The sequence below is a fragment of the Nonomuraea typhae genome (assembly GCF_009760925.1).
GTDB classification, from domain to species: domain Bacteria; phylum Actinomycetota; class Actinomycetes; order Streptosporangiales; family Streptosporangiaceae; genus Nonomuraea; species Nonomuraea typhae.
Map to the genome: position 1 here is coordinate 1 of NZ_VRLV01000019.1, position 113,141 is coordinate 113,141.

Annotated in this window: 103 protein-coding genes, 1 tRNA gene, 1 other RNA gene and 2 pseudogenes (1 of these 107 running past the window's edge); 49 read left to right on the forward strand and 58 right to left on the reverse strand. The window is 70.6% G+C overall.

The features are described 5' to 3' along the window. Positions 1-732: 732 nt before the first annotated feature. From FVE25_RS45865 to topA, 8 genes are all read right to left on the reverse strand, one after another. The gene (locus FVE25_RS45865; RefSeq protein WP_425489530.1) at positions 733-1,566 is read right to left on the reverse strand and encodes a PSP1 domain-containing protein; all 834 of its coding nucleotides are present in this window, start codon (positions 1,564-1,566) and stop codon (positions 733-735) included. 640 nt (positions 1,567-2,206) lie between these two features. After that, positions 2,207-3,232: a permease-like cell division protein FtsX gene (locus FVE25_RS45870; RefSeq protein WP_157253833.1), complete on the reverse strand. Its 1,026-nt coding sequence runs from the start codon at positions 3,230-3,232 to the stop codon at positions 2,207-2,209. After that, positions 3,229-3,756: a SigE family RNA polymerase sigma factor gene (locus FVE25_RS45875; RefSeq protein WP_246268509.1), complete on the reverse strand. Its 528-nt coding sequence runs from the start codon at positions 3,754-3,756 to the stop codon at positions 3,229-3,231. The genes FVE25_RS45870 and FVE25_RS45875 overlap by 4 nt, the downstream gene beginning before the upstream one ends. A gap of 427 nt (positions 3,757-4,183) precedes the next feature. Then, positions 4,184-5,356, reverse strand: coding sequence for a DNA polymerase III subunit delta' (locus FVE25_RS45880; RefSeq protein WP_157253834.1), 1,173 nt, complete (start codon positions 5,354-5,356; stop codon positions 4,184-4,186). A gap of 10 nt (positions 5,357-5,366) precedes the next feature. After that, positions 5,367-7,403 carry a dTMP kinase gene (tmk, locus tag FVE25_RS45885; RefSeq protein WP_157253835.1) on the reverse strand — a complete coding sequence of 679 codons (2,037 nt, stop codon included), beginning with the start codon at positions 7,401-7,403 and terminating at the stop codon, positions 5,367-5,369. Positions 7,404-7,538: 135 nt separating this feature from the next. Then, entirely contained in the window at positions 7,539-8,048 is a 510-nt protein-coding gene (locus FVE25_RS45890; protein WP_157253836.1) for a helix-turn-helix transcriptional regulator, read from the reverse strand. 70 nt (positions 8,049-8,118) lie between these two features. Continuing rightward, positions 8,119-9,336, reverse strand: a complete 1,218-nt coding sequence (locus FVE25_RS45895; protein WP_246268511.1) for a metallophosphoesterase — start codon at positions 9,334-9,336, stop codon at positions 8,119-8,121. A 56-nt stretch (positions 9,337-9,392) separates the two neighbouring features. Next, positions 9,393-12,086, reverse strand: coding sequence for a type I DNA topoisomerase (gene topA / locus FVE25_RS45900; protein WP_157253837.1), 2,694 nt, complete (start codon positions 12,084-12,086; stop codon positions 9,393-9,395). Between the two features lie 191 nt (positions 12,087-12,277). Here topA and FVE25_RS45905 point away from each other — a divergent pair, with 191 nt between their 5' ends. Next, positions 12,278-12,463: a DUF5703 family protein gene (locus FVE25_RS45905; RefSeq protein WP_157253838.1), complete on the forward strand. Its 186-nt coding sequence runs from the start codon at positions 12,278-12,280 to the stop codon at positions 12,461-12,463. 121 nt (positions 12,464-12,584) lie between these two features. Here FVE25_RS45905 and FVE25_RS45910 read toward each other — a convergent pair whose 3' ends face one another. Beyond that, complete coding sequence (locus FVE25_RS45910) at positions 12,585-14,534, reverse strand: chaplin family protein (RefSeq protein ID WP_181019928.1); 1,950 nt, start codon at positions 14,532-14,534, stop codon at positions 12,585-12,587. Positions 14,535-14,797: 263 nt separating this feature from the next. Next, positions 14,798-15,328: a hypothetical protein gene (locus FVE25_RS45915; protein ID WP_246268513.1), complete on the reverse strand. Its 531-nt coding sequence runs from the start codon at positions 15,326-15,328 to the stop codon at positions 14,798-14,800. A gap of 343 nt (positions 15,329-15,671) precedes the next feature. Between FVE25_RS45915 and FVE25_RS45920 the strand changes: the two genes are divergently transcribed. Further along, a tRNA-Leu gene (locus FVE25_RS45920) sits at positions 15,672-15,757 on the forward strand. Here FVE25_RS45920 and FVE25_RS45925 read toward each other — a convergent pair. Both FVE25_RS45925 and FVE25_RS45930 read right to left on the reverse strand, forming a co-directional pair. Then, positions 15,739-16,377, reverse strand: a complete 639-nt coding sequence (locus FVE25_RS45925) for a hypothetical protein (protein WP_157253841.1) — start codon at positions 16,375-16,377, stop codon at positions 15,739-15,741. The two genes, FVE25_RS45920 and FVE25_RS45925, sit on opposite strands and share 19 nt — an antisense overlap. A 74-nt stretch (positions 16,378-16,451) precedes the next feature. After that, complete coding sequence (locus FVE25_RS45930; RefSeq protein ID WP_157253842.1) at positions 16,452-16,898, reverse strand: MarR family winged helix-turn-helix transcriptional regulator; 447 nt, start codon at positions 16,896-16,898, stop codon at positions 16,452-16,454. A 145-nt stretch (positions 16,899-17,043) separates the two neighbouring features. On the opposite strand from FVE25_RS45930, the gene FVE25_RS45935 reads away from it, so the two are divergent. The 5 genes from FVE25_RS45935 to FVE25_RS45955 all read left to right on the forward strand — a co-directional run bounded on the left by FVE25_RS45935 (position 17,044) and on the right by FVE25_RS45955 (position 25,406). After that, positions 17,044-20,718, forward strand: a complete 3,675-nt coding sequence (locus FVE25_RS45935; protein ID WP_157253843.1) for a nitrate reductase subunit alpha — start codon at positions 17,044-17,046, stop codon at positions 20,716-20,718. A 19-nt stretch (positions 20,719-20,737) separates the two neighbouring features. After that, positions 20,738-22,282 carry a nitrate reductase subunit beta gene (gene narH / locus FVE25_RS45940; protein WP_181019937.1) on the forward strand — a complete coding sequence of 515 codons (1,545 nt, stop codon included), beginning with the start codon at positions 20,738-20,740 and terminating at the stop codon, positions 22,280-22,282. Then, positions 22,279-22,857 carry a nitrate reductase molybdenum cofactor assembly chaperone gene (narJ, locus tag FVE25_RS45945; protein ID WP_157253844.1) on the forward strand — a complete coding sequence of 193 codons (579 nt, stop codon included), beginning with the start codon at positions 22,279-22,281 and terminating at the stop codon, positions 22,855-22,857. The genes narH and narJ overlap by 4 nt, the downstream gene beginning before the upstream one ends. Then, a complete protein-coding gene (gene narI / locus FVE25_RS45950; RefSeq protein ID WP_157253845.1) occupies positions 22,854-23,558 on the forward strand; it encodes a respiratory nitrate reductase subunit gamma in 705 nt (234 codons plus the stop codon). Before narJ ends, narI begins: the two co-directional genes overlap by 4 nt. A gap of 426 nt (positions 23,559-23,984) precedes the next feature. Beyond that, positions 23,985-25,406: an MDR family MFS transporter gene (locus FVE25_RS45955; protein WP_157253846.1), complete on the forward strand. Its 1,422-nt coding sequence runs from the start codon at positions 23,985-23,987 to the stop codon at positions 25,404-25,406. A 32-nt stretch (positions 25,407-25,438) separates the two neighbouring features. Here FVE25_RS45955 and FVE25_RS45960 read toward each other — a convergent pair whose 3' ends face one another. Next, positions 25,439-26,596, reverse strand: a complete 1,158-nt coding sequence (locus FVE25_RS45960; protein WP_157253847.1) for a cysteine--tRNA ligase — start codon at positions 26,594-26,596, stop codon at positions 25,439-25,441. A gap of 105 nt (positions 26,597-26,701) precedes the next feature. Between FVE25_RS45960 and FVE25_RS45965 the strand changes: the two genes are divergently transcribed. Next, entirely contained in the window at positions 26,702-27,208 is a 507-nt protein-coding gene (locus tag FVE25_RS45965) for an NUDIX hydrolase (RefSeq protein ID WP_157253848.1), read from the forward strand. Here the strand turns inward: FVE25_RS45965 and FVE25_RS45970 are convergent. The 3 genes from FVE25_RS45970 to FVE25_RS45980 form a co-directional block, all read right to left on the reverse strand. Further along, entirely contained in the window at positions 27,174-29,681 is a 2,508-nt protein-coding gene (locus FVE25_RS45970) for an FtsX-like permease family protein (RefSeq protein ID WP_157253849.1), read from the reverse strand. The genes FVE25_RS45965 and FVE25_RS45970 overlap by 35 nt on opposite strands. After that, positions 29,678-30,415, reverse strand: coding sequence for an ABC transporter ATP-binding protein (locus FVE25_RS45975; protein WP_157253850.1), 738 nt, complete (start codon positions 30,413-30,415; stop codon positions 29,678-29,680). Before FVE25_RS45975 ends, FVE25_RS45970 begins: the two co-directional genes overlap by 4 nt. A 168-nt stretch (positions 30,416-30,583) precedes the next feature. Next, positions 30,584-31,165: a fascin domain-containing protein gene (locus tag FVE25_RS45980; RefSeq protein WP_157253851.1), complete on the reverse strand. Its 582-nt coding sequence runs from the start codon at positions 31,163-31,165 to the stop codon at positions 30,584-30,586. Positions 31,166-31,293: 128 nt separating this feature from the next. Here FVE25_RS45980 and FVE25_RS45985 point away from each other — a divergent pair, with 128 nt between their 5' ends. After that, positions 31,294-33,378: an AfsR/SARP family transcriptional regulator gene (locus FVE25_RS45985; RefSeq protein WP_157253852.1), complete on the forward strand. Its 2,085-nt coding sequence runs from the start codon at positions 31,294-31,296 to the stop codon at positions 33,376-33,378. 20 nt (positions 33,379-33,398) lie between these two features. Further along, on the forward strand, positions 33,399-34,040 hold the full coding sequence (locus tag FVE25_RS45990; protein ID WP_157253853.1) for an HNH endonuclease family protein: 642 nt from the start codon (positions 33,399-33,401) through the stop codon (positions 34,038-34,040). Here FVE25_RS45990 and FVE25_RS55820 read toward each other — a convergent pair whose 3' ends face one another. After that, positions 34,041-34,505 (reverse strand): hypothetical protein, encoded by a 465-nt coding sequence (locus tag FVE25_RS55820; protein ID WP_246268515.1) that lies wholly within the window; start codon positions 34,503-34,505, stop codon positions 34,041-34,043. Positions 34,506-34,545: 40 nt separating this feature from the next. Further along, positions 34,546-35,343, reverse strand: a complete 798-nt coding sequence (locus tag FVE25_RS46000) for a DUF4097 family beta strand repeat-containing protein (protein WP_157253854.1) — start codon at positions 35,341-35,343, stop codon at positions 34,546-34,548. An 80-nt stretch (positions 35,344-35,423) separates the two neighbouring features. Here FVE25_RS46000 and FVE25_RS46005 point away from each other — a divergent pair, with 80 nt between their 5' ends. After that, positions 35,424-36,122, forward strand: a complete 699-nt coding sequence (locus tag FVE25_RS46005) for a TetR/AcrR family transcriptional regulator (protein ID WP_157253855.1) — start codon at positions 35,424-35,426, stop codon at positions 36,120-36,122. A 43-nt stretch (positions 36,123-36,165) separates the two neighbouring features. Here the strand turns inward: FVE25_RS46005 and FVE25_RS46010 are convergent, their stop codons facing one another. The 5 genes and pseudogenes from FVE25_RS46010 to FVE25_RS46025 all read right to left on the reverse strand — a co-directional run bounded on the left by FVE25_RS46010 (position 36,166) and on the right by FVE25_RS46025 (position 39,517). Further along, a complete protein-coding gene (locus FVE25_RS46010) occupies positions 36,166-36,426 on the reverse strand; it encodes a hypothetical protein (RefSeq protein ID WP_157253856.1) in 261 nt (86 codons plus the stop codon). 9 nt (positions 36,427-36,435) lie between these two features. Further along, entirely contained in the window at positions 36,436-36,816 is a 381-nt protein-coding gene (locus FVE25_RS46015) for a PRC-barrel domain containing protein (RefSeq protein WP_246268517.1), read from the reverse strand. Between the two features lie 45 nt (positions 36,817-36,861). Next, on the reverse strand, positions 36,862-37,617 hold the full coding sequence (locus tag FVE25_RS55825; protein WP_246268518.1) for a polysaccharide lyase family 8 super-sandwich domain-containing protein: 756 nt from the start codon (positions 37,615-37,617) through the stop codon (positions 36,862-36,864). Positions 37,618-37,753: 136 nt separating this feature from the next. Then, positions 37,754-38,470 (reverse strand): annotated as a pseudogene (locus FVE25_RS55830) (hypothetical protein); the annotation flags it as partial. Between the two features lie 3 nt (positions 38,471-38,473). Next, positions 38,474-39,517: a sensor histidine kinase gene (locus tag FVE25_RS46025; protein ID WP_157253857.1), complete on the reverse strand. Its 1,044-nt coding sequence runs from the start codon at positions 39,515-39,517 to the stop codon at positions 38,474-38,476. Between FVE25_RS46025 and FVE25_RS46030 the strand changes: the two genes are divergently transcribed. Beyond that, the gene (locus FVE25_RS46030) at positions 39,501-40,106 is read left to right on the forward strand and encodes a response regulator (protein WP_157253858.1); all 606 of its coding nucleotides are present in this window, start codon (positions 39,501-39,503) and stop codon (positions 40,104-40,106) included. The genes FVE25_RS46025 and FVE25_RS46030 overlap by 17 nt on opposite strands. Positions 40,107-40,154: 48 nt before the next feature. Continuing rightward, on the forward strand, positions 40,155-41,102 hold the full coding sequence (locus tag FVE25_RS46035) for a glycerophosphodiester phosphodiesterase family protein (protein WP_219825958.1): 948 nt from the start codon (positions 40,155-40,157) through the stop codon (positions 41,100-41,102). On the opposite strand, the gene FVE25_RS46040 is transcribed toward FVE25_RS46035, so the two are convergent. The 3 genes from FVE25_RS46040 to FVE25_RS56630 all read right to left on the reverse strand — a co-directional run bounded on the left by FVE25_RS46040 (position 41,099) and on the right by FVE25_RS56630 (position 46,228). Next, positions 41,099-42,610: an NAD(P)-binding domain-containing protein gene (locus tag FVE25_RS46040; protein WP_157253860.1), complete on the reverse strand. Its 1,512-nt coding sequence runs from the start codon at positions 42,608-42,610 to the stop codon at positions 41,099-41,101. The genes FVE25_RS46035 and FVE25_RS46040 overlap by 4 nt on opposite strands. Before the next feature lie 57 nt (positions 42,611-42,667). Continuing rightward, positions 42,668-43,573 (reverse strand): DUF1702 family protein, encoded by a 906-nt coding sequence (locus FVE25_RS46045; protein WP_157253861.1) that lies wholly within the window; start codon positions 43,571-43,573, stop codon positions 42,668-42,670. Between the two features lie 96 nt (positions 43,574-43,669). Further along, positions 43,670-46,228: an AAA family ATPase gene (locus FVE25_RS56630; RefSeq protein ID WP_181019929.1), complete on the reverse strand. Its 2,559-nt coding sequence runs from the start codon at positions 46,226-46,228 to the stop codon at positions 43,670-43,672. 77 nt (positions 46,229-46,305) lie between these two features. Here FVE25_RS56630 and FVE25_RS46055 point away from each other — a divergent pair, with 77 nt between their 5' ends. Beyond that, positions 46,306-47,226, forward strand: a complete 921-nt coding sequence (locus tag FVE25_RS46055; protein WP_157253862.1) for an NADP-dependent oxidoreductase — start codon at positions 46,306-46,308, stop codon at positions 47,224-47,226. A gap of 170 nt (positions 47,227-47,396) precedes the next feature. Here FVE25_RS46055 and FVE25_RS46060 read toward each other — a convergent pair whose 3' ends face one another. Further along, positions 47,397-47,564, reverse strand: coding sequence for a DUF3073 domain-containing protein (locus FVE25_RS46060; RefSeq protein WP_157253863.1), 168 nt, complete (start codon positions 47,562-47,564; stop codon positions 47,397-47,399). Positions 47,565-47,651: 87 nt separating this feature from the next. On the opposite strand from FVE25_RS46060, the gene FVE25_RS46065 reads away from it, so the two are divergent. After that, positions 47,652-47,987 (forward strand): ArsR/SmtB family transcription factor, encoded by a 336-nt coding sequence (locus FVE25_RS46065; protein ID WP_157253864.1) that lies wholly within the window; start codon positions 47,652-47,654, stop codon positions 47,985-47,987. On the opposite strand, the gene FVE25_RS46070 is transcribed toward FVE25_RS46065, so the two are convergent. Further along, positions 47,978-48,538, reverse strand: coding sequence for a hypothetical protein (locus tag FVE25_RS46070; protein ID WP_157253865.1), 561 nt, complete (start codon positions 48,536-48,538; stop codon positions 47,978-47,980). The two genes, FVE25_RS46065 and FVE25_RS46070, sit on opposite strands and share 10 nt — an antisense overlap. Positions 48,539-48,613: 75 nt before the next feature. On the opposite strand from FVE25_RS46070, the gene FVE25_RS46075 reads away from it, so the two are divergent. The 3 genes from FVE25_RS46075 to FVE25_RS46085 are packed head-to-tail and all read left to right on the forward strand — an operon-like array spanning position 48,614 to position 50,946. Beyond that, positions 48,614-49,126, forward strand: coding sequence for a PadR family transcriptional regulator (locus tag FVE25_RS46075; RefSeq protein ID WP_157253866.1), 513 nt, complete (start codon positions 48,614-48,616; stop codon positions 49,124-49,126). A 10-nt stretch (positions 49,127-49,136) separates the two neighbouring features. Beyond that, the gene (locus tag FVE25_RS46080; RefSeq protein ID WP_157253867.1) at positions 49,137-50,015 is read left to right on the forward strand and encodes a 1,4-dihydroxy-2-naphthoyl-CoA synthase; all 879 of its coding nucleotides are present in this window, start codon (positions 49,137-49,139) and stop codon (positions 50,013-50,015) included. Positions 50,016-50,022: 7 nt separating this feature from the next. Beyond that, positions 50,023-50,946: an aminoglycoside phosphotransferase family protein gene (locus FVE25_RS46085; RefSeq protein WP_157253868.1), complete on the forward strand. Its 924-nt coding sequence runs from the start codon at positions 50,023-50,025 to the stop codon at positions 50,944-50,946. 2 nt (positions 50,947-50,948) lie between these two features. Here FVE25_RS46085 and FVE25_RS46090 read toward each other — a convergent pair whose 3' ends face one another. Further along, positions 50,949-51,452: an HPP family protein gene (locus FVE25_RS46090; protein ID WP_157253869.1), complete on the reverse strand. Its 504-nt coding sequence runs from the start codon at positions 51,450-51,452 to the stop codon at positions 50,949-50,951. Positions 51,453-51,457: 5 nt separating this feature from the next. After that, complete coding sequence (locus FVE25_RS46095) at positions 51,458-52,312, reverse strand: alpha/beta fold hydrolase (protein ID WP_157253870.1); 855 nt, start codon at positions 52,310-52,312, stop codon at positions 51,458-51,460. Between the two features lie 88 nt (positions 52,313-52,400). Between FVE25_RS46095 and FVE25_RS46100 the strand changes: the two genes are divergently transcribed. Next, a complete protein-coding gene (locus FVE25_RS46100; RefSeq protein ID WP_157253871.1) occupies positions 52,401-52,910 on the forward strand; it encodes a CGNR zinc finger domain-containing protein in 510 nt (169 codons plus the stop codon). Positions 52,911-52,953: 43 nt separating this feature from the next. Here FVE25_RS46100 and FVE25_RS46105 read toward each other — a convergent pair whose 3' ends face one another. Continuing rightward, positions 52,954-53,877 (reverse strand): NADP-dependent oxidoreductase, encoded by a 924-nt coding sequence (locus FVE25_RS46105; protein WP_246268521.1) that lies wholly within the window; start codon positions 53,875-53,877, stop codon positions 52,954-52,956. A 100-nt stretch (positions 53,878-53,977) separates the two neighbouring features. Between FVE25_RS46105 and FVE25_RS46110 the strand changes: the two genes are divergently transcribed. From FVE25_RS46110 to FVE25_RS46130, 5 genes are all read left to right on the forward strand, one after another. Further along, complete coding sequence (locus tag FVE25_RS46110) at positions 53,978-54,163, forward strand: hypothetical protein (RefSeq protein ID WP_157253872.1); 186 nt, start codon at positions 53,978-53,980, stop codon at positions 54,161-54,163. A 47-nt stretch (positions 54,164-54,210) separates the two neighbouring features. Beyond that, positions 54,211-54,705, forward strand: a complete 495-nt coding sequence (locus tag FVE25_RS46115) for a DUF1269 domain-containing protein (RefSeq protein ID WP_157253873.1) — start codon at positions 54,211-54,213, stop codon at positions 54,703-54,705. A 169-nt stretch (positions 54,706-54,874) separates the two neighbouring features. Further along, the gene (locus FVE25_RS46120) at positions 54,875-55,435 is read left to right on the forward strand and encodes an OB-fold-containig protein (RefSeq protein ID WP_246268522.1); all 561 of its coding nucleotides are present in this window, start codon (positions 54,875-54,877) and stop codon (positions 55,433-55,435) included. Next, positions 55,435-57,519 carry an SPFH domain-containing protein gene (locus tag FVE25_RS46125; RefSeq protein ID WP_157253874.1) on the forward strand — a complete coding sequence of 695 codons (2,085 nt, stop codon included), beginning with the start codon at positions 55,435-55,437 and terminating at the stop codon, positions 57,517-57,519. The genes FVE25_RS46120 and FVE25_RS46125 overlap by 1 nt, the downstream gene beginning before the upstream one ends. 4 nt (positions 57,520-57,523) lie before the next feature. Next, complete coding sequence (locus FVE25_RS46130) at positions 57,524-62,305, forward strand: DNA repair ATPase (protein ID WP_157253875.1); 4,782 nt, start codon at positions 57,524-57,526, stop codon at positions 62,303-62,305. A gap of 516 nt (positions 62,306-62,821) precedes the next feature. On the opposite strand, the gene FVE25_RS46135 is transcribed toward FVE25_RS46130, so the two are convergent. Further along, entirely contained in the window at positions 62,822-64,450 is a 1,629-nt protein-coding gene (locus tag FVE25_RS46135; RefSeq protein WP_157253876.1) for a TlrC/CarA/OleB/SrmB family ABC-F type ribosomal protection protein, read from the reverse strand. Positions 64,451-64,608: 158 nt separating this feature from the next. Continuing rightward, a complete protein-coding gene (locus tag FVE25_RS46140; protein ID WP_246268523.1) occupies positions 64,609-65,091 on the reverse strand; it encodes a MarR family winged helix-turn-helix transcriptional regulator in 483 nt (160 codons plus the stop codon). A 50-nt stretch (positions 65,092-65,141) separates the two neighbouring features. Here FVE25_RS46140 and FVE25_RS46145 point away from each other — a divergent pair, with 50 nt between their 5' ends. Then, complete coding sequence (locus FVE25_RS46145; protein ID WP_157253877.1) at positions 65,142-66,287, forward strand: FAD-dependent monooxygenase; 1,146 nt, start codon at positions 65,142-65,144, stop codon at positions 66,285-66,287. On the opposite strand, the gene dapA is transcribed toward FVE25_RS46145, so the two are convergent. Continuing rightward, positions 66,277-67,146, reverse strand: coding sequence for a 4-hydroxy-tetrahydrodipicolinate synthase (gene dapA / locus FVE25_RS46150; RefSeq protein ID WP_157253878.1), 870 nt, complete (start codon positions 67,144-67,146; stop codon positions 66,277-66,279). The genes FVE25_RS46145 and dapA overlap by 11 nt on opposite strands. 71 nt (positions 67,147-67,217) lie before the next feature. Here dapA and FVE25_RS46155 point away from each other — a divergent pair, with 71 nt between their 5' ends. Next, on the forward strand, positions 67,218-68,081 hold the full coding sequence (locus tag FVE25_RS46155; RefSeq protein WP_157253879.1) for a LysR family transcriptional regulator: 864 nt from the start codon (positions 67,218-67,220) through the stop codon (positions 68,079-68,081). On the opposite strand, the gene FVE25_RS46160 is transcribed toward FVE25_RS46155, so the two are convergent. The 3 genes from FVE25_RS46160 to FVE25_RS46170 are packed head-to-tail and all read right to left on the reverse strand — an operon-like array spanning position 68,068 to position 69,936. Further along, positions 68,068-68,997, reverse strand: a complete 930-nt coding sequence (locus FVE25_RS46160; RefSeq protein ID WP_157253880.1) for a serine hydrolase domain-containing protein — start codon at positions 68,995-68,997, stop codon at positions 68,068-68,070. The two genes, FVE25_RS46155 and FVE25_RS46160, sit on opposite strands and share 14 nt — an antisense overlap. A gap of 19 nt (positions 68,998-69,016) precedes the next feature. Continuing rightward, positions 69,017-69,415 carry a VOC family protein gene (locus FVE25_RS46165; protein WP_157253881.1) on the reverse strand — a complete coding sequence of 133 codons (399 nt, stop codon included), beginning with the start codon at positions 69,413-69,415 and terminating at the stop codon, positions 69,017-69,019. A 14-nt stretch (positions 69,416-69,429) separates the two neighbouring features. Continuing rightward, positions 69,430-69,936, reverse strand: coding sequence for a PadR family transcriptional regulator (locus FVE25_RS46170; protein WP_157253882.1), 507 nt, complete (start codon positions 69,934-69,936; stop codon positions 69,430-69,432). 56 nt (positions 69,937-69,992) lie between these two features. Here FVE25_RS46170 and FVE25_RS46175 point away from each other — a divergent pair, with 56 nt between their 5' ends. The 4 genes from FVE25_RS46175 to FVE25_RS46190 all read left to right on the forward strand — a co-directional run bounded on the left by FVE25_RS46175 (position 69,993) and on the right by FVE25_RS46190 (position 73,829). Beyond that, a complete protein-coding gene (locus FVE25_RS46175; protein WP_246268531.1) occupies positions 69,993-71,420 on the forward strand; it encodes an MDR family MFS transporter in 1,428 nt (475 codons plus the stop codon). Between the two features lie 56 nt (positions 71,421-71,476). Further along, a complete protein-coding gene (locus FVE25_RS46180) occupies positions 71,477-72,460 on the forward strand; it encodes a polyprenyl synthetase family protein (protein ID WP_157253883.1) in 984 nt (327 codons plus the stop codon). A gap of 88 nt (positions 72,461-72,548) precedes the next feature. Beyond that, positions 72,549-73,211, forward strand: coding sequence for a hypothetical protein (locus FVE25_RS46185; protein ID WP_157253884.1), 663 nt, complete (start codon positions 72,549-72,551; stop codon positions 73,209-73,211). Then, a complete protein-coding gene (locus FVE25_RS46190; protein ID WP_157253885.1) occupies positions 73,212-73,829 on the forward strand; it encodes a thymidylate synthase family protein in 618 nt (205 codons plus the stop codon). Here the strand turns inward: FVE25_RS46190 and FVE25_RS46195 are convergent. Further along, on the reverse strand, positions 73,821-74,546 hold the full coding sequence (locus FVE25_RS46195; protein ID WP_246268533.1) for a class I SAM-dependent methyltransferase: 726 nt from the start codon (positions 74,544-74,546) through the stop codon (positions 73,821-73,823). The two genes, FVE25_RS46190 and FVE25_RS46195, sit on opposite strands and share 9 nt — an antisense overlap. Positions 74,547-74,671: 125 nt before the next feature. On the opposite strand from FVE25_RS46195, the gene FVE25_RS46200 reads away from it, so the two are divergent. The 6 genes from FVE25_RS46200 to FVE25_RS46225 all read left to right on the forward strand — a co-directional run bounded on the left by FVE25_RS46200 (position 74,672) and on the right by FVE25_RS46225 (position 80,292). Beyond that, a complete protein-coding gene (locus FVE25_RS46200; RefSeq protein WP_181019930.1) occupies positions 74,672-76,042 on the forward strand; it encodes an LCP family protein in 1,371 nt (456 codons plus the stop codon). 96 nt (positions 76,043-76,138) lie between these two features. Continuing rightward, the gene (locus tag FVE25_RS46205) at positions 76,139-77,185 is read left to right on the forward strand and encodes an ABC transporter substrate-binding protein (protein ID WP_157253887.1); all 1,047 of its coding nucleotides are present in this window, start codon (positions 76,139-76,141) and stop codon (positions 77,183-77,185) included. After that, positions 77,182-77,943, forward strand: a complete 762-nt coding sequence (locus tag FVE25_RS46210) for an ABC transporter ATP-binding protein (protein WP_157253888.1) — start codon at positions 77,182-77,184, stop codon at positions 77,941-77,943. Before FVE25_RS46205 ends, FVE25_RS46210 begins: the two co-directional genes overlap by 4 nt. Further along, a complete protein-coding gene (locus FVE25_RS46215; RefSeq protein ID WP_157253889.1) occupies positions 77,933-78,787 on the forward strand; it encodes an ABC transporter permease in 855 nt (284 codons plus the stop codon). Before FVE25_RS46210 ends, FVE25_RS46215 begins: the two co-directional genes overlap by 11 nt. Positions 78,788-78,889: 102 nt before the next feature. Next, on the forward strand, positions 78,890-79,816 hold the full coding sequence (locus FVE25_RS46220) for an ATP-binding protein (protein ID WP_157253890.1): 927 nt from the start codon (positions 78,890-78,892) through the stop codon (positions 79,814-79,816). 89 nt (positions 79,817-79,905) lie between these two features. Beyond that, the gene (locus tag FVE25_RS46225) at positions 79,906-80,292 is read left to right on the forward strand and encodes an SCO5389 family protein (protein WP_157253891.1); all 387 of its coding nucleotides are present in this window, start codon (positions 79,906-79,908) and stop codon (positions 80,290-80,292) included. Here FVE25_RS46225 and FVE25_RS46230 read toward each other — a convergent pair. Beyond that, positions 80,261-81,310 carry an LLM class flavin-dependent oxidoreductase gene (locus tag FVE25_RS46230; RefSeq protein ID WP_157253892.1) on the reverse strand — a complete coding sequence of 350 codons (1,050 nt, stop codon included), beginning with the start codon at positions 81,308-81,310 and terminating at the stop codon, positions 80,261-80,263. The genes FVE25_RS46225 and FVE25_RS46230 overlap by 32 nt on opposite strands. 56 nt (positions 81,311-81,366) lie before the next feature. On the opposite strand from FVE25_RS46230, the gene FVE25_RS46235 reads away from it, so the two are divergent. From FVE25_RS46235 to FVE25_RS46245, 3 genes are all read left to right on the forward strand, one after another. Continuing rightward, complete coding sequence (locus FVE25_RS46235) at positions 81,367-81,852, forward strand: RrF2 family transcriptional regulator (protein ID WP_157253893.1); 486 nt, start codon at positions 81,367-81,369, stop codon at positions 81,850-81,852. A gap of 73 nt (positions 81,853-81,925) precedes the next feature. Further along, positions 81,926-82,369: a carboxymuconolactone decarboxylase family protein gene (locus FVE25_RS46240; protein WP_157253894.1), complete on the forward strand. Its 444-nt coding sequence runs from the start codon at positions 81,926-81,928 to the stop codon at positions 82,367-82,369. A gap of 6 nt (positions 82,370-82,375) precedes the next feature. After that, the gene (locus FVE25_RS46245; RefSeq protein ID WP_157253895.1) at positions 82,376-83,638 is read left to right on the forward strand and encodes an FAD-binding oxidoreductase; all 1,263 of its coding nucleotides are present in this window, start codon (positions 82,376-82,378) and stop codon (positions 83,636-83,638) included. On the opposite strand, the gene FVE25_RS46250 is transcribed toward FVE25_RS46245, so the two are convergent. Continuing rightward, positions 83,635-84,306 carry a ribonuclease HII gene (locus FVE25_RS46250; RefSeq protein ID WP_157253896.1) on the reverse strand — a complete coding sequence of 224 codons (672 nt, stop codon included), beginning with the start codon at positions 84,304-84,306 and terminating at the stop codon, positions 83,635-83,637. The two genes, FVE25_RS46245 and FVE25_RS46250, sit on opposite strands and share 4 nt — an antisense overlap. Positions 84,307-84,315: 9 nt before the next feature. Continuing rightward, positions 84,316-85,251 carry a LysR family transcriptional regulator gene (locus FVE25_RS46255; RefSeq protein WP_157253897.1) on the reverse strand — a complete coding sequence of 312 codons (936 nt, stop codon included), beginning with the start codon at positions 85,249-85,251 and terminating at the stop codon, positions 84,316-84,318. 43 nt (positions 85,252-85,294) lie between these two features. On the opposite strand from FVE25_RS46255, the gene FVE25_RS46260 reads away from it, so the two are divergent. The 3 genes from FVE25_RS46260 (at position 85,295) to FVE25_RS46270 (ending at position 90,598) form a co-directional block, all read left to right on the forward strand. Then, positions 85,295-86,614, forward strand: a complete 1,320-nt coding sequence (locus FVE25_RS46260; RefSeq protein WP_157253898.1) for a pyridoxal phosphate-dependent aminotransferase — start codon at positions 85,295-85,297, stop codon at positions 86,612-86,614. A gap of 103 nt (positions 86,615-86,717) precedes the next feature. Next, on the forward strand, positions 86,718-87,365 hold the full coding sequence (locus FVE25_RS46265; RefSeq protein ID WP_157253899.1) for a GNAT family N-acetyltransferase: 648 nt from the start codon (positions 86,718-86,720) through the stop codon (positions 87,363-87,365). 245 nt (positions 87,366-87,610) lie between these two features. Continuing rightward, positions 87,611-90,598, forward strand: a complete 2,988-nt coding sequence (locus FVE25_RS46270) for an AfsR/SARP family transcriptional regulator (RefSeq protein WP_157253900.1) — start codon at positions 87,611-87,613, stop codon at positions 90,596-90,598. A 267-nt stretch (positions 90,599-90,865) separates the two neighbouring features. Here FVE25_RS46270 and FVE25_RS46275 read toward each other — a convergent pair whose 3' ends face one another. Beyond that, entirely contained in the window at positions 90,866-92,299 is a 1,434-nt protein-coding gene (locus tag FVE25_RS46275; RefSeq protein WP_157254048.1) for a DUF7059 domain-containing protein, read from the reverse strand. A gap of 88 nt (positions 92,300-92,387) precedes the next feature. On the opposite strand from FVE25_RS46275, the gene FVE25_RS46280 reads away from it, so the two are divergent. Then, positions 92,388-92,690 (forward strand): hypothetical protein, encoded by a 303-nt coding sequence (locus FVE25_RS46280; protein ID WP_157253901.1) that lies wholly within the window; start codon positions 92,388-92,390, stop codon positions 92,688-92,690. Here the strand turns inward: FVE25_RS46280 and FVE25_RS46285 are convergent. The 3 genes from FVE25_RS46285 to FVE25_RS46295 all read right to left on the reverse strand — a co-directional run bounded on the left by FVE25_RS46285 (position 92,665) and on the right by FVE25_RS46295 (position 94,778). Further along, entirely contained in the window at positions 92,665-93,639 is a 975-nt protein-coding gene (locus FVE25_RS46285) for an NAD(P)-dependent oxidoreductase (protein WP_157253902.1), read from the reverse strand. The two genes, FVE25_RS46280 and FVE25_RS46285, sit on opposite strands and share 26 nt — an antisense overlap. A gap of 69 nt (positions 93,640-93,708) precedes the next feature. Next, positions 93,709-94,308, reverse strand: coding sequence for a TetR/AcrR family transcriptional regulator (locus FVE25_RS46290; RefSeq protein ID WP_157253903.1), 600 nt, complete (start codon positions 94,306-94,308; stop codon positions 93,709-93,711). Next, positions 94,305-94,778, reverse strand: a complete 474-nt coding sequence (locus FVE25_RS46295) for a GNAT family N-acetyltransferase (protein WP_246268535.1) — start codon at positions 94,776-94,778, stop codon at positions 94,305-94,307. The genes FVE25_RS46290 and FVE25_RS46295 overlap by 4 nt, the downstream gene beginning before the upstream one ends. Positions 94,779-94,880: 102 nt before the next feature. Here FVE25_RS46295 and FVE25_RS46300 point away from each other — a divergent pair, with 102 nt between their 5' ends. Further along, the gene (locus tag FVE25_RS46300) at positions 94,881-95,348 is read left to right on the forward strand and encodes a winged helix-turn-helix transcriptional regulator (RefSeq protein ID WP_181019931.1); all 468 of its coding nucleotides are present in this window, start codon (positions 94,881-94,883) and stop codon (positions 95,346-95,348) included. Here the strand turns inward: FVE25_RS46300 and FVE25_RS46305 are convergent. Continuing rightward, on the reverse strand, positions 95,322-95,969 hold the full coding sequence (locus tag FVE25_RS46305) for a VC0807 family protein (RefSeq protein ID WP_157253905.1): 648 nt from the start codon (positions 95,967-95,969) through the stop codon (positions 95,322-95,324). The two genes, FVE25_RS46300 and FVE25_RS46305, sit on opposite strands and share 27 nt — an antisense overlap. A 127-nt stretch (positions 95,970-96,096) precedes the next feature. Between FVE25_RS46305 and FVE25_RS46310 the strand changes: the two genes are divergently transcribed. The 3 genes from FVE25_RS46310 (at position 96,097) to FVE25_RS46320 (ending at position 99,047) form a co-directional block, all read left to right on the forward strand. After that, a complete protein-coding gene (locus FVE25_RS46310) occupies positions 96,097-96,876 on the forward strand; it encodes an SURF1 family cytochrome oxidase biogenesis protein (protein ID WP_157253906.1) in 780 nt (259 codons plus the stop codon). A gap of 16 nt (positions 96,877-96,892) precedes the next feature. After that, entirely contained in the window at positions 96,893-97,636 is a 744-nt protein-coding gene (locus FVE25_RS46315) for a tyrosine-protein phosphatase (RefSeq protein WP_157253907.1), read from the forward strand. Positions 97,637-97,850: 214 nt separating this feature from the next. Then, positions 97,851-99,047 carry an amidohydrolase family protein gene (locus tag FVE25_RS46320; RefSeq protein WP_157253908.1) on the forward strand — a complete coding sequence of 399 codons (1,197 nt, stop codon included), beginning with the start codon at positions 97,851-97,853 and terminating at the stop codon, positions 99,045-99,047. Here the strand turns inward: FVE25_RS46320 and FVE25_RS46325 are convergent. The 5 genes from FVE25_RS46325 to FVE25_RS46345 all read right to left on the reverse strand — a co-directional run bounded on the left by FVE25_RS46325 (position 99,028) and on the right by FVE25_RS46345 (position 103,030). Then, positions 99,028-99,300, reverse strand: a complete 273-nt coding sequence (locus tag FVE25_RS46325) for a YkvA family protein (protein WP_246268537.1) — start codon at positions 99,298-99,300, stop codon at positions 99,028-99,030. The genes FVE25_RS46320 and FVE25_RS46325 overlap by 20 nt on opposite strands. Positions 99,301-99,432: 132 nt before the next feature. After that, positions 99,433-100,851: an amidase gene (locus FVE25_RS46330; protein WP_219825960.1), complete on the reverse strand. Its 1,419-nt coding sequence runs from the start codon at positions 100,849-100,851 to the stop codon at positions 99,433-99,435. 9 nt (positions 100,852-100,860) lie between these two features. Beyond that, positions 100,861-101,817: an LLM class F420-dependent oxidoreductase gene (locus FVE25_RS46335; RefSeq protein ID WP_157253910.1), complete on the reverse strand. Its 957-nt coding sequence runs from the start codon at positions 101,815-101,817 to the stop codon at positions 100,861-100,863. A 253-nt stretch (positions 101,818-102,070) separates the two neighbouring features. Continuing rightward, positions 102,071-102,739 carry a TetR/AcrR family transcriptional regulator gene (locus tag FVE25_RS46340; RefSeq protein ID WP_181019932.1) on the reverse strand — a complete coding sequence of 223 codons (669 nt, stop codon included), beginning with the start codon at positions 102,737-102,739 and terminating at the stop codon, positions 102,071-102,073. Positions 102,740-102,889: 150 nt separating this feature from the next. After that, the gene (locus tag FVE25_RS46345) at positions 102,890-103,030 is read right to left on the reverse strand and encodes a hypothetical protein (RefSeq protein WP_157253911.1); all 141 of its coding nucleotides are present in this window, start codon (positions 103,028-103,030) and stop codon (positions 102,890-102,892) included. Positions 103,031-103,094: 64 nt separating this feature from the next. Here FVE25_RS46345 and FVE25_RS46350 point away from each other — a divergent pair, with 64 nt between their 5' ends. Next, entirely contained in the window at positions 103,095-103,523 is a 429-nt protein-coding gene (locus FVE25_RS46350) for a hypothetical protein (RefSeq protein WP_157253912.1), read from the forward strand. A gap of 708 nt (positions 103,524-104,231) precedes the next feature. Here FVE25_RS46350 and FVE25_RS46355 read toward each other — a convergent pair. From FVE25_RS46355 to FVE25_RS46375, 5 genes are all read right to left on the reverse strand, one after another. Then, positions 104,232-105,290, reverse strand: a complete 1,059-nt coding sequence (locus tag FVE25_RS46355; RefSeq protein WP_157253913.1) for an aspartate-semialdehyde dehydrogenase — start codon at positions 105,288-105,290, stop codon at positions 104,232-104,234. Next, positions 105,287-106,561 carry an aspartate kinase gene (locus FVE25_RS46360; protein WP_157253914.1) on the reverse strand — a complete coding sequence of 425 codons (1,275 nt, stop codon included), beginning with the start codon at positions 106,559-106,561 and terminating at the stop codon, positions 105,287-105,289. Before FVE25_RS46360 ends, FVE25_RS46355 begins: the two co-directional genes overlap by 4 nt. Before the next feature lie 72 nt (positions 106,562-106,633). Then, positions 106,634-107,164, reverse strand: coding sequence for a DUF5063 domain-containing protein (locus FVE25_RS46365; protein ID WP_157253915.1), 531 nt, complete (start codon positions 107,162-107,164; stop codon positions 106,634-106,636). Continuing rightward, positions 107,157-107,756: a recombination mediator RecR gene (gene recR / locus FVE25_RS46370; RefSeq protein WP_157253916.1), complete on the reverse strand. Its 600-nt coding sequence runs from the start codon at positions 107,754-107,756 to the stop codon at positions 107,157-107,159. The genes FVE25_RS46365 and recR overlap by 8 nt, the downstream gene beginning before the upstream one ends. Positions 107,757-107,759: 3 nt before the next feature. Next, a complete protein-coding gene (locus FVE25_RS46375; protein ID WP_157253917.1) occupies positions 107,760-108,110 on the reverse strand; it encodes a YbaB/EbfC family nucleoid-associated protein in 351 nt (116 codons plus the stop codon). 315 nt (positions 108,111-108,425) lie between these two features. On the opposite strand from FVE25_RS46375, the gene FVE25_RS46380 reads away from it, so the two are divergent. Beyond that, entirely contained in the window at positions 108,426-109,853 is a 1,428-nt protein-coding gene (locus FVE25_RS46380; protein WP_181019933.1) for a helix-turn-helix domain-containing protein, read from the forward strand. A gap of 1,000 nt (positions 109,854-110,853) precedes the next feature. Here the strand turns inward: FVE25_RS46380 and FVE25_RS46390 are convergent. Together FVE25_RS46390 and ffs are read right to left on the reverse strand one after the other, a co-directional pair. Continuing rightward, positions 110,854-113,034 (reverse strand): annotated as a pseudogene (locus FVE25_RS46390) (DNA polymerase III subunit gamma and tau); the annotation flags it as partial. A gap of 31 nt (positions 113,035-113,065) precedes the next feature. Further along, an RNA gene (gene ffs / locus FVE25_RS46395) (signal recognition particle sRNA small type) lies at positions 113,066-113,141 on the reverse strand (it continues 20 nt past the right edge of the window).

The following is a 113,141-nucleotide window of genomic DNA, read 5'->3' on the forward strand; positions in this document are numbered from 1 at the left end:
CGCCGACTGCACTCCGCATTGGGCTACCGGCCGCCCCAGGAAGTCCTCAACGAACACGATTCATCCCAGATGGCCGCGTAGGCTACGCCCGCAAGCTGGCTGTCCGGAAAACGCTAGGCCCCTCAGTAATGCGCATCTGTACTGGCATGTTGCGGCCCTGCCACCTGGTGTCCCTTATGAGCAGCAGCAGTATCACGCGCTGATGGCGGAGAACGGGGTCGTCGAGCACACTCCAGAGGAGGCCGCTGCTTTGGGCGCGGACATCAGGAAAGCACTCAGCGCGGAAACCTAAGGAACGCCCAGTCCTCGCCGGACGCCCAGTCCCCTTCGGACGCCCAGTCCTCTCCGCATTCCTATCTGCTGCCGCATGCCTATTCCCTACCGGACGCCCGGCACCCGCCAAGACACCTAGTCCCTGCTGAACGCCCAGTGCCCGCCAGACACCTAGTCTCCGCCGGTCGCCGAACGCCCTAACGCCCTAACGCCCAGCGTGCGCTAAACACGCGGATGGGCTCCGCACCCAGCCTGACGCCCTACCGAGCCCAGCCGCCGTGCGCTCGATGCACTCGATGCGCTCGTACGGCGAGCCGCTACCGCGCTACCGATGCCGCGGCCCACAAGCCCGACCCACAAGCTTGGCCCACGAGCTTGGCCCACGAGCTTGGCCCACGAGCTTGGCCCACGAGCTTGGCCCATGAGCTTGGCCCATGAGCTTGGCCACCCAGGTATCGCTCAGCCCTCAGGATTCCCGCCCTCCGGCCCGTACATCTTCTCGTGCTGCTGACGAGGTGAGCACACGGACGCCGACGGGCACGCACATCGCCGGCCGCCGTCATCCAACCGAACCATGACTGTGTCGGACGGCACGTTGTGCCCCACCACCGTGCCGTCACCCTGCGGGGTGCTCACCCGGCTGCCGGCCCTGGGCATGCGGTATCGGGTCTCCACGTACAGGGGGTGCTCGTACTTCAGGCAGCACATCAACCGCCCGCACGCCCCGGCGATGCGCAGCGGGTTGACCGGCAGGTCCTGGTCCTTGGCCATGCGGACGGAGACGGGTTCGAAGTCCTTCAGGAACGTGGCGCAGCACAGGTCGCGGCCGCACGGGCCGATGCCGCCCTGGAGGCGGGCTTCGTCTCGCGGGCCGATCTGCCGGAGTTCCACGCGAGCACGCAAGTTGCGGGCCAGGTCGCGAACCAGAGCCCGGAAGTCCACCCGGTGCGGAGCGGAGAAGTAGACGGTGTAGACGTTGTCCTTGTCCAGATAGTCGACGCCGACGACCTTCATGGGCAGGGTGTGGCGTTTGATCAGGCGCTTGGAAACACTGCGAGCCTCGGCACGGCGGCGTTTGTTACTTTCGTCGCGAGCCAGGTGGTCGTCACCGGCGATACCCCCGCATACCGGCAGGCCACCGATGTCCTCGCTGGAGTATTGGGGCGCCCAGACGCATTCCGCCACCTCGGGCCCGGCATCGGTCGGGACGAGCACCTTGTCGCCCACCTTGGGGCTGTGCCCGCCCGGGTCGAGATAGTAGAGCCTCCCGTAGCGGGTGAAGCTCACGGCCATGATCATTCCCATGGGCTAGAGCTCGCCTCCTGACAGCTTGGGGGTGCCTGTCGTTGCCACACTACGTGCGGATGCGGCCGGAACGTGAGAGGGACTAGCACTAGTTTCCCGCTCCTCACCCCAGGACTCCGCTCCCCGCTTGAGGACTGCGCTCCTCACCCCAGGACTGCGCTCCCCGCTTGAGGACTGCGCTCCTCACCCCAGGACTCCGCTCCCCGCTCGAGGACTGCGCTCCTCACCCCAGGACTCCGCTCCCCGCTCGAGGACTGCGCTTCTCACCTGAGGGAGCGCTCCTTACCCTGAGGGACCGCTCCTAACCTGAGGACTGCACTTCTCACCCGAGAGGACCAACCCCACCCGAGGGGACCCCACTGACTGTTTGCCACGGCCAGTGCTGCCAGATGAACTTGTGGGCGTGTGCCGACAACGGCGACCGCTGGGGCGGAGGCGGCTGAGCGGCGGTAGCAGGGCGTTGTCAGTGAGGATCTCGGCGTAGGCCATGCAGGAGCGCCTCCGTAGGGCAGGGCCCCAGAACTGACAATGCATGCCCGACGCTCCGAACCAACCCCAACCCCATGCCTTTGCCCTAGAAGCCCCAGGACCAGAGGCCATGACGCCACCCCTGGCCAGGAAGCCGATCTCAACAGCTCTTGGCCACCAGCGGGCAGTGGTCGACCACCGACTCAACCCCCGGCAACGATCCAAGCCGCTGGACAACCGACCGCGTGCCCACATCAGGACTCACGAGAACCCGAAATGACTCGTTGATCTCATCCAGACCCAGCCCCTCGGCCATCCCGGCATCCTCACGTGCCCGCAGAGCAGCTGCCGCATTCTCGAAAATGACGGACTCCACCCCAGGCAGCGACTTAAGGATCTTCCCGACCTTCGTATACACCTCCAGCCCCGGCCGTTTGCCAGGTTTGGCGGCTTTGTCCCCCTGAGCTGGTACCGCTCCACACACCGGCTCGGTCGAACCGTTGCGGCACATGAAGACCGAGATCACCCGTTCCTGCGGCCACTCCGCCGGAACCCCCACGCTCACCCTCCGGAAGTGGAGGCCGGTATCCATCACCTCTGAGACCCCGGGCATGGCCTTGATCTCGGTCACCAAACCCTCGTACGAGGTGCCGGTCACGAATGTCACCCGGAACGACTCAGGCATATCCGATTCCCGAACGGCCTTCTTGATGCTGTCCGAGAAGTTGGCGGCCATGAAGTTCTTGTAGGCGGCCCGCTGGTCTTCGAACACGACCGATTTCACGCCGGGGGCCTCGTCGAGGGCCTGACGAATCCGATCTCGCTGATCGGCGGTGATGACCTTGCCCTTGCAGGAGGCCATCGGCGAAGACTCGCCGCAGAGAAAGACGGACAGGTCCGCCCATCCCTCGCGGGCGGACCGCTGGGCTGCGGCGGCGACGATGTCGCTGTCGCCACCCGGCCCAGTGAGCAGCACCGCCGTACCCCCACCGGCCACCGCCAGCACGGCCGCCACACTCGCCACCCAGCGCAACCTGAGCCATGGCACCCGCCACCGCACGTCGGCCGGCCTCGCCCCCGAGGCCGAAGTAGAGGCCGAACGCAACGGGCGGAGCGTCTCCGGTTCGATGACAGCCCCCGCCTCGGTCAGGGCTTCACGCAGACGTTCTTCTATCGGGCTGTTCATGACCCCTCTCCCAGCTCCTTGGCGAGGGCGGCAAGCCCCCGGGTGATCGTGGATCGAACGGTGCCACCGCTGACCCCCATGGTCTCGGCGATCTCCCGGTCGGAGAGCTCGAAGTAGTAGCGCAGCGTCAACGCCTCCCGCTGCCGCCGCGGCAGACGGCGCAGCGCGACCAGCACCTCACGACGCTCCTCGCCCACCAACGCCGCGTTCTCCGCCGACCAAACCGGCGGATCATAGGGCACCGGCTTCCGGAACACGGTCGCCCGCCTGCGCAGCACCGACCGGCACCCGTTGAGTACCGCCGAGCGCACATAGGCCAGCGCCTTGTCCGGATCTCGCAGCTTGCCCCGGCTGGCATGGGTACGCGTGAACGCCTCCTGCACCACGTCCTCCGCGCTGGCCTGATCGCCGACCATGAGCAGCGCCAGGCGGACCAGGTCCAGGTGATGCTCGGCGAAGATGGCCGCGACATCGACCTGCCCGCGGGTCAGGGGTTCTCCCTGGGAGAGCAGTTCAACTTCCACATCACAGAGACGCCTGTGAGGCCCATCTGCTGCTTCCACCGAGCCATCTTCTCGCCGCCTCAGATGCCCCGCTCAGCGATCCACCCAAGATCTTGTACGGCCGGCCAACGCAACCCCACGCATCGCACTCCGGCTGAGGACACCTCCGGGGAAAGGTCACCGGGCGCGCTCCACCCCACCAAACGTGCGCCCCACTAGCCGACAAAGCCCACCCAACCGACAAAGCTCACCCAACCGGCTAAGTACTCCCCAGCCGATCAAGTACCACCCAGCCGGCTAGGTGCCGCCCCAACCGGCGCACGAAAGGCCGTGACGGCGGGCACCACGTCCGACGTGAGAAGCGACCCCCACGACCTACGCCCGCGCACGTCGGCGGGTGGGGTGGGCGCGGCTGCGCCGTAACAAGGCATTAGACCACCCCAGAAACTCATCCCCGGAGGGAGAGCATCATTGCCTCCACCGCGATCTGCGGATTGACGTTGGCCTCCAGCCGCTCCCGGCACAACATGATCGCGTCGATCCGCCGCAACGTCTCCTCCGGCGTGCCCCCCCGAGCCTGCTGATCCAGATCGAACCGCAGATCGTCGTTGGCCAGCTCCACCCCGGCCCCGAACTGCATGGCCAGCACGTCCCGGTAATACGACACAAGCTCCAGCAATGCCGCATCCAGCGAGTCCCGCTTGATACGCGTGGCCCGGGACTTCTGCCGGTCCTCCAGCTCCTTCAGCGCCCCCGCGCCCCCACGCACGAGTCCCCGGTTGAGCCCCTTACCCGTGGACCCCTCGCCGTAGATCTTGCGCAGCTCGGCCGTCTCGCTCTCGTTGAGCGTCGCGGTCGCCGCGGCCGCCTCCTCCTCGGCCGTCTTGACCAGCCGCTCTGCCGCGGTGATGCACTCCCCCACCCCGGTCAGCGCCTTGGGGATGGACAGCACGGCCTCACGCCGGGACCGCGCCCCTTCGTCCAGCGCCAGCGACCGTGCCCGGCTGATGTGCCCCTGCGCGGCCCGTGCCGCGAACTGTGCCATCGGTTCCGGCACGCTGTCGCGCGTGGCCAGCACGTGCGCGACGGCCTGGGTCCGCGGCGTCGTCAAGGTGATCACCCGGCACCGCGACCGGATGGTGATCATCATGTCGTCCGGCGCCGGCGCGCACAGCAGCCAGACGGTACGCGGCGGCGGCTCCTCGATCGCCTTCAGCACCGCGTTCTGTGCCGATTCGGTGGCCCGGTCGGCGTCCTCGAAAAGGATCACCCGCCACCGGCCCTGAGTCGGCGCCCCCGCCGCGCGCAGGATGAGCTCGCGGGTCTGCTTCACGCCGTAGGAGAGCCCTTGCGGGCGGACCGATTCGAGGTCGGGATGTGAGCCGATCATCACCTGGTGACACTGGTCGCAGTGACCGCATCCGCCGTCGGGGCACAGCAGCGCGGCCGCGAAGGCCCGGGCGGCGTCCTCACGCCCGGTGCCCGGCGGGCCGGTGAACAGCCACGCGTGCGTCATGCCCGCGCCCCGCCCGCCCTCGACGACCTCGCGCGCGGCCGCGGCGGCACGCGAGAGTACGGCTACCGCCTGGTCCTGGCCGACAAGGTCATCGAAGACGCCCACGAGTGCAAGGTTAGTCGCGGATGGCGGGCATCGTGCCCGTGATGTCTTCGGACTCCTGCGGCACCGGGTCGGGCAGGATTTCGCGGGTCCGGTCCTGGATCTCCCTGGTGATCTCCTCGGGCGCCAGCGTGCCGTCGACGACCAGGTAGCGCTCGGGTGCGGCGGCGGCCAGCTTGCGGAACTCCTTGCGCACCCGCTCGTGGAACTCCAGTGGCTCCGACTCGATCCGGTCGGCCGCCCCGCCCAGCCGGGTCAGCCCGACCTCCGGCGGCGTGTCGATGAGCACGGTCAGATGGGGCACCAGCCCACCGGTCGCCCAGGCGTTGACCTTGGAGACGTCGGCCGGTTCGAGTGCCCGCCCAGCGCCCTGGTAGGCCAGCGAGGAGTCGACGTAGCGGTCGGTCACCACCACGGCCCCCCGCTGCAGCGCCGGCCGGATCACCTTTTCCACGTGCTCGGCCCGGTCGGCGGCGTACAGCAGCGCCTCGGCCCGTGCCGACAGCCCGCGTTCGGCCGCGTCCAGCAGGATCGCGCGCAGCCGCATGCCGACCTTGGTGGAGCCGGGCTCGCGGGTCTGCACCACGTCGTACCCCTGATCGCGCAGCCAGATCGCGATGAGCCGGGACTGCGTGGTCTTGCCGGAGCCCTCCCCGCCCTCGAAGGCGATGAACAGGCCGGGCAGATCCTCCTCCTCACCCGGCGCGTAACGGTCGCCGCGCAGCGCCGCGACCACGTCCTCGGTGAGCGAGACGCCCTTCCTGTCGTCCATGTGGCGCAGGGCCAGGATGCCGACGACCATCGCGAGCCCGCCGCCGATCAGCAGCACCAGGTTGGAGCCGGTGAAGGTGTAGTCGAACCCGGCGAAGGCGATCGGATGCACCCCGAACAGCGCCGCCAGCGGGTTGGCCACGGCGACCACCAGCAGCAGCGTCACGCGCGCGGCCGACTGCAGGAAGGAGAAGGTACGGCCGCGCAGCGCGTCTTCGACCTCGAGCCCGATCAGCGTGTAGCCGATGATCCACGCGATGCCCGCGCAGGCGCCGAGCAGCACGGTCAGCATGACCACGAGCACCAGGTTGTGGATGAGCGCGATGGCCCCGAGCACCACGCCGGCGACCACGATCGACAACCCGAACAGGCGCCGTCGCGACAGTCCGGCCAGCAGCCTCGGCCCGAAGAACATGCCCAGCGCCATGCCGACGAAGACCGCGCCGAACACCACGCCGTAGGCGGCGTCGCCGCCCTTGAGGTCGCTGACGTACACCTTGGCCACGCCGACCACCGCGCCGCCGCCGGCGAAGGCGCCGAGCATGCCGATGACCAGGCCGCGCACCAGCCGGTTGCCGCCGATGAAACGCCAGCCCTCGACGATCTGCTTGAGCACCGACGGCGTGGAGATCGCCCCGTTGCGCCGGGGGATGTCGCGCAGCGTGAAGATCAGCCCCGCGGACACCAGGTAGGCCGCGGAGTTGATGACCAGCGCCAACCCCGTCGGCTGCATGGCGAACGGCAGCAGGTTGCGCAGCAGGTCTCCGATGACCGACAGGACCGCGAACAACAGGGCCGCGACCGGCGCGGTGCCGTAGGTGACCAGCAGGTTGAGCTGGTTGGCCGACTCCAGCTGCTCCTTGGGCACCAGGTTGGGCACCGTCGCGTCCTTGGCCGGCACCCAGAACAGGTTGATGCACTCCACGAGGATCGTGGCGATGATGACCCACTGGTAGCTGCCGACGAACACGATCGACAGCACCACCGCGAACCTGGCGAGGTCGGCGAAGACCATGGTCAGCCGCCGGTCGAACCGGTCGGCGAAGGCGCCCGCCAGCGGCCCGAGCAGGATCGCCGGCAACATCTTGGCGACGAAGACGCCGCCGATGGCCAGCGACTGGATGCGCGGGTCGCCCTTGGTGAGGTTTCCCGCGACCGCGGTCAGGGCCAGGATGTTCAGCCAGTCACCGAGGCTGCACACCGACATGGCCGTCCACAGCTTGCGGAAAGGGGCGTTAGCCAGCACATGTGCTGGTCTGCGTCGGCCAGGGGCGGTCATAGTGTCAGCGTATCCAGGTGCTCGCCGGGCGTAGGAAGTCACGAGACGAGCCGGATATACCCGGCTGCTCGCGCCTGAGGGTATTACGTCCTGGGGTCCCCGCGCAGGCCACACAGCCGTAATGGGCCCCCATCGCTATGCCCTTAATGAGGCGTGCACCAGTGGCGCCCAGGCCCGCCGTACGGTTTCGGACAGCTCCAGCTCGCTCCAGAGGTCGATCAGCAGCACTCCGTCGACATAGCGCAGCACGTCCTCGGCGCTGCCGCCGGTCAGCACGGCCATGTAGACCTCGCGCCGGTCGTCGCGGTCGGCCAGGTCGCGCAGATTGCCCGCCGGATAGTCCACCCGGGCCAGAGCCTGGGCCGTCGGCAGCCGCGGCAGCCGGTCGGGCACATGAAAGGGCCCCTCGTGCTCGGTGAACCCGATCTTCGGCTCCAGCGCCAGATGGAAACCGGCGGCATCGAGAATTCGCCCAGCGGTCTCCAGCGTCGGTGACTTTCTGCCATGCTCGTATGCGGACAGTGTTGTGCGCGACGTGCCGCTCAGATCGGCCAGCGCGGTCTGGTTCAGACTCGCGGCCTGCCTGGCCCGTTTGATCAACAGCCCGCCGCGTTCCGCCCAGAACCTGACATCAGGCGTTTCCACAGCTCACCTCCTCGGTATCTGATGAGATACTAAGGTGAGAACGGTGCGTGTGTCAGCCGAACACGGAAAGTCAGCGCAGCTCCAGCAAAGTGATCTCCGGCGGCGCCCCCACCCGCACCGGCGGCCCCCAGAATCCGGCGCCACGCGTCACGTACACCTGCACGCCGCCCACCGTCGCCAGCCCCGACACCACCGGCTGCTGCAGCGGCACCACGAGGTTGAACGGCACGATCTGCCCGCCGTGCGTGTGCCCGGACAACTGCAGGTCCACGCCGTAATCCTTGGCTCGCTCCACCTGCACCGGCTGGTGGGCCAGCAACACCGTGGACCGCGAGGCGTCACGCCCGCCGAGCGCCTTGTCGAAATCGGGGCCGTCGTTCACGTTCGCCCCATAGATGTCGTTGACCCCGGCCAGATCGAGCACCGCGCCCTGATGCCGGATCTCCACCCGCTCATTGCGCAACGACCGCACCCCGAGCTGGTCGAGCTCCTTGACCCACTCCTCGGGCCCGTTGGCCGTGTAGTACTCGTGATTCCCCGTCACGAAATAAGCCCCATACCGGGACTCCAGGCTCCGGAACGGCTTGGCCAGCGTCCCCAGCTCGGCCACCGGCCCGTCCACCAGATCGCCCACGATCGCCACCACGTCAGCCTCGAGCTCGTTGATCATCCGCACGATCCGCTCGGTATGCCCGATCCCGGTCAAAGGCCCCAGGTGAATGTCGCTGACCACCGCGAACCGCAGCCCGCTCAGCCGGGGATCCAGCTTCGGCAGGGTGACGTTGACCGGTTCGATCACCGGCGGCCCCAGTGCCGTCCGCATGCCGTACCCCACCGTGCCGAGCGCCGCGACGCCCGCGACCAGCGCGGTGCCGCGCCCGATGAACAACCGTCTGCTCACGTCGGCGGCGGCCGCCTCGGCGCTCCCGGCGGGCTCGGCCGCGGGCGGCGCCCCGCTCGCGACCAGCACGGGCTCCTTCACAGCGGGTACGGCCGGCCGCCGCCACAACCGGGTCACCAGAGCGCGCGGGATCTCCAGCACCGCCAGGAAGACCACCAGGTAGAACATCAGCGCGAACCAGACATACCCCGGCCAGGCCAGCCACCACAGCCCGGTGGTCAGCCGCGTGCCCAGGAACGTCACCACCACGAGCACCAGCAGCGCGACAAGAGCCCAGGTCAGCGCCCGGCGCCCCCGGCCAGGCGAGGTGGTCGAGCGCACCAGCCTGCGCCACAGGTAGTAGTGCACGACCAGCGTGGCCACGATCGTCATGACGGCGAATCCCACGCGGACATGCTATGAGGCGGCGCCGACAACCTGCACGGCGCCGCCTGAGAGCGTTCTCAGGACTTGGCGGCCGGCTTCTTCGCCGGCGCCTTCTTGGCCGGAGCCTTCCTGGTCGTGGTGGTCTTCTTCTTCGGCGCGGGCGCCCGCTCACGGCGCTCGGCCAGCAGCTCGGCCGCGCGTTCCGTGGTGATCTCCTCAACGGTGTCGCCCTTGCGGAGAGATGCGTTGGTCTCCCCGTCCGTGACGTACGGGCCGAACCTGCCCTCCTTGACCACGATGGGCTTCTTGGAGTGCGGGTCCTCGCCCAGCTCACGCAACGGCGCCGCCGCCGCGGCCCGGCCCCTGCCACGCTGCTTGGGCTGCGCGAACAGCTCCTTGGCCTGCTCGATCGTGACCGTGAGCAAGTCCTCCTCGGAGGTCAGCGAGCGCGAGTCGGTCCCCTTCTTCAGGTAGGGGCCGAACTTGCCGTTGTGCGCGACGACCTGCTCGCCCTCCAGCTCACCCACGACCCGCGGGATCTCCAGGAGCTTCAGCGCGTCCTCGAACGTGATCGTGTCCAGCGCCATCGTCTTGAACAGCGAACTCGTGCGAGGCTTCGCGGCATCGGCCTTCTTCGTCCGCCGCTTCGGCGCCTCGTCCTCGGGCGGCGCGGGCAGTACCTCCGTGACATACGGGCCGAACCGCCCGTCCTTGGCCACGATCATGTTGCCCGTCGCCGGGTCCCGCCCCAGCTCGCGGTCGCCGGTCGGCCGCGAGAACAGCTCCTCGGCCTTGTCCGCGGTCAGCTCGTCCGGCGTCATGTCCTCGGGCACGTTGACCCGGGCGCCGTCCCTGTCCAGGTACGGGCCGTAACGCCCGACCCGCAGGACGATGTCGCTGTCCCGGATCGCGAACGAGCTGATCTCCTTGGCGTCGATCTCGCCGAGGTCGGTGACCATCTCCTTGAGGCCCTCGTCGCCCTCGGCGCCGTAGTAGAAGCGCTGCAACTCCGGCACCCGCTCGGCCCGGTCGTTGGCGATGTCGTCGAGGACCTTCTCCATCTCGGCCGTGAAGTCGTAGTCGACCAGGTTGCCGAAATGCTGCTCCAGCAGGTTGACCACGGCGAACGCCAGGAACGACGGCACCAGCGCCGTCCCCTTCTTGAACACGTAACCCCGGTCGAGGATCGTGCCGATGATCGAGGAGTACGTCGAAGGACGCCCGATCTCCCGATCCTCCAGCTCCTTGATCAGCGTCGCCTCGGTGTAGCGGGCCGGCGGCTTGGTCGCGTGCGCGGCCACGTCCAGCCTGCTCAGGTCCAGCGTGTCGCCCTCCGCCAGGTTGGGCAGGCGCTTCTCGGAGTCGTCGCGGTCGGTCGCCGGGTCGTCGGCCCCCTCCACGTACGCCTTGAGGAAGCCGTGGAACGTGATCGTCCGGCCGGAGGCGCTGAACTCGACCTCCTCACCCGCCGACGACGTGCCCGCCACCCTGACGCTGACCGACTCGCCGACCGCGTCCTTCATCTGCGAGGAGATGGTCCGCTGCCAGATCAGCTCGTACAGCCGGAACTTGTCCCCGGTCAGCCCGGTCTCGCCGGGAGTGCGGAACTCCTCCCCGGAAGGCCGGATCGCCTCGTGCGCCTCCTGGGCGTTCTTCACCTTGCTGGCGTAAACGCGTGGCTTGTCGGGCACGTAGGCGGCGCCGTACAGCTTGATGGCCTGAGAACGCGCGGCGGCGATGGCGGTCTCCGACAGCGTGATGCTGTCGGTACGCATATAGGTGATGTAGCCCTCTTCGTACAGGCGCTGCGCGACCTGCATCGTGTGCTTCGAGGAGAACCCCAGCTTGCGGCTGGCCTCCTGCTGCAACGTGGTCGTCCGGAAGGGTGCGTACGGCTTGCGCGTATACGGCTTGCGCTCGACCGACTTGACCCGGAACGACGACGCCCGCAGCCGCCCGGCGAGTTCCCCGGCGGCGGCCTCGGACAGGTGCAGCACGTCGGCCGTCTTCAGCTGACCGTTGGAGTTGAAGTCACGGCCCTGCGCGACCCGCCTGCCGTCGACCGTGTTCAGCGTCGCGGTGAAGTCACGCGGGCGCTCCTCGGTCTTGCCGGTGTCGAACAGCGCCGACAGGTCCCAGTAGTTGGCGACCGTGAACGCCATGCGGTCGCGCTCGCGCTCGACCACCAGCCGCGTCGCCACCGACTGCACCCGGCCCGCCGACAGCCTCGGCTTGACCTTCTTCCACAGGACCGGGCTGACCTCGTAGCCGTACAGCCGGTCGAGGATGCGGCGCGTCTCCTGGGCGTCGACCAGGCGCAGGTTGAGGCTGCGCGGGTTGGCCACCGCCTCCTGGATCGCCTGCTTGGTGATCTCGTGGAAAACCATGCGGTGCACCGGCACCTTGGGCTTCAGCACTTCCTGCAGGTGCCACGCGATGGCCTCGCCCTCGCGGTCCTCGTCAGTGGCGAGGTACAGCTCGTCGGCGTCCTTCAGGAGCTGCCGGAGCTTGGAGACCTGAGCCCTCTTGTCGGCGTTGACGACGTACAGCGGCTCGAAGTCATGCTCCACGTTCACGCCGAGCCGCGCCCACGCCTCCCCCTTGAACTTCTCGGGGATGTCGTCGGCCCGCTCCGGCAGATCCCGGATATGACCGATGCTGGACTCGACGACGTACCCACGCCCCAGGTACTTCTCAATCGTCTTCGCCTTGGCGGGCGACTCGACGATCACCAGGCGTGTTCCGCCGGCGCTGCCGTTGTTGGCTGGCACGCTGCTTCCTACCTCGCTGTTCGTTCGCGCTTCCCCCTGCCGGAGTCCGGCACAGATCTGCAAGGTAACCCGAATCGCGGGTTTTTTCCTTCCCCCGGGTTACCCACTACCTTTCGGGTCCACCCACAAGGACGCAGAATAAGCCCCATCGAGCGGCCTCGCGCCCTGACTCACCCTGGAGACTAATCGTTGTGCCCGACTACTCCTACATGGAAATCTTCATTCCACGCGACACCACCCGCGAAGCAGCACGTCAACTGCTGACCGAGCACGCTGAGTACGGCCAGTGGGAGCTGTCCCTCGTGCGCTTGTACCCCGATGGAAGCCGTCGGGTACGGCTGCGCCGCAAGATCATACGAGTTCGCAGCACGCTTTGATTTGGCACAACTATGACCGGTTCCGGACATGGCTTTGCCCGTCCCGGGGCCGCGCCCCCCAGAACGGGCAAAGCGTCTGACGCTACCTACTCACTGGCTGTGAGCGAGAGCCGTACCTGGACTACTTCCTGCCGAGCCGGAGCCGGCGGGTGGTCGCGAACAGCGTCGTCGACGCGGCGAACATCGCACCGATCACCAGCGCGAACAGCGAGGTGGAGTTCATCCCGGTGACGCCTGCCGGCTGAGCGGCGCTCATCAGGCCCAGGTCGCCGACGGGCGTGGAACCGACGGCACCGCCCACGGGAGTGGAGGCGGCCAGGCCGGTCACCGGGTCGAGGGCCGACAGGGGGCCGCCGGCGGAGGTGTGCTTCTTGACCTGGCCGGCCGCGGCCGGCTGAGCGGGCTGAGTGGGTACGGCGGGCAGGCCGGGCAGGCCCGGCATCTCGGGCAGGCCCAGCAACTGGGTGAGGTCGCCCACGACGGGCACCGGAGCCTGCGCAGGCCCGCGCATCTGCTTGGTCAGGTTGCCCGCGTCCTTCAGGCTGGACAGCGCCGGTAGCGGCAGGGCGGGCAGCAGCCCGCTGGCCTTGTACGCACCGCCGTGGCGGGGCCGCGCGAAGTGGTCGTACCCGTCGCCGCCCTCCTCGACCGGCTTGCCGACACGCGCGCCACCGAGGCACCCGGCGGCGGCGTCACCCAGGACGGCCACCGCGTTGCCGCAGACGTTGACCGGAGCGGTGATCGGCGCGATCACCTGGTTGCCGGCGAGCACGCCCGACTGGCCGGAGGTCGTGTTGCCCCCGCCGCCGATGCCGTGGTGCGGGCTGACGCTGGCGCCGCCCTTGCAGTGGGCCTCGGCCAGGCCCAGCGCCGCCACCGCGTTGCCGCAGGCGTTGATCGGTGCGGTGATCGGGGCCACGACCTGGTTGCCCGAGCCGACGCCGGACCTGCCGGAGGTGGTGTTGCCGCCGGCGCCCTTGCCGCCGTTCTTCACCGAGACGCCGCCCTTGCAGCCCGCGAACGCCTGGCCGAACACCGCCGCCGCGTTGCCGCAGACGTTGATGGGAGCCGTGATCGGAGCCACGACCTGGTTGCCGGAGAGCACGCCGGAGCGCCCGGAGGTGGTGTTGCCGCCCGCGCCGGAACCGGCCGCGGTGTTCTCGACGGTGCTGCCGCCCTTGCATCCGGCCGGAGCGTTGCCCACCGCGTTGCCGCACGCCGTGATGGGCAGGCTGACCGGTGCCACGACCTGGTTGCCGCTGCCGGCGCCGAACCGGCCGTCGGTGTCGTTACCGCTGGAACCCGGGCCGTGCCCGGCGTGGTACTTGTGGCCGGGCTTGCCGCCGCCGTTGGTGACCGACGCGCCGCCCTTGCAGCCCGCGAACGCCTGCCCGAAGACCGCGACCGCGTTGCCGCAGATGTTGACCGGGCCGCTGATCGGCGCGATCACCTGGTTCCCGCCGAGGACGGAGTTCCTGCCGGACGTCGTGTTGCCGCCTGCGCCCACGCCGGTGTTCTTGACCGACGAGCCGCCCTTGCAGCCCGCGGTCGCGTCACCGAAGATCGCCAGCGCGTTGCCGCAGGCGTTGACCGGCGCGCTGATCGGCGCCGTGACCTGGTTGCCGCCCAGGACGCTGCTGTCGCCGGAGGTCTTGTTGCCTCCCGCGCCGCCCTTGCCCGACGTCTTGACGCTCGCGCCGCCCTTGCAGCCGGCGTCGGAGCTGCCGAACAGCGATACGGCGTTGCCACACGCGTTGATCGGCGCGCTGATCGGGGCATCGACCTGGTTGCCGCCCAGGACGCTGCTGTTGCCCGAAGTCTTGCCGGGGATGCCACCCTTGGAGGTGTTCTCCACCGTGGCGCCGCCCTGCGAGGCCGCCTTGGACTCGCCGGCCGCGCCGACCGCGTTGCCGCTGATGTCGATGGGCAGGGAAACGGGCAGGGAGACCTGGTTCCCGCCGCCCACAGAAGAGTTACCGGAAGTGTCGGCGACAGCGGTGCCGCTGCCGAAAGACATGACCGCTGCGGCGAGCAGAGCCGCCGGGGCCGATGCCTTCGCCCACGTACGCATGATGAATGCTCCTACTGGTTCTTGGGGGGAATACCTGACAGTTCGCGGGCAGCCCGGGACCATGCGCGCCCGCTGGATGGGGCGCCGCTCGGCGAAGATCACGGGGTGCGCGAACCAACGACTGACTCGCACGCGGAGGGGCCTTCTGGATGTCGCCCATGCTCCGCCGCCAGGCCCGAGGAAGGGGCCGGCCGATGACGCGTTAGATCAGTCGGGTGAGATCAGTCGACTGAGACCAGCCGGGTGAGACCAGTCGAGTGAGATCAGTCGGGTGAGAAGGAAGGGTCGTCCGCCGCCGTGCGGACGACGGGGGGCAGCAAGCACGCCAGCGGGGCGCGCTGAGCCACGAGCCGCGGGTCGAAGACAGACCTCGCGACGACATCCCCCACGCTGGGCCCGAATGGGCCGTTTCCACCGCCGTTGGGCGCCAGCCCATTGGCGCCCATGTTCTTCGACATGGTGGACGGATCCGGCATGCCCGGCGTCGATTGGCTGGTCAGCCCATCGACCCTGAGCCCTGCCATGGCCTCGGCGTTGTCCATCACCGAGGCGGCGTCGCCAGCCGTGGGGAAATCGCCCATGACGGACCCGGCCGCGACAGAGGTGTGAGTAGCGCTGGCCGCCGCAGGATCGGCGGAGAACATCCCGAAGACCATCGCAAGCAGCCAACCGGCGGCCAACAGGACGCCTACCGCAGCCGCTCGCGCGACAACCTGACCGGCACCGGCCGCGAACCGCGCCATCCGGTCACGCCGATCAGCGATCGCGCCGTCTCCGGGAACGGCCACGGGCACGCGCCGGACAGCAGGGGCCATCGCCCTCTGCCGCCTCACCGGCCTGCGTGCCACGTGACCTCCCAAGCTCCAGAACCGACCCCAACCCAGTGAGGCCGGTTCATGGACTCACCCCTCAACGGTCCGTAACCGTAGCACCACCCAACGTCGTCGCAAGCACTTTTCAGGAGAGACCCAGGAAGTGGTCAAGGACAGGCGCCTTTCCCCTCGGGTTGGCCTGCTTCACCGGCCAACCGGTACCGGCTCCGGGTGGCACGCGCGAAACCAGGTATGACGCACCCCTGAGAGTTTGCTAACCTTTCTCTCGCCGACGCGGGATGACGGTCCCGCGTGCAGGCACCAAGTCCGGGTGGCGGAATAGGCAGACGCGCTAGCTTGAGGTGCTAGTGCCCAGTGATGGGCATGGGGGTTCAAGTCCCCCCTCGGACACTCGCTCGTACCCAATGAGAGTCCTGGTCGCTCGTAGCAGCGACCAGGACTTCATGCTTTCCGGGGTCGAAGGTGAGGACCAGGCCCAGTTCGGCGTAGACCTTGGTCTTGCGCGCAGGGTCGGCCTTGGTCAGGACTGCGACCATGTCGCCCATCTGGCGCAGAGTCGCTGCCATGGCTTCCCGGTCGAATCTGCGAGGGCGCCCGACGGGGAGATGGTTGAGGCGACGTTCCAGCGTAGCTTTCCTGGCTTGCTCGTCCTTCATCCATTCCGCCACGGTCACGGGGGCGGCGCCGGCGTCCAGGGCCGCACGGTAGCCCTTGAGCTTCCGGTCGCAGTCAGCAATCTCCCGCTTCAGTGACTCCGCCTCCAGGAGAGCTGGTGCCGGTACCTCGTCCGCGTGGCCAAGGATGTGCAGCGTCCAGTTGATGCTCCACGGGGTGAGCAGGCGGCCGAGATACTCGTCGAGCTTCGGGGCGAGGTCGATCTCCTGCAGCAGGACGTTGCTCTGTTGCGCCGCCTCATAGTCCTCGCGGCTGATGATGGGCGGGTGCGCGGGCTGGTTGGCCCAGATCCACTCTTCCTCGGGATTCCACCGCTGCTTGGTCGTATGCGCCATCAGGTAGGCGGCCGTACTCCGGAAGGGTGTGGAGCCGCGGATGGCGTAAGGGCGTGTATACGAGACGGCTGTCCTCACTCGCAGGGCGGCTCGGCGGCGGCCGTGAGCTGTTGTAGGAGGCGGGTGAGGGTGTGGCGGTCGGCTGCCGGGAGCTTGTTCAGGGCTTCGCCGATGCGCTGGCGGCGGACCGAGCGCAGTTGTTCCAGGATCTCGTGCCCGCGGCAGGTCACCTCGATGCGGACCTCGCGTCTGCTGTGCGTGGCGGGTGATCGTTTCAGGAGGTCAAGGGTGACCAGGCGGTCCACCATGCGGCCGGTGGCGGACGCGGACAGGCCGAGTTGGCAGGCCAGTGCGCTGAGCTTCAGGGGGCCGTGGCGGTCGGCCGCGAGCAGGTGACGCAGGGCGGTCAGAGAGAGGTCGTCCATCTCGGCGACGGCGTCGAGGGTGACCTCCGTCCAGAGGAGGGATGCCTCCTCGATCAGCCAGGCCGATTCCTTCACATCCGCCGGTAGATCGAACATTGCATTTATCTTCCCCGGAAACCGCGGGGCCATATCACCGAATATAGCTAGCTGAGCTAATATATTACATGTGACAACTTTTGTGTGATAGAAATAGTTGAACGACGCGCACTGTCAGAAACATGTCAACCGAAGGGTTGCCCGCATGTTCGGACGGGGAAGCAGGAGCACACTTGCGCAACGCGCGGCGGATGCCGCCGCGCAACGGCTGCTCGAAGCGGGGAAGTTACTGCACCGCAGCGACACGACCCCGGACCTGCGTGTCGTGTACCAGGCCCGCGACTCCGTCAACGACAGTCCCTACCGCGAACGCTGGGCCCACGACAAGGTCGTGCGCTCGACCCATGGGGTCAACTGCACCGGCTCGTGCTCGTGGAAGGTGTACGTCAAGGACGGCCTGATCACCTGGGAAACCCAGCAGACCGACTACCCGAGCGTCGGCCCGGACCGGCCGGAGTACGAACCCCGCGGCTGCCCGCGCGGCGCCGCCTTCTCCTGGTACACCTACTCCCCCACCCGCGTGCGCTACCCGCATGCCCGTGGCGTCCTGCTGGAGTTGTACCGGGAGGCGAGGGCCAGACTCGGCGATCCGGTCCAAGCATGGGCGGAGATCACGACAAATCCGGAAAAGCGGGAGAAGTACCAAAACGCCCGTGGCAAAGGCGGCCTCGTCCGGACGACCTGGGACGAAGCACTGGAGATCGCCGCGGCTGCGCATGTCCACACGATCAAGACGTACGGGCCCGACCGGGTGGCCGGTTTCTCGCCCATCCCCGCGATGTCGATGGCCTCACACGCGGTGGGCGCCAGGTTCATGTCCCTCATCGGGGCGCCCATGTTGTCCTTCTACGACTGGTACGCCGACCTGCCGATCGCCTCGCCCCAGGTGTTCGGCGACCAGACCGACGTACCGGAGTCGGCCGACTGGTGGGACGCCGCCTACCTGATCCTGTGGGGCTCCAACGTCCCGGTCACCCGCACCCCCGACGCCCATTGGATGACCGAGGCCCGCTACCGGGGCCAGAAGGTGGTCGTGGTCGCACCCGACTACTCCGACGCCAGCAAGTTCGCCGACGAATGGCTGCACCCGCATCCCGGCACCGACGGCGCCCTGGCGATGGCGATGGGGCACGTGGTCCTGAAGGAATACTTCATCGACCGCCAAATTCCCTATTTTTCAGATTATGTCCGCAAATTCACGGACCTGCCCTTCCTCATAACCCTGAACGAACACGAACGCGACCACGGCCTCGTCCCCGGCAAGTTCGTCACCGCCGCCGACCTGGGCGAGGACACGACCGACGAGGCGGCCTGGCGGCCCGTGCTGATGAACGCCCTCGACGACCGGCCCGCCGTACCCAACGGCACGCTCGGCGACCGCTGGAGCCCGGAGAAGGGCCGCTGGAACCTCTCGCTCGACGGCCTGGACCCGCTGCTCACCCTGTACCGGGAGGGCGGCGACAGCGCCGAGGTGCTGATGCCGCGCTTCGACGGCGGCGACGTGGTACGGCGGGGCGTCCCGGTGCGCCGGATCGGCGGCCAACTGGTGACCACGGTGTTCGACCTGCTGCTCGCCCAGTACGGCGTCGCCCGCCCCGGCCTGCCCGGCACGTGGCCCACCGGCTACGACGACCCCGCATCGCCCTGCACTCCGGCCTGGCAGGAGGAGATCACCTCCGTGCCCGCCGCCACGGTGATCCGCATCGCCCGCCAGTTCGCCACCACGGCGGAGAAGACCGGCGGCCGGGCCATGATCGTCATGGGCGCCGGCACCAACCACTGGTTCCATTCCGACACGATCTACCGCTCCTTCATCGCCCTGCTGCTGCTGACCGGCTGCCAGGGCGTGAACGGCGGCGGCTGGGCGCACTACGTGGGCCAGGAGAAGGTACGCCCGCTGGCCGGGTGGCAGCAGATCTCGATGGCGGCCGACTGGGTACGCCCGTCCCGGCAGATGGCGGGCACGCCGTACTGGTACCAGCACACCGACCAGTGGCGGTATGAGTCGTTCGCCGCCGGGGCGCTGTCCAGCGCGACCGGGCGCGGGTTGTTCGCCGGGAGGCACACGGCCGACCTGGTCGCCCAGTCGGCGCGGCTCGGCTGGATGCCCTCCTACCCGACGTTCTCCGCGAACCCGCTCGACCTCGGCCGCCGGGTGCGCGACAGCGGGCGGGACGCGTCCGCGTGGGTCGCCGAACAGGTCACCGAGGGAGGGCTCCGGTTCGCCTGCGAGGATCCGGACGCGCCGGAGAACTGGCCGCGGGTGCTGACGGTGTGGCGGGCCAACCTGATCGGGTCCTCGGCCAAGGGCAACGAGTACTTCCTGCGTCACCTGCTCGGCGCGCAGGACAACGCCACCGCCGAGGAGGCGCCGCCCGAGGCCAGGCCGCGCGAGGTGACCTGGCGGGAGGAGGCGCCGCGGGGCAAGCTCGACCTGCTCCTGGCGCTCGACTTCCGGATGACCTCGACCACCTTGTTCGCCGATCTCGTGCTGCCGGCCGCCACCTGGTATGAGAAGCACGACCTGTCGAGCACCGACATGCACCCCTACATTCACGCCTTCTCCCCCGCCATCAGCCCGCCCTGGCAGGCCAGGACCGACTTCGCCATCTTCCACGGGCTGGCCACGCGGTTCGGCGAGCTGGCCGCGGGCCACCTGGACACGGCGTGGGACCTCGTCGCCACCGGGCTCCAGCACGACACGCCTGCCGAGATCGCGCAGCCGGGCGGCGCCGTACCCGATTGGCGGGACGGGCACCCCGCGCGGGCCGGGCGGAATCTGCCGGCCGTACGGCTGATCGAGCGCGACTACACCGCGGTCGCCGCCAAGCTGGCCGAGCTCGGCCCGCTGACGGGTGAGGAGGGGATGACGGTCAAGGGCGTCACCGTCCACGCCGGGCCGGAGGTGGAGTGGCTGGCGGAGCGGTGCGGGCGAGCCGAGGACGGGCGGCCGCTGCTGGACTCCGACGTCAAGCTCTGCGAGGCCATCCTGGCGCTGTCGGGCACCACCAACGGGCGCCTGGCCGCGGCCGGGTTCGCGGCCCTGGGCGAGCGGTGCGGGCCGGCGTCGGAGCTGGACAAGCTGGGCGCGTCGGTCGGCGAGCGCCGGGTGGTGTTCTCCGACACGCAGGAGCGGCCGGTGCAGGTGGCCACCAGCTTCGAGTGGTCGGGCAAGGAGTCGCCCGAGCGGCGCTACGCGCCGTTCACCGTCAACACCGAGCACGCCAAACCGTGGCACACGCTGACCGGGCGCCAGCACTTCTATCTCGACCACGACTGGATGGCCGAGTACGGCGAGCAGCTCCCGATCTACCGGCCGCCGCTCGACCTGGCCGCACTCGGGGAGAGCGGAGGAGGAGGCGGCGGGGTGACGGTGCGCTACGTCACCCCGCACTCCAAGTGGTCCATCCACTCGGAGTACCAGGAGAACCTGCTCATGCAGACCCTGGCCAGAGGCGGCCCGGTCATCTGGATCAGCGTCGAGGACGCGCGGGCCGCCGGCGTGGCCGACAACGACTGGATCGAGGCGATCAACGCCAACGGCGTGGTGGTGGCCAGGGCCGTCGTCTCCCATCGCATGCCGCCGGGGACCGTGTACATGTACCACGTGCAGGAACGCCTGGTGAACGTGCCCCTGTCCCAGGCCACCGGCCGCCGCGGCGGGGTGCACAACGCCCTGACGAAGCTGCTGATCAAGCCGACCCACCTGATCGGCGGGTACGGCCAGCTGTCGTTCGCCCCCAACTACTACGGGCCGACCGGCAACCAGCGGGACGCGGTGACCGTGATCCGGCGCCGCTCCCAGGAGGTGACCTACTGATGGTGAGCGACCAATGAGCATGCGGGTGATGGCGCAGATCGCGATGGTCATGAACCTCGACAAGTGCATCGGCTGCCACACCTGCTCGGTGACCTGCAAGCAGACCTGGACCAACCGGGCCGGAACCGAATACGTGTGGTTCAACAACGTCGAGACGCGGCCCGGCCAGGGCTATCCGCGCGGTTACGAGGATCAGGACCGGTGGAAGGGCGGCTGGCGGCTGCGCAACGGGCGGCTCGTGCCGCGTGCGGGCGGCCGGGCGCGGCGCCTGGCCCGGCTGTTCGCCAACCCGGACCTGCCGCTGCTGGACGACTACTACCAGCCGTGGACCTACGACTACGCCAATCTCACCTCGGCGCCGCTCGGCGACGACGTCCCCACGGCGCCGCCGCGTTCGCTGATCGACGGCCGGCCCACGACGATCACGTGGGGGCCGAACTGGGACGACGACCTCGGCGGGCACGAGCACCTCGCCAACGACCCCGTGCTGCGAAAGCTCCAGGACGACGTCCGGCTCTCGTACGAGCAGGCGTACATGTTCTACCTTCCCCGCATCTGCGAGCACTGCCTGAACCCGTCGTGCGTGGCCGCCTGCCCGTCCGGCGCCATGTACAAGCGGATCGAGGACGGAATCGTCCTGGTGGACCAGGATCGGTGCCGGGGCTGGCGGATGTGCGTGACCGGCTGCCCGTACAAGAAGGTGTACTTCAACCACCAGACCGGCAAGGCCGAGAAGTGCACGATGTGCTACCCGCGGATCGAGGCGGGCGAGCCGACCGTCTGCTCCGAGACGTGCGTGGGCCGGTTGCGCTATCTCGGCGTGATCCTCTACGACGCAGACCGGGTCGGGCAGGCGGCCGCGGTGCCGGATGAGCACGACCTGTACCCGGCCCAGCTCGGCTGCTTCCTCGACCCCGGCGACCCGGAGGTGGCCGCCGCGGCGGAGGCGGCCGGCATCCCGCACGCATGGGTGCAGGCGGCCCGCCTTTCCCCGGTTTACGCGCTCATCACGCGCTATCGCGTGGCACTCCCCCTGCATCCGGAATACCGGACGTTGCCGATGGTCTGGTACGTGCCCCCGCTGTCACCGGTCGTGGACGCGCTGGCCGGCACCGGGCACGACGGCGAGGACGCGGGCAACCTGTTCGCCGCGATCGACGCGCTGCGCATCCCGGTCACCTACCTGGCAGAGCTGTTCACCGCCGGCGACACCGTGCCCGTCCAGGCGTCGTTGTCGCGGCTGGCCGCCATGCGCGCGCACATGCGGGCGATCAACCTCGGCGAGGAGCCCGATCCCGGCATCGGCGAAGCCGTCGGCATGACACCGGTCCAGATCGAGGAGATGTACCGCCTGCTGGCGCTGGCCAAGTACGACGAGCGGTACGTCATCCCCACGGCCTACGACGGCCGGGAGAGCGCGGAGCTCGCCGGGTGCAGCCTGGATGCGCCGGGCGGCCCCGGCATGGTGGAGGAGGAGCTCCACGGCCGGGTCAACCTGCTGAACTGGGACGGCAAGGGCCGGCCCGCCGGCCTCTTCCCGCGGCGGCGCGAGGCGAACCCATGATCGTGCACCAGGCCGCCTCCCTGCTGCTGTGCTACCCGGGCGACGACTGGCCCGGCAGGAGAGCGCTCGTCGAGGACGCCCTGCGCGAGGTGCGGGGCGAGGCCGCCGCGCTGCTGCGCGCGTTCTGCGCCACGGCGATCGCGCCGCTGGACCTGGCCAGGACCTACGTCGCCACCTTCGACCGCAGCAACCGCCGGACCCTGCACATGACGTACTACACCGACGGCGACACCCGGCGCCGCGGCATGTCGCTGGCCCGGCTCAAGGCGCTCTACCGCGCGCACGGCTGGCTGCCCGACACCGCCGAGTTGCCGGACTTCCTGCCGCTCATGCTGGAGTTCGCCGCCCGCTGCCCCGGACCCGGCACGGACCTGCTGCACGCGCACCGGCCCGGGATCGACGTCCTGAGCGCCAACCTGTCCGGGTACGGCGGGCCGTACGCCGGAGTCCTGCAAGCCGTGGCGGCGAGTCTCGGCGACCCGACCCCGGCCCAGCGCCGCCTCGCCCGCGCCATCACGACCGGCGGGCCGCCCGCGGAGACCGTCGGGATCGAAGCCCTGGGAGCCTACCGATGAGACATCTCGAGATCGCCGTGTGGGGTGTGCTGCCGTATGTCGTGTTCGTGGTGTTCGTAGCGGGATCCGCGTGGCGTTACCACTACGACCGCTTCGGGCTGACCACCCGCTCGAGCCAGCTGCACGAGAGCCGTCTGCTGTCGGTGGGCGGCCCGCTCTTCCACTACGGCCTGCTCTTCGTCGTCGCCGGCCACGTCGTCGGGCTGCTGGTGCCCGAATCGGTGACCGAGAGCCTGCGCATCAGCGAGTCCTTCTACCGGGCCAACGCCCTCGTCGTGGGAGGGCTTGCCGGGCTGGCCTGCGTGGCGGGGCTCGGGATCCTGCTGTGGCGGCGGCTGAAGGTCGGCGCGGTACGGCTGGCCACCAGCCGGACCGATCGGATTCTCTACCCGGTGCTGGCGATCGTGCTGCTGGCCGGTCTGTGGGCGACGCTGACCGGGGCGGGCAGCACCTACGACTACCGCCAAGGCGTATCGGTCTGGTTCCGTAGTCTGCTGGTGCTCCAGCCCGACGTGGCCGCCGCCGCTCACGCGCCGCTGATGTTCCAGGTCCACATCCTGTTCGGCATGGCGTTGTTCGCGCTGTGGCCGTTCAGCCGCCTCGTCCACGCCTTCGCCGCGCCCGTGGGATACCTGCTGCGGCCGTACGTCGTCTACCGGCACCGGGCTGCGGCCCGCAGGGGCTCGGCCACCGTGCGCTGACCCGGCTGGAATGCCGCGTTGACACAGGGTTTCGGCCGTGCAAATACCTCACTAAAGGTCCACGAAATGCATCGGTCCCGAGTGAGGGCAATGTAGCCCGCCACATCCGCAAATGATCTGTCCATCAGCTGTGTGACGGACATCACTCGTCCATAGCCACACGGCGGAAATGGGCGGCGGGATCGGCATTCCTTCGCTGATCCCGGCGCTGATCAAGCGCCTGCTCGGGGTGAAAATCAGGTGACATTTCCGGCCAGTTGCCGGAATGTTGGGTGCGGGCGATGAGTTTTGTCGGTGGTGCAGGTCAATCTAGGCATGACCGCTACGACCGGTGCGGCCCACCGCTGGGACGCCAGCCAAGACCGAGTTCCGTCCGACAACCCTGATCGAGGTAACGTGCCCAGCCCTAAGCTTGATTCCCCCGCCATGCCCGCGTCCGCGGTCAAGGGGCGCACCCCAGCCGTGATCCGGCTGCTGGTGCTCGCCACATTCGTGGTCATTCTCAATGAGACGATCATGATCAATGCGATCCCTCGCCTCATGACGGCTCTGAGCATCACGGAGCAGACCGCGCAGTGGCTTTCGACCGCCTTCATGTTGACCATGGCAGCCGTCATTCCGATCACGGGATGGTTCCTGCAGCGGGTCTCCACCCGCACCGCCTATAAAGTCGCGATGGGATTGTTCCTGATCGGCACGGCATTGGCCATGATCGCGCCGACGTTCACCGTGTTGCTGGGGGCGCGCATCATCCAGGCGTCCGGCACGGCCGTGATGATGCCCCTGCTGATGACCACGCTGATGCAGGTGGTGCCCGAGTCCGACCGGGGCCGGGTCATGGGCAACGTCACGCTGGCCATCTCGGTGGCGCCCGCGATGGGCCCGGCCGTCTCCGGTGTGATTCTGCAGTTCGGGTCCTGGCGGCTGCTGTTCGCCGTCGTGCTCCCGATCGCGGCGCTGATCACCTGGACCGGCCTGAAGCAGCTCAAGAACGTCGGCGAGCCCAAGATCAGCCACATCGACTGGTTCAGCGTGGTGACCGCGGCCGCCGGTTTCGGCGGACTGGTCTACGGCCTCAGCCGCTTCGAGGGCGGCGACATCCGCCTGGCCGGCGCGATCGTCGGGATCGGCGTGATCCTCATCGCGATCTTCGTGTTCCGTCAGCTGAAGCTGCAGAAGCGCGGCGTGCCCCTGCTCGACCTGCGCACCCTGCGCCACCGCACCTACACGATCGCGCTGATCATGATGTCGGTGGCCTTCATGGCGATGCTCGGCTCGATGATCCTGCTGCCGCTCTACCTGCAGAACGTGCGCGGGCTCGACCCCCTGCAGACCGGCCTGCTCGTGATGCCGGGCGGCCTCGCGATGGGTCTGCTCGGCCCGACGGTCGGGCGGATGTTCGACCGGTTCGGCGGGCGCGTGCTGGTCATTCCGGGTGCGATCGGCATCACGCTGTCGCTCGCCGGCTTCACCCAGGTCACGATGACCATGCCGTTCTGGCAGCTTCTCGGGCTGCACGCGCTGCTGATGGTCGGCCTGGCGGCGACCTTCACCCCCGTCTTCACCCTGGGGCTGGGCGCGGTTCCGCCGTCGCTCTACTCCCACGGCAGCTCGATCCTGAGCACGCTGCAGCAGGTCGCCGCGGCCATCGGCACCGCGCTCGTGGTGACCGTGATGAGCGCGCGCGCCGAGAGCCTGCGCGCCGACGGCGTCACCGAAGTGCTCGCCCAGCTCGAGGGCATGCGGCTCGCCTTCATCATCGGCGCGGTGCTGTCCATCGCGGTGGTGATCACCGCGCTGCTCCTGCCCGCCCGCGCCGACACCTCCGTCGAACACGCGGGGCACTAGAAGCCAGCAGCACATCCGACGCTGGAGCCCGCTCAGCCGAGCAGGCTCCAGCGTGGGCCGTCGGCGGTGTCCTCGACGAGGACGCCGCCTTCGCCCAGGGCCTCCCGGACCGCGTCCGCCAGGCCGAAGGCACGCTCCTGCCGCAGCCTCTCGCGCAGCGCCAGGAGCGGCGGCACGATCTGCGCGGCCATGCTGCGGCCGGCGTCGGCGCCCAGCGTGGCGATCATGCGGCGCAGGGCGTCACGCGCTTCCTCCGAGCCGCCCGCGTCCTCTTCCATGTCCGCCGCCCAGCGGGCGATCTCACCCTCCAGATCCAGAATGATCTTGGTGGCGACCGACGGGCCGTCAGCGGTGGCGAAGGACTCCTCACACGCCCGTACGGTCTCCTCCAGCGTCAGCTCCCTGACCGCGGCCGCCACCGGTTTCACCTCGGGCGCCGTGGCCTCGCCGCGCAGCAGGCCGCGCAGTTCCCCGATGCTCGCCGTGGTGCCCGCGGGCAGCACGGCCCGCGTGCCCCCGGCGCGGACGGTGAGAACGCCCCGGCCGACGACCCGCGCCCGCTCGGCGACCAGGTCGATGACCACCGCGGTGTGCTCGTCCACGCCGAGGATGCCCGTCCCGGCCGGCAGCTCGCGTTCCATCCGCGACAGGCGCCGCTCACCCAGGTAACAGAAGCGGGTGTCGTGCGTGCCGCCCTCGGCGTTGTCGTAGTGCGGGATCACCACCGCCTCCAGCCCCAGCGGGCGCAGCAGATCGAGCCCTTCCCGCCAGTACGGCTCGGCCCCCACCTTGTAAATCTCGTACACCGGCACCGTCGCCGCCCCCGCGGTGCACGCGGCTGCGGAGGCCAGCACGGTCACCCCTTGCCGGGCGCGCACCCGGGCCCGCAGGTCACCGGCGTCCGAGCCGCCGAGCCAGCGATCGAGCGCGTACGTCGGGCTGCCCGGCCCCGAGAACACCCAGTCGGCCGTGGCGATGACGCCGCCGACCTCCACCTCCAGCCCCACGCTCCGGGCGAAGTACTGCTGAGCCCGGGCCGAGATGTCCCGGGCGTTCTCCTGAAACGCATACGGCGTGTCCAGCAGGATCGCCCTGGGCTGCGGCCCCAGCGCGCCGATCACGCCGCGATGCACCTCGACCATGGTCGGGCTGGTCTCCCCCGACCCCATCAGAACCAGCGTCCCGGTCATGCCATACAGGGACGCACGAGGAACGCGCTGCAGCAACCGCACACTTGCGTAGCCGGCGTTCTTGCATACTGGTCGCAGCAATCGGAGACGACGAGGACGCCAACTGTGCATGAACTCTCGGTGGAGGTCCTGATGCTGCACGCCGACCATACGGGCACGTGGTCGTACCGGCACCTCACCGTTCCTCCCGGCCCGGGCGAGAGCCCGGACGAGGCCGCGCGCCGGGCCTGCGAGCTCGCGCCCGGCGCGCCGGACAGCGTCGTGCACTCCACGAGCTGGCGATACGACCGCGAGCGCGCACGGGTCGTCCTCACGTACGCCGTGTGCCCGGACCCGGTGCCCGGCGCGCCCCGGGCGGTTCTCGGCGACCTCCCGATCGCCCGGGGACCCGCCCCGGCCTCACCCAGCCCGGAGCGGATCGAGATGGCGAACGTGGCGGCGCACGCCATCCAGCACCTCGCCTTCCTGATGGCCACCGACCCGGTGGTCGGCGAGACGCTGGCCCGTCGGCCCGCGATCGCGGCGGCCCTGCGGAGCTGCTCTCCGGTGCCGGCCGGTGAGCTCGGCACAACCCAGATCACGTTCGGCCGCGCAGCAGCCGCCGGCCGGTGAGCTCGAACGCGGCCCAGACCACCAGGCACACGGCGGCCATCGCGGCCGGCGCCGGCCAGAGCGGCCCCGCGGGCCAGGGCCGGCCGAGGAAGCCGATGCTGAGCAGGAGCAGCGGCATGACGCTCATGGCCAGCCCCGCCGCGCAGGCGGTGAGCGCGATGAGGAGCGCCTCCCAGCGGATCATGGACAGAAGCTGGCCGCGGGTCGCGCCGAGACGTTGGACGGCGGTCAGCTCGGCGCCGCGGGCCGCGGTGGTGGCGACCAGGCGGTTGGCGACGGAGACCAGCACGTAGCCGAGGAGCACGGCCAGCACCGCCAGGTTGATCCACAACTGGGCGTTGGTCTGCCCTGCCTGCGGCGAGGTGGCGTCCGCGGCGATCTCGACACCGGGCCAGCTCTCCTTCACAGCCTCGAGCGCGCCGGGGTCGGCCACGCGGACCAGGACGCTGGAGGCCAGGCCCGTGGTGGTGTGCCCGGCGACGAGGTCGCGGGACAGGACGACCGGGCCCAGCCCGAGCGTGCGGGTGTAGGTGGCGGCCACGCGCGCCTTCACCCTGAAGCCGTCGCCCAGGATCAGGTCACGTTGCTCACCCACCTTCCCGGCACGTTCGTCCAGCGCGATCGTGGCGCCCTTGAGGTTCGCCAGGCTGCCCTGCGTGATCCCCAGGTCCACGATCCCGGCCGCTTCCGGGCCGAGCACCATGGCGGCGCGGTCCTTGAGGCCCTCGCCGGGGTCGCCGAGGGCCAGCGAGCGGCCGACGACGATGGTCGTCGAGGTGGCGATGGCGGCCTTCACGCCCGGGGTGGCGCGCACCGACTCCAGCAGCCCGTCCGGGATGCCGCCGTAGGCGGGAGCGGTGACGACGGCGTCGGCCTTCAGGATCTCGGCGGTCTGCGCGGTCGTGGCGCTCAGGACGGTGGTGTGGGTGAGCGTCATGCTCGTGGTGAGCGTCACCACCATGCCGAGCGCGGCCACCGCGCCCGCGGTGCGCAGCGCGTAGCCGTGGGTGTTGGTCACGGCGAGCCAGGCAGGGGCGGAGACGCGGGCGGGCACGAGCCGCACGAGCAGGCCACTGCCCAGCTGGACCAGCCTGGGCCCGGCCAGCGCGAGGCCGACAACCGACAGAAGCGCGGCCATGCCGGGCCCCACGGCGGCGACCTCGCCGCGGAGGAACAACGGCATCGTCGACAGGACCAGCGCGGCGCCGATGAGGGCGAGCCCGCCGACGAACCGCGGCCGCGACGGCGTGCGCGGCTCGCTCTGGGAGTCCCGGACGGCGGCCGTGGCCGGCATCTTCGAGGCCGGCAGCGAGGTGGCCCAGGCCGAGAACCGCACGACACCCAGCAGCAGTACGGCGGCGCCGGCCGCGGGCAAGGGGCTGTAGGTCAGCGGAAGCTGCGCGGGCAGCATGCCGAGGGAGACCAGCAGGTCGCCGAAGTGGGCGGCCAGGAGGTAACCGGCGGCGGCGCCGGGCAGCAGGGCGGCCACGGCGGCGGTCATGCCCTGGGCGGCGACGAGCTTGCGGACCTGGCGCGGGGTGGCGCCGGCGGCCCTGAGCAGCGCGAGGTCGCGGCGCTGCCGGGTGATGGACAGGGAGATGCCGCCGCCGACGACGAAGCCGACGATGAGCAGGCTGATGCCGCCGATCGAGCTCGGCAGCATGATCAGCATGGTGCGGGCGGCGGCCGTCTCCGGGGATTCCGCGTCGCCCTTGGCCTGGCCGGTGCTGACGACGTAGCGCTCGCCGAGCTTCTGCCGGACGGCTGTGGCCAGGGTCTCCGCGGTGGCGCCCGGGGCGGCGCGCAGGGCGATGAGGTCGGCCTTGCCGGGCCTGCCGTACAGGGTGACGGCGGTCTGGTCGGGGAAGTAGAGGCCGGGGCGGTCCACGACGCCGGTCACCCGGTAGGTGGCGCGCCTGCCCGCCGCGACGACCTCGACCTCGGCGCCCTGCCGTACGGCATGCGCGGTGGAGACGGCGAGCTCGCCCGGAGCAGTGGGCGCGCGGCCGCTGACGAGCTTGGCGCCGGCCGGCGCGGCCGAGGACCAGCCGTGACCGGTCCCGCCGGACGCCTTCACGGTCTCGCCGGGTGTCTTCGCGGGTGTGCCGGGTGTCTTCGCGGGTGTGCCGGGTGTCTTCGCGGGTGTGCCGGGCGTCTTCACGAGGGCGGCCGGGAAGGTGAGGTCGGCGGAGGCGGCGGCGACGCCGGGGAGGCGGGACAGCTCGGCGGCCAGCGAGGCGGGCACGGGCGCGCGTTCCGGCAGCGCGACCGGGAGGTCTTCCTTCTGCGCGACGGTCTGCGGGGCGGAGACGAGGACGTCGGCATGGGTCAGGCGCTGCTGGGAGATGCCCGAGCGCAGGCCGGACTCGATGACGACGCCGGTGCCGGTGACCAGCGCCATGCCGCCGAACACGGCGAAGAAGGCCACGACGAGGCCGCCCAGCCCCGACATGGCGAGGGCTGTCCTGATCATCGTGCACCACTTCCGGCGGGGATCTGGGCGAGCTGGGTGAGGCGGGTGGCCAGGTCCTGCGCGGTGGGCGTGGCCAGGACGTCGACCACCTGGCCGTCGGCCATGACCAGGGCGTCGTGGGCGCGGGCCGCGGCGGCGGGGTCGTGGGTGACCATGACGACGGTCTGGCCGAGGTCGTCGACGAGGGAGCGCAGCAGGTCCAGGACCTGCCCCGCGGCGCGCAGGTCGAGCGCCCCCGTGGGCTCGTCGGCGAAGACCACGTCGGGCCGGCCGGCCAGCGCGCGGACGATGGCGGCCCGCTGCTGCTGGCCGCCGGAGAGTTCGGCGGGCCGGTGGCGCAGGCGATCCTGCAGGCCGACGCGTTCGACGAGTTCGGCGATCCAGGCGCGGTCGGGGCGCCGGCCGGCCAGGCGGAGCGAGAGGGTGAGGTTCTCCTCGACGGTGATGGCCGGGAGCAGGTTGTAGGACTGGAAGACGAAGCCGACGCGCTCGCGGCGCAGGATCGTGCGTTTGGTCTCGTTGAGGCGGCCGATGTCCACGCCGCCGATCTCGACGCCGCCGGACGTGGGCCGGTCGAGGGCGGCGGCGCACTGGATCAGCGTGCTCTTGCCGGAGCCGGAAGGGCCCATGACGGCGACGAAGCGGCCCTGCGGGAAGCCCAGGGTGACGTCGTTGAGCGCGACGAGGTCGCCGTATTTCTTGGTGACGCCGGTGAGCGTGACGACGTGGTGCATGGTGCCCAACCCTAGGAATCGGGCCCATGCCGCGGACATCCCGCGCGCTGCCCGACCGGCGGTAGTGCAGGCACTACCGTGCTTTTCCGAAAAGCACGATGACTCCTTATTAAGGAAATCACCGGAAAGAAAACGCCGGCCCGCGTGAACGGGCCGGCGTCGTGATTTCTAGGCGAACCGCTCCCACGGTCCCAGCGCGCCGGCGCGGGCGCGCAGCATCGCGTAATCGCCGCCGCCATAACCGAGCTCGGCCGAGACCAGAAGGCCGTTGGCGAGCGAGGTGATGGTCACGCAGCCGCTGCCGCAGGAGGCGATCCAGAACTGCTCCCACGGCCCGATCGCCGAGGCGCGGGCGCGCAGCATCGCGTAGTCGCCGCCGCCGTAGCCGAGCTCGGCGGCGACCAGGAGGCCGTTGGCCTGCGAGGTGATGGTGTCGTAGGTGGACCCGAAGCAGACGGTGTACAGCTCCCAGGGCCCGACGGCCGAGGCGCGGGCCCGGAGCATGGCGTAGTCGCCGCCGCTGTACCCGAGTTCGGCCGACACCAGCAGGTTGTTGGCCAGTGAGGTGATGATGACGTTGGAGTGGCACTGCTGGGTCGCCGCCCTGCCGGGAACCCGCTCGGCGGTGACGAGGTCGGACAGGGTCCGGCGTTCTGCCGTCTGGGCCGCGGCAGGCTGGAATGACCCGAGAGTGAGCGCGAGCAGTACGGCCATGCAGACGGCGATTAATCGATTCAATGTTTTACGCATTGAACCAACCTCCCTTTCTGAAGCCCGTCAGAAATGTGCTTGCCGGAGGATCATCAATCGGCCCGTCGCGCGTGTCAACCCGCTTTTATCATTAAAAAGTAGTCCGGATCTTGGCATATCATCCACAGATGCGTTTTGAGCTGCTTGGACCGGTACGCGGCCTGCGCGGGGACGAAGAGCTCGACCTGGGCTCCCCTCAGCAGCGCCTGACCCTCGCCGCCCTGCTCCTGGCCGAGGGTCGCGTGGTCGGCCAGGACCAGCTGATCGACATCCTGTGGGCCGACACGCCGCCCAAGACCGCGGCGAACGTCGTGCGGCAGTACCTGTCCCGGCTGCGCGCCGTGCTGGGCGCCGAGGTGATCCAGTCGGTGGCCGGCGGCTACCGCTGCGCCGCGGAGACCGACGTGGCGGACTTCCACCGGCTGCTCGCCGCGGCCGCGCAGGCGCCCGTGGCCGAGGCGCACGCGCTGCTGCGCCAGGCGCTGGATCACTGGCGGGGCGAGCCGCTGGCCGGGCTGCCCGGCCTCTGGGCGCAGGCGCAGCGCACCCGGCTGACCGAGGCGCGGCTGGTCGCGCTGGAGTCCAGGTTCGACACCGACCTGGCGACGGGCCGGCACGCCGAGGTGATCGGCGAGCTGACCGCGCTGCACGCCGCGCACCCGACCCGTGAGCGGCTGTCCGGCCAGCTCATGCTGGCGCTCAAGCGAGCCGGCCGGCAGGCCGAGGCCATCGGCGTCTACGCCGAGACCCGCCTGCTGCTCGCCGAGGAGTTCGGCGTGGACCCGTCGGCCGAGCTGGCCGCCGCCTACCAGCAGGTCATCGCCGCCGAGAAGCCCGCGTCCGCGTCCGCGCCGACGCCGCGCCAGCTGCCCGCGGTCACCACCGACTTCACCGGCCGCGCCCCCGCGCTGACCACCCTGGCAGCCGCCCTCCGCGGCAGCGGCGCCCTCCCGATCGCCGCCGTCTCCGGCCAGGGCGGCGTCGGCAAGACCACCCTGGCCCTGCGCGCCGCCCACACCGCCGCGGAACACTTCCCCGACGGCCAGCTCTTCGCCGACCTCGGCGGCGCCAGCGCCGAGCCGATCACCCCCGAGGCCGCGCTGGCCTCCTTCCTCCACGCCCTGGGCCACGCCGAGCCGCCGGACGGCCTCGAGGAACGCGCCGCGCTCTTCCGCTCCACGCTGGCCGACCGGCGCGTGCTCGTCGTCCTCGACAACGCCGCCGACCTGCGCCAGGTCCTGCCGCTCCTGCCGGGCTCGCCGGCCTGCGCGGTGCTGATCACCAGCCGGGTACGGCTGGCGGGCCTGGCCGGCGCCACCCACGTCGATCTGGACGTCCTCAACCTGGACGAGGCCCGCGCCCTGCTGGCCGCCGTGGCCGGGCAGGCCCGCGTGACCGCCGAGCCGCAGGCCGCCCTGGACCTCATCGGCGCCTGCGCCTTCCTGCCCCTGGCCATCCGGATCGCCGCCGCCCGGCTGGCCGCCCGCCCCGCGTGGACCCTCGGGCAGCTTGCCGCCCGCCTGGCCGACGAGCGCCGCCGGCTGGCCGAGCTGCGCGCGGGCGACCTGGCCGTCGAGGCGTGCTTCGCGCTGGGGTACGACCAGTTGCGGCCCGACCTGGCCCGGGCCTTCCGGCTGCTGGCCGTGCCGAACGCGGCCGCGCTCACGCTGCCCATGGTCGAGCAGTTGCTCGACACGCCGGACGCGGAGGACCTCTGCGAGCGGCTCGTCGACCTGAACCTGCTGCAGTCGCCCTGGCCCGGCCACTACCGGCTGCACGACCTGCTGCGCGTCTACGCCCGCAGCCGGCCCGACGACGAGATGGTCCAGCAGATGGCGCTGCTGCGGCTGTGCACGTGGCTGAAGGGCAGCGTGGTGTCGGCCATCCGGCTGGCGGCGCCTGGACACCCGGTGGTCGAGGGACTCGACCAGGGGGTGGGCCGGCGCTTCGCCGGCCTGGACGAGGTGACGGCGTGGCTGGACACCTCGATGGAGGCGGTGCTGAGCTGCCTGGACCAGGCGATCCGGCTGGGCAAGGGCGACCTGTCCAGGATGGGGGCGCTGCTGGAGATGCTGGCCGTGCTGCGCGAGAGCAGCACCGACTACCGGCCGCACGTGGAGCTGCTGCTGACCGAGGCCGAGCGCAGAGGTGACGAGGCGGCGCAGGCTTATGCGCGATCCTTGCTGCTGATTGGGGTGCGAGCGGACGGCTGAACGCCTACGGTGTCGTGGGTATGGGGGAAAACAAGATCTTAAATCGGGTCCTCGGCGTCGCCGTCCTCACCGCTCTCGCGGTGCCGGTCACGGCGGCAGCCGTACCGGAGAAGGCGGAGGCGTCGGCGGCGAGCGCGCGCCGGCAGCTCGCCCAGCTCAAGGTGGCGAAGGCGTTGTCCAGCAGGGGCTACGACCGGCGCCGGTTCGCCCCGCGGTGGGCGCATCACCGCGGCTCCTGCAACGCCCGTGAGGTGGTGCTGGCCCGCGACGGCAGGGGCGTGCGCCGCGACAGGGACTGCCATCCCGTCAGGGGCACCTGGTACAGCCCGTACGACGGCAAGGTGCTGCGCAGCGAGCGGCAGGTCGACGTCGATCACGTGGTGCCGCTGTCGTACGCGTGGCGCTCGGGCGCCAAGCGGTGGAGCCAGGCCAAGCGGCGGGCCTTCGCCAACGACCTCACGCGGCCGGAGCTGAGAACCGTCAGCCACGCGGCCAACATCGCCAAGGGCGGCAAGGGCCCGCAGAGCTGGCGGCCGCCGCGGCGCGGCTACTGGTGCGCGTACGCGACCTCGTGGATCACGGTGAAGCACCACTACCGCCTCTTCGTCACCAAGAAGGAGAAGAAGGCGCTGCTCAACATGCTCCGCACCTGCGGGAAGTGATCAGGCGTCCCTGAAGCGCTCGTGGGCCGCCTGCTTGCTGATGCCCATGGCCTCGCCCACCTCGGCCCAGGAGGCTCCGGCCGCCCTGGCCGAGGTGACGGCCTGGTCGAGCAGGGTCCGCTGCCAGCTCTCCACCTGCGACAGCAGCGTGAGGGCGGCCAGCGGGCGCTCGCCGGCGAGGTTGACGATCTGCTCGCACAGCAGGTTCGACTTGACCACGAGCCAGTTCGGCGGGGCGGCGAGCAGGAGCGGCTTGGCGTGCTCGTACCAGCGGCCCTCCGCGTCCTTGGCGCCCTCGGGCGTCGGCGGGAAGCGGCGGCGGTCGGACCAGCCACAGGAGCAGGCGCCCTGGTAGCCGGTGAAGGCCCGGGTGAAGGCGCCGCTCGAGCGGGCGAGCGTGCCGTCGGGCAGCACCGGTGCCGCGAAGCCTTCGTGGCCGGGGATATCAGACAGTTTCAGCGTCACACCGTCAAGATACCCTGACGACAGCTCTCCCCGGAAGGCGTCAGGGTATCTTGACGCTGCGCCGTACCACCACGTTGCCGTGCGTGGTGCTGGCCCGGATGTCCACGCTGACCTCCGCCGGCTCCGGTGGCGGGCCGGCCTCCAGCAGGTTGCGCACGCTGCCATAGGTCGAACCGAGGCCCAGCTTGGCGACGCTGCCCCGCTTGACGCCCACGTCGATCTGCCCGGAGGCGGAGACGAGGTCGACCACCCCGTCGGCCACCTCGCCGACGCGGATGCCGCCGTGCGCGGTCCTGGCCTCGACGCTCGCGTGGGCCCGGTCCACGACGATCTCCCCGTGGGCGGTGCCGACCACGAGGTTCCCGGTGATCTCGCCGAGATGGACGTCGCCGCTGGGGGTCTTGACCTGGGCGTCGCCGTCCACGAAGCCGACGACGATCTCGCCGGAGCCGGTCTCCAGCCGTGCCCGGCCGGTCCGGCCGAGCTGGATCTCGCCGTGGGAGGTCTGGACACGGGTCTCGCCGAGGCGGCCCTGGGCGTGCACCCCGCCTGCGGCCAGCTCCGCCCGCAGGCCGGACCCCTCGGGCAGTTCGATCTCCACCTCGATGGACCCCACGCGGCGCGCCCAGGCGTATCGCCGGTCGGTCTTGATCCTGAGGTGGCCGTCGAAGAAGTGCACCTCGGTGAGGCCGGCGGCGGTCACGTCGTCCTCGCTGGTCAGATCGCTCGGGTTCACCCGGACCCGGGTGTCGCCACGGAGCTCGGCCACGATCCGCACCTCACCGGCGGCGATCTCGAGCACGGCCTCGATGGGTTCCGGAGTCTCAAATTCATACACGTTGTACACAATATGCGAACGATGTGCGCGACTGCAATCGGCATTCCCGCTAGACTGTCGGCGGAACAGGGAGGGGAAACATGCAGGCTTCGGTATGGACCCGGCCGCAGAAGAAGGCCCTCAGCCGCGAGCAGATCGTCACCGCCGCCATGCGCATCCTCGACACCGAGGGCCTGGACGCCCTGAGCATGCGCCGCCTGGGCACCGAGCTCGGCGCCGCCGCCACCTCCTTCTACCGGCACGTGGCCAGCAAGGACGAGCTCGTGGAGCTGGTCGTGGACGAGATCTACGGCGAGATAGAGATCCCGCACCCCGCCGACCCCGTCGACTGGCGCAGCGCCGCCGAGGGATGCGCCCACAGCCTGCGCGCGGCCATCCTGCGCCACCCCTGGTTCGTGCTGGTGTTCGGCGCCTCCGGCATGTCCTACCTGGGCCCCAACACCATGGGCAAGACCGACGAGATGATCGGCATCCTGGAAACCGCCGGCTTCACCCTCGAGACGGCCGACAAGGCGATGAGCACGGTCGTCGCCTACGTCATCGGCGTCACCACCAGCGAGGCCGCCACTCTGTCGCTGCTGGCCCGCACCGGCCTGAGCGAGCAGGAGTGGCTGGAGCACGTGTGGCCGGCCGCCGAGGAGGCGGCCCAGCCGTACCCCCGGTTGCGCAGGCTCTACGCGGCCCAGCGTGACGCCAGCGCGAAGGACGACCGGGAAGACCAGTTCTCCTTCGGCCTGCGCCACATCCTGGCCAGCCTGGAGGCGACCAGAACCGCGTGAACCCCCGCCCGCGGTGAGCGGGCGAGGTGGGCCACGGCCGGGTTCAGCCTGCTTCCCCCGACCCTCGTTCGCGCTGGCCGCGCACGGCCAGCACCATGTCCACGACGGTCACCACGATCACCACGCCGGCCGCGATCGTGAGCACCGGAGCACCCACGAACAGGCCGATCACGCCGATCACGACCGCGAAGATCAGGACGAACGAACCCACCCTGACGTGCACCACGTCGCGCGGGGTCGCTTCGGCCTCGGGCTTGCCCTCGGGCGTCCGGCCGGGCGGGCGATAGTCTTCGTCACGTGCCATGGCGGAACCTCACATCGGGCCGGGGCCGTCGGGCGGGAGCTTGCCGTAGTACGAACTGAGCTGGTCCCGGTAGACGCTCTCCTTGTAGGAGGACCCGTCGAACTCGGGAGCATCCTTGATCTCCCGCTTCGTGCGGGAGACGTGGACCCTGCGCTCCTGCGGATCGATCCGGGTGACGACGCCGGCCGGAAGCATGACCTTCTTGCCGAAGATCCACGGCCCGGTGTCGACGACGAGGTAACTCTCACCGACCTCGTAGGTGGCCTCGTCGATCGAGCCGATCTTGCCGTCGGTGGCCTCCACGGCGTATCCGACCAGATCCATGAGGTCGCCGCCGGTGCCGTACACGTCATTACGGAATGCCCAGATGCCTGGGTCGGGTTGCATCATGACCGCTCCTTTCCTGAACCGGTGCGGCTACCCGCGGTCGGGGCGTTAAACGGCGATCGTCGCCGTCCAGGAGGCGCCGTCACGCTCCGGAAGGTCGAAGACGAGCACGTGGTGATTCCAGGTGACGGTGACCCGGGCCAGGTCCATGCGGGGGTCGGCGACGGTGACCGTGGCGGTGCCGTCGCCCCTATCGCGGACGAGCACGGCGCAGGGGTCCGAGGCCGTCAGAGGGCCTGCCGTACCCGGTTGCCAGAAGGCGGCGGCGGTCAGCCCCAGGGACGGCACATGCACGGCCTGCTGCCGGGAGGTGTTGGCCAGCACGCTCAGCCGCCGGGGGCCTCGCGACCCGGGGATCAGCGCGTAGGCATAGGAGGCGTCCACCGGATCGACGCCGTGGTCCAGCCAGAGCATGACGTGCCCGTTGTCCCTGCCCAGCCGGAGGGAGCCGTCCAGGATCTGGTAGCCGGCGTGGCCCTCCAGGTGGTACCAGCCCGCCCGCCGGTCCACGGTCAGTACGGCGTCGCCGCGCCGGTTGTCCACGATCGTCTCGACCGGGACGCCGTCGGAGCAGGTGATCCCGGCACCCAGGCAGAGCACGGCGTCATCCAGGAAGAACCACGACTTGAACGCCTCCAGCGTGCTCTCCAGGCCGGACAGGTGCTGCCCGGCGACCGCGTAGACGCCGTCGGTGGCGCCGCCCACCCAGCGCCACGGGGTGGTCGTCTCGCCCCACGCGGCCCCCGCGCCGTCGGGCAGGCGGCGGGTGGAGACGGTCGTGCCGGGCAGGCGGTAGGGGTCCACGCTCTGCCAGAAGCCACCGGAGTAGTGCCCGGCCTGACCGGGCGGTCACCGTGTCGTCGTCCAGCAGGCCCCAGCCCTTGACCAGGCCGCGCCAGCGGGCCCGCTCGGCCGGGGTGGCGGTCTCGCCCATCAGGAGCACGGCCGCGGCGATCTCGCGGGCCCGTCGCCGGTCGCCGGACGGGCTCCTGGCGATGCCCCTGCCGCGGACGAGGTCCATGCAGCGGCCCTGGTGGATGAAGGGGGCGAAGGACCTTTCGACGCTGTCGTGGACGATCTGCCGGTCGCGCACCTGCCACGGGGTGCCGTGCAGCACCGAGAAGAGCCTGGCCAGGCCGGTCAGCAGCACCGCGCCGTAGCCGCCCTGGTAGGGGATCCAGGTGTGCTGGATGAACGAGCCGTCGCGGTGGAAGCCGTCGCCCTCGGTGACGTAGCGCAGGACCGGCGCCAGCCCGGCCACCGCCCGTGCCGCCCTGCCGTGGTCGCCGGCCAGGACGGCGCGCAGCAGGAGCACCGTGCACAGGTCCACCCGGTTGGCCCCGGTCGAGGTGCCGGAGTAGTCGTCCAGCACCGATTCGGGCACGAAGTGGTCGATCGCCTCCAGGAGCAGGGTGCCCCGGTAGCCGGTGCGGACGGCCGAGTCCAGGAGCTTTTTGGGCAGGCCGATCCGCCAGCGCCACCAGTTGCCCTCCGCGGGGGCTCCGGGAGCGTAGTGCCGCCGGATAAATCCGTCGATATCCCTGATAACCGGTCCCGATGGCAGCTCCTGCCACCGCCGCCGGATCACCGAGAACCAGTCCTCCCCCGGTAACCACGCGGCCGCCGCCAGCCCGAGGAACGTACGTCTGGAGGGCACCGGCTACTCCGGGAAGGTCGCGGTCACGACCCAGCGCTCGCCGTCACGCCCGTAGGCCAGGGCGCCGCCGTACGCCTCCAGGTCGGCGGCCAGGCTCCGCAGGCCGTACCCACCGCTGGGGGAAGACGGGCCGGTGGGACCGCTGGCGATCGTCAGCACCCGCCCCGCGACCGCGAACTCCACCCACGCCCCGCCGTGCCGCAGCGCGTTGGTGGCCGCCTCCCCGACCAGCCGGTGGAAGAACTCCTCCAGCGGCGGCGGCAGGTCCAGATCCGGTACGGCGGGCACGGCGAGACCGGCGGCGCGCAGCCGGTCGAGGTGCGCGGCGAGTTCCTGCCCGGCGTGGGCGGCGGCCCTGCCGTCCAGGTCGGCGATGGCCTCGCGGACCTCGGCCAGCGCCACCCGGCCCGCGCTCAGCACGCGGTCCACCCGCTCCCGCTCGGGCGGCGCGAAGGTCGCGGTGTGCCGCAGCGCCTCGGTCTGCACGAGCATGACGGTGACCGTGGCGGCCAGGTTGTCGTGCAGTCTGCGGGCCAGCCGTTCGCGCTCGGCCGACTCCGCGCGCAGCCGGGCGTTCTGGGCGGCGGCGGAGGCGAGCGCGGCCCGTTCGCGGGCGTGCTGGCCGCGTTCGACGCCCATCACCCACACCACGCCGAACGACACGAGGCTGACCAGCCCGCCTTCGACCGGGCCGCGCAGGGTGGCGTCCGAGACCGACAACGCCAGCCCGGCGGCGGCGCACAGCCCCAGCCGCACGCCACGGCCGCCGCTCGCGGCCGCGGCGTGCAGCGCCAGCATGGCGGGCAGGTAGCCGACCACCCGCCACATCCCGAGCCGCAGGTGCACCAGCGTCGCCAGCGCGACCACGACGAGCACGAGGGCGGGATGCCCGCGCCGCCAGAGCAGCGGCAGGATCTGCGCCACGCCGAGCGGAACGGTGACGACCGTGCCGCTGATCGCGAAGAGCCCGGTCAGGAGGGCGGCGAGCGAGAGTTCCAGCCACAACCGGGCATCTCGTACCATCGGCCGCGTGATCAGGCTCGTCATCGTGGATGACCAGGCGCTCGTCCGAGAGGGCATGTCCCTCATTCTCGGGGCACAACCGGACATCGAGGTGGTCGCCGCGGTGGCCGACGGCCCCGGACTGCTCGCCGTGCTCCCCGAGGCGCGCGCGGACGTCATCCTCCTCGACCTGTACCTGCCGGGCGCGGACGGCATCGCGCTGCTGCGCGAGCACCTGCCGCGCCCGCGCCCGCGGGTGCTCATGCTGACCACGGTCGGCCGCACGTCGGAGATCCAGCGCGCCCTGGCCGCCGGGGCGGACGGCTTCGTCCTGAAGGACGCCACCGGCGAGGAGCTGGCCGCGGCGGTCCGGGGGGTGCACGGCGGCGTCACCACGCTCAGCACCTCGGCCTCCCGGCTGCTGGCCAGGGTCCGCCCGCCGGGCCTGGACGCGCTGACGCCGCGTGAGCGCGAGGTGCTGGAGCTGATCGCCCGGGGCCTGTCCAACCAGGAGATCGCCGCCGCGCTCGGCGGGCTGGCGGAGCGCACCGTGAAGGCGCACGTCAGCAACGTGCTGGCCAAGCTCGGCGTGCGCAGCAGGGCCCAGGCGGCGCTGCTCGTCCCAAGGGACTAGTCCCTTCGCCGGTTGTCGCGGGCCCGGCGGGCGGCGATCCTCGTGCGGGTGTCCAGACGCCGCGTGTTCCTTCTCGCCCTCCTGCTGTTCGCCGTGCTCGTCTTCGCCGGCAACCGATCGTGGAGCACCCCGGACGGGCCGCCGTTGCTGCTGGCCCACCGCGGCATGGCGCAGACGTTCGGCTTCGCGGGCATCACCGGCGACACCTGTACGGCACAGCGCATCCACCCGCCCGCGCACGGGTACCTGGAGAACACGATCCCGTCGATGCGCGCCGCCTTCGCGGCCGGGGCGGACGTGGTGGAGTTCGACGTCCAGGTGACCAAGGACGACGAGATCGCCGTCTTCCACGACCACCTGCTGGAATGCCGCACGAACGGCACCGGGAAGGTGCGCGACCACACCCTGGCCGAGCTGCGCCGCCTGGACGTCGGCTTCGGCTACACCGCCGACGGCGGCGCGAGCTTTCCCTTCCGCGGCAAGGGCGTGGGCCTGATGCCGACGCTGGAGGAGGTCCTGGCCGCCTTCCCCGGCCGGGAGCTGCTGCTGCACATCAAGAGCGACGACCCGGCCGACGGCGGGAAGATCGCCGCCCGGCTCACGCCCGCGCAGCGCGCGAAGGTCACCGTCTACGGCGGGGACGCCTCGGTGGCCGCCTACGCCGCCGAGGCGCCGGGCGCCCGGGTCGCCTCGGCGGCGATCATGAGGGGCTGCGGGATGCGGTACCTGGCGGTCGGCTGGACCGGCGCGGTCCCGGGCGCCTGCGCCAACATCCAGCTCCACGTGCCGGAGAGCTATGCGCCCTTCCTGTGGGGCTGGCCGCACAAGTTCGTCGAGCGCATGCGCGCGCACGGCACCCGGGTCATCCTGGTCGCGGGCGACGGCGGCTGGTCGGAGGGCTTCGACTCCGCTGCCGACGTGAAGCGCCTGCCCGGCGGCTTCACCGGTGGCGTCTGGACGAACCGCATCGAGGTCGTGGAACCCCTGCTGCGCTAGCCGTACTCGGCCAGGAACTCCGTCAGGGGGCGCACGTGCCGGTCCGGGTCGCGCCAGCGCGCCTGCAGGTCCTCCAGCAGGTGCCGCTCGGCCACGAGCGCGCCGTCGCGCCACAGGCGGACCACCGGGTGCAGGAAGGCGCTCTCGGCGGCCCGCTCCGGCTCCGGGTGACGCCGGATGGCGAACACGTCCGGCTGGTCGCGCGGCCCCCAGCGCAGCGTGAGCGTGTACAGGTGGCCGAAGCGCTCGGTGGCGTAGTCCTCGGGCAGGTCCTCGTAGTGCTCGATCCGGCCGTCCTCGATCACGTAGGCGTCACACAGGTACTCGAACTGCGTCCACAGCGCTGAGCTCCAGTTGACCCGATCCAGCATGTCGGCGCACAGCTCGTCCGGCTTGACCGGCGCCGGCCGGCCGGCCAGCGGGATCCCGTCGAAGCGCTCGGCCAGCAGCCGGTCGAGCGTGCGCAGGTTGTAGCGGAACCCGTCGATGAACGCCGACGAGGCGTGCTTGACGTCCCGCCCCTGCATCAGCGTCCCGGCGAAGTAGAGCCCGTCGAGGTTGACCGATCGGAAGTCGGGCCGGATGGCCGGGATCCTGCCGTTCTCGTGCAGGTACGGCCGGCAGCCCGCGCCGAAGACGCCGGTGTCCATGGTGAACCCGGTGCACCGCAGGACCACGTCGTAGTCCAGCAGCGCCTTCTCCCCTTCGGCCAGTGTGTAGGAGATGGCCACCTTGAAGCCGTCGCCTTCGGGCCAGATCCGGTCGATCTCGCACTCCAGGACCCCGTGCAGCGTCTTGAACCAGTAGCTGTCGAGGAAGGCCCCGTACTGTCCGCGCACGTCTCCGGGATGTTTGCTCTTCCAGGCCAGCCGTAAGGGGTGCGGGCTGGCCAGGTGGACGATGTCGGCGTGGCCGAGCAGCGCCTGGGCCGTCTCGAAGGCCGAGTTGCCCTTGCCGATGACCAGCACCCGCTGCCCGGCGTAGGCGGCGCCGTCGGTGACCATGTCCTCATAGCCCACCGCATGCTCAATACCCGAAATTTCCGGAATGTACGGCCCGCCCCACCCGGTCGCCATGACCAGGCACTCCGCCCGATACACCTCGTCACCGGCACGCACCACGAAGCCGCGCCCGTCCCGCTCCACCGAGGAGACCGGCGCCGAGTACCGCACGTTGAGCTCGTGCCCGGCGGCGAAGTCGGCGAGGTAGCGGACCATGTCGCCGGCCGACGGATAGTACTCGCCCGTGTAGCGCGGGAACTGCAGCTCCGGCGCGTCGTTGAGCAGCGAGTTCCAGTCCCAGCGCAGCCGGATCTCCGGATCGTCGTCCCCGACGTGCACCTTGTTCAGCGAGATCAGCTTGCGGTGCCGCGGGTAGTGACGGAAGAAGGCGCCCGGGGCGGCGTCCCGCTCCAGCGTCAGATAGTCCGCCCCGCGGCGGTGAAGGAAGTAGCTGAGCTGGAGGCCGCCGGGCCCGGCGCCGACGACGAGGTAACGGTGGCTCTGCACACCCGCAGGTTCGGTGAGCCTGCCCGCAAGGTCAACCCCCGGCGATCTCCGCCCAGCTCACAGCCACTCGATCCGCGCGTTCCGCCGCGAGCCCCACAACCGGCGCACCTCCGCCTGCCACCGCATGTACTCCTCCGGGCCGCCGCCCCGGCCGCGCCGCGCCTCCTCGGTCCAGGCCGCCGCCCGCTCGCAGGCCGTCCCGGCCAGGATCTCGGCCGCCTGCTCCGTGTGGCCGGGGACGAAACCCGCGCGCACCCTGGCCGCCGCCGCGAACACCGCGCCCTGGGCCAGATCCGCCCGGTTCTCGCCGGCGTGGCGGGCCAGCCGTACCAGGTCGTCGGAGGTGGCGCCGCCCACGTAGGCGGCGGCCAGGCCCGCGCCCGCCCACAGGTCGGCGTGCCGGTCGAGCGGGAAGGCGGCGATCGTGGTGGCGACCGCCTCCACGTCCGCGCACTCCCGGAACCAGACCGCCCGGCCGTAGCCCTGGTCGCGGATGGCCCGCCGGACGCCGTTCGACGTCAGGCCCACCGGCTGGCGGAAGAACGCCTGGTGGAAGCCGTAGCCGTCCCACGTCAGCCAGCGCAGCAGCGGATCCAGCGCCCCCGGCAGGCGCAGCGGCCGCAGCCGCAACCGGGCGAACGCCCAGCCGGCGCCCATGTGGACGAGGTAGGGATGGTCGCGGCCCGGGCCGGCCAGCAGCGCCGCCAGCCGCCTGCCCCGCGACAACGTCAGCACGTCGTGCACGACACACGCCACCGCCGCGCCCTCGCAGGCGTATCCCCACATCTCCGGCGCGATGCCGGAGAGGAGGTCCAGCCCGTCGAGGCCCGCCTCGTTCACCACGTTGAACCCGGCCAGCAAGGTCAGCCCGGCGGCCTCCAGCCGGCCACGCGCGGGCCCGAGCCGGAAGCCGCGGCGGACGAAGTCGATCTGCCCGACATCTTGGTACAGGAGCTTTCTCATGCGTCCCTCCGGCGACGAAGCTAGGGACGTCACAGAGCATGAACAAGCATGCGCGGAGCGGGCACACGATCGCATGAGGCGTTTATCGCCACAGCATTAACTCGGGCCGAGCAACCTGGCCAGCTCCGTCCTCGTCGATACGCCCAGCTTCGGGAAGGCCCGGTACAGGTGATGGCCCACGGTCTTCGGGCTCAGGAAGAGCTGGGCGCCGATCTCCTTGTTCGTGGCGCCCGTCGCGGCCAGCCGTACGACCTGGAGTTCCTGCGGGGTGAGGGCGGCCAGCGCGTCCGGCGCCGCCTGCGCGCCGCTCTCGCCCGCCGCGCGCAGCTCGTTGCGGGCGTGCTCGGCCCACGGGCGCGCGCCCGCGCTCTCGAACGTCTCCAGCGCGGCCCGCAACTGAGTGCGCGCCTCGGCCTTGCGCCGCTCGCGGCGCAGCCACTCGCCGAACAGCAGCCGGCTGCGCGCCTGCTCGAACGGCCGCTCGTCCTCGCGTACGGCCAGCGCGAAGTACGGCTCCGGCTCCTCGGCCAGCAGCGCGTGACAGCGGGCCAGCGCCGCCTCGGCCCACGGCCGTCCGGCGGCCCGCGCCCAGCGCTCGAACCGGTCCAGCGGCGCCGCCGCCCGGTCCGGGCTGCCCATGCGCACCGCCGCCTCGACCTGGTCGGGGACGAAGTAGAGCGCGTGGTTGTCCCCGGCGAGCTGCTCCATGCGCTCCAGGGCGGGCCCGAAGTGACCGCGGGCGAGCTCCAGCAGCGCGCCGGCCCGATCGGCCCACTCGCCCTCGCCGCCGGCCTCCTCCCCGCGCACCGCCGCCAGCAGCGCGAGCAGCCCGCGGGCGTGGACCTCGCGCTGACGCTGGCCGGTGTCCCTCGCGATGCGGACGGTCTCGTCCACCGTGGCCGCCGCCTCGTGGAAGCGGCCCAGGAAGAACTCCGCCTCGGCCAGCGGTCCCAGCACCCCGGCCAGCCAGCCGATCATGCCGCGCCGCCGGAACTCGGCGGCCAGCACCCGCATCGTCTCGTGCGATCGGGCGAAGTCGCCGCCGAAGAAGTCCACCATGACCGTCGCCAGCCGCTCGCCGACCATGCCCGCGCGCCGCTGGGGCATCGCGGCGACGTTCGCGCGCAGGATCCGCAGCCCCTCGCCCGGGTCGCCGGACATCAGCTCGGCCGCCCCGCCGATGGCCGCCGCCAGCGCCTCCTGCCCGGGCATGGCGCCCAGCAGCTCGTGCACGCGCCGCATGCCGTCCGGGTCGGCCAGCGTCCAGGCCGCCCGCGCCGCGTCGGCGAGCAGCCGGGTGCGCTCCTCTCCCCCCGCGCGGACGGCCGCCTCGATCAGGATCGTGTACGCCGCCTGCGCGTCGCCGTCCTCGAAGGCGACCTTGGCCCGCAGTGTCGCCAGCGCGTCCGGGTCGGCGGTCAGCAGCAGCGCCTCCCCGACCAGCGCGCCGGCCCGCCCGTTCTGGCCCGCGTCCGCCGCGACCTGCGCCGCCTCGGTCAGCCGCCGCAGCCTCCGCTCCGGATCCGGTGTCAGATGCGCCGCGCGTTCCAGCGCGGCCGCCGCCGAGGCGTACCCGGTCCGCTCCCGCGCCCGCCCGGCCGCCGCCTCCAGCCCCGCCGCCGCCTCCTCGTCCGGCCCGGTGGCCGCCGCGGCCAGCTGCCACGCCCGCCGGTCCGGGTCCGTCGCGGTGCGCGCGAGCGCCTTGTGTACGGCCAGCCGCTCGATGAACCCGGCGCCCTGGTAGGCGGCGGCCCTGGTCAGCGAATGCCGGAACGTCACGGTCGCCCCCCTGACCGTGACCAGCCCTTCGGCCTGGGCCAGGGCGTCGTCGGGCAGCCCCAGCTCCCGCGTCGCCGCCAGGATCGTGCCCAGCTCGCCGGAGTCCGCGGCGGCCGCCACCACGAGCGCGCTGCGCGCCTGCGGGGGCAGCCCGGCGATCCGTTTCTCGAACGCCTCCTGCAGGCGGCGCGGCAGCGGCAGCGGGCCCGGCTCTCCGGCCGCCGCCGCGGGCAGTTCGAGCAGGGCCAGCGGGTTCCCGCCCGACTCCTCGACCACGCGGTCCCTGACATGCGGCGGCAGGCCGGGCACGCTTCCGTCCAGCAGTTCCAGGGCGGCCGTCCGGTCCAGCCCCTCGACCCTGAGCTCCGGCAGGCCCGCCAGCGCCGCGTCGTCCCGGGCGGAGGCCAGCACGACCACGCCCTCGGCGTGCAGGCGGCGGGCGGTGAACAGCAGGGCCTCGGCCGAGGCCCGGTCCAGCCACTGCGCGTCGTCGACCAGGCAGAGCAGCGGGGCGTTGTCGGCCAGCAGCGTCAGCGTGGCCAGCCCGATCATGAACCGGTCGGCCACCCCGCCGGTCGCCAGCCCGAAGGCCGTCCGCATCGCCGCGGCCTGCGGCTCGGGCAGGTCGTCGAGGCGGTCGAGCAGGGGGCGCAGGATCTGGTGCAGGGCGGCGAAGGGCAGCTCCGACTCGGTCGCGACCCCGGCTCCGCGCAGGACCAGGAACCCCTGGGCGGCCTCCTGCCGCGCCTGGTCGAGCAGGGCGGTCTTGCCGACGCCCGGCTCGCCGCGGACCACCAGGACGCCGCTGCCGCCGTCGCGGGCCACCGCGAACAGCCGCTCGATCTCCGCCATCTCCGTCACACGCCCGTAAAGCACGACGGAGAGGGTAACCGGTCCCGCCGGGTGTCCTCTCCTCAGATTGGCAAACCGGTCACAAGGGCATAAATCTGGACATGCGTGCCATCGCCATCTCCGGCTTCGGCCAAGAGCCCGAGCTGATGACCCTGCCCATCCCGGCCCCGAGACCCGACGACGTCCTCGTCCGGCTCCACGCCGCGGGTCTCAATCCCATCGACTGGAAGATCGCCGACGGCTCCTTCCGCACGTCCGCACAGGACTTCCCGCTCGTGCTCGGCATCGACGGCGCCGGCGTCGTGGACAAGGTCGGCCCGGCGGTGACCACGTTCCGCCCCGGCGACGAGGTCTACGGCCAGTTCCGCGGCAGCTACGCCGACTACGCCCTGGCCACCCCGGTCCTCGCCCCGATGCCCAAAGGCATGATCTTCTCGCAGGCGGCGGCGGTGCCGATCGCCACCACGACCGCCTACAACCTGGTCGAAACGGCCAAGGTGATCCCCGGCCAGATCGTCCTGGTCTCCGGGGCCACGGGCGGCGTCGGCCAGCAGGCGGTGCAGTTCGCGGTCGGCGCGGGCGCGACGGTGATCGCCACGGCCACCGCCGACATGGCCGAGCACATGCGCAGGCTCGGCGCGGCGGAACTGGTCGACCACACCCTGCGCCCGGTGGCCGAGCAGGTGCTCGCGCTCCACCCGGGCGGCATCGACGCGGTGCTCGACGTGGTCAGCGCCGACCCGGTCGCGCTGACCGAGCTCGCCCAGACGGTACGGCCCGGCGGCACGGTGGCCACCACGCTCTTCTCCGCCGACCCGGAGGCGCTGGCGGCCAGGGAGATCGTCGGCGTCAACCTCAACAACAAGGCCGGCGCCGAACTCCTGACGCTCGTCGCCGACCTGATCGACGCGGGCAAGCTCCTGGTCCGGATCGACAACCTGGTGTCCCTGCGGGACGCCCCGGCGGCCCTGGACCGGAACAAGGCGGGGCTGTCCCGCGGCAAGACGGTGATCGAGATCTAGCTCCGTGGTCCGGAGACGCGAGAAGCCGCGCATCGCCGCCCGGACCCTTCCCAGGCGGCTCACGCACGGCACTTTCCCGCCCGCCGTATCACGACGGGTCTCTTGTCACGCCCGTGCCCGGCGGGGCACTTTCACGCCCGTTCCAACCCCGTGCCGACGTCCAGGCGCGCTCAACGCGCGTGCTCGGACTCCTGGTCGTGCGGCGTGGCGGGGTTGTCGTCACCCGACGCGTCGGAGGACAACTCCCTGCGCAGCGCGTCGATGTCGATGTGCTGACTGGTGTACTTCAACTCGCGAGCGACCTTGGTCTGCTTCGCCTTCTGTCTTCCTCGGCCCATGGCAACTCCCTATTCCCCGGGTGTCATCCTAACCAACGACATTGCGACTTGAACAATTATGCAACTGCGCTGGACTAGCCTGGAAGCATGCCCGTCCCGCTCTACCAGGCAAAGGCCGACTTCTTCAGGACGCTCGGCCACCCCGCTCGCATAAGGGTGCTGGAACTTCTCCAGGAGGGGCCACTTCCGGTCCGGGACCTCCTGGCCCAGATCGACATCGAGGCCTCGAGCCTGTCACAGCAACTGGCGGTCCTGCGCAGGGCCGGGGTCGTGAGCGCGGCCAGGGAGGGGAGTACCGTCGTGTACTCCCTGGCCACACCGGAGCTGGCCGATCTGCTCGACGCGGTGCGCCGCATTCTCACCGAGATGCTGGTGGACCAGGGCGAGCTGCTGGCCGAGCTGAGGGCGGAATCTCACGGCTGAGCCGCGAACCTCGCCTGCACGCGCTTGGGGTACCAGGCCGTGAACACCGCAGGGGCCGCGAACGTGACCGCCTTGATGGTGATGACCAGGGCGGTCGCGTGCGGCGCCACGCTCATGACCCAGGTCAGCGCGGCCGCGGCGATCGTGAACGCGCCGGCCCAGACCGCGGTGATGACGGCGTTGACCTTGTAGAAGGCCGGCAGGGCGTGGATCTCCGGCGGCGCCATGGTCTTGGCGATGCCCATGGTGAACGGCTTGCGGATGGCCAGCGAGCCCCATGCGGTCCCGGCCAGCCAGAGGTTCACCAGGGCCGGGCCGTACAGCATGAGCGGGGAGTGCGGGGCGGCCAGCGAGATCACCGTGATGATGGCGAAGAAGACGGCGGCGCTGGCCTCGATGACCATCTCGTCCCAGGCCCTGCCCTTGATCTTGTCCTTGGCGACCAGCAGCAGCGCCGTGGCGAGGCCGACGATCGCGCCCCATCGCCATTCGTCACTGGTCGCGATGATGGCGTACACGATCCAGGGTGCGAATCCCAGCAGGCCGGGCATCTGTGACTCCTTCGACATTCCACATTAGACCTGTCGAAAGTAGAACCTTCTCTCGAGATATGTCAACATAGGAATATGAGTCTTCGCCATGCAGTCCTGGGCCTGCTCACCGAGGGGCCCGCGAGCGGATACGACCTGCTCAAGCTCTTCGACGCCTCGCTGAGCAACGTCTGGCCGGCCACGCAGAGCCAGCTCTACGGCGAGCTGAGCAAGCTCGCCGACGCCGGGCTCATCAGCGTCTCCGCCGAGGGGCCGCGCGGCCGCAAGGAGTATGCCCTCAACGACGAAGGGCTCGCCGAGCTGCGGCGATGGATGCTCGAGGTGGAGCCCACCAGACCCCTGCGGAACGACATGCTGCTGCGGGTCTTCTTCCTGGCCCAGGTCGACCCCGAGCAGGCGCGCTCCTACATCCGCGACCAGGCCGCGATCGGGCGCAAGTACCAGGAGCACCTGGAGGGCATCCGCGAGCGCATCGGGAGCGGCACGGACAACCTCTCCACGTACGGCCGGCTCGCCCTGGAGTGGGGCCTGCGCTTCTCCAGGACCCAGCAGGAGTGGGCCGAATGGGCCGAAGAACAGATCCGTTAGGCTCGGCGGCATGGTCTCCGAGCTGTTCGATCCCAAGGCGTGGAAGGAAGTCGACGGCTTCGACTTCACCGACATCACCTACCATCGCGCCGTCGACCAGGGCACGGTCCGGATCGCGTTCAACCGCCCCGAAGTGCGCAACGCCTTCCGCCCCCAGACCGTCGACGAGCTCTACACGGCCTTCGACCACGCCAGGCAGAGCACCGACGTCGGCTGCGTGCTGCTGACCGGCAACGGCCCCTCACCCAAGGACGGCGGCTGGGCGTTCTGCTCCGGCGGCGACCAGCGCATCCGCGGCAAGGACGGCTACCAGTACGCCGACGGCACCCCCGCCACCGGCCGCCTGCACATCCTCGAGGTCCAGCGGCTCATCCGCTTCATGCCGAAGGTGGTCATCTGCGTGGTGCCCGGCTGGGCGGCGGGCGGCGGCCACAGCCTGCACGTGGTGGCCGATCTCACCCTGGCCTCGCGCGAGCACGCCCGCTTCAAGCAGACCGACGCCGACGTGGCCAGCTTCGACGGCGGGTTCGGCTCGGCCTACCTGGCCCGCCAGGTCGGGCAGAAGTTCGCCCGGGAGATCTTCTTCCTCGGCGACGCCTACACCGCCGAGGACGCCCACCGGATGGGCATGGTCAACGCCGTCGTGCCGCACGCCGAGCTGGAGAGCACGGCTCTGGAGTGGGCCGGGAAAATCAATGGCAAGTCGCCCACCGCCCAGCGCATGCTGAAGTACGCCTTCAACCTCATCGACGACGGCCTGGTCGGACAGCAGGTCTTCGCGGGTGAGGCGACCCGGCTGGCGTACATGACCGACGAGGCGGCGGAGGGTCGCGACTCCTTCCTGGAGAAGCGCGAGCCCGACTGGTCGCCTTTCCCCTGGCACTTCTAGGACGTTCGTGACGAAGATCGAAGTACCCAGCAAGCTCATCGCCAACCACGACGAGATCGGCGAAGGCGAGGAGGGCGGCCCCACCTGGATCGCCGGCCTGCCTGCGCTGGCCGCACGCTATCTGGACGCGTGGGATCTGAGACCCGACGGGTCTTCGATGCACGGCTACGTCTCCCTGGTGCTGCCCGTGGTGCGCGCCGACGGCACGCCGGCGGCGCTCAAGCTGCAGCCGGTCAACGACGAGAACGCCACCGAGGCGATGGGCCTGAAGACCTGGGACGGCGACGGCATCGTCCGGCTGCTCCGGGAGGACCCGTCCACCGGCACCCTGCTGCTCGAACGGCTGGACGGCGGGCGCTCGCTGGCCGACGTCCCCGACGACACCAAGGCGCTGACCATCCTCACCGAGTTGCTGGCCCGCCTGGTGGAGCACCAGGCGCCGCCCGGCATGCGGCGCCTGGCCGACATCGCCGGGGACATGCTCGCCGAGATTCCGGCGGCCGTGGCGAAGCTGGAGAAGGACGGCGACCGGACCTGGCTCACCACCATGGGCGCGGTGGTCGCCGAGCTGGCCGACGAGCCCGGCGACCGGCTGCTCCACTGGGACCTGCACTTCGAGAACGTCCTGGCCGCCGGGCGCGAGCCGTGGCTGGCCATCGACCCCAAGCCGCTGGCCGGCGACCCGGGCTTCGACCTGTGGCCCGCCCTGGACAACCGCTGGGACGACCTGGTCGCCACCGGTGACGTGCACCGGGCCGTGCGCAAGAGGTTCGACCTGATGGTCGACCGGCTCGCGCTCGACCCGCGCCGCGCGGCCGGCTGGACGTACGGCCGGCTGCTGCAGAACGCGCTGTGGGACATCCAGGACGGCGAGACCGAACTGGACGAGGACCAGCTCGCGATCGGCGAGGCGCTGCGCCCGCGCCTCTGAGGTCACCTCCAGGTGCTCGGGTAGGCGTGCCCCGGCAACACCTTCCCGAGCACCACCCCGCCGGCGATCACGACGACGCTGGCCAGGAGCACCGGGTTCAGCAGGTAGAGCGGCTCCGGCGCGGTGAGCCCGACCAGCGCCGCCGTGGCGGCCGCGGGCGGGTGCGGGGCCCTGAGCAGCATCATCGGCGCCGTGGACAGGGCGGCGGCCACGGCCGCCGCCCACACCGACGGCCCGGCCACCGCGACGATGACGAGGGCCAGCGCCGTGGCGGTGAGGTGCCCGAGCACGATGCTGCGCGGTTGCGCGAACGGCACCCCCGGTGCCAGCGCCACGATGCCCGCCGAGGCCGCGAACGGCAGGGCGAACAACGCCAGCCCGGTGGCGGTGGTGATCCCGGCCAGCAGCAGGAGCCCGGCGAGGGCCGCCGTGGTCGCGGTCACCACGTTCTTGAGCGGTGGCACCGGCGCCTTGGGTTGCGGCGCCGGCGTCTTGAGCGGTGTCATCGGCGTCAGTCCGACAGCGAGCGCAGGAAGTCGCGGATCAGGGCCGCGCTCTGCCGCAGCCGGGTGGTGAACGGGAAGTGCCCGGCGTCGAGCAGATGGATGCGGGCGTCCTTCACGTCCCGGGCGTAGGCGCGGGCGCCGTCCGGCCCGAAGATCTGGTCGTTGCGGCCCCAGATCGCCAGAACCGGCGGCTGATGGGTGCGCAGGTACTCCTGCCAGGCCGGGTAGTGGCCGGGGTTGGTGCCGTAGTCCAGGAAGAGCGCGAGCTGGATCTCCTGGTTGCCCGGCCGGTCGAGCAGCGCCTGGTCGAACGCCTCCTTGTCGGGATTGACCAGGGAGGCGTCGGGGACGCCGTGGGTGTACTGCCAGTGGGTGGCGTCCCTGGTCAGCATGGAGCGCAGGGCGTCGCCGTTCTCCTTGGACGGCTCGGCCCAGTAGGCCCGGATCGGCTCCCAGAACGGGGTCAGGCCCTCGTCGTAGGCGTTGCCGTTCTGGCTGACGATGCCGGTGACACGCTCGGGGTGGCGCAGGGCGAGGCGGAAGCCCACGGGTGCGCCGTAGTCGTGCACGTGGAGCGCGTAGCGGTCGACGCCGAGGGATTCGAGAAGCCCGTCCACGATGTCGGCCAGGTGGTCGAAGGTGTACTCCCACTGGTCGGCGGCCGGGGCGTCGCTGTGGCCGTAGCCCGGGTAGTCGGGGGCGATCAGGTGGAACTCGTCGGCCAGTTCGGTGATCAGCTCCTGATAGGCGATCGACGAGGTCGGGAAGCCGTGCAGCAGGACCAGCGTGGGGGCTGACGGGTCGCCGGCCTCCCGGTAGAAGACGTTCAGCCCCTCGACGACCGCGGTGCGGTAACGCATGCCTACTCCTTAACCGGTAAAAATCTCTTTGCCGGTTAAGTGATAGCATGGTCAGGGTTAACCAGTCAAATCGGTTTGAGGGGTTAGGATGAAGATCCGGCCGCTACGCGGGGAACCCGTGGGGTTGGACCTGGTGGACACCACCTGGGTGCAGCATGGGGAGGTGCTCGACCAGTTCGACTCGCCGGAGGGGGTCGAGGCGTGGCTCGCCGACCACGGGCTGCCCGGCGGGGCGGCGGCGCGTGAGCATCTGGCCGAGGCGCGGGCGGCCATGCGCGACGCGCTCGAAGGCCGGGGTCACGAAAGGCTCAACGCGGTGCTGGCCCACGGCAGCGTGCGGCCCCAGGTCGGGGCGGCCGGGCCGTACCAGGTGGTGGTGGTGGAGGAGCGCGCCCGGCAGGCGGCCTGGGTGGCCGCGGCCGACCTCGTGCGTGTGATGGGCGAGCGGCCCGACCGGGTCAAGCACTGCGCCAACCCGCGCTGCATCCTGTGGTTCCTCGACGTGAGCAAGAACGGCAGCAGGCGCTGGTGCTCGATGGAGTCGTGCGGGAACCGCGCCAAGGTCGGGCGTTTCAACGAGCGGCACCGGGGCGCATGACGAAGGGCCCGCGCGGACGGCGGGCCCTTCGTCGCGGAGGGGGTCAGGGAACGACGATGGCGATCTTGCCGCGGCCGTGGCCGGTCTCCATCTCGCGGTGCGCGTCGGCGGCCTCGGACAGCAGGTAGGTGCGGCGGATGTGGAAGCGGAAGGTGCCGTCGGCGACCTCCTGGGCGTAGCGGCCCAGGCGCTCGGCCAGCCGCTCGCCCACCGTGGTCCGGATGCCGAGCTTGGGGGCCTTCTCGTGCTCGTACAACGTGAGGATGCGGTCGCGGTCGGCCACCAGCTCGAGGGAGACGTCCAGGGCCTCGCGACCGGCGCCGTCCAGGACCGCGGTGACGCCCTCCGGGGCCAGTTCCCGCACCCGGTCGGCCAGGCCGGGGCCGTACTCCACCGGAACGGCGCCGAGCTCGCGCAGGTAGGCGTGGTTGACCGCGCGGGCGGTGCCGATGACCTTCGCGCCGCGCTTTCTGGCGATCTGTACGGCGGCGCCGCCCACCGAGCCCGCGGCCCCGTGGATCAAGAGGGTGTCTCCGGGCCGGATGGCCAGGTTGTCGATCGCGATCTCGGCGGTCTGCACGCCGGCGGTCAGCGCCCCGGCCACCTCCCAGGCCAGCCCGGCGGGCTTGGGCGCCACCGAGGTGTAGGGCACCACGGTGTACTCGGCGTAGGCGTTCAGCATGGTGAACCCCAGCACCTCATCGCCGATCGCCACCCCGGTCACGCCCTCGCCCACCTGGTCGACCACCCCGGCGAACTCGTTGCCGGGGATGCGCGGCAGCGGCGTCTCCGCGCCCTGGGGCGTCCAGCCCGCGCGCACCGCCGTGTCGTACGGCTGCACCCCGGCGGCCTTCACCCGGACCCTGACCTCGCCGGGGCCCGCCTGCGGCGCGGGCAGTTCCATGACCTTCAACACGTCGGGGCCGCCGAACTCGGCGAAGGCGGCCGCCTTCATCACATCGCTCATGGCACAGAAGCATGCAACCTCAATCATGATTGAGGTCAATCCGTGCAGATAAATCCGGACAAATCGCTTAAACTTCCCGCCAAAGGAAGGGCAAGCGACCATGCAGAAGATCGTCCACGTCAGGCCCCTCGACGATGCCATCGGCCACGAGGAATCCCACGAGTGCCCCTGCGGACCCACAGGTCAGGGCGTGCACAACCCCGCCACGCGCAAGATGGTCGGCCTGATCTTCCACCACCACGGCCTGCAGCCCTGCCACGAGTGGGAGGCATCCGACCTGGCGTGAGGGCCTGTGTACTATCGGTGAGGGCTCATAACGAATCGGGGGAAAGTATGAGCAACCTCATCGTCGTCAGCTACCCGGACGTCACCACGGCCGAGACCGTCCGCGACCGCCTGTTCGAGCTGCAGAAGCAGAACCTCATCACGCTCGAGGACGCCGCCATCGTCGAGCGCAAGGACGACGGCAAGATCAAGCTGCACCAGGTCACCAGCACCACGGGCATCGGCGCGGCAGGCGGCGCGCTCTGGGGCGGGCTGATCGGCCTGCTGTTCTTCATGCCCCTGCTGGGCATGGCGCTGGGCGCGGCGGCGGGCGCCGCCGGGGGCGCGCTCACCGACGTCGGCGTCAACGACGACTTCATGAAGGAACTCGGGGAGAAGATGGCCCCCGGCACCGCCGCCCTCTTCCTGCTCGTCGTCCAGAGCACGCCGGACAAGGTCATCGAGCAGGTCGCGCCGTACGGTGGCGAGATCATCAAGACCTCGCTCAGCACCGAGGACGAGAAGCACCTCAAGGAGACCGTGGCTGCGGCCAGACAGACCTGAGCACCTGCGCCTCGAAGGAGCGACCGGAGCGGTTCCGGTCGCTCCTTCTCGCGTGTGCGTGTCGCTCCCTCGTGTGGACGACACCGCAAACCTGCCCAAGTCCGGAACTTTCCGCTTTACTTCGTCTTTATCTGTATATAGTCCGATCCGGGGGAGTTCGATCAGGGGGATGATGACCGAGTTCTTACACGCCGTGCTGGGATTTCCGACTGTCCTCTTCAGCTTTCTGCTCGTGGTCGTGATCGGCTACTGGATAGCCGCCTTGACCGGGCTGCTGGACCTCGATGACGTCGACGCCTCCTGGCTCGGACTGGCCGGCGTGCCCGCCGGAGCCACGCTGTCCATCGTGATCGTCCTCGGCTGGCTGCTCAGCCTCATCGGCGGGCAGTTGGTGACCGGGCTGCCCCTTCAGCTCGCCGTGCTCATCGTGGCCCTGGCCGGCGGCTGGTCCGGCGCCCGCCTGCTGGTCAGCCCCTTGCGCCGCCTGTATCCCGACGACCGCGCGCCCTCGCGGCACGACTTCGTCGGCCGGCACTGCGTCATCCGCACCGGACAGGCCACCCCCGACTTCGGCCAGGCCGAGGTCACCGCCGCCGACGGGTCCTCTGCCGTCATCCAGGTCAGGACGACCGGAGACGACCGCCTGGCCCGCGGCGACAACGCCCTCATCTTCGACTATTCCCCCGACGGGGAAATCTTCCTGGTCATGCCCTACGAAAGGGATCACTGATGGGTGTCATCTCCACCGGCCTCGCCATCGCGCTGGCCGTAGCCCTCCTTGTCGTCATCGCCCTCCTGGTCGTCATCAGCCGCCTGTTCCGCAAGGTCGAGCAGGGCAAGGCACTGATCATTTCCAAGATCAACCGGGTCGACGTGACGTTCACCGGCGCTGTGGTGCTGCCCGTCATTCACAAGTCCGAGATCATGGACATCTCGGTGAAGACCATGGAGATCGTCAGGTCCGGCCGCGAGGGCCTGATCTGCCGCGACAACATCAGGGCCGACATCCGCATCACGTTCTTCGTCCGGGTCAACAAGACCGCCGAGGACGTCATCAAGGTGGCCCAGGCCATCGGCACCGCCCGCGCCAGCGACGAAGGAACGTTGCAAGAACTGTTCAACGCCAAGTTCTCCGAGGCGCTGAAGACCGCCGGCAAGCACCTCGACTTCGTCGACCTCTACACCAAGCGCGACGAGTTCCGCGACGAGATCGTCCGCCTCATCGGCACCGACCTCAACGGCTACAGCCTCGAGGACGCCGCCATCGACTACCTGGAGCAGACGCCGCTGGCCGCGCTGGACAAGTCCAACATCCTCGACGCGCAGGGCATCCGCAAGATCACCGAGCTCACGGCCCTCGAGCACGTGCGGACCAACGAGTTCCAGCGCGCCGAGGAGAAGGAGATCACCCGGCAGAACGTCGACGCCCGCGAGGCCATCCTGGAGCTGCAGCGCCGCCAGGCCGACGCCGAGATCAAGCAGAAGCGCGAGATCGAGACCACCCGCGCCCGCGAGGAGGCCGAGACCACCCGCGTCCAGGCCGAGGAGCGGCTCAAGGCGCAGGCCGCCCAGATCAAGACCGACGAGCAGCTCGGCGTCCACAACGAGAACCGCGCCCGCGAGGTGGCCGTCGCCGAGAAGAACAAGGAACGCGTCATCGCGATCGAGACCGAGCGGATCGAGAAGGACCGCATGCTCGAGGTCATCGCCCGCGAGCGCGAGACCGAGCTGACCCGCATCGCCAAGGACAAGGAGGTCGAGACCGAGAAGCGCTCGATCGCCGAGGTCGTGCGCGAGCGCATCGCGGTCGAGAAGACCGTCGCCGAGCAGGAGGAGAACATCAAGCGGCTGCGCGCGGTCGAGGAGGCCGAGCGCCTGCGCCAGACCACGATCATCGCCGCCGAGGCCGAGGCCCAGGAGAACCTGGTCAAGGACATCAAGGCCGCCGAGGCCGCGGAAGCCGCCTCGAAGTTCCGGGCCCGCGAGGAACTCGTGCTCGCCGAGGCCCGCCAGCAGGCCGCCGACCTCGACGCCCGCGCCAAGATCCGGCTCGCGGAGGGCATCCAGGCCGAGACGGCCGCGGCCGGCCTGGCCGAGGTGCAGGTGCGCGAGCGCGACGCCGAGGCGATCGAGAAGGTCGGCCGCGCCGAGGCGCTGGTGCTCAGCGAGCGGCTGCGCGCCGAGGCCGACGGCGCCAAGGCGATGGCGCTGGTCGAAGGCGACAGGCTCAAGGCCAGGGCGGAAGGCGAGCAGGCGCTCGCCCTCGCCGAGGCCGCCGCGGTGGGCGAGAAGCTCAAGGCCGAGGCAGAGGGTCTGACCGACAAGGCCGCCGCGCTGGCCGCGCTCGACGAGGCGTCGCGGGCGCACGAGGAGTACCGCCTGCGGCTGGAGGCCGACAAGGAGATCCACCTCAAGCGCATCGAGGTGCAGGCGCAGGTCGCCGAGTCGCAGGCCAGCGTGCTGGCGGCCGGCCTGGCCAAGGCCGACATCGACATCGTGGGCGGGGAGACGATGTTCTTCGACAAGGTCGTCGGCTCGATCACCGCGGGCAAGGCGGTCGACGGGTTCGTGGAGCACTCGGCCATCACCAGGACGCTGGCCGAGCCGTACCTGAACGGGACGGCGAGCCTGCCCGCGGACCTCGCGGCCGTCCTCGGCGGGGTGCGCACCGAGGACCTCAAGAACATCACCGTCTCGGCGCTGCTCATGCAGCTCATCCAGAGCGGCGGCCCGGAGGGCAAGCTCAACGAGCTGCTGGAGACCGCGCGCAGGCTCGGCGTGGCCGACTCCTCGGTCGCCGCGCTGAAGGTCTGAGGCCGTGGCGGACCTAGAGGCGGGCACCTATGAGGTGCTCAGAAACCGGCTCCAGGCGCAGGCCAAGGTGCTGGCGCAGGCCGCCGAGACGGTCAACGCCGAACGGCTGAAGGTCTTCGGCGGCGCCGAGCTCACCCTGCTGGGCACCGAGCGGATCAGGACCGAGAACAACTGCGTGCCCCGGGACATCGTCTCGGTGGGCGAGGTGATGGTCTTCGGCTACAACGTCTTCATCGGGCTCAAGCCGGAGACGGCTGTGGACGACGTGTTCGCCGTCCACAGGTTCACGCGTGACGGCGAATCCTTCCGCTTCGATCCGGCACAGTGGGGTGCGCTCACCGACCCCGCGTTCCGGAAGGACTTCGCCGAGTTGTACCGGTACTACAAGGAGACGCGCCTGCACACCCTGCGCCGGGTCGAGGGCAAGCTGCTGGCCGTCTTCCAGGCCGGGCCGAGCGACACCAAGGTCCTGCGCTGGGACCTGTCCGGCAAATATCTCGACAACCGCGGCGAGCGCGACCACGTCTTCCCGCCCTCCCACGACTTCGAGTGGATCCCCACCACCCGCGACGACCACGTCCTCGGCCGCCATCCCCACATCTCCATCGAGGGCGAGGTCTTCGTCGAGACCGTCGGCGGCGACCTCACCATCAAGGTCGAGGACAACACCGAGAGCGGCCACGGCATCTACAACGAGCCGGTCACCGAGGCGCTGCAGTCGCTGGCCGACGCCGACGTCTCCTACGCCCGGGTGGGGCCGCTCATCCTGCTGCGCATCCGCCCCTACAAGGAGCCCGACTGGCGCCACCTGGTGTTCAACACCCGTACCAAGGCGGTCGTCCGGCTCGACGGCATCGGCCAGGCGTGCCAGCGGCTGCCCGAGGACCAGGGGCTGATCTTCCCCGGCGGCTATTACCTCGCCACCGGGGCCAGCAAGACCTTCGACACCGACGTCACCGACCTCGAGTTCGAGCGCGTGGTCCGCTCGCCCAACGGGGAGGACGTCCTCTACGTCTTCCACGCCCGGGGCGACGGCCGCTCGCTGCTGCTGCCGTACAACGTGATCAGGAAGGAGGTGGCCAACCCCATCCCGTGCCACGGGTTCAGCCTGTTCGACGACGGCACGATGGTGGTCTTCCGGGCCGTCTCCGACGAGCCCACCCGGGTCCACCCGATGCAGGTGTGGCAGACGCCGTACGTCTCCGACACCTACGCCGCCGCCCAGCCCACCGGCACCGGCCCGCTGGAGCGCATCGGCAACGCCGAGCTGGTGCGCGGCATCTCCGACGCCCTGTCCGTGGCGCGCATGGTCGAGGAGATGGCGCCCTCGGCCGCCACCTTCGAGGCGCTGATCGCCGCCTGCACGCGGGCCGCCGACCACTACCACTGGCTCGGCGAGCACGGCCTGCGCGAGCCGCTGGCCGACGTCCGCGCCACCGCCGAGCAGGTGCTCGACGAGTACGAAAACGTCGAGCAGCTCACCGCCCAGGCCGCCGCCGCGCTGGCCACCGCCGCCGGGGAGACCACCCAGCTCGTACGGCAGGCCCGGGGCGACCTGCCGGCGACCGCCGACGCGTGGGTCAGCCTGCTGGCCACGCTCCGGCGGGCCCAGGGCAGGCTGGTGACGCTGCGCGAGGTCCGCTACGTCGACCTCGGCGCACTCGACACGCTCTCCGGCGAACTGGCCGCCGAGCTCAAGGACACCGGCTCGCGGGCGGTGGAGTTCCTACGCGGCCAGGACGCCTTCACCGGCTACCACGAGGCGGTCGGCCGCCTGGCCGCCGACGCGGCGGCGATCGCCAGCGTGGCCGACGCCGCCCCGGTGGCCGAGCGCCTGGCCGCGCAGGCCGAGGGGCTCGAGGTCGTCACCGAGGTGGTCGGCTCGCTCGACATCGCCGACGCCACCGTGCGCACCTCGATCCTGGAGCGCATCGCCGAGGTGCTGGGCGAGGTCAACCGCGCCCGCGCCGTGCTGGACGGCAGGCGCAAGGAACTCCAGGCCACCGAGGGCAGAGCTGCCTTCGCCGCCGAGTTCGCGCTGCTCGGCCAGGCGATCACCGGCGCGCTGGCCATGGCCGACACCCCCGAGCGCTGCGACGAGCAGCTCGGCCGCCTCATGCTCCAGCTCGAAAACCTCGAATCCCGCTTCGGCGAGTTCGACGACTTCGCCGCCCAGCTCACCACCAAGCGCGAGGACGTCTACGAGGCGTTCTCCGCCCGCAAGCAGAGCCAGCTCGACGAGCGCGCCCGCCGCGCCGACCGGGTCTTCGCCTCGGCCGAACGCATCCTGTCCAGCGTCGCCAGGCGGGTGTCCACGCTGGCCTCGCTGGACGAGGTCAACACCTACTTCGCCACCGACCCGATGGTGGCCAAGCTGCGCTCGGTCTCGGCCGAACTCCGCGCCCTGGGCGACCCGGTCCGCGCGGAGGAGCTGGACGGCCGGATCAAGTCCGCCCAGCAGGAGGCCGGCCGTGCCCTGCGCGACCGCCTCGACCTGTTCGACGAAGGCGGCGAGACGCTGCGGCTGGGCCGGCACCGCTTCGCCGTCAACACCCAGCCGATCGACCTCACGCTGGTGCCCCACGACGGCGCCCTGCACTTCGCCATCACCGGCACCGACTACCGCGCCCCGGTCCCCGGCTCCTTCGCCGACACCCGCCCCTTCTGGGACCAGCTCCTGGTCTCGGAAACCCCCGACGTCTACCGCGCCGAGCACCTCGCCGCCTCCCTCCTCGACACCGTCCCCCCGGGCGCCGACCTGGCGGATCTGGTCCGGCGGGCCGCCGAGGAACGCTACGACGAGGGCTACGAGCGCGGCGTCCACGACCACGACGCCACGCTCATCCTCGATACGCTGATCCGCCTGCGCGACGGCGCCGGACTGCTCCGCTACTCCCCGGCCGCCCGGGCGGCGGCCCAGCTCTTCTGGACCTTCGAAACCTCCGAGGTTTCACGTAAAACATTCACCACCAGAGCGTCATCCCTGGTCCGGGCCCGCGCGGCGTTCGGCCGCAGGGACGCCGCGGCCGGTCTGGCCGCGGAACTCGCCGCCCTGATCACCGCGCCCGAGCACGTGGCCGGGGAAGCCGCCGAATACCTCGTGGAGGAGCTGGCCACCCCCTCGACCGGCTTCGTCACCAGCAAGGCCGCCCGCACGCTGGCCGACGCCTTCCGCGCCCAATTGGGCCCGGCCCAGCACCGCGCCTTCGAAGACGACCTGAAGGCGCTGGAGCTCCCGGCCCGCATCCAGCTGGCCGAAGCCTGGCTGGGCGCCTTCGACCAGTCCCCCGAGCTGCCCGAGGCCATCGCCCTGCAGCTCTGCGCCGACCTGCCCCGCTACGACTCCAGCGCCTCGGTGGTCGCGGAGGCGGACGGCCTGCTGGGCGCCCATCCGCGCATCGCCGACCGCAAGCTCCCCATCCGCCTCGACGAGGTCCTGACCCGCACCCGGACCTTCGCCACCGAACGCGTGCCGGCCTTCCGCGCCTACCAGAAGCGGCGGGTGGAGCTGGTGGCGGCCGAGCGCTCACGGCTCCGGCTGGAGGAGTACAAACCCAAGGTCATGAGTGCCTTCGTGCGCAACCGCCTGCTCGACGAGGTCTACCTGCCGCTCATCGGCGACAACCTGGCCAAGCAGCTCGGCGCGGCCGGATCCGGCAAACGCACCGACCAGATGGGCCTCCTGCTGCTCATCTCCCCGCCCGGCTACGGCAAGACGACCCTGATGGAATACGTCGCCAGCCGCCTGGGCCTGGTCTTCGTCAAGGTCAACGGCCCCGCCCTCGGACACGCGGTGACCTCCCTGGACCCCGAGGAGGCGCCCGACGCGACGTCCCGGCAGGAGGTGGAGAAGATCTCCTTCGCCCTGGAGACCGGCAACAATACGCTCCTCTACCTGGACGACATCCAGCACACCTCACCGGAGCTGCTGCAGAAGTTCATCTCGCTGTGCGACGCCCAGCGCCGCATCGAAGGCGTGTGGAACGGCCGCACCCGCACCTACGACCTGCGTGGCAAACGCTTCGCCGTCTGCATGGCGGGAAACCCCTACACCGAGTCCGGCAAACGCTTCCGCATCCCCGACATGCTCGCCAACCGGGCCGACGTGTGGAACCTGGGCGACGTGCTGTCCGGCCGGGACGAACTGTTCGCGCTGAGCTACGTGGATAACGCCCTCACCTCCAACCCCGTGCTCGCGCCCCTGTCCACCCGTGACCGGGCCGACGTCGAGCTCCTGGTACGGCTGGCCCGCGGCGACCAGTCGGTCCGCGCCGACCAGTTGAAGCACCCGTACTCCAAGGTCGAGCTGGACCAGATCCTGTCCGTGCTGGGCAAACTCCTGCGCGTCCAGGAGGTCGTGCTGGCCAACAACCAGGCGTACATCGCCTCGGCCGCCCAGTCGGACGACGCCCGCACCGAACCGCCCTACAAACTGCAGGGCTCCTACCGCAACATGAACAAACTGGCCGAGCGCATCGTGCCCGCCATGAACGACGCCGAACTGGAGGCGGTGATCGACGACCATTACGTGGGCGAGGCCCAGACCCTGACCTCGGACGCCGAAGCCAACCTCCTGAAACTGGCCGAACTCCGCGGCCGCCTCACCCCGGCGGAGGCGGAACGCTGGGCCCAGATCAAATCGGCCTACCTGCGCTCCCGCGCGCTGGGCGGAGCCGAGGACGACCCCATGACCCGAGCCGTAGGCGCCATCGGCCTCCTGGCCGACCGCGTCACCGACATCAGCACCGCCATCCGCCAATCCACCCCCGACCCAGACAGCCAATAACCCTCTCGCACGGCACCCCTCGCACGGCACCTCTCGCACGACGCCTGCCGCACGGTGCCCGCCCGCACGGCGCCTGTCACTCGGCGCCTGTCACTCGGCGCCTGTCACTCGGCGCGTGCCGCACGGTGCCTGCCGCACGGTGCCCTCGGACGTGGGGCACCGTCCTGCGGTGCCCAGGTGAGCGCGGCACACCCGCATGCGATGCCCCTCGGGCATTGGACGCCCTCCTGCGGCGCCTCGGTGGGTGTCGCACGCATGCAGGACCCCGCGGGCATGGGACACCCGCATTGTGGTGCCCCGGTGGGCGTCGCGCTGCTTCCAAACCGGCTGACCTTCCATCCGGGCAGGCCCCACACCCCGGCCAGGCGCCACACCTGGCCGGGTCCCGCACCCCGACCGGGCGCCACACCTGGTCGGGCCCACACCCGGCCGGGCCCCGCACCCACGCCCGGCCAGCCCACGCCTCGGCTACCGCCGGGTACCCCCCGGGCCGGGCAGGCGGCCCGGGGGGCCGGGTCAGGCGGCTTGGAGGGTGGTGGGGTGGCCCTGGTGGAGGTGGAGGTGGGAGCCCTGGAAGGCGGTGCGCATGCGGCGGTCGTGGGTGACGATCACCAGGGCGCCCCGGTACTCCGACAGGGCCTCCTCCAGTTGTTCCACCAGCAGCGGTGACAGGTGGTTGGTCGGCTCGTCCAGCAGGAGCAGGTCGACCGGGGAGCTGACCAGGCGGGCCACGTCGATGCGGCGCCGCTGGCCGTAGGACAGCTGGCCAACCCGCAGCCGCAGGTCCTCGGGCCGGAACAGGCCCATGGACAGCAGTTCGTCCGCGTGGTCGTCCAGGCTGCCCGGCCGGCCTTCCGCGTAGGCGCGCAGCACCGTCTGGCCGGGACGGATGGGGCGTTCCTCCTGTCGCAGGTAGCCGACCTTGCCGGGGCGCCGCAGGGTGCCGGCGTCCGGGGTGAGGTCGCCGGCGAGCACTTGGAGCAGCGTGCTTTTGCCGGCGCCGTTGGGCCCGGTCACCAGCAGGCGTTCTCCCTGCCTGATGCGCAGGGAGTCCAGGGTGAGCCGGCCGGAGACGTGGATTCCGGTCAGCTCGGCCACGGGCGCCTGCCGTACCTCACCGAGGGCGGTCACGCTCGCGGTGAAGCGGAGGGGGTCGGGCGGGGGCGGGACGGGGTTGGCGCGCAGGTGTTCCAGGCGCTGGTTGGACTGGCGGATGCGGCTCATGGCGCCGTGGACCCGGGAGCGGGCGCGCCAGGCGCCGGTGCCCATGTTGGCCAGGATGGCTTTGCGCGGGATGGCGCCGAGGCGGGAGGCGTTGGCGGTGACGAGGTTGGCGTGGCGGGCCAGCTCGTTCTTCCATTCCTCGTGTGCCAGCGCCCATGCCGCCCGTTCGGCCGCCTTGGCCGTGAGGTAGCCGGTGTAGCCGTTGCCGTAGCGGCGTACCCGGGCCTGGTCGACCTCCAGGATGGTGGAGGTGATCCGGTCCAGGAACACCCGGTCGTGGGTGATGGCCACGACCGTGCCCCGGTGTGCCCGCAGGTGCTCTTCGAGCCAGGCCACGGCCTGGTCGTCCAGGTCGTTGGTGGGCTCGTCGAGCAGGAGCAGTTCGGGGCGGGCGGCCAGTGTGGCGGCGAGGGCCAGGCGGGAGCGTTCGCCTCCGGAGAGCGTGCCGAGAGGCCGGGTCCGGTCCAGGCCGGGGAGGCCGAGGCCGTGGAGGGCGATCTCGACGCGGGCGTCGGCGTCGTAGCCGCCGCGGGCTTCGTAGGCGGCGATCAGCTCACCGTAGGCCGCGAGTTCCGCGGGTCCGGCGCCGGGCAGGTCGGCTTCGGCCGCGCGTATGCGGGATTCGAGGTCCCGCAGGTCGCGCAGCGCCCAGTCGATCGTGTCCGCGACCGTGGCGCCGGCGGGCAGGTCGAGCGCCTGGGGCAGGTAGCCGGTGCCGCCGGGCGCGACGACGGTCAGCTCGCCGTTGTCGGCCGGCTCGACTCCGGCGATCACCCTGAGCAGGGTGGACTTGCCGGAGCCGTTGTCCCCGATGACGCCGACCTTCTCGCCGGGTTTGACGGTGAAGGAGACCTGGTCGAGGACGACGCGGTCGTCGTAACGCTTGGTGATGCCGGCGAGGGAAAGTTGGGCGGTACGCATAAAGCGGCCACCTCCGATTCTCGGCACAATGCCGCATCGAAACGAAAGGAGATCGATGGCGGGACGGACGCGGAGCAGCGCTCTACGCGGCCGGTGCGAGAATCACAGGGAACCCATGCGGAGTAGGTTGGGGCAAAATCTGGGTTCTGTCAAGACCGTTATGTCGACGAAGTGAGGATCGCGGTCGCCTCCCTCTGCACGGCCGCCGCCTTGGTGAGGTAGTCGAGGATCAGCTCGAGTTGCTCGTCGGTGTAGGTGTCGTAGAGCTCGGCCAGCCCGCGCATCAGCGGCTCGAACACCGCCACCGCCTCGGGTGAGGCGAACTGGTCGGGGTTGATCTCGACGATGATCCGCCGCCGGTCCTTGAGGTCGCGTATCCGGCGCACCATCCACTTGGCCTCCAGGCGGTCGACCAGCCCGCTCACGGAGGCGGGCGCGAGCCCGGTGTGTTGCGAGAGCTCGCCGGCGGTCAGCGGGCCACGGCGTTGCAGCAGGTCGAGGGCCTTCCATTCGGTCACGCCGAGCCCGAGCAGCGCGCTCATCGCCGTGTGGTACATCACCGCGGCGTTGCTGCTCTCCCGCCCCGCCCAGCCGAGCGCGTCGAGAAGATTCTTTCGGTTATCCGAAATATCGCTGGACACGGCTTTCCTCCTGAAATATATTTCGTTCGACCGAACGAAAGGTTATCACGATGAAGGCTCTCATCACAGGGTGCGGCATCGGCGGGCCGACGACCGCGATCGCCCTGCAGAAGGCGGGCATCGAAGCCGAGATCTTCGAGGCCCACGGCACCGGCGCGGAAGGCGTCGGCTCGTTCCTCAACATCGCCTCCAATGGCCTGGCCGCGCTCCGCATCCTCGGCATGCACCACGAGGTCATGGCCGCGGGCATCCCGACGCCGCTCATGGTCATGTACAGCGGCTCCGGCAAACGCCTGGGCGAGGTCGCCAACGGCCTGCCCCTCGACGACGGCACCGTCAGCCACACGATCCTGCGCACCGACCTCTACCGCATCGTGCGCGACCACACCGCCGCGCGGGGCATCACGATCTCGTACGGCAAGCGCCTGGTAGCCGTAGACGACACCGGAGACGGAGTGGTGGCGCACTTCGCCGACGGCACCACCGCCACAGGCGACATCCTGATCTCCGCCGAGGGCGTGCACTCGCGCACCCGCGCGATCCTCGACCCGCAAGCCCCCGGCCCCCGCTACTCCGGCCTGTACAGCTTCGGCGGCGTCACCACCTTCGACGGCCTGACCAGCGACCTGGGCACCTACAACATGATCTTCGGCAAGAAGGCGTTCTTCGGTTACACCGTGGCCGCCTCCGGGGAGGTCTGGTGGTTCGCCAACCTGCCGCGGCAGGAGGGTGACGTGCCGGACGACTGGCGGCCGGTGCTCGTGGACGCCTTCCGCCACGACGCCAACCCCACCGCCGAGCTCGTGCGCCACAGCCCCATCGCGCTCGGCTACCCGATCCACGACCTGCCGCCCGTCCCGGTCTGGCACCGGGGCCGGGTGGTGCTGACCGGGGACGCCGCCCACGCCACCTCGCCCAGTTCCGGCCAGGGCGCCTCGCAGGCCATCGAGGACGCGATCGTGCTGGCCCGCTGCCTGCGTGACGCCTCCGGTCACCGGGAGGCGTTCGCCGCCTTCGAGGCGGAACGCCGCGAGCGGGCCGAGCGGGTGGTGGCCTACTCGCGCACGATCAGCAACAGCAAGGCCGCGGGCCCGGTGGCCCGGGTGATCCGCGACCTGATGATGCCGATGTTCCTCAAGAAGGCCGCCGGCCAGGAGTCACTGGCCTGGTTGTACCGTCACCACGTCACCCTGTGATCGCCAGCATGGCCTGGGCGATGGACTGGGCACCGGCGGGCAGGAGCGGCAGCCGTACCTCTCGGGAGGCGATCAGCCCCTGCTGGTGGAGCACGCCCTTGATCACGGTCGGGTTGGGCTCGGCGAACAGGGTGGCCGAGAGCTTGGCCAGCCGGTGGCCCAGGGAGCGGGCGCGGGCGGCGTCGCCGGAGCGCCAGGCGTCCACGAGCGCGACGTACTGGTCGGTGGCCAGGTGCGCCGAGGCCAGGATGCCGCCGGAGGCGCCGAGCGCGAGCATCGGGGAGATGAAGGCGTCGTCGCCCCCGAGCACGTCGAAGCCGGTGGGCAGGTCCGCGAGCAGGTTCACGGCGTCCTCGTCCACGCTGCCCGCGGCGTACTTGACCCCGGCGATCATCGGGTGCGCGCCCAGGTGGCGCAGGGTCGCGGCACTCACCTGCTGACCGGTCCGGTAGGGGATGTGGTAAATGACCAGCGGGACCGGAGACGCCTCGGCCAGCGCCTCGAAATGGGCGATCACTCCGCGTTCCGACGGGCGCAGGAAGTAGGGGACGGGCACCAGGGCGGCGGTGACCCCGTCGGGCAGCGCCCGCAGGGCGGCGACCGTGGAGCGGGTGTCATTGCCGGACACGCCGAGGATGAGCGGGACGTGCCGCTCACCGGTGACCCGCACGCACGTCGCGATCACCGCGGCGCGTTCCTCATCGCTCAGCATCGCCACTTCGCCGGTCGTGCCAAGCCCCACGAGTCCGCTCGCGCCCTGGTCGAGCACATGGTGGGCAAGCTTCTCCGCCGTATCCAGATCGACCCGGTCGTCGATGGTGAAAGGCGTGATCAGCGGTACGTAGATTCCTCTCAGCATGGTCCGACTGTGAGGCACCTATATTGATTAGGTCCAGCGCCGATTTCTACGGTTGAGTTTAAGCTCGTCTTATGCTCGACCCGCGCAAGCTCCACCTGCTCCGCGAACTCGCCCAGCGGGGCACCATCACCGCCGTGGCCGAGGCCGCCAACTTCACCCCGTCAGCCGTCTCCCAGCAGCTCAGCGCCCTGGAACGCGAGGCCGGGCTGCCGCTGCTGGAGCGCACCGGCCGCACCGTGACCCTGACCCCGGCCGCCCGGGTGCTGGTGACCCATGCGCGGGCCGTACTCGAAGAGCTGGAGCGCGCCACCGCGGCGCTCGCGGCGATGAGCGGCGGGCCGGGCGGGCCGCTGCGGATCGGCGCGTTCCCGTCGGCGGCCCGGGTGCTGCTGCCCCGGGCGCTGGCCGAGCTGGGGAAGGCGCATCCGGCGCTGGAGCCGATGGTCTCCGAGATCGACCCGGCCGACGTCTCGGCCGCGCTGCGCGCCGGGGAGCTGGACGTGGCGCTGGTGCACGAGTACGACTTCGTACCGCCCGTCGTGGACCCGGGAATCTACGCGGAGCCTTTGTTCGAGGAGACGATGTTCCTGACCAGCCGGCCCTCGATCCGCGCCGCGAGGAACGACCCGTGGATCATGAGCAAGCCGGGCACCTTCTGCCACACCATGGCGATCCGGGCCTGCCAGGCGGCCGGGTTCGAGCCGCACGTGCGTCATCACGTGGACGACTTCGACACCGTCCTCGCCTTCGCCTCCGCCGGTCAGGGCGTCGCGCTGGTGCCCGAGCTGGCCGCGCAGGCACCGCCGCCGGGCGTGCGGCTGACCCCACTGGCACTGTCGCGCCGCACGCTGGTGGCCTTCCGCAAGGGGTACGGCGAGCATCCCGCGATCCGGGCCGCCGTGGCCGCCTTCCAGGAGGCGCTCACCACCCCATGACGGCGTCCATCACGGCCTGGGCGCTGGGCTGGTCGGAGGCGTTGTACTCGCCGGCGGTGATCGCGACGACCAGGTCCTGATCGGGCACCAGGCACAGGCGCTGCCCGCCGTTGCCGAACGCGGCCCGCCAGGTGTCGCCGAGGTACCACTGGTAGCCGTAGCCGGTCCCGTCCTCCAGGGTGACCCGCGGCGTCAGCATGCGGGTGATCCATTCCGCGGGCACCAGGCCACGCCCGCCCTCCAGCACGAGTTGCCCGAGCGCGGCCAGGTGGCGCGGCGCCATCCGCAGGCCGGAGGCGGGCGAGGGCACCCCGTCGGCCCCGCGGTTCCAGGCGGCGTCGATGCCCAGCGGCGCCAGCAGCGTGTCACGGGTGAAGGCGTCGAGCGTGGTGCCGGCGCCCTTGGCGATCAGGTGCCCGATGAGGGCGGAGGCGCCGCCGCAGTAGCTCCAGCGGGTGCCGGGCTGTTCCACGGCGGGGCGTTCCAGGATGTAGCGGTAGCGGTCGGGCGCCATCTCCATGGCGATCTCGCTGTTGGCCGCACTGGTGTAGGGAACGCTCTCGTCCCATTCGAGCCCGAGCGTCATGGTCAGCGCATGCTCAATCACGATATTTCCCTTGTCGCCGGAAATATCGGCGTACTCCGGGAACGCGGCCGCCAGCGGCGTCTCCGGATCGGGCACCAGCCCCTTCCCCAGCGCGATGCCGTACACCAGCGCCGTGATGCTCTTGCTCACCGACCGCAGATCGTGGAGCGTGTCCCGGTCGAACTCCACGACGCCGAGCGAATGGCTCCACAGGAAGTCCTCGCCCTTGCCGTACCGCTCGAGAACCGTCCGCCCGCCGCGCAGCACCACGAGCCCGTGCACCCCGGGCGCCCGCCCGTCACGCAGGACTTCGTCAACACGCTCTTCCATCACAACGCCTCACCAAGGGTCAGGGCCGGTCATGGTGACAGACCGCCTCCAGCATGAATCCAAACGGATCCACCCAGAACGTCGCATAGTAGGGCGGCGGATATTCCGGGAAATTTCGTGGCTTGTGGAGAACGTTGCCCCGCATCCCCACCACCCAGTCATGCACCGCCCGTACGGCGGAGCGGCTCCTGACCATGAACGCCAGGTGCTGTAACCCGGCCCGATGCCGGTCGTAACCGCCCTCGGCCAGCGCCGGATAGAAGAACAGATACGTCCCCGGCTTCCCCCCGGCAGGACGAAAGGCGAATTGATCGGCCGCGTCAAGGTACATCTCGAAGCCCAGCAGGGGCATCAACTCGTCGTAGTAGACCCGCGCCGCGGCAAGGTCGGAAACGTTGACTCCGATGTGACCGATCATCGCTAGATATTGGCCTAAGTCGGACGCAGTTCGTGCAGGATTTCGTCAGCCCATGCGATCGTGGCCCGTACCTGCGCCTGCCCCAGCCGCAACGCGTAACTCCCGAACTTCGGATTCTCGGCAACGGGCGGCAGGCAGACCAGATAGTCCAGCCGATCCCGCGCCCGCGCCCTGATCCGCTCGACGGCCACGATCGCCTCGTCGGCGTCCAGCAGCGGCAGCAGAAACGCCAGCAGCGCGGTCTCATTCCGCTGGACCATGACCGGCTCCCGATCGGCCAGCCACTCGTGGAGCAGCCGCGTCCCCTCGCCGGTGATCGTGTAGTTCTTCCGCCCCCGGGCACCCTCGGCTTCGACGGAGACCAGCCCGTCGGCCGCCATCTTCACCAGCTCGGGATAGATCTGCGTGTGCCCGGCCTGCCAGACGTGGTTGAGCGACACCTCGAAGAGTTTGGCCAGGTCATACCCACTGGCCGGGCCTTTGGCGGCGAGCAGGCCGAGCAACGCGATCCGCAGCGACATGACCCTCAGCATACCCAAGGCTTGACATGTAAGAAGTTACATATCAATCTTCACAGGTGACAAATGACACGAAGCTGCTGGCCGCCGCCCTCGGCGGCATGTTCCTCGCGATGCTGGACCAGACGATCGTGGGCACGGCCCTGCCCCGCATCACCGCCGAGCTAGGCGGCACCGGGCTGTACACGTGGGTCGTGACCGCCTACCTGCTGACCTCCACGGTGACGATGCCGCTGTACGGCAGGCTGTCCGACCAATACGGCAGGAAGCCCCTTTTGCTGATCGGCATGGCGGTCTTCGTGGCCGGATCGGCGCTGTGCGGCCTCGCCCAGGACATGACCCAGCTGATCGTGTTCCGCGCGCTCCAGGGCCTCGGCGCGGGTGCGCTGGTCCCCTTGTCGCTCGCCCTGGTGCTGAGCATGTTCCCACCCGCCCGGGGCGGTGGCAGGGTGCAGGGCGCGATCGGCGGCGTGATGGCGTTGAGCTACCTGGCCGGGCCGTTCCTCGGCGGCCTGTTCACCGACCACGCGAGCTGGCGCTGGGCGTTCTACGTCAACGTGCCGATCGGCCTGGTGCTCCTGGCCGTCGTCGCCAGGTACCTGCCGCACCACCCGGGCACCGGCCGCGTCCGGCCCGACTACCTCGGCATCGCCCTGTTCAGCCTGGCCATCGGCGCCCTGCTCGTCGGCCTGACCGAGAAGGGCCTGGACGGCAACGCCTGGACCAGCCCGCCCGTGCTGGTGCCGATCGTGTCCGCGCTGGTGCTCCTGGCCGCCTTCGTCCTGGTCGAACGGCGTGCCGCCGCGCCCATCATGCCGCTGCACCTGTTCGCCAACCGCGGCTACACGCTGATCAACGCGACCTCGTTCTTCACCGCGTTCGTCATGTACGCCGGCGTGGTCTTCCTGCCGCGCTACTTCCAGGAGTCGCTGGGCCAGAGCGCGACCGACTCCGGGCTGAGCATCTACCCGCTGATGCTCGGCATGCTGGCCGGCAGCTGGGTCATGGGCGCGCTCATGACCAGGACCAGGCTCTACAAGCCGTGGCTGGTGGCGGCGCCGGTGCTGATGATCGCCGGGACCCTGCTCTGCCTGAACCTGACCCAGCACACCTCCACCTGGCAGCTCGTCCTGTGGATGGCGCTGATCGGCCTCGGCATGGGCCCGATGATGTCCGGCCTGACCGTGGCGGCGCAGGCCGCCGTCCCGCCGGAGTACCTCGGCACCGCATCGGCCAACCTGAACTTCTTCCGCCAGATCGGCGGCTCACTCGCGCTGGCGCTGGCCGGCACCGCCTACACCTCGGTGCTGACCACCGAGGCCCCGGTGCACGGCCTGCCCGCCGCGCACGCCTCGGCCACCGCGCTCGTCATCCCCGTCCTGGGCGTGACCGGCGCCCTGATCGCCCTGGTCGCGCTGGCCGTCATGCCCAACAAGCGCCTCACGGCCGATTCACCCCGGCAACAGCCGGCATCAGCCGTCGCCTGAGAACCCGCTCAGCATCTCTCAGGTACGGCACAGCCACCGGGACGCAGGGTGAAGGCATGGATCAGTTGCTGCGGAACCCGTCGATCGTGCAGGGCTTGCGGAAGGTGGAGGCGCGCATCGAGCGCCTGGGCGGCTCCTCGGCCCTGTCGGGGATCAACGCCGGCGCCACCCGGGTGATCAGCGCGGGAGGCAAACGGCTGCGGCCGGCCTTGACCCTCGCCACCTCTCTGGCCCTGGGCAAGGCACCGGATCGCCGGGTCATCACCGCGGCCGCCTGCGTGGAGCTGATCCACGCGGGCTCGCTGGTGCACGACGACCTGATGGACGGCGCGGCCGAGCGCCGGGGTGAGAAGACGCTCCACTCCGACCTGGGTTTCGGCAAGGCCCTGCTCATCGGGGACTTCATGCTGGCCAGGGCGGGCCTGGCGGCGCTCACCTCGGTGTCGCGGCCGGTTGCCGAGGTGCTGGCGAACACGGTGGTGGAACTGGCGGAGGGCCAGTACCTGGAGACGGCGGAGCTGTTCGTGCCGCACCGGAGCGAGCAGTCCGCGCTGCGCTCGATCACCGGCAAGACGGCGGCGTTGTTCCGCGCGAGCTGCCTGGTGGCCGCCGTCTGCGCGAAGGCCGCGCCGGAGGACCGGGCCAGGCTGGCGGAGTACGGCGAGAAGTTCGGCCTGATCTTCCAGATCATGGACGACCTGCTGGATCTGACGGCCACTGGCGAGCAGCTCGGCAAGCCCGCGGGCACCGACCTGAGGCAGGGCGTCCGCAGCCTTCCCGTCATCCTCTCGAATACCGATATTTCTCTAGAGAGGGGAATGACCGATGACCAGATCGCTGAAGCTTTGACCATCCTGCGCCAGAGCAAAATGATCGAGAACACCGTCGAATACTGCCGGGGATTGGCCGCCGACGCCTTCGCCGCGCTGCCCGCCATCCGCAACCACGAGATCGCCGGAATCCTCTACGGACTGCCCACCTCATACATCGACTCGGCGCTCAGAATCATCGCTCGACCTGCGTTGACCCCATCACGTTAAGAATTGTTGGAATGATTGGCAGGAATCGCGGTCAAAGCCCGGAAAGTGTGCTCATACTGGATCTACCAGGCCACCCAGGAGCACGCTCATGCGGAAGTCATCCCCCTCAACGGGGCCGCTCGAGGCGACCCACTTCCTCCAACTCGCCGCCGTTGACTTCAGCGGCATCTACCAGGTTCATCTGGCCGCCAAGGAAGAACGCCTGAAAATGACCAGGCTCGCCATGAGCCTGCTGTCAGTGCCCTTCCTCGCCACCATCGCGCTGACCAGTGCCAAGGTCGTCAGTCCCCAGCAACTGACGACCTGGCAGTCGGTCCCGCCCTACCTGTTCGCGCTGGTGGCCGCGTTCGGCCTGCTCGGCGTGCTGCCGTTCCTGCGCCTGATCGAAGCGGTCAACGCGCACGGCAGGACGGCCAGAGCCATCAACAACTTCCGCCTGCTGTACACCGCGCAGTTGAAAGACGACCTCGATTGGACGCCCAATCTCCCGGTCGACCCGCGTTTCCCCGAAACGTACGCCCCGCTGACCTGGCCGGGCATCAACGTGATGATGATGGCGATCGTCAACTCGGTCTACCTGACCGTCGGCGTCACCGGCCTGGCCAAGCAGTACCCCAACACCGTCCTCCTGCTGACCAGCATCCTGCTGGTCGCGCTGGTGCACTACTCGATCTACTACGTGCGCTGCAACGTGACCCGGCGGCGCCGGCTTCCCCACAACCCCTACCAATTCCCCAATCTGGAGACCTGAATGGACAGCCCAGTGCAATGGGCGTCATGTGGGGAGGCGTGGATCGGCCTGATCCGCCATGTCTGGATTTCCGGCGTCCCGGCCGAGGACGACCGGGGCCCAGTGATCGAGGGCCCGCCCATCCTGCTCGAGATCACCGGCCCGCGCGCCTGCGACCCCATCGTCGAGCAGTACGGCGATGCCGCGAAGCTGGCCCTGTACACCAGGAAGTTCACCGAGGACACGATCGTCGAGCCGTTCAAGTACAGCTACGGCGCCCGGATCAAGGGGCAGCTCACCTGGGCCGCCGATCTGCTTCGGGCCAGGCCGTACAGCAAGAGCGGGTGGATCTCCCTGACCACGCCCGGCGAGCCCTACGACTCGGTGCCCTGCCTGACCGGGCTGGCCTTCCGGATCCGGGACGGCAGGCTCCACATGACGGCCACGTTCCGATCGCAGAACGCCTTCACCAGCTACCTGAACTACCTGCCGCTCGCGGAGGTGCAGGCTGAGATGGGCCGCGTTCTCGGCCTGCCGCCGGGGCCGATGCGGGTGTTCGTGGACGTGCCGCATCTCTACCTCGCCGACGCCGGGGCGGCTCTGCGGGTGATGCGGCCGGCCTTCGCCCGCCTACTCTGAGCGCTTGGCGGCCTCGACCATCCAGGTGGCGAACCACGGCCCGCCGTACCAGAAGCGCCAGCCGAGGTTGCGGCGGCGCACGTTGGCGGCGCCGAGGTCGCGCAGGACCGCCTCGTACTCCTCGGTGCGCTGGAAGTCGGCGATCAGCAACCGGCCACCGGGGGCGAGCACGCGGTATGCCTCGCGCACGCCCTCCGCGCGGCCCTCGGCCGCGGCGATGTCGTGGAGGGCGAGGCTGGAGACGACGACGTCGAAGGCGCCCGCGGCGAACGGCAGCGCGCGCATGTCGCCGGTGACGAGGTCCACCCGGTCGGCGACGCCTTCCGCGCCGGCGTTGGCGCGGGCGGCGGCGGCGCGGTTGCCGGTCTGGTCCTTGGCCTGCCACAGGTCGAGACCGGCCGCGCGGCCTTTTTTGGACAGGCGCTTGGCGGCGGTCATGAGCACGGCGCCGCGCCCGCAGCCGAGGTCGAGCACGCGTTCGCCGCCGTCCAGGTCGTCGAGTTCCCGTTCCCAGACCGCGAACTTGCCGCGGCGGGTGGTGTAGGCGTAGCTCAGCGCGCTGGCCAGGGTATAGAGACCGCCGAGAAGGAAGGCGACGCCGGCGGGCGCGACGTCGAAGGCGAAGGAGACCACCGTGAGGGACAGCAGCACGGCAGCCCCCGCGATGAGCCCCGCGAAGGGCCAGGGAGCGTCGAATCCATATGTTCCGCGTCTCACCTTCACGTTATATCGCAAGTTCCCGTTGCCGTGAATTGACGGGCCACAATCCGGGTTTTGCATTAAACATCCCTAAACCGTTACTAAACTGAGATGAATTAGCTCAAGACGGGGGTCGACAGGGGATGGCAGCCAGAGAGCGCGAATTCAGCCTCGGAACCAGCATCGTGCTGACGATCGGCTCCGCCGTGCTGTGGGGCGTGGCCCATCTCGCCACCGGCCGCCGGCGCACGGGACTGGCGCTGATGACCGTCTACGCGGTGCTGCTGGCCTCCGTCCTGACCATGGTGACCGTGCTCGGCAGCCACCTGCTGTCGCTGGCCGTGCAGCCCGGCTGGCTCACCGCGCTGACCGTGACCCTGATCGCGGTCGCGGTCGCCTGGTCCACGGTGATCCTCTGGTCCTACGCCCTGGTACGGCCGGCCGTCGGCCGCAGGGCCACCACGATCCTCGCGGTCGTCCTGTGCGCCGCGGTCGTGGCGCCGACCGCCTATGCCGCCCGGCTCGCCTACGTCTCCCGCGACGTGGTGACCAGCCTGTTCGCCACCAACACCGCCCCGATCGTCACCCAGGACCCGTGGAACGGCGCCGACCGGTTCACCATCCTGCTCGTCGGCGCCGACTCCGCCCCCAACCGGCCGGGCGTGCGGACCGACAGCATGACCGTGGCCACCGTGGACATCGCCACCGGCGCCACGACCCTGCTCGGCCTGCCGCGCAACCTGCAGAACGTGCCGATGCCCTCGGGCCCGGCCCGCGAACGTTTCCCCTACGGCTTCACCGGCGAGCCGCCCTACACCCCCGGCCTGCTCAACGAGGTCTTCCAGTACGGCGAGGACTACCCCGAGGTGGTGCCGGGCGCGCGCCGGGACGCGCATGGCTCGACCCTGCTGAAGCAGACCGTCAGCGGCATCCTCGGCATCCCGGTCACCTACTACGCGATGGTCGACATGCATGGCTTCGCCCAGATCATCGATGCGATGGGCGGGGTCAAGGTCACCATCAAGGAGCCCATCGTCTACGGCAAGTACCGCGAGGGCCTGCTGGCCGCGGGCACCCGCAAGCTCACCGGCGAGCAGGCGCTGTGGTACGGCCGCTCGCGCACCGACAGCGACGACTACGTCCGCATGGGCCGCCAGAAGTGCCTGCTCAACGCGGTCGCCAAACAGGCGGACCCGATGACCGTGCTGAACAGCTTCGAGAGTCTGGCCACGGCCACCAAGCGGGCGATCTCCACCGACATCCCGCAGAACCTGCTGCCCGCGCTGGTGGACCTCGCGCAGAAGGTCAAGGACACGCGGATCAGGAGCCTGAGCTTCGTGCCCCCGCTGATCAGCACCGTCTACCCGGACTGGACGCTGATCCGCCGGAAGGTCGCCCAGGCGATCGCCGACCGCCCGGAGAACAAGACCGCCACCGCGCCGGGCGAGCGCCCGGAGGCCACGCTGACGCCCAGCACAGACCGTCCGATCACGCTCGACGAGTCCTGCGGCTAGAACGACCACCCCTAAATTCCTACTTGACGTGCGGGTTTTGAGCCCGTTTCATATAGCCAAAAGCGACTTGATAAGTAGGAAAACAGGGGTAAGCCCATGAACACTCGCAGGGTGCTCGCCGCGCTCGTCGCAACCGGACTGACCGCGCTGATCGCAGCCTGCGGGAGTGGCTCAGGCTCAGGCTCCACGGACGGCGGGGGCGCCGCGGTGGCCAAGGAGGTTCGCCTCGGCTACTTCCCGAACATCACCCACTCGACCGCCCTGGTCGGCGTCGAGAAGGGTCTGTACGCCAAGCACCTCGGCGTCCCGGTCAAGACCAGCACCTTCAACGCCGGGCCCGCCGCGATCGAGGCGGTCTTCTCCGGCGCCATCGACGCCACCTACATCGGCCCCAACCCGGCCATCAACGCCTGGTCGAAGTCCCAGGGCAAGGCCATCAACATCATCGCCGGCGCCGCATCCGGCGGTGTCTTCCTCGTGGTCAAGCCGGAGATCAACAGCGTCCAGGACCTCAAGGGCAAGAAGATCGCCACGCCGCAGCTCGGCAACACCCAGGACGTGGCGCTGCGCTACTGGCTGCAGGAGAAGGGACTCAAGACCGACACCAAGGGCGGCGGCGACGTGCACATCGTCCCGCAGGAGAACGCCCAGACCCTGCAGACCTTCGCCACCGGCGACATCGACGGCGCCTGGGTGCCCGAGCCGTTCGCCAGCCGCCTGATCCTGGAGAGCAAGGGCAAGATCCTCCAGGACGAGCGCGAACTCTGGCCGGACAAGCAGTTCGTGATCACCCACCTGATCGTCAGGCAGGAGTGGGCCAAGGCCAACCCGGACCTGGTCAAGAAGCTGCTCCAGGCGCACGTCGAGGCCACCAAGTTCATCAACGACGACCCGGCGGGCGCCGCCCAGACCGTCAACGCCGCCATCGAGAAGCTCACCCAGAAGCCGCTCAAGCCCGAGGTGCTCCAGAGCGCGTTCAAGAACATCACCTTCACCAACGACCCGATCGCCACCTCCCTCACCGCCAGCGCGGACCACGCGGTCAAGGTCGGCCTGCTCAAGCCCGTCGACCTCAACGGCATCTACGACCTGAAGCCGCTCAACGACGTCCTGGCCGCGCAGGGGCTGGAGGCGATCAAGTGACCGCCCAGCTCGTGGAGAAGGGCGTGGCGGTACAGCTCACCGCCGTGTCCAAGGCGTACGGCGACCTGCTCGCCCTCGACCACGTCTCGCTGGCGGTGGAGCCCGGCGAGTTCGTCTGCCTCCTCGGCGCCTCCGGCTGCGGCAAGAGCACCCTGCTCTCCCTCGTGGCCGGACTCGACCAGGTGACCGGCGGCGCCATCTCCACCGGGGACCACGGCGTGGCCATGATGTTCCAGGAGCCGGCGTTGTTTCCCTGGCTGACCGTCTCGGGCAACGTCGAGATGGCCATGCGCGCCCTGCCCAAGAGTGAGCGCCGCCAGAAGGCCGCCGAGTTCCTCGACGTCGTCCACCTGGGCGACTTCGCCAAGCACCGTCCTCATGAGCTGTCCGGCGGCATGCGCCAGCGCGTCTCCCTGGCCAGGGCGCTGGCGCAGTGCGCGGCGCAGGGCTCCGGCGTCCTGCTCATGGACGAGCCGTTCGGCGCCCTCGACGCCATGACCCGCGACCTGCTCCACGACGAGCTGGAGCGCATCTGGCGCGAGCGTGCGCTGTCGGTCCTGTTCGTCACCCACAACGTGCGCGAGGCGGTCCGGCTCGGCGACCGGGTGGTGCTCCTCAGCAGCCGTCCCGGCCGCGTGGTCGAGGAGTTCCCGGTACGGCTGGCGCGGCCCCGCCGTACCGACTCCGCGGAGGTCGCCACGCTGGCGGGCACGATCACCGACAGCCTGAAGCAGGAGGTCGCCCGCCATGGCCGTTGACAGCCATGCTCGGCAGATCTCCGGGCTCGACGCGCTGGAGCTGAACCGGGAGAAGAAGGTCGGCATCGGGGCGCGGCTGTGGGGCAGGGCGTGGCCGATGCTCACGGCCGTCGCGCTGGTGCTGGTGATCTGGCAGCTCGTGGTGCTGAGCGGGCGCTGGCCGGAGTACGTGCTGGCCGGGCCCGGGGCCACGTTCGGCGATCTGTGGCACCGGCTCGGCACCGCGGAGTTCTACCAGGCGCTGGCCACCACGATGCGGCGGGCGGTGACAGGGTTCGCGCTGGCCGTGGCGGTCGGGCTGGTGGTCGGGGCGGCGGTCTCGCGGGTGAAGGTGCTGCGGGCGGCGTTCGGGGCGCTGATCACCGGGTTGCAGACGATGCCGTCGATCGCCTGGTTCCCGTTCGCGATCCTTCTGTTCGGGCTGACCGAGAGCGCGATCACGTTCGTGGTGATCCTGGGCGCGGCCCCGTCGATCGCCAACGGCCTGATCTCCGGCGTGGACTACACCCCACCCCTCCTGCTGCGGGCAGGACACGTGCTCGGCTTCCGCAGGCTGCAGCTCTATCGGCACGTGATCCTGCCCGCCTCGCTGCCGTCGTTCCTGGCCGGGCTCAAGCAGGGCTGGGCGTTCGCCTGGCGCTCGCTGATGGCCGGTGAGCTGATGGTGATCATCGCCTACCAGGCGTCGCTGGGTGAGCAGCTCTCGATCGCCCGCGAGCTGTCCGACTCCCCCGGGCTGATCGCCACGATGATCGTCATCCTGGTCATCGGCATCGCGATCGACGTGCTGTTCGAATCGGCCGACAACGCCCTGCGCCGCCGCTGGGGGCTCAAACAGGCCTGATTCCGCGATTCCCGCCAAAGCTTCCTCGGTGCCGGCCACCGTGTGCCATGATGACCTCCGCGAGAACGAAAACGGTTTTCATCATCACGAGGAGGCTTCGGCGTGCGGGTGGCATTCGTGGGTAAGGGCGGCAGCGGCAAGACCACCATGTCCGGGTTGTTCGCCAGATACGTGGCGGGCCAGGGCAGCCCGGTCGTCGCCATCGACGCCGACATCAACCAGCACCTCGCGCTCGTGCTCGGCCTCGCCGAGCAGCCCGAGCCGCTCGGCGCCCGCCTCACCGAGATCAAGGACTGGCTGCGCGGCGACAACCCGCGCATCCCCTCGGCCGAGGCCATGGTCAAGACCACCCCGCCCGGGCGCGGCTCACGGCTGCTGTCCTTCGACGACCTGCCCTACAGCATCCCCACGCCCGAGGGCCCGCGCCTGATGGCCACCGGCCCGTTCGGCGAGGAGGACCTGGGCGTCGCCTGCTACCACTCCAAGGTCGGCGCGGTCGAGCTGCTGCTCAACCACCTGGTCGACGAGGCCGGCGAGTACGTCGTCGTGGACATGACCGCCGGCGCCGACTCCTTCGCCTCCGGGCTGTTCACCCGGTTCGACCTGACCGTGCTCGTGGCCGAGCCCACCCGCCAGGGCGTCTCCGTCTACCGCCAGTACCGCGACCACGCCGCCGACTTCGAGGTGCCGATCGCGGTGATCGGCAACAAGGTGCACGGCGACGGTGACATCGGCTTCCTGCGCGAGCACGTGGGCGACGACCTGCTGACCTGGATGGAGCACTCCTCCGCCGTGCGCGCGCTGGAGCAGGGCCGCCCCTTCGCGCTGCCCGACCTGGAGCCGCACAACCTCGACGCGCTCGCCGTCCTCCTCAAGCACCTCGACGCGCAGCCCAAGGACTGGGACCGGTTCGGCCGCCAGACCGCGGAGTTCCACCTGCGCAACGCCCGCGCCTGGGGCAACGCGCGCACCGGCCTCGACCTCGCGCTGCAGATCGACCCCGAGTTCAGGTACGGCAGGGCCAAGTAGACGACTGTCGCCCTTCCGCCATCTGGAGCCTTCCCCGGCTCCCACCTAGCGTCAGATTAATCCCCTTTCTTCCACAGTGAGGAGACAGCATGTCGCTGACCGTTCCGAACGATCTTCTCGATCAGGCCAGAGCCGGAGACGTCGACGACGCGGCCTTCGTCGCCTGCGTGCGCGACTCCCTGCCCTATGCCTGGTCGGTGATCAGCGAGCTGGTCCAGCAACGCGGTCAGAGCGGGGCCGAGTTCGCCGACAACCAGGTGCCGCCACCGTCCGAGGAGGCGCGGGGGCAACTCCTGCGCTGCCTCGCCAGCGACTCGATGCGCGGCGCGCTGGAGCGCCACTTCGGGGTACGGCTGGCCTTCCAGAACTGCCACCGGGTCGCCGTGTTCGACCCGTCGGCCGAGAAGGCGCTCGCCGAGTTCGTGACCCCTCGGGCGCAGATCCTCAATCAGAAGCCGGAGCTGGTGGACTGCTAGCAGATCCGGGCCCGGCGGTGTCGGCCGCCGGGCCCTTCACCTTGGGCAGGACTTCGGCGCCGAGGCGGCGGATGTTCTCCAGGGTCCTTCCCGGGCCGCCGCCTTCGACCATGAGGATGAGGTGGCGCAGGCCGGTGGCCTCGGCCGTGGCCAGGATGCGCTCGGTGCAGAGGTCGGCGTCGCCCACCGGATGCACCCGGGTCAGGAAGTCCACATATTTCGCGATATCTCGGGGTGCCCGCGGCCGGCCGTCCACGGTCACGTACCCGGCCAGTCCCGGCTCCAGCCAGCCCGGCATGGCCCGCTTCAGTTCCTTGACCGCCTCCTCGGTGGAGTCGCCCACGAACCCCACCGCCGCCGCCACATGCGCCCCCTCGGAGACCGCCGGTTCACCCGCGAGCGCGGTGTACGTGCGCAGCAGGGCCGCCTTCTCCTCGTCACCGATGTGCATGCCCAGCAGCAGCGGCAACCCCCGCGCGGCGGCCAGCGCCAGCGTCGCCTCCGAGGTGCAGGCCACGACCGGCCGCATGCGGGCGGCGGGCACCATCTCCACCTCCCGGAACCGGAAGAACTCCCCCGCGGCCGCGACCCGCTCGCCCGACAGCGCCGCGCACAGCAGGTCGAGCGCCTCGGCGAAGCCTCGCTCGTACCGCTCCATCCCGGTCCCGAGCACCTCCAGCTCCAGCCAGGGCCCGCCGCGCCCGACCCCGAGCGTGAACCGGCCGCCGGACAGGTGATGCAGCATCGCCGCCTGCTCGGCCAGCGCCACCGGATGCCAGGCGGACAGCACGCTCACGGCCGTGCCGATCCCGATGCGCCGGGTCCGCCCGAGCGCGTGCGCGGCCAGCGTGATGGCCGAGGGGCACACGCCGTACGACATGAAGTGGTGCTCGGCGATCCACACGTCGTCGAACCCCGCCTCCTCGGCGGCCTCGATCCACGTGGCGACCTGGGACAACACCTCCCCTGCGCCGGAGCCGGGGAACTGGGCGGCCAGCAGAAACACCCCGATACGCACGCCTTCGATGCTAACCGGGGTTGCGCGCATCATCCTGGATGTCTAGTATCCAGAATATGCGAATGAACGAGGGCGTCGAGTGGGCGCTGCACAGCTGCGTCAACATGACGTGGCTCGACCCGGAGGAGGCGGTGACGGCCAAGCGGCTCGCGGCCTTCTACGAGCTGCCCGCCGCCTACCTCAACAAACAGCTGCAGTCGCTGGTGAAGGCGGGCATCCTCACCTCCATCTCCGGCCCGCGCGGCGGGTTCAGGCTGGCCAAGCGGCCCGACCAGATCACCCTGCTCGACATCGTGACCGCGATCGAGGGCCGGGAGGACGCCTTCCGCTGTGAGAGCATCCTCCGCAAAGGTCCCGGCGGCAAGCCCGAGGTCGACTACCGCGCGCACTGCGAGGTCTCGATGACCATGCGGGAGGCCGAGCTGGCCTGGCGCCGGGATCTGGCCGGCAAGACTATCGCGGACATCGCCGCCACGGTCGCCCGCAAGTACCCCGAGGCCCCCGACGGCACCCGGGCCCGCTTCGCCGCCCTCCGCGGCTAGGTTCCACCAAGGATCCATTCCCGACGTCCGCCCTAATTCTGGATATCAAATATCTGAGAAAGTGAGATTAACCATGTCCGCTCGCATGACGATGACCACCGCCGCCGACGGCTACAAGGGCCTGCTGGGCGTGGAGAACTACGTCCGCCGCAGCGACGTCCCCCACAGCACCCTGGAACTGGTCAGGCTCCGCGTCAGCCAGATCAACGGCTGCGGCTACTGCGTCGACATGCACGCCCGCGACGCCAAGAAGGCCGGCGAGAGCGACGAGCGCCTGTGGTCGGTGGCCGCCTGGCGTGAGGCGCCCTACTACACCGAGGAGGAGCGCGCCGCGCTCGCCCTGGCCGAGGCGGCCACCCGGCTGAGCGACAACCCGGCCGGCGTCCCCGACGAGGTCTGGGACACTGCCGCCGACCACTACACCGAGGAGCAACTCGCCGCCCTCGTGATGGCCATCGCCGCCATCAACGCCTGGAACCGCATCAACGTCACCACCCGCCAGCCCGCAGGAGCCTGAACCATCATGCGCATCACGAACTTCGACGGCACCGTCCACCTGCCCGGCGACGCCGCCTTCCAGCAGGCCGCCACCCCCTGGAACCTCGCCGTCCGGCAGCCCGTCCTGGCCGTCGCCGAGGCCGCCCACGCGGCCGACGTGGCCACGCTCGTCCGCCACGCCGCCGAGCACGGCCTGACCGTCACCACCCAGCCGAGCGGCCACGGCGCCAGCGGCGACACCGAGGGCACGATCCTCCTGCGCACCGCCCGCCTCGACGAGCTCTCCGTGGACGGCCGCCTGGCCCGCGTCGGCGCCGGCGTGAAATGGGGCCGGGTGCTCGAGGCCACCAGCCCGCTCGGCCTGACCGGCCTGGCCGGCAGCACGCCCGCCGTCAACGTCACCGCCTACACCCTCGGCGGCGGCCTGAGCTGGTTCAGCCGGGCATGGGGCTGGGCCGCCGACAGCGTGCGCGCCTTCGAGATCGTCGACGCCGAGGGCGCGCCCCGCCGGGTGACCGCCGACACCGACGCCGACCTGTTCTGGGCCCTGCGCGGCGGTGGCGGCGACGTCGCCATCGTGACCGCGCTGGAGTTCGATCTGCACCCCTCCCCCAACCTGTACGGCGGGCGGCTCCTGTGGCCGGCCGAGCGCGCTCCCGAGGTGCTGGCGGCGTTCCGCGAGGTGACCGCGGAGGCGCCCGACGAGCTGACCGTCTGGCTGGACCTCCTGCAGTTCCCCGGCGGCGCCCCGCCGTTCGTCGCCCTCGACTCCACCTACCTGGGCCCGGCCCGCGCGGCCAAGGCGCTACTGGCCCCGTTCGCCACGATCGGCGGCCTGATCTCCGACAGCCACGCCGAGCTGCCGGTGCACGAACTCGGCTCCATCGAGCAGGAGCCCGTCGACCCGAGCCCCGGCCAGTCGCAGGCCGAACTGCTGCCCAGCCTGGAGCAGGCCCACGAGTTGCTGAAGGAGCCGATCGACCCGCTGCTCAGCGTGCAGATCCGGCACCTGGGCGGGGCGCTGGCCCGGCCCTCCGACAGCGCGGCGGGGCCGCTGGCCGAGCCGTACCTGCTGTACATGTTCGGCATCCCCGGCGCCGCCGACGTCGAGGGCAGGCAGATCGAGCTGGCCGCCGCGGTGAAGGGCACGGGGCGCAAGCCGTACACCTTCCTCAAGCCCGGTGAGACGGCGGCGCAGGCGTTCAGTCCCGCGGCCCACGAGCGGCTGCGCGCGATCAAGCAGGCGCGCGACCCGCACGGCGTCTTCCGGGCCAACTACCCGATCTAGCCGAAGAGCGACTCCTGGCCCTCTCCGACGAGAGGGTCGCGGTGTCGTTTCAGGTGCCGCCACTTCGGCAGGTCGTCGAGATAGGACCAGGACAGGCGGTGGTGGGGCGTGGGGCCGTGCTCGGCCAGGGCGGCCTGGTGGATGGGCGAGGGATAGCCGGCGTTGTCGGCGAAGCCGTAGTCGTCGCAGCCGATCGTGGCCATGTAGGCGTCGCGGCGGACCTTCGCCAGCACCGAGGCGGCCGCCACCGAGACGCTCACCGCGTCGGCCTTGACCTCCAGGCGGACCGGCCAGGGGGCGCCGATGTAGTCGTGGGCGCCGTCGAGGATCACCGCGTCCGGGCGGACCGGCAGCGCCTCCAGCGCCCTTCTCGCCGCCCGGGACAACGCCTCGGTCATGCCCAGCGTGTCGATCTCGATGTGGCTGGCCTCGCCGTACCCGATGCCCGTCGCCCAGGACTCCAGCTCGCCGATCAGAGCCTCGCGGCGGCGCTGGGTGAGCTGCTTGGAGTCGGTCAGCCCGGCCGGCGGCGCCGACAGGTCGGTGACCACCGCGCAGACCGTGACCGGCCCGGCCCAGGCGCCGCGGCCGACCTCGTCCACGCCGGCGACCAGGCGGGTGCTGGGCAGGGCGAGCAGGTGCCGCTCGATGTCGTAGGTGGGCGCCATGCGGCGAGGCTATCGCTCGGCCAGGCGCAGTGGCTCCAGGTCGGCGGCGATGACCCGGGCGGCCACGTGGATGGCGCGCAGGGTGATCGAGACCGACGGGCGGTGGACGCTCGACGCGCGGGCCACCGCGTGCACCTCCCGCCCGACCGGATCGCCGGGAAAGGTGCGTACGGCGATGCCGCGCACCCCGGCGGCCAGCGACAGGGCGGGCACGGCGGCGATGCCGATGCCCTTGGCCACCAGCGACAGGATCGTGCTCAGGCCCTCGAACTCCCACGGCGTCGGCCGGGTGCCGCCCACGGCCGCGAAGAGCCGGTCCGCGGCCAGGCGTGAGGGCTCGCCGTCGGGGGTGGCCATCCAGGGTTCGTCGCGCAGGTCGGCCAGGTCGATGGGGACGCCGGGGTCGGCCAGCCGGTGCTTGCGCGGGACCACCAGGACCAGCGGGTCGTGCAGCAGGGGGAAGACCCGGGTGCTGTCGCTGTCGCGGGCGCGGCCGTACCAGTCGTCGATGAGGGCGATGTCCACCTCGCCCGCCTGGACCTCGCGCATGCCGCGGCCCGATCTGCTCTGCCCGAGGCGGAGCGTCAGCTCGGTGTAGCGGCGCAGCGTGCGGGCGAGCGCGGGGGCGAAGGCGACCGCGGCGGTCGGGAAGGCGGTCAGCGTCACCCGCCCCGTGGGGCTGCCGGCATGGGCGGAAAGATCGGATTCCGCCTCTTCGACCATGGCCAGGATGCGCTCGGCATGGGCGACCAGGCGGCGGCCGGCGTCGGTGAGCTCGGCGCTGCGCGCGGTGCGGTCGAGCAGGGCGGTACCGGCCTCACGCTCCAGCGCGACCAGTTGCTGGGACACCGCGGACGGCGTGTATCCCAGAGCCGTCGCGGTCGCGGCGATGCTGCCCCGCCGGGCGAACTCGCAGATCAAGGTCAGACGACGCAGATCGAGCATCAGACTTCCTTATGCCTACCCACATGAAGCCTCGCTTGTACTTATGCCCTTATCCAATCACGCTGGGAACGTGACAACTACGACAGTTACCCTCTCAGCAACATTGGCCGCCAACGAAGACATCGAGCGAAGACGGCGCGCCGGGGAACGCGTGCTGAACCTGGCCTTCGGCGAGGCCGGGCTGCCCGTCCACCCGGCGCTCCGCGACAGGCTGGTCGCCGCATCCGATCGCAACGGCTACGGGCCGGTCGCGGGCGCGACCGGGTTGCGAGAAGCGGCGGCGGGCTACTGGAACAGGCGCGGCCTGCCCACCGACCCGTCCATGGTCGTCAGCGGGCCGGGCAGCAAGTCCCTCCTGTACGGCCTGCTCCTGGCGCTCGGCGGCGACATCGTGCTCACCGCGCCGAGCTGGGTCAGCTACGCGGCCCAGGCCGATCTCGTCGGCGCCCGGCCGATCCTGGTTCCTGCGCCCCGCGGCGAGGGTGGTGCGCCCGATCCGGACAAGCTGGTCTCCGCCGTCCTGCATGCCCGCGCCCGGGGCAGGACCGTGCGGTCGGTGCTCGTCACGATGCCCGACAACCCCACCGGACGGCTGGCGTCCCCGTGGACCATCCGGCGGCTGGTGGAGATCGCCCGCGACCTCGACCTGGTCATCGTCTCCGACGAGATCTACCGGGATCTGGTGCACGACTCGGCGCTGCCGTACCTCTCACCCGCCGACCTCGCGCCCGAGCGCACGGTCATCACGACGGGACTGAGCAAGAGCCTGGCCCTGGGCGGCTGGCGCATCGGCGTGGCCAGGCTGCCCAACGGCGCGGTCGAGCTGCGCGCGAAGCTGCTCGCCGTGGCCAGCGAGATCTGGTCGGCGCCCGCGGCCCCGGTGCAGGAAGCTGCAACCTACGCCTTCACCGAACCCCTCGAGCTCGTGGAGCGCGTCAACAGGAGCCGCCGGCTGCACGCGACGGTCGCGCACGCGGTCTACGACCGCTTCGTCGAGGCCGGCTGCGCGGTGGCCAGGCCGCAGGGCGGCTTCTACCTCTACCCCGACCTCGGCCACCTCGGGCTGGGCGGCTCCGCCCAGGTCACCGCGATCCTGCTCGACCAGCACGGGATCGGCGTCCTGCCTGGTCACGCGTTCGGGGACGACCCTTCGGCGGCCCGCGTCCGGGTGGCCACGAGCCTGCTCTACGGGGACAGCGCCGAGGAGCGGCTGACGGCCCTGAACTCGCCCGACCCGCTCTGCCTGCCCTGGATCGCGGAAAGCCTTGACCACCTGCTCATGGGCCTCAAGGAATTGTCGGTTCGACGGCCACGTGAACGGCAGCGCTCGCTGGTGTCACAGTTGGGCGAATCTTTGACCTGATTCTCCACGCCGACCTGCGGAAACACCCTACTTTCAGCAACCTGCACATGTTGACACGCGGCACGTGGTTACAGGTGTGCCCACGAGCCCCCATCATGTGCTCATGCCCGCTCTTGTCACCTTGTCCGGGCGCTCCGTGCGCCTGGAACCTCTCAGCCTCGCGGTGGTCGATGACCTCGTCGCCGCGGCGAGTGAAGACCGCTCCACTTACGCCTTCACTCGGGTCCCGCAGGGTCGGGACGAGATGGTCTCCTATGTGGAGGCCGCCATGGCTGAGCAGGCGGAGGGCCGCACGATGCCCTTCGCCATCCGGTGGCTGGACACCGACCGCCTGGTCGGTGCCACCCGTCTGATGAACCTGGAGTATTGGCAGGGCCCCATGCCCTGGCCTCCGGGGGTACGCGGAGCGGTGGGCGATGTCCCGTCCGTGGCGGACATCGGTTACACCTGGCTGGCCGCATCGGCCCAGGGCACAGGTGTGAACCGGGAGAGCAAGTACCTCATGCTCTCGCTCGCCTTCGAGACCTGGAACGTCCACCGCATCACGCTCAAGGCAGATGTGAGAAACGAACGATCTAGGGCCGCCATCGGGGCCCTCGGCGCACACTTCGACGGGGTGCGACGAGCGGAAAGCCGGGGCGCCGACGACACGGTCCGAGATACCGCGTTCTACTCGATCCTCCGCGCCGAATGGCCCGCGGTCCGAGAACGCCTGGAGCTGAGGCTCGGGCTGGTCGAGGCCGCCGCATAAGAAACATCCGCAACAGGCCCCGCCCGACGACCTTGGGCGGGGCCTTCCGTATCTATGGTGAGGGGCACGGCCGCCCCCGTATTGGGGCCATGCCCGCCGCCCTATCAGCATCCCCGGAGAGGTTCAACACCGGATCAAAGGCGAATCAACGCTTCGGTTAACGAATTGGCTCATGCCTATGTGTTAGGCAACTATGGATCTATCATTTGGTAACAAATCGTTCCATTGCCTGGGAGACACACGGCATGGCTGGTCACGGCATGGACGGCGAGCTGCGGTTCGCCGTGCTCGGTCCCGTCCGCGCGTGGCGCAGCGGCCAGGAAGTGGATTTGGGCACACCGTTGCAGCGCTCCATTTTGGGAATGTTGTTGCTGCGCGAAGGCCGGGCGGTGACGCCGACCGAGATGATCGACGCGGTGTGGGGCGAGGACGCGCCGCCACGGGCGCTGGGCGCGCTGCGGACGTACGTCTCCCGGCTGCGGACCGTGCTGGAGCCCGACCGCCCGGCGCGCACCCGTCCCGAGCTGCTGACCTCGGTCGGCCGCGGCTACGCGCTGCGCCTGCCCGACGGCGCGCTGGACCTGACCCGGTTCGAGCGGGGGATCACCGAGGCCGAGGCCGCCCGCAAGGCCGGACGCCCGGCGCAGGCGGCCGAGGAGATGCGCGCGGCGCTGGCCCTGTTCGAGGGCGAGCCGCTGGCCGGCGCGGTGGGCCCGTACGCCGACCACCAGCGTGACCGGCTGGCCGAGCGCCGGTTGAGCGTGGTCGAGACGCTGATGGACGTGGACCTGCAGCTCGGCAACCACGCGGCCATCGTGTCGGAGCTGATCGCGCTGACCGCCGACCACCCGCTGCGTGAGCGGCTGCGGGCCCAGCTGATGCTGGCGTTGTACCGGTGCGGGCGGCAGGGTGATGCGCTGGCGGTGTTCACCGAGACCCGGCAGGCGCTCATCGACGAACTCGGCGTGGAGCCGGGCCGTGAGCTGACCACGTTGCACCAGCGCATCCTGACCGCCGACCCCGACCTGGCGGTCTCCGCGCCGGTGATCGCGGTCGTCGAGGTGCCGGAGGAAGGTGGCGACGACGAGGAGAGCCCGCACGAGCTGCCGCGCCCGGCGCAGCTTCCCGCCGCGGTCAACGACTTCACCGGCCGCAAGGAGATCGTCGGCCGGTTGCGGACGTTGCTGTCGGCCCAGAGCGCGCACGAGGGCGTGCCGGTGGCGGCGATCTGCGGCATCGGCGGCGTGGGCAAGACCGCTTTGGCGGTGCACGTGGCGCACCAGTCCGACGAACAGTTCCCGGACGGGCAGCTGTATGCGGACCTGCGTGGCTACACCGACGAGGCGACCGCGCCGGAGTCGGCGCTGGGGGCGTTCCTGCGGGCGCTGGGCGTTCCGCCCGACGTGATTCCCGAGCGGTTGCCGGAGCGGTCGGCGTTGTACCGGTCGCTGCTGGCCGAGCGGCGCATCCTGGTGTTGCTGGACAACGCCCGCGACGCGGCGCAGGTGCTGCCGCTGCTGCCGGGCACGCCGGGGTGCGCGGCGATCGTGACCAGCCGGGTCAAGCTGGCCGATCTGCCGTCGGCGCGGCTGATCGATCTGGACGTGATGGAGCCGGACGAGGCGTTGTCGTTGTTCGCCCTGGTGGCCGGGCCCGAGCGGGTGGCGGCCGAGCACGGCGCGGCGATGGACGTGGTGGCCGCGTGCGGGTTCCTGCCGCTGGCGGTGCGGATCGTGGCCGCCCGGCTGGCGGCGCGTCCGTCCTGGACGGTGGCCTCGCTGGTGCCGCGGCTGGCCGACGAGCAGCGCCGCCTGGATGAGCTGCGGGTGGGCAACCTGGCCGTGGAGGCCACGTTCGCGCTCGGGTACGGACAGCTGGACACCGCCCAGGCGCGGGCGTTCCGGCTGCTGTCGCTGCCGAACGGGCCGGACATCTCGGCCGGGGCGGCGGCCGCGGTGCTGTCGATGAGCACGCTGGAGACCGAGGACCTGCTGGAGTCGCTGGTGGATGCCAGCCTGCTGGAGGCTCCGGCGCCGGGCCGCTACCGCTTCCACGACCTGCTGAAGCTGTTCGCGCGGCGCACGCTGGAGAAGACCGAGCGGCCCCAGGCGCGCACGATGGCGCTGCGCCGGCTGCTGGGCTTCTACCTGGCCTCGTGCCAGTCGGCGCACCGGCTCGCCTACGAGGGCAGCATGATCTCCGACAACCTGGTGGTGGTCGGCAGCGGGCGCGTGTTCACCTCGGTGGACGAGGCGGTGGCCTGGCTGATCGCCGAGGGTGACGCGTTGTTCGCCGCCATCAACCAGGCGGCCGCCGCCTCGCGCATCGGCGAGCACCTGCTGCCCGCGGCCGACATGCTGGTGGCGATGGAGCCGCTGCTGGAGTCGGGCACCCACACCCGGGAGTTCGACCAGGCGACCAAGGCGACGCTGGCCGCCGCTCAGCGCATCGGCGACGCCGGCAGCGAGCTGCGGGCCCGGTACGTCCTGGGCCGGGTGCTGTTCGCCGGCAACCAGCTCGCCCAGGCCGAGGAGCAGTTCCGGATCGTGCACGAGCTGTCGGTGGCCCGCGAGGAGAAGGTCGTCACCGGCGAGGTCCGCAACGCGCTGGCCGTCGTGGTCGGCCGGCAGCGCCGCCACACCGAGGCGCTGACCTGGTTCGACGCCGCGATGGAGTTCTACCGCGCCAACGGGGTGCCCGCCGGGGAGGCGCTGGTGCTGTCGTACTCGGCCCGCGAACACCTCGGCCTGGGCCGGCCGGAGGACGCGATCGCCGCCGCCGAGAAGGGCCTGGCCATCTTCACCGAGATCGGCAGCGGCGCCGGCACCGCCCGCGCCCGCTACCACCTCGGCATCGTGCTCTCGCGGGTCGGCCGCATCACCGAGGCCGTCCACCACCATGCCGAGTGCCTCGCCTTCTTCCGCGCCAGCAAACAACGGGTGTGGGAACAACGGGTCTGCTCCCGGCTGGCCGAGACCTTCATCGCCGCCGAACGCTACGGCGACGCCGTCCGCCACGCCGAGCAGGCGCTGGTGGTCAGCAGAGAGATCGGCCATCCGTACGGCGAAGCCCTCTCGCTCACCGTCCTCGGCAAGGCGCTGCGGGGCATGAGCAGCGTGAGCCGCAGCACCGACTGCCTACGGCAGGCCCTCGACATCTTCTCGCGGCTCGGCGCTCCCGAAGCCGGGGACGTCAGAGCCATGCTCGACAGCGCTCAGGTCGTCGAGTCCTGAGTACAGCTCGTCGTCTAGTCGTGTCATCCATACATGGTTGATCAAGGCTGCCCCTTGGTGGGAGCGGAAGGTATCAGCCCGGCCGGTCATCTACCGCCACGCTTCGCTAGGGGGCCCGGTTATCCGGATGCTCCACGTGGCGGCTAGCCGCCTCACTTCGACGACCGGCCGGACCCGGCACGGACCTCGAACCCCCCAGGTCCGTGCCTGTGACCTAACTCTCCCTCGCGCCTGTCAACGTCGAATCAACACAGAATCAAAGCCCCGCTAGACGAGGAAGAAACCCTCGGCGATCAAGGGCCGCAGCGCGTCGGCGCTCAGCTGCTCCCCGTCGCCCACCAGCTCGGCGATCACGTTGAGCAGCGGGCCCAGCGCCAGCTCACCGTCGCAGACCCCCGCCAGCGCCGCCTCCACCGTGCCGACCTCGCAGCTCCTGCGCAGGCCACGCGTCTGCCGCAGGACGATCTTCATGGGATCCTCGGCGCCCGGCACCGCGATCCGCTCGTCCAGCAGGCCCTCGACCGTCCGCAACCGGGCCGCCTCCAGGCCGGTGGCGCGATGGGCGGCGGCGATCGCGTCCAGCACGTCGTCCACGTACTCCCCCACCGGCAGCTCCACCTGGTGGGTCAGCTGCTCCACCCGAACCACCGGATCCAGGCTGCCGGAGTTGCGCAGGGTGATCCAGCCGAAGCCGACGCCCTCCACCTTGCGCTCGTCGAACCACGACAACCAGCGGTCATAGTGCTCGGCATAACCGGGGGTGCCCTGCTCGGCGGCGTCCTTCAGCCACAACTCCACGTACTCGGCCGGATCCTGCACGTCCCGCTGCACCACCCAGCCGTCACAGCCGGTCTCCCCCAGCCAGCCGCCCACCCGCTCGCGCCAGTCCTCGCCCTCCACGTGCAGCCAGTTGGCCAGGAAGTGCGCCTGGCCGTCGGGATTGAGGTAGCCGGGCGCCTGCCGTACCAGATCGCGGCAGAAGTCGTCGCCGCCGGCCTCGCGGTAGGTGAGGGCGCCGACGGGAGAGATCACGAACGGCGGGTTGGAGACGACCAGGTCGAACGTCTCACCCTCCACGGGCTCGAACATCGAGCCGGTCCGCGCGTCCACGCCGCTGACGCCGGACAGCGCCCAGCTCAGCGCGGCCAGCTCGAGGGCGCGCGGGTTGACGTCGGTGGCGGTGATCCGCCGGGCCCGCCCGTTCAGGTGCAGGACCTGCACGCCACAGCCCGTGCCCAGGTCGAGGGCGCTGTCCACCGGGTGGCGGCTGACCAGCTGGGCGAGATTGGCCGAAGCGCCGCCCGCGCCCACGACGTGGTCGGGGCGCAGCGCCGGGTCTCCCGGGCGCACCTTGCGGTCGGACACGAGGTAGCCGTCGCCCTCCCACGGCTGCAGATGCACGGTCGCCCGCACCGCCTGGCCGCCCTCCTCGTGCCGCGCCAGCCCCGAGGCGACCACCTCGGGCGCCACCTGCTCGGCGGGTACGGCGGCGCCCAGCCAGAACAGGCGGATCAGCGTGGCCGCCGGATCGCCCCCGGTGGTGGCGCGCAGGGCGGGGACCAGTTCCTCACGGGCCAGCGCCCCGGCCGCCACGGCGCCCAGGCGGTCGCGGACGCCGTCGATGGTGTAGCCGCTCTCCAGAAGGTATTCACGCAGTCGTTCCACGGGACCCCATCCTTCCGCAGGCAAACACCAACACATGATCATAAACGCAGCGTAATCATACCGTTACTCAATTGCCTCAGCGATCTGCAAGCAAGAGACAAGTGGGACGCGGTATCTCTATGAGGTGCTCATCCCCTGCCTCGCCTGCGAGTCCCGGTTCCGGCCCGAGGAATACTTCCAGGCCTGCACCGACTACAACCGCGGCCTGGACCTGGTCTCCTGGACCTGCCCGAGCTGCGGCAACCGCGACGACTTCAGGGTGCTGCCCGGCGAACTCGGCTTCGGCTACCCGCGGCGGGGACGCTTCGACGTCCACGTCAAGCTGCCCGTGCCCGGCCTGCGCCGCCAGCGTGGCGAGCTCCGGCTGGACATCACCCTCGGCACCGGAGTCTGGCGGGTGCCTACAAGGATTCGCCAACCCGCATGACCGGCTGGCACGCGTGCGCGGGCGCCTCGCCGCGCAGCGTGCGCCCGATGTCCTCCACCAGCGAGCGCGCGTGCTCGGCCTGGCTCTCGCCGGTCGCGTGCCCGAGGTTCGGGGTGAGGACCACGTTCGGCAGCCGCGTCAGCGGGTGCGTGGGATCGAGCCATTCGCCTTCGAAGTGGTCGAGCCCGGCACCGCCGAGATGTCCCCGGCGCAGGGCGTCGACCAGGGCGGCCAGGTCGTGCAGCGCGCCCCGGGCGGTGTTGAGGTAGATCGCGCCCGCGCGCATGGCGGCGAACTCCACGGCGCCCATGAAAGCGCGGGTGTCCTCGGTGACCGGCACGTGCAGCGAGACGACGTCGGCCACGGCCAGCAACTCGGGCAGGGCGAGGGTGGCCTCGGCCACGTGGGGGTCGTGGGCCACGACGTTCATGCCCAGGCCGCGGGCCCGCCAGCGTACGGCACGGCCCACCTGGCCCAGGCCGACGAGACCGAGCGTGCGACCGGCCAGGCGGATGCCCCGGTGGCGCTCCGACGGCGGGACGCGGCCCCGGTAGACCCGGCCGCGCCGTACCTCCCGATCGGCGACGACGACGTGCCGGCTGACCGCGAACAGCAGCGCGATGGCGAGTTCCGCGACGGCGTCGGGGTCGCGCCCGGCCGGGTGCAGGACGGCGACGCCGCAGGCGGCGGCCAGGCGCAGGTCGACGTTGGTGGGCGGGCCGAGGCAGGCCACGATGTCGAGCGGCAGGGACAGCACGGAATCGCGGACCTGGTCACCCTCGGTGACGATGACCGAGGCGCCGGTTTCGATGACGAGGTCGGCGAGTTGTTCGTCGGAGAAGCCGAGGCTGGGACGGGGCGGAACCTCGGCCAGTTCGGCGATTTCCGACAGGCGGACGAGAGCGCACTCCGGCAGGGTGGGCAGGACCAGCGCCCGAGGTCGTCTCACGTTCGTGACAATAACACCACAGAGGGTGATCGACCTATTCTTCCGGACCTTGGCCCGTGAGGGGGCGGCCTACTCCTCCGGACGCTGACGGAGGCTCTGCCATGCGGCCTCGCCCAGGCCCTTGATCTCCTCGTCGGTGGGCGTGTGGGCGCCGGCGAACCACAGGCGGCACATCTCCTGGGCGGGGCCGAGCCACAGCACGTAGCACATGGTCGCGTGCACGGGCTGGAGCAGGTTGTTCTTCATGTGGGGCTTCCACCAGTCGGAGACCTGGCGGAAGAAGGCGCGGCGGGCCTCGGCGACCTCCTGGCCGCCGGGCTCGTTCTTGCGCGGCGGGCGCTCGCTGACCAGGATGCGGGCGCGCTCCGGGTGCTCGCCGGCCCAGCGCATGTGGAAGGCCACGACCGCCTCGATGCCGTCGCGGGCTCCCGCGTGGCTGGTCAGCTCGGCGAGGAACTCGGCCTGGTAGGCGGAGAGGATCTCGGCGTAGAGCACCCCGAAGACGTGCTCTTTGCTGGCGAAGTGGTGGTAGAAGCTGCCGACGCTGACGCCGCTCTCCTCGCGGAGGCTGGCCAGCGTGGTGGCCGAGACCCCGTCCTGGCTGAAGCGGCGGAGGGCGCCCTCGATGATGCGGGTGCGGCCGTCGCGTCCGTTCTTGACACTCTTCACGCAGTCAATGGTGAGCCAACAGAACGTTGTTCCGCAAATACCACCGCCTGCTTGATCATAGCGGTCACCTCGACCGAACCGGAAGAGACTCGCAATTCCGCGTCAGGCCAGGCCCTTCTGATGAGGCGCAGCGCCCTGCGGTTCTCGCCGAGGACGTCCATGCCGACCGTGGTCGCGCCGCGGATGGCGGCGCGGGTGAGCAGCGTGCCGATGAGCCGCGGGCCGAGGCCGATGCCCTGCCATTGGTCGGCCACGACCACCGCGATCTCGACGTCGTCCGCACGAGCGCCCCTGTAGCTCATGGCGTGCCCGACGATCTCGCCTTCATGCACGGCCACCAGGGCGTCCCTGCGCTCGTCGACCGCCATCAGGGCGGCGAGCAGGCTCGCGGACGGGTGGCCGACCCCTGTGAAGAACCGCAGCGTCTGCGTGTGCAGCGACAGCCCCGCGAGGAAGCGCCGGAACGCCACCTCGTCCCCGCATCGCACGGGGCGAATCTGGGTTCGTCTCATAGACCCAGGCTCTCGCAGCACGCCTGAGTCTGTCAACTAGACTCAGGTATGATGTGGCCCATGAACGTGCCCTTCCGGGTGAGCAACTGCTCGATCGAGCGGACCCTGGACATCGTCGGGGAGAAATGGACCTTCCTGGTGCTGCGCGAGGCATTCAGCGGGGTGCGCAGGTTCGCCGACATGCAGGCCATGACCGGTGCGCCGCGGCAGGTGCTCAGCGCGAGGCTGGCCCGGCTGGTCGACGAAGGACTCCTGCGCAAGGAGCCCTACCGCGAACCCGGCCAGCGCCAGCGCGACGAATACCGCCTCACCGAGAAGGGACGCGACCTCTATCCCCTGCTGGTCGCGCTCATGCACTTCGGTGACAAATACCTGTCCGACGAGGCGGGACCGGCGGTCTGCCTGACCCATCGAGACTGCGGCGCCCTCATCGAGCAGCACTTCCGCTGCGCCGAGGGCCACGAGGTGAGCGGCCCGCGGGAGGTCACCCCCGTGCCCGGCTCAGGCGCGGAGCTGGAGAGCGCGTAGGCAGCGGCGGAAGTCCAGCACCGAGAAGGCCGCGGCCCCCGACAGCAGTAGCGCCACCAGCGAGGTGCGCAGCGCCAGGAACGTTCCCAGCTCGAAGCTGAGCAGGGTCCACAGGGTCAGCGAGCCGTTGGCGAGCTGGGCGAACCCCCAGGCCAGCGACTGGCGCACGAAGAACCGCCGCAGCACCGGATGCGCGACCACCCACTCCGGCAGCGGGACCAGATCCAGCGTGATCCGCTCGGCCAGCGGCCTGCGTCCCCGCGCCGTGGCCAGGAACGCCGCGCTGACCATGAACACCCCGCACGTCGGTGGCAGGAAGAACCACCGGAAGTTCCCCGTGAGCACGGTCACCACCACCCGCGCCACCAGGCTCAGCCCCGCCAGGATCACCGTGCCCGGCATCCGGCTGCTGCGCACCAGGCGCACCATGATGCCGCCGAAGACCCACGCGGCCGAGCACCCCAGCCCCGCGTACTCCCCTCCGGCCAGCATGCCGGCGTAGAAGAGCGCGACCGGCAGGATCATGCTCTCCAGCACCCGCGGCACCGCGTGCCACAGAAGGGCGCCCAGGCGGGGCATGACGAACTCGGGCGCCTCGGGTGACGCGGCAACCAGGGTCATTCAGGACGTCTTGCTCGTGAGGGGTGGCACGAGTCCCGACCGTACGCGATCACTTGCGATTTGGTAACCCGTTCGACCAGATCGGGCCAGGTGAAGAACCACCGTTGCCGGTGCCTACTCTTGAGGGGTGTACCGGTTCCTCCTGACCCCTCGATGGGTGGCGCTCCACGTCGTGGTGCTGCTGGTCATCCCCGCCTTCGTCTTCCTGGGCAGGTGGCAGTTCGGGCGGTTCGAGGAACGTTCGGCCAACAGCGAGCGGGTCACCGCCAACATCGAGGCCGAGCCGGTGCCCCTCGACCGGCTCGCCCCGCCCGGCCGGGCCGTCCGCGAGGAGGACCGCTACCGGCTGGTGACCGCCACCGGCTCCTACGACACCGCGAACGCCCTGGTCGTACGGCGGCGCCCCCAGGAGGGCCGGCCCGGCTTCTACGTCCTCACCCCGCTGGTGACCGGCGAGGGCAAGGCCGTCCTCGTCAACCGGGGCTGGGTCAAGGCCGGGGCGCATGCCGACGCGCCACCCGAGGTGCAGGCGCCGCCTGCCGGACAGGTGAATGTCACCGGGCGGCTACGGCTGAGCGAGACCGAGGAGTCCAGCGGGATCAGGGAGCGTGCCGGGTTGCCGCCTGGTCAGGTGCTGCTGATCAATGCCCAGAAGATCGGGAAGGCGCTGCCGTACCAGCTGGTGGACGGGTTCGTGGAGCTGACCGCGCAGGAGCCTTCGGCGGCCGGGGCGCCGGAGCCGGTCCCGGCGCCGGACGTGGGGTCGGGGGGCGGGCTCAACCTCGCCTATGGGGTGCAGTGGTGGTTGTTCATCGCGGTGGCGATCGGGGGGTGGCTGCTGCTGATCCGCCGCGAGGTGGCCGATCGGAAGGCCGCGGCGTCGACCCCTACTCCGGTTGAAGCCTGATTTATAGGCTTCTCGTGTGATCCGCCACATTAAATTCGCCAATATCCACAATTTTCGCGACGTAGGCGGATATGCCGCCGATGACGGGCGTAGCGTCCAATGGCAGCGGCTCTACCGGGCCGACTCCCTCGGCTGGCTGGCCGGGCCGGACCTCGCCACGTTCCACGCCCTGAAGGTCAAGACCGTCATCGACCTGCGCCACCCTTACGAGGTGGAGAGGAACGGCCGCGTCCCCCACACCGAGGGCCTGCGCTACCACAACCTCCCCGTCGAAGGCCGGCCCTGGGACTTCAGCGTCTTCGACCCCGGCGTCGGCGTGCCCCGCTTCCTGGCCGACCGCTACCTCGAGGTCACCGAGGACGGGGTGCCGCTGCTGCGCGAAGCCGTCGAGACCATCGCCGAGGCCGGCAACGCGCCGGTCGTCGTCCACTGCGCCGCCGGCAAGGACCGCACCGGCGTCCTGACCGCGCTCGTGCTCTCCCTGGCGGGAGTCGCCCCCGGCGACGTCGTCGCCGACTACGCGCTGACCGGGCTGGCCACCGAACGGTTCATCGCCGACTGGAAGGCCCGCCACCCCGACGCGTTCATGGGGCCGTGCTTCGGCGTGGCTCCGGCGCACGCCATGGAGCTGTTCCTGGCCGACATGACCGCCCGGCACGGCTCGCTCACGGCCTACTGCTCGGAGGTGCTGAAGGTCTCCGCCGAGACCGTCACCAGGTTGCGCGCCCACCTGCTGACTGAATCGATCTCCGCCGGGTAAGAGGGGGCCGGGGTCCGCGGTGAGCAGCACCCTCACCCGCGCGGACCCTCCCGGCCCCGGGTCCAACTCGGGAACGGGGCCGGGTCAAGAAGCCCAGTCAAGCCCGCCCTCGGGGTGAATCCTGCGGTGAAGCGGTGGTTTGCGGAAGGTTGAGGAGGTTGGCGGCGGCCCGGCAGCTTGTTCGACGTCATGCCGCCGTCGTACGGTTACCTGCGTGACTACGCCGCTGCTCCCTGATCCTGAACCCAGGCGGCGCGACTATGTGATCATTTCCGCCGACGATCACCTGATCGAGCCGCCCGACCTCTTCGAGGGCCGGCTTGCGGAGAAATACACCGACGTCGCGCCCAAGGTCGTGGAGACGGAGGCCGGTCACCAGGTATGGCGGTACGGCGGCGCCACCTACCCGTGCGCCGGCATGGACGTGGGCGCCGGCCTGCCCCGCGAGCAGTGGACCCTCGACCCGGTCCGGTTCGAGAACATGCGCCCCGGCTGCCACGACATCGAGGCGCGCATCAAGGACATGGACGCGGCGGGCATCTGGGCCGCCCTGTGCTTCCCCGGCATGCTGGCCGGCCAGTCCGGCATGCCCTTCGCCCGCACCCGCGACCAGGAGCTCGGCCTGGCCCTGGTCAAGGCGTGGAACGACTGGCACATCGACGTCTGGGCCGGCACCTACCCCGAGCGCGTCATCGGCCTGCAGCTGCCCTGGCTGCCCGACCCCGACGTGGCCGCCAAGGAGATCCGGGCCAACGCCGCCCGCGGCTTCAAGGCCGTCGTCTTCCCCGAGTTCCCGACGCGGATGCGGCTGCCGTCCATCCACTCCGACCACTGGGACCCGTTCTTCGCCGCCTGCGAGGAAACGGGCACCGTCGTCTGCCTGCACACCGCCGACTCGAGCTGGTCACCGGTGCCCTCCCCCGACACGCCGGTCGAGGCGATCACCACGCTGATGCCGACGACCGCGATGTTCGCCTGCGCCGACTGGCTCTGGTCCGGCATCCCACTGCGCTTCCCCAACCTGCGCATCCTCATCGTGGAAGGCGGCGTCGGCTGGCTGCCGATGCTGGCGGAACGCGCCGACTACGCGCTGGACCACCCGGTCGCGGGCGAGGCAGCCTGGGACGGCGGCCTCAAGCCCAGCGAGGTCCTGCGCCGCAACTTCTTCTTCGGCACCCTCGACGACCACGCCCTGTCAGGAGTACGGCTGGCCGTCGGCCTCGACCACGTGCTGCAGGAAAGCGGCTACCCGCACTCCGATTCGACCTGGCCCGACACCCAGAAGTCGGTGGCCAGGAACCTCGGCCAGCTCCCGCCGGCCGACATCGCCAGAGTCGCCTACGGCAACGCGGCCCGGCTGTTCGGGCACCCGTTGCCGTCGCGGGCGTGGCTCAGGCGGGAGGAACTGTAGTCCCGGTGATGACCTTGCGCTCCCAGCCGAGGTAGCGGCCGCTCTCACCGACGAGCGAGCCCGCCAGCCAGAGAAGGACGCCGAAGTCGTCGGCCACGCCGATGATCAGCAGGAACTCGGGGATCGCGTCGATGGGCGAGATCAGGTAGACGATCCCGAGCGCCATCAGGCCGATCTTGCCCTTGCCCATGCCCGGGTAGTCGCCGCGCATCCCGGCGCGGACCATGCGCGGAATCGCCCCGATCCGCTTCATGAGCCCGGGCGTGCCGGGCTGACTCACCTCTTGATATGTGCGCCATACCGCAGCCGCGCGGTTCACTTTCGCCATAGGTGCGCCACCTCCTTCACGACATAACGTGTTCCCGGCGAATCTGGTTCCTAACGATCAGCGCAGGGCGGTGTGCCGGAAGGGGGCGGCCGCCTCGATCTGGGCGGCCAGCCGTACCAGGAGGTCCTCGCGGCCGGTGGCGGCGACGAGCTGGACGCCCACGGGCAGCCCGGCGGCGGTCCTGTGCAGGGGCAGGGAGACGCTCGGCTGGCCGGTCGCGTTGAACGCCGAGGTGTAGGAGACGGCGTGTGCCGTACGGCCGAAGGCGGTGCTGAGGTCCTCCGGCGGCACCCACCCGAGCGGGAACGGCGGCACTCCGAGCGACGGCGCGAGCAGCAGGTCGTGGCCGGCGCGCCACCAGGCGGCCATGCGGCGGCGGAAGCCGTCCATCCACTGCACGGCGAGCGCGTGCTGCGCGGCCGTGCGCTTGGCCCCGGCCTCGGCCATGGCCCGGTTGCGCGGCTCCAGCTCCTCCAGCGAGACGGGACGGCCGCGCCAGACGCCGACGCTCTCGACCTCGGCGGCCACGTTCGCGGCGACCAGGCCCCCGAAGTGCTCAGGGAAGCCGGGATTGCCGAGTTCGCCCGGATGGCCGGGTTCGACGTGGTGGCCCAGCGACTCCAGCAGCCGCGCGGCGCCGGTGACCGCCGCGGTCAGCTCCTCGTGCTCGGGCACGTCGCCGCGCGGGTGCCGGGTGACGAACCCGATCCGCAGCCGTCCAGGGCCGGCGCCCACCTCCTCGGCCAGCGGGCGCGGCAGCGCGGGCGCGCCGTACGGGTCGCCCTCCTCGAAGCCGGAGATCAGATCGAGCACCGCCGCGGTGTCCCGCACGGACCTGCTGACCAGCCCCGCCACCGAGAACCCGCTCCAGCCCTCGCCTCCGGACGGCCCGTAGCTGGAGCGCCCCTTGGTCGGCTTGAGCCCAACCAGTCCGCACAAAGACGCAGGAATGCGGATAGAACCACCACCGTCGCTGGCCGTGGCCACCGCGACCAACCCGGCGGCCACCGCCGCGGCCGACCCGCCGCTGGAGCCGCCCGCCGAATACGCGGGGTCGTACGGGTTGCGCGTGGGCCCGAACGCGAGCGGCTCGGTCGTGATCGTGGTGCCGAACTCGGGCGTGCTGGTCCGCCCGAGAATGACGAACCCGGCCTCCTTGAGCTTGGCCACGCTGTAGCCGTCAGCGGCGATCTTCACCCCGTCGAGCACGCGCGAGCCCGCGTTGTACGGCTCGCCCTTCTCCACCCAGCCGAGATCCTTCAGCAGGAGCGGCACCCCGCGGAACGGGCCGCCCTCGGGCAGCGCGCCCGCCTCGGCCAGCGCGCGCTCGTACCGCTTGTGCACGACCGCGTTGAGCTCGCCGTCGAACGCCTCGATCTTCGCGATGGCGGCCTCGGCCAGCTCCCGCGGCGAGACCCTCCCTTCGCGTACGGCTTGCGCCTGGCCGACCGCGTCCAGCCGGAGGACCTCGTCCACATGTGCTCCTTATTTGGGGGGTGCCAGTGCGTGCACGGCCTCGGTGATCCCGGCGCCACCGGGTATCGGGGCGAGCACGGGGGTGTCGAGCCCCTCGGCGAGGTATTCACCGATCCGCGCCCGGCACGTCGCCGCGTCGCCGTACACGATCAGGTCGTCGACCACCTCGTCCGGGATGGCCTTGAGCGCGGCGGCCCGGTCGCCCGCCGCCCACGCCTCGTGCATCGGCCGCAGCACCTCGCCGCGGCCCAGCCAGCCGTGGAAGGCGGCGTAGGCGGGCACGGTCAGGTACGCGGCCAGCATCCAGCGCCCCAGCTCGCGCACCTTCTCGGTGTCCTCGCTCACGCACACGAACAGCCGCGCGATCAGCTCGGTCTCCCCGCCCAGCTCGGCACGCACCTTGCGCACGTCCCGCGGCGAGAGCCAGTTGGTGATCGCGCCGTCGCCCTCGCTCGCGGCCAGGTGCAGCATCCGCGGCCGCAGCGCCGCCAGCACGATTTTCGGCGCCACCTTGGGCGCCCGTTCCAGCTTGAACCCCTTGACCTCGAAGGTCTCGTACCGCTCCGACACCTTCTCCCCCGCCAGCGCCCTGCGCAGGAAGCGCAGCGTGTCCCGGGTGCGCTGGTACGGCTGGGCAAACTCGGCCGCGTTCCACCGCCCCACCACGACCGGCGAGGAGGCGCCGATGCCCAGCACGAACCGCCCGGGAGCGAGGTCGGCCAGCGTGGCCGCCGACATGGCCAGCAGCCCGGGCCCGCGGGTGTAGACCGGGACGATCGCGCTGCCGAGGCGCAGCTCAGGGGCCCACTCCGACGCCATGGCCAGGGGCGTGAACCCGTCGGCGCCGTTGACCTCGGCCGACCAGACGTCGGTGTACCCGAGGGCGGGCAGCTGTGCGATCAGCTCCTTCGACTCCGCCAGGGAGCGGTCGTGGAAGGGGATCGTCATACCCCAGGTCTGTGTCATCGCGCCCTCCAGCTTGCCCCGGCTCGGGGGGTTCGGGTCAATAGGGTGACCATACCAACCAGACGGTATGTTCGCGGCGTTCACCGGATCTATGGCTTTGACGTGCTAAAACAGCACCGTGAGACGAACCTTGCCCACAGTGGTGCTGTTCACCGGCTTGGCGGTCCCGTTCCTGGCCGCCGTCACCGCGGCCGCCGCCGGTTCGCCCAGCCGCCCGGCGCTCGTGTACGCCGACCCGATGGCCGGCCTCCTGTCACGCCCTGAGCTCGTGCACCGCCCCGATGAAGTCCTTGGTGATGCCCCGCAACCCGGGCAGATGCGACAGGCCGACCAGCCGGTCCACCAGGGGAACCGTCACCTCGATCAGCCGGTAGGTGCGCTGACAACCCGGCGAGGTGTCGTGCACCCAGAACAAGACCATGCCCATGGACAGCAGCCACAGAAGCTCGGGTAGCTCCTCGCGCAGTTCCGCGTCCATCTTGTCCCGCGAGCCCTCCACCACGTCCCGGTAGATGCCGATGCTCGCCTCGCGGGCCGGCGAGGACTGAGAGCTGAACGGGCTCAGCGGGTTCGTCGGCTCCGCCGCGTGCTTGAAGAACTTCACCGCGAACTCGTGATACGGCTCCGAGACCCGCACCCACTCCCGCAGCACACCGCTCAGCCGCGCCGCGAACGACCGCTCGGTCGCCAGCAGCTCGCGGCACGCCTCCTCGTGCTCCGTCTGAGCACGGTCGTAATATGCCTGGATCAACGCCTCCTTGCTCTCGAAGTAGTAATAGGCGTTTCCCACGGATACCCCGGCCTCGGCCGCGATTGCCCGCATCGTCGTCGCATCGAAGCCGCGTTCCCGAAACAGTCGCAAAGCCGTCTCGACGATGACCTCTCGGGTGCTCTCCGATCCACGGGTTCGGGGTTCGGACACCTTCGTCACTTTACGGGCAAGACCGCCTGTAGGTCATGGAGCCGCACGGTGATCGCCGCCACAAGGCAAAGATCGGTCTGGTGAAGGGGTCATCTGGTGTGAAGCGTGGGATTGATGCTTCTGGCGGGAGGGCAATTCCGCGAAAGAGCATCACATGTGGATACGTGGCAAAGTGCGGCTGTTGGTGGTCGCACTGCTGGGCATCGAGATCTCGATCATCGCATTGGCTTCGGCCGCATCCGCCACCTCACCAGGAGAAGCGCCGAAGTCACCACCACCGGTAACCCGCACGTACGCGATCGGAGGAGGAGACATTCACACCGGACACTGGTTCACGGCGACCGACCCTCCAGAGGTGGACCTGACCAGGGTGAAGACCCGCCGCACCGCCGTCCGCATCTCCCACGGCGCCGCCATCAACCGCCTGCGCGACGCCGGCCTGCGCTGGAAGTCCTCAGGAGGCTGCGCCAACCGCCGCCTGCACCACTGCACCTCCCTGCAGTCGGTCCGGACGGCCACGATCGCCAAGATCATCGACCTGAAGCGGGACAGCGGCTGCACCATCATGGTCACCGGCGGCACCGAAGCCGGCCACATGCCCGGCCGCTACAGCCACGAGCACGGCTACAAACTCGACATCTCCCTGTCCCCGTGCATCGACCGCCACATCACCACCGCCTACCCCCGCATCGGCACCCGGTACGACGGCTCGCCCCTCTACAAATCCAGCGACGGCACCATCTTCGCCAAGGAGCCAGACCACTGGGACATCCTGTTCCGCTAGGTACGGCCGGCCGCTGCGGACGGCGCCTGGGTTGACCTTCCGGGGGCACGGGGGTGCCCCCGGAAGCCCAGACCCACCCAGAAGCCACCCAGACGGCCCTAGCCGGCCTTGAGAAGCGCCCAGACCGCTCTCTTACCGCCCCAGACCGCTCCCTAACGCCCCAGAGACTCCCTGGCGGCCCGGGAGGCGCCTACGCGGCTTGAGGAGAGGGCTACCGCTTGAGAGGCGCCTACAGCTTGGGAGACGGCTACGGCTTGGGAGACGGCCACGCTCTGCGGGCAGCCCGGAGCCCTTGCTGCCCGGAGACGACCCGGAACCCGGCTCCTGCCCGGCTCAGCAGGAACCCAGGGCGCCATGGACACCCAGCACGGAACCTCAGACCGCCCACTCAAGCGCCGGTACGGCGGGGTGTGGTGCGGCGGAGCCCGGCGCAACGCGAACGAACGCCGACCCTAGACCGCGCAGACCGGTCAAGGAGGCGTTGTGGCGGCGAAGTGTGTGTCCGACGTGAGAAGCGCCCGATGATCGGGCGCGACCCACGTCGGGCGGAGGCGGAAGCGGCGGCCCCGCCGTACCTCCAAAGCCCACCACGGCGGGGAGGCGGAAGCGGCGGCCCCGCCGTACCTCCAAAGCCCACCACGGCGGGGAGGCGAGAGCGGCGGCCCCGCCGTACGTGCAAAGCCCACTACGGCGGGGAGCCAGCAGCGATTACCGTTCGGCGGCGACCAGTTCGGCGATTTCGGCGGCGTTGAGCGCCGCCCCCTTGCGCAGGTTGTCGCCGCAGACGAACAGGTCCAGCGTGTTGGGGAAGTCGATCGCCTGCCGCACGCGCCCGACATACGTCGGGTCGGTGCCCACGACGTCCAGGGGCGTCGGCCACACGCCGTTGGCCGGGTCGTCCACCAGGACCACGGTCGGTGCCGCCGCCAGCACGCGGTGGGCGTCGGCGACGGTGATCTCGCGGTCGAAGCGGGCGTGCACGGCCAGCGAGTGGGTCGTGACGACCGGCACCCGGACGCAGGTCGCGGAGACCTTCAGGCCGGGGATGCCGAGGATCTTGCGGGACTCGTTGCGGAGCTTGAGCTCCTCCGACGCCCAGCCGTCCTCCTTCAGCGACCCGGCCCACGGAACCACGTTGAACGCGATCGGCGCCGGGAACGGCGAGTCGGCGGGCAGCTTCTTGTCCAGGACCTGACGGACGTCCCCGGCCGTCTGGCCGATGGTGCGGTCGCCGGCCAGCACCTCGATCTCGTCGTACAGCCGGGCGGAACCCGCCACCCCGGCCCCGGAGACCGCCTGGTAGGAGGCGACGACGAGTTCCTTGAGGCCGTACTCGGCGTGCAGGGCGCCCATCGCGGCCATCATCGACAGGGTGGTGCAGTTAGGCGTCGAGATGATGTTGCGCGGCCGGTTGCGGGCGTCGAGGGGGTTGACCTCGGGCACGACCAGCGGAACGTCCGGGTTCATGCGGAAGGTGCCGGACTTGTCGATGGCGATCGCCCCACGCTCGGCCGCGATCGGCACCCACTCGGCCGACACCTCGTCGGGGACGTCGAAGATGGCGATGTCGATGCCGTCGAAGACCTCGGGGGCGAGGGCCTGGACGACGACGTCCTGGCCGCGCACCTGCAGCACCTTGCCCGCGCTGCGCGGGGAGGCCACGAGGCGGATCTCGCCCCAGATGTCCTCACGGTTGGAAACGATGTCGCGCATGACGGTGCCGACCGCACCCGTCGCGCCCACGAGTGCGAGATTTGGCCTGCTCATCTGCCGGTTCCTCCGTACACCACTGCTTCCACCTGGTCTGCGTCAAGGTCGAACGCCCGGTGGGCGGCGGCCACGGCCGCGTCCACACCGTCCTGCTCGACGATCACCGAGATGCGGATCTCCGAGGTCGAGATCATCTCGATGTTGACCCCCGCGTCGGCGAGGGCGGCGAAGAACGTAGCGGTCACGCCGGGGTGCGAGCGCATGCCCGCGCCGATCAGCGAGATCTTGCCGATCTGGTCATCGAACAGCAGCGACTCGAAACCGACCTTGTCCTGGATCTTCTTCAGCGACGTCAGCGCCGTGGACGCGTCGGACGTGGGAAGAGTGAAGGAGATGTCGGTACGGCCCGTCGCCGCGGCCGAGACGTTCTGCACGATCATGTCGATGTTGATCTCAGCGTCGGCGAGCGTTTTGAAGATATGCGCAGCCTCGCCGACCTTGTCGGGAACGCCGACAACGGTGATCTTGGCCTCGCTCCGGTCGTGCGCGACGCCGGAGATGATCGGCTGCTCCATCTCGGTTCCTTCGGTGTAAGGGTCGGACACGACCCACGTGCCTTCCTTGGTGCTGAAGGAGCTGCGCACGTGGATCGGCAGGTTGAAGCGGCGAGCATACTCGACGCTGCGCAGGTGCAGGACTTTCGCGCCGCAGGCCGCCATTTCCAGCATCTCCTCGTAGGAGATCTTGGGGATCTTCCGTGCCGCGGACACGATCCGGGGGTCGGCGGTGAAGACGCCGTCGACGTCGGTGTAGATCTCGCAGACGTCGGCCTCGAGCGCGGCGGCCAGTGCCACCGCGGTGGTGTCGGTGCCGCCACGGCCCAGCGTGGTGATGTCCTTGGTGTCCTGCGAGACCCCTTGGAAGCCGGCCACGATCGCGATGTGACCCTGGTCGATAGCCTCGCGGAGGCGGCCGGGCGTCACGTCGATGATGCGGGCCTTGCCGTGGGTGGAGTCGGTGATCACACCCGCCTGCGATCCGGTGAACGACCGCGCCTCGTGGCCGAGGTTGGCGATCGCCATCGCCAGCAGGGCCATCGAGATGCGCTCACCGGAGGTCAGCAGCATGTCGAGCTCACGGGCCGGGGGCAGCGGGGCCACCTGCTCGGCCAGGTCGAGTAGTTCATCGGTCGTGTCGCCCATGGCTGAGACTGCCACGACCACGTCGTTGCCGGCTTTTTTCGTCGCGACGATCCGCTGCGCGACCCGCTTGATGCAGGACGCGTCGGCGACGGACGAACCACCGTACTTTTGCACAACGAGCGCCACGAGAGTCTCCCGGTTTGGACTGTGAGCTGCCAGTCTACCGACGCCCCTCGATGGCACTGCGGGAACGGACCACTATGTGGACAATGCCTCTTCCGCGACGTCCAGCCGCGTGTGGGCGGCAAGCGCCTGAAGTGCACGCATTGCCGCTCCGGCGTGATTGCCCCACGTGTTGAAGTAGGAGTACTGCCACCACCACAACGCCTCATGCGGACGGCCCGCCTCGAAGTGCCGCAGCCCGTGGATGAGGTCCGCCGCGACCGCCGTCAGATCGTCGGACAGGCGGTACGGCGTGACCGTGGTGTCCTTGTACGGGTCGAAGACCTCGGCGTAGTCGTCCACCGCGCCCAGCCGCTCGGCCAGCGCCGTGCGGACGCCGTCGATGTCCGGGTCCTCGCTCAGCGGCGGCTCCCAGTTGCCCGACAGGATCACGTCCTGGCTGGCACCCAGCTGCGCGCCCGCCAGGCTCACCTGCGCCACCTCGACCAGCAGCAACGACCAAATGGCGTCGCCACCCTCGCCGCCGGCCACCCGGGTCAGGCCGTCGACGTAGTTCTGTGCGTGTCCGGCGATCTCATCAGCGAGAACGCCCCACTGGTCAGACATCCAGCAGCCTCCGTCCTTCGAACGCGCGGCCCAACGTGACCTCGTCGGCGTACTCGAGATCACCGCCCACAGGCAGACCGCTGGCCAGTCGTGTCACCTTGATGCCCATCGGCTTGATGAGACGGGCGAGGTAGGTCGCCGTCGCCTCCCCCTCGAGGTTGGGGTCGGTGGCGAGGATGAGCTCGGTCACCCGGCCGTCGGTCAGCCGGGTCATGAGCTCGCGGATTCGCAGATCGTCGGGGCCGACCCCGTCGATCGGGCTGATCGCGCCGCCGAGCACGTGGTAGGTGCCGCGGAACTCGCGCGTCTTCTCGATCGCGACGACGTCCTTCGACTCCTCCACCACGCAGATCACGTGGGTGTCCCGGCGTGGATCGCGGCAGATGCGGCACTCCTCCTCGGAGGCCACGTTGCCGCACACCCGGCAGAAACGCACCTTCTCCTTGACCTCGAGCAAGGCGTGCGCCAGCCGTTTCACGTCAGCGGGATCGGCCGCGAGCAGGTGGAAGGCGATCCGCTGCGCGCTCTTGGGACCGACGCCGGGCAGCAGCCCCAGCTCGTCGATCAGATTCTGGACGACCCCTTCGTACATGGCCTAGAACCCCGGCAACTGTCCGAGACCGCCGCCGCCCAGCCCCTGAGCCAGCGGGCCGAGCTTCTCCTGCTGCAGCTCGTCGGCCGCGCGGAAGGCGTCGCGGATGGCGGCGATCACCAGGTCGGCGATCGTGTCCGCGGTGTCCTGCGGATCCCCGGCGTCGATCACGTTCGGGTCGATCTTGAGTTCGAGCAGCTCGCGTGCCCCGTTGACCACGGCGGTGACCATGCCGCCGCCCGCCGAGCCTTCGACCTGGGCGTCGTTGAGCTCCTGCTGGGCGCTCGCGAGCTGCTGCTGCATGAGCTGGGCCTGCTCCAGCAGCTGCTGCAGGTTGACATCCCCTGGATTCACCTTCGTGCGCTCCTCATGGCTACGCGTCTTTTGACTGCCACGAGCCTACGGTGTTTGGGCCCCAGCCCGCACTGCGGAGAGCAGGTGTTTCCGTTTGTTGGCCGGGTCCCGGCCCCCCTCCAGTGTCCGGGACCCGGCCAGCACGCCGGCCGGAGCGGCCGCACCACGCCGACGTATCAGCCCCGCACGCTACTGGTGGCAACGTTGCACACAGGTTGCGGTCGTTCAATCACCCTGTGCAATCCCCCGAACGGCTTGCGCCGAGAACCCTCGACCGGGAGGGTGAAACATAAGGTTGACTACTTGGAGTGGCTGATGAGTTACGCCAGTCTCGATGCGTACTCCCGCAAACTACGCGTGGCCCACGAAGCTGCCCGCACCGGCGCCACCGCGCCCGACGGCACGCCCCGCCGGCTCATCTCGGCATCCTGGCGGCGTTCCCTCGCCGCGGGCATCGACCCCGACGGTACGGCCGCGCCCCTCGTCTACGACGTCAGCCACCTCGACGAGGTCCGCGAGTCACACCCGCTGCAACCCCTGCTGCCCATGCTCGCCGGCACCCTCACCACCATGGCCGACGCCAGCGCCAACATCGCCATCATCACCGACCGGGACGGCAACATCCTCTGGCGCGACGGCAACCGCGCCGTCATGCGCCGAGCCGACCTCGTGGGCCTGGCCGACGGCCACACATGGGCCGAGACCAGCGTGGGCACCAACGGCATCGGCACCGCCCTGGCCGACCGCAAACCCGTGCACGTGTACTCAGAAGAGCACCTCCTGAAGGTGCTCCACGTCTGGTCCTGCAGCGCCGCCCCCATCGTCGACCCCGACACCGACGAGGTGCTCGGCTGCATCGACATCAGCGGCACCGCCCCCAGCCTCCACCCCGCCACGGTCGCCCTGGTCAGCGCCACCGCGAAGCTGGCCGAGTCCCAGCTGGCCCTGCGCATGCACGAAGGCGACGAACGCCTGCGCCGCCGCTTCGACGGCCTGCGCGACCACGACAGCATGCTCATCACCGCCACCGGTCGCGTCATCGCGGGCGACCCCGCCGGCCTCCTGGGCCGCCGCGTCCCCATCGCCGGCGACCGCATCCTGCTCCCGGGCGGCCGCGCCGTACTCGCGGAGCCCTTCCACGACGGCTACCTCGTCCGTGTGAGCACCGACCGCATCCCGCCCACGCTGCAGCTCACCTTCCTCGGCGAAGGCCAGCCCACCGCCCGCCTGAGCGGCCGCGAGATCCCGCTGTCGCTGCGCCACGCCGAGATCCTCGCCCTCCTGGCCCTCCACCCCCGCGGCCTGACCGCCGAACAACTCTGCTTCTACCTGTACGGCGACGCCGGCAACCCGGTGACCATCCGGGCCGAAATCCACCGCCTGCGCGCCCAGCTGGGCGAAACCGTGGGCGCCAAGCCGTACCGCCTGACCTCGCCCGTGGAAGCCGACTTCATCGAACTCCGCAGCCTCCTGGGCACCGGCGACCCCGCCGCGGTGGCCCGTGCCTACCCGGGCCCGCTGCTGCCCCGCTCGGAGTCCCCCGAGCTCCGGCGGGCCAGGGACGAACTCGAAGTCCAGGTACGCGCCAACCTGCTGCGCAACGGCTCGCCCGAAGACCTGTGGATCTACGCCCAGACGGCCAGCGGACGCGACGACCTGCAGATCCTGGAACGCCTCAGCACCACCCTGCCCGCCACCGACCCCCGCGCCATCACAGCCCGGATCCGCCTGCGCACCCCTTGACCTCGCGGGGCTCTCCTGGCTTCCCGGCGGCTTCAGACGGGCCTGTTCGGCTGCTTGGCGCTCATCCCGCCGATGTTCCGACGCGGACCGGGGAGGTTGTGCGGCCGCCCGGGTCGTTGTTCCGACGCGGATCGGGGAGGTTGTGCGGCCGCCCGGGTGGTTGTTGTTCCGGGCGGACTGGCGCGGGTCCGGGTCAGGTGTGGTCGATCTCGCCGATGATCTGGGCACCGAGTTCGCGCTGCAGGAGCGCCATGCCGCCCACCGCGTCGATGTCGGCGTCGGCGTCGTTGAGCGGGTCCACCTCGTCGGCGTCGGAGGGCTTGTTCCGGCCCGGGACGCTGTCCGGCCACGCGGCGGAACCCCCCTGCCGCGGTTTGGGCGCACGCGGGCCCGACTGGGCCGCCGCCGCGGCCGCCGAACGCGCCGCCGCGATGCCGCTCCCCGCCGCAGGCGGCGCCGCCTGGCCGGGGTCGGGCATGGGTGGCGTGCCGGGGCTCAGGTCGTCGGGCGCGTCGGGCCACGATTCGTCCGTGGTGACCCGGGAAGCACCCGCCGTGTCGACGGGCGCGCCATCCTGCCCGTGCTGGCCCGAGGGCTGCCCCCCCTGCCCGTGCTGACCGATGGCCTGCCCGGCTTGGCCGACGGCCTGCCCACCCTGCGCGAAGTCCTGCCCAGGCTGGCCGCCCTGCGCGGCGCCCTGCCCGGACTGGTCACCCTGCCCGGCTTGACCCTGCCCGGACTGGCTGCCCTGTCCGGCTTGGCTGCCCTGTCCGGACTGGCTGCCCTGTCCGGCTTGGCTGCCCTGTCCGGACTGGCCCTGTCCGGGCTGGCCGGAGGAGGACTGTCCATGCTGACCGGATTGCTGCCCGTAGTGGCCGGCCGCGCCCTCATCGCCGGAACCCGGCTGACCCGGGCCCGGCTGGGGTTGTCCCGACGAGCCGGGGCCCTCCTGTCCATAACCCGCCCCGGGCGCCCCTTGCGCATGGCCCGCGCCAGATCCCGCCTGTGCCTGCCCTGCCCCGGTACCAGCCTGTGCAGGGCCCGCCTGGGCGTGACCCTGGGGGCCCTGGCCCGGGGAACCTTGGCCGTATCCGCCCTGCCCTCCCTGGCCATGCGGCTGGCCTCCAGGCTGGCCTGGGTGCCCCTGGGACGCCGGACCCGGTGAGCCGGGACGACCGCCACGACCACCGGGGGCAGGCGAACCGCCGACGACGGCCTCGACCTTCCACGTGCCGCCGAGTACGTCGCCCAGCGCGCTGGCCACGACGGCGTCCTTGCCGCCGCCGGTGAAGTTCTTCATGGCGCCGACCTGGGCGAAGCCGAGCGTGACGACCTTGCCTTCGACACCCACGACCTGGGCGTTGGTGCTGACGTTCGCCCAGACGACGATGCTGCGCTGCTTCAACGCGGCCAGTACGGCAGGCCACTGCGCCTGGATCGCCGCGGCCCCACCGGCCACCACGCCGGAAGCGCCACCCGGCGCCCCACCGGCGTCCCCGGCCATCCCTGCCGAAGCCCCGCCACCAGCTCCGCCGGACACCCCACCGGCGCCCGCACCGGACATGCCACTCGCAGCTCCACCAGACGTGCCGGCGGCACCGCCGGTCATTCCCCCGGGAACCGAACCGGCAGGAGCCCCGCCACCCATCCCGGCCGCGCCACCGGTCCCGGGGCGTACCGCCTCCGGCCAGTCGCTGCCGTCCCCGGCCCCATCGGCAGAACCGGCAGCCGGGGCAGCCCCGGAACCGGCGCCCGGCCCCGCAACCCCGCCTTGTCCGGCGGCAACCCCTTGGGCCGCCGCGGGCACACCAGCCTGCCCCGAGCCAGGACCGCCGGCCGTACCCGGATGGCCGGAACCACCCGCCGTACTCAGATGGCCGGAACCGCCGGCCGTACCCGAATGCCCGGAACCACCCGCCGGACCCACAGAACCCGAGCCACCCGCATGACCCGAACCGCCCGCATGACCCGAGCCGCCGGCCGTACCGGTAGCAGGGCCGGCGCGACCCGCCATCTGCGCGACCACGCCCCCGCGCTCAAGGCGTTCGAGGCGGGCCAGGAGGGCGTCCTCGCCGGCCGACGCGCCCGGCAGGAGCACGCGAGCGCACATGAGCTCCAGCAGCAGCCGCGGCGACGTTGCCCCGCGCATCTCGGTCAGCCCGGCGTTGAAGACCTCGGCCGCGCGGGTGAGCTCGGCGGGTCCCATGGAGGCGGCCTGCTGGACGAGGCGTTCGAGCTCGTCGGCGGGCCGGTCCAGCAGCCCGCTGGAGGCGGCTTCCGGGACGTTGGCCAGGATGACCAGGTCGCGGAAGCGTTCGAGCAGGTCGGAGGCGAAGCGGCGGGGGTCGTGGCCGCCCTCGATGACGCGGTTGACCGTGCCGAAGACGCGGGCGCCGTCGTGGCCGGCGAAGGCGGCGACGACCTCGTCGAGCAGGTCGCCGTCGGTGTAGCCGAGCAGAGAGACGGCCTTGGCGTAGGTGATGCCGTCGTCCTCGGCGCCGGCCAGGAGCTGGTCGAGGATGGACAGCGAGTCGCGGGCCGATCCGGCGCCGGCGCGCACGACCAGGGGCAGCGCGGTGGGCTCGAAGGGGACGCTTTCCGAGCTGAGGATCTCCTCCAGCAGCGCCCGGAGCGTCGCGGGCGGCATGAGCCGGAACGGGTAGTGGTGGGTTCGCGATTTGATGGTGCCGATGACCTTTTCCGGCTCGGTCGTCGCGAAGATGAACTTGAGGTGGGGCGGCGGCTCTTCGACGAGTTTCAGCAGCGCGTTGAAACCCTCGCGGGTCACCATGTGCGCCTCGTCGATGATGTAGATCTTGTAGCGCGCGGAGACGGGGGCGAAGAAGGCCCGCTCGCGCAGGTCGCGCGCGTCGTCGACGCCACCGTGGGAGGCGGCGTCGATCTCGATCACGTCGAGGTGGCCCGGCCCGGTGGCGGCCAGCGCGACGCAGGACTCGCATTCACCGCAGGGATCGGGAGTCGGACCTTTTTCGCAGTTGAGGCTTCTCGCCAGGATTCGGGCGCTGGACGTCTTGCCGCATCCGCGCGGGCCGCTGAACAGGTAGGCGTGGTTGATCCGCCCCGTGCGCAGCGCCTGGCGCAACGGCTCGGTGACGTGCTCCTGCCCCTTGACCTCCGCGAAGGTGCCGGGCCGGTACTTGCGGTAAAGCGCAAGGCTCATGCGACCATCCCGCCTGCGAGGGGGCTCTCAACGAAGAGACCCCCCGCACACCCGCCAGAGCCCGCTTATCCTTGCTGCCTTCCGGCCCTGGGGAGGTTCACAGGATG

What these genes read in the sequence shown, in the direction of transcription:
- narJ (WP_157253844.1), top strand. Translation starts at nt 22,279, where the DNA reads ATGATCGTGCACCAGGCCGCCTCCCTGCTGCTGTGCTACCCGGGCGAC.
- FVE25_RS46135 (WP_157253876.1), bottom strand. Translation starts at nt 64,450, where the DNA reads ATGCGTACCGCCCAACTTTCCCTCGCCGGCATCACCAAGCGTTACGAC.
- FVE25_RS46335 (WP_157253910.1), bottom strand. Translation starts at nt 101,817, where the DNA reads ATGACACAGACCTGGGGTATGACGATCCCCTTCCACGACCGCTCCCTG.
- FVE25_RS46160 (WP_157253880.1), bottom strand. Translation starts at nt 68,997, where the DNA reads ATGGAAGAGCGTGTTGACGAAGTCCTGCGTGACGGGCGGGCGCCCGGG.
- FVE25_RS45910 (WP_181019928.1), bottom strand. Translation starts at nt 14,534, where the DNA reads ATGCGTACGTGGGCGAAGGCATCGGCCCCGGCGGCTCTGCTCGCCGCA.
- FVE25_RS46325 (WP_246268537.1), bottom strand. Translation starts at nt 99,300, where the DNA reads ATGAAGCGGATCGGGGCGATTCCGCGCATGGTCCGCGCCGGGATGCGC.
- FVE25_RS46165 (WP_157253881.1), bottom strand. Translation starts at nt 69,415, where the DNA reads ATGATCGGTCACATCGGAGTCAACGTTTCCGACCTTGCCGCGGCGCGG.
- FVE25_RS46205 (WP_157253887.1), top strand. Translation starts at nt 76,139, where the DNA reads ATGAACACTCGCAGGGTGCTCGCCGCGCTCGTCGCAACCGGACTGACC.
- FVE25_RS45970 (WP_157253849.1), bottom strand. Translation starts at nt 29,681, where the DNA reads ATGATCAGGACAGCCCTCGCCATGTCGGGGCTGGGCGGCCTCGTCGTG.
- FVE25_RS45980 (WP_157253851.1), bottom strand. Translation starts at nt 31,165, where the DNA reads ATGCGTAAAACATTGAATCGATTAATCGCCGTCTGCATGGCCGTACTG.
- FVE25_RS46265 (WP_157253899.1), top strand. Translation starts at nt 86,718, where the DNA reads ATGCCCGCTCTTGTCACCTTGTCCGGGCGCTCCGTGCGCCTGGAACCT.
- FVE25_RS46200 (WP_181019930.1), top strand. Translation starts at nt 74,672, where the DNA reads ATGGCAGCCAGAGAGCGCGAATTCAGCCTCGGAACCAGCATCGTGCTG.
- FVE25_RS45870 (WP_157253833.1), bottom strand. Translation starts at nt 3,232, where the DNA reads ATGAACAGCCCGATAGAAGAACGTCTGCGTGAAGCCCTGACCGAGGCG.
- FVE25_RS46010 (WP_157253856.1), bottom strand. Translation starts at nt 36,426, where the DNA reads ATGGCACGTGACGAAGACTATCGCCCGCCCGGCCGGACGCCCGAGGGC.
- FVE25_RS46145 (WP_157253877.1), top strand. Translation starts at nt 65,142, where the DNA reads ATGAAGGCTCTCATCACAGGGTGCGGCATCGGCGGGCCGACGACCGCG.
- FVE25_RS46075 (WP_157253866.1), top strand. Translation starts at nt 48,614, where the DNA reads ATGAGTCTTCGCCATGCAGTCCTGGGCCTGCTCACCGAGGGGCCCGCG.
- FVE25_RS45960 (WP_157253847.1), bottom strand. Translation starts at nt 26,596, where the DNA reads ATGACCGGGACGCTGGTTCTGATGGGGTCGGGGGAGACCAGCCCGACC.
- FVE25_RS45930 (WP_157253842.1), bottom strand. Translation starts at nt 16,898, where the DNA reads ATGTTCGATCTACCGGCGGATGTGAAGGAATCGGCCTGGCTGATCGAG.
- FVE25_RS46255 (WP_157253897.1), bottom strand. Translation starts at nt 85,251, where the DNA reads ATGCTCGATCTGCGTCGTCTGACCTTGATCTGCGAGTTCGCCCGGCGG.
- FVE25_RS46115 (WP_157253873.1), top strand. Translation starts at nt 54,211, where the DNA reads ATGAGCAACCTCATCGTCGTCAGCTACCCGGACGTCACCACGGCCGAG.
- FVE25_RS46235 (WP_157253893.1), top strand. Translation starts at nt 81,367, where the DNA reads ATGCGAATGAACGAGGGCGTCGAGTGGGCGCTGCACAGCTGCGTCAAC.
- FVE25_RS46190 (WP_157253885.1), top strand. Translation starts at nt 73,212, where the DNA reads ATGGACAGCCCAGTGCAATGGGCGTCATGTGGGGAGGCGTGGATCGGC.
- FVE25_RS46060 (WP_157253863.1), bottom strand. Translation starts at nt 47,564, where the DNA reads ATGGGCCGAGGAAGACAGAAGGCGAAGCAGACCAAGGTCGCTCGCGAG.
- FVE25_RS46090 (WP_157253869.1), bottom strand. Translation starts at nt 51,452, where the DNA reads ATGACACCGCTCAAGACGCCGGCGCCGCAACCCAAGGCGCCGGTGCCA.
- FVE25_RS46380 (WP_181019933.1), top strand. Translation starts at nt 108,426, where the DNA reads ATGAGTTACGCCAGTCTCGATGCGTACTCCCGCAAACTACGCGTGGCC.
- FVE25_RS46270 (WP_157253900.1), top strand. Translation starts at nt 87,611, where the DNA reads ATGGCTGGTCACGGCATGGACGGCGAGCTGCGGTTCGCCGTGCTCGGT.
- FVE25_RS46110 (WP_157253872.1), top strand. Translation starts at nt 53,978, where the DNA reads ATGCAGAAGATCGTCCACGTCAGGCCCCTCGACGATGCCATCGGCCAC.
- FVE25_RS45990 (WP_157253853.1), top strand. Translation starts at nt 33,399, where the DNA reads ATGGGGGAAAACAAGATCTTAAATCGGGTCCTCGGCGTCGCCGTCCTC.
- FVE25_RS46180 (WP_157253883.1), top strand. Translation starts at nt 71,477, where the DNA reads ATGGATCAGTTGCTGCGGAACCCGTCGATCGTGCAGGGCTTGCGGAAG.
- narH (WP_181019937.1), top strand. Translation starts at nt 20,738, where the DNA reads ATGCGGGTGATGGCGCAGATCGCGATGGTCATGAACCTCGACAAGTGC.
- recR (WP_157253916.1), bottom strand. Translation starts at nt 107,756, where the DNA reads ATGTACGAAGGGGTCGTCCAGAATCTGATCGACGAGCTGGGGCTGCTG.
- FVE25_RS46245 (WP_157253895.1), top strand. Translation starts at nt 82,376, where the DNA reads ATGCGCATCACGAACTTCGACGGCACCGTCCACCTGCCCGGCGACGCC.
- FVE25_RS46250 (WP_157253896.1), bottom strand. Translation starts at nt 84,306, where the DNA reads ATGGCGCCCACCTACGACATCGAGCGGCACCTGCTCGCCCTGCCCAGC.
- FVE25_RS46155 (WP_157253879.1), top strand. Translation starts at nt 67,218, where the DNA reads ATGCTCGACCCGCGCAAGCTCCACCTGCTCCGCGAACTCGCCCAGCGG.
- FVE25_RS46100 (WP_157253871.1), top strand. Translation starts at nt 52,401, where the DNA reads ATGAAGATCCGGCCGCTACGCGGGGAACCCGTGGGGTTGGACCTGGTG.
- FVE25_RS46095 (WP_157253870.1), bottom strand. Translation starts at nt 52,312, where the DNA reads ATGCGTTACCGCACCGCGGTCGTCGAGGGGCTGAACGTCTTCTACCGG.
- FVE25_RS46005 (WP_157253855.1), top strand. Translation starts at nt 35,424, where the DNA reads ATGCAGGCTTCGGTATGGACCCGGCCGCAGAAGAAGGCCCTCAGCCGC.
- FVE25_RS46080 (WP_157253867.1), top strand. Translation starts at nt 49,137, where the DNA reads ATGGTCTCCGAGCTGTTCGATCCCAAGGCGTGGAAGGAAGTCGACGGC.
- FVE25_RS46025 (WP_157253857.1), bottom strand. Translation starts at nt 39,517, where the DNA reads ATGACGAGCCTGATCACGCGGCCGATGGTACGAGATGCCCGGTTGTGG.
- FVE25_RS46215 (WP_157253889.1), top strand. Translation starts at nt 77,933, where the DNA reads ATGGCCGTTGACAGCCATGCTCGGCAGATCTCCGGGCTCGACGCGCTG.
- FVE25_RS45975 (WP_157253850.1), bottom strand. Translation starts at nt 30,415, where the DNA reads ATGCACCACGTCGTCACGCTCACCGGCGTCACCAAGAAATACGGCGAC.
- FVE25_RS45925 (WP_157253841.1), bottom strand. Translation starts at nt 16,377, where the DNA reads ATGGCGCATACGACCAAGCAGCGGTGGAATCCCGAGGAAGAGTGGATC.
- FVE25_RS46300 (WP_181019931.1), top strand. Translation starts at nt 94,881, where the DNA reads ATGAACGTGCCCTTCCGGGTGAGCAACTGCTCGATCGAGCGGACCCTG.
- FVE25_RS45865 (WP_425489530.1), bottom strand. Translation starts at nt 1,566, where the DNA reads ATGGCCGTGAGCTTCACCCGCTACGGGAGGCTCTACTATCTCGACCCG.
- FVE25_RS46365 (WP_157253915.1), bottom strand. Translation starts at nt 107,164, where the DNA reads ATGTCTGACCAGTGGGGCGTTCTCGCTGATGAGATCGCCGGACACGCA.
- FVE25_RS46055 (WP_157253862.1), top strand. Translation starts at nt 46,306, where the DNA reads ATGCGTGCCATCGCCATCTCCGGCTTCGGCCAAGAGCCCGAGCTGATG.
- tmk (WP_157253835.1), bottom strand. Translation starts at nt 7,403, where the DNA reads ATGACCGCCCCTGGCCGACGCAGACCAGCACATGTGCTGGCTAACGCC.
- FVE25_RS46355 (WP_157253913.1), bottom strand. Translation starts at nt 105,290, where the DNA reads ATGAGCAGGCCAAATCTCGCACTCGTGGGCGCGACGGGTGCGGTCGGC.
- FVE25_RS46045 (WP_157253861.1), bottom strand. Translation starts at nt 43,573, where the DNA reads ATGAGAAAGCTCCTGTACCAAGATGTCGGGCAGATCGACTTCGTCCGC.
- dapA (WP_157253878.1), bottom strand. Translation starts at nt 67,146, where the DNA reads ATGCTGAGAGGAATCTACGTACCGCTGATCACGCCTTTCACCATCGAC.
- FVE25_RS46305 (WP_157253905.1), bottom strand. Translation starts at nt 95,969, where the DNA reads ATGACCCTGGTTGCCGCGTCACCCGAGGCGCCCGAGTTCGTCATGCCC.
- FVE25_RS46015 (WP_246268517.1), bottom strand. Translation starts at nt 36,816, where the DNA reads ATGATGCAACCCGACCCAGGCATCTGGGCATTCCGTAATGACGTGTAC.
- FVE25_RS45935 (WP_157253843.1), top strand. Translation starts at nt 17,044, where the DNA reads ATGTTCGGACGGGGAAGCAGGAGCACACTTGCGCAACGCGCGGCGGAT.
- FVE25_RS46225 (WP_157253891.1), top strand. Translation starts at nt 79,906, where the DNA reads ATGTCGCTGACCGTTCCGAACGATCTTCTCGATCAGGCCAGAGCCGGA.
- FVE25_RS46120 (WP_246268522.1), top strand. Translation starts at nt 54,875, where the DNA reads ATGATGACCGAGTTCTTACACGCCGTGCTGGGATTTCCGACTGTCCTC.
- FVE25_RS46185 (WP_157253884.1), top strand. Translation starts at nt 72,549, where the DNA reads ATGCGGAAGTCATCCCCCTCAACGGGGCCGCTCGAGGCGACCCACTTC.
- FVE25_RS46260 (WP_157253898.1), top strand. Translation starts at nt 85,295, where the DNA reads ATGCCCTTATCCAATCACGCTGGGAACGTGACAACTACGACAGTTACC.
- FVE25_RS46240 (WP_157253894.1), top strand. Translation starts at nt 81,926, where the DNA reads ATGTCCGCTCGCATGACGATGACCACCGCCGCCGACGGCTACAAGGGC.
- FVE25_RS45985 (WP_157253852.1), top strand. Translation starts at nt 31,294, where the DNA reads ATGCGTTTTGAGCTGCTTGGACCGGTACGCGGCCTGCGCGGGGACGAA.
- FVE25_RS46070 (WP_157253865.1), bottom strand. Translation starts at nt 48,538, where the DNA reads ATGCCCGGCCTGCTGGGATTCGCACCCTGGATCGTGTACGCCATCATC.
- FVE25_RS46125 (WP_157253874.1), top strand. Translation starts at nt 55,435, where the DNA reads ATGGGTGTCATCTCCACCGGCCTCGCCATCGCGCTGGCCGTAGCCCTC.
- narI (WP_157253845.1), top strand. Translation starts at nt 22,854, where the DNA reads ATGAGACATCTCGAGATCGCCGTGTGGGGTGTGCTGCCGTATGTCGTG.
- FVE25_RS46170 (WP_157253882.1), bottom strand. Translation starts at nt 69,936, where the DNA reads ATGTCGCTGCGGATCGCGTTGCTCGGCCTGCTCGCCGCCAAAGGCCCG.
- FVE25_RS46275 (WP_157254048.1), bottom strand. Translation starts at nt 92,299, where the DNA reads ATGTGTTGGTGTTTGCCTGCGGAAGGATGGGGTCCCGTGGAACGACTG.
- FVE25_RS46065 (WP_157253864.1), top strand. Translation starts at nt 47,652, where the DNA reads ATGCCCGTCCCGCTCTACCAGGCAAAGGCCGACTTCTTCAGGACGCTC.
- FVE25_RS46105 (WP_246268521.1), bottom strand. Translation starts at nt 53,877, where the DNA reads ATGAGCGATGTGATGAAGGCGGCCGCCTTCGCCGAGTTCGGCGGCCCC.
- FVE25_RS45955 (WP_157253846.1), top strand. Translation starts at nt 23,985, where the DNA reads ATGCCCGCGTCCGCGGTCAAGGGGCGCACCCCAGCCGTGATCCGGCTG.